Genomic DNA, 115,343 nt, shown 5'->3' on the forward strand with positions numbered 1-115,343 from the left:
TAGAACAAGATGAGAGTGGTTACTCATCACCGCATATCCACACACATCAATACAGAATACAGCGCCTAGCGCTAGGAGTTTTTCCTCAATCCAACCGCGACGATGTTCGAAGGATTTGCCAGTGAGTGCATCTTCACCGCACAAAAATGCTCGGCGTACGCAGCGTGAGATACAGTGGTAGTATTTGGTGTCGGTTAAACTAATTAGTTTTTTACGGGCAGTCGCCATCGCTTTTTCCTCAATCCTTTGAGTTCAGAGTAAGAGCGTAGACGACATCTAAGAGGCTTGCAAATTTGAAAAAAGTTGAGGTGGGTGTCTGTGTTAAAAGTGGAATTCAAAACTCAGGCTCTCAGGTGACTTCATGCTCTTGATAAATGCTAAAAGCATCCGTTGAAAAGGCAAAAGTTAGGCGTGGTCGGAGTATCTAAAAAAGTGAATATCAAAGCTCAGTGGTGATAAATCTCAAGAGCAACAACAAGGCCTTGAATACTGTCACATATTTAAGGCCTTTAAAATTGGTCGTTTTTTCTACTTACTGAGTGCGTGTTTCAGCAACATATTTACCTGCCTGGATGCGCTCGTAGATGCTGTTAGCTAACTCTTTTGCTCGTTCTATTTGTGAAGGAGAGAGCTGTTTTTCATCGAGTAATCTGCTCTTGGTGGCTTCAGCGTAGCCATTAAACTCGGCAAGTGTATTCCATACATATGAGCGCTCAATGTTTTTCTCTACACCTAAACCTTGAAAGTACATTAATGCGAGGTTAAACATAGCAAGCGTGTAATTATTTGCTGCCGCTTTTTCATACCAGTTGAGAGCGTGGCGGTAGTCTTGCGGCACACCATCTCCATTAGAATACATCAACGCGACGTTAAACTGTGCGGCTGGCATGTTTTTATTTGCTGCGCGCTGCATTAACTCAACATACTTGGAACGGTCTTTTTTAACACCACGACCTTCATCATACATCACGGCCAATGCAAACATCGCATCTGCTTCACCTAGCTTAACTGCTTTCTTGTATAGCTCTGCGGCTTTACGCTGGTTTTTTATTACACCATATCCACCTTCATACATTACGCCCAGTTGATAAATACCGGGGGCGTAGTTCATTTCCGCCAGATAGTTAAATTCTTGCAACGCTTCTTCAAATCGACCAGCATTAAGTGCATCAATACCCTCTTCTAAGCCTGCGTTTGCAAATGGAGCTTGGCCTAATAAAGCCAAAGCGACACACACTTTTGAAATTCTGCCTAACATCATAGACCTCCTTTAGGTAGCTATGCTTATTGTTCTGTTAGTTATTCTAATGCTAGAAATACAGATTTACAAAATTCAAATCTAAAATGCTAGAGAGTACGTTAATATAGAGTGATAAAAACAACAAATAAGGTGAAGGGATGAAGAAGTGCTTAATACTAGTGTTGTGTCTGTTAAGTTTGGCCGGTTGTAGTCAACGTTTGGCGTATAACAATCTTGGATGGCTGGCTAGCTATTATGTTTCCGACTACGTTGATTTAACGGATGAGCAAGAAGAAAAGCTCGAGTCAGACGTTGAGTCTTTGGTTGCATGGCATCGAGAATCTGAGTTACCTAAATACAAAGCACATATTAAGACTCTGCTCAAGCATTGGCATACGATGAGCGAAAGTGACATGGTTCATATGGTATACACCACGCGAAATTATTGGTATTCGGTTGTAAAAGCGGTGTATCCAAAATTACAGCCTCACTTAAGTTCGTTGAGCCGAGAACAAAGAGAAAGTCTTATCGAGAATCTCGAAGAGGCATTACTTGATGATGATTGGGAAGAAGGCGATCAATTTGACCGTTATGAGCGTTGGCTTGGAAAAGTAACGGATGCGCAAAAAGCTTTGATAAATGAATATTATGAGCAAGGGGAGTTTGCTCGGCAAGTGTGGCGCGCCCATGAGCAAAGACGATTTAATCAGTTTAAACAAGCTTTATTGTTGAGCTCAGAAGGCAAAATATCAGACGTGTTGCTACAAAAAGCGATTGTGACAAACCCAAGCGATCTTCCTGTGCGAATTGTAGAGATCCAAGAGCGAAGGATCCGAGAGTATGCAGCATTGGCGGTTAAATTAAAGGGCACGATGAGCAATAAGCAAAAAGTGCATTTTAAAGAAGAGCTCGAAGATTTACTTGAGCTCTTAGAGTCGTTGTAGTGGCCGTCTAACCGAGAGGTTTGATCCGAGTTGGATTGTGTGGCTTTGCATACTCAAGGCGGTTCAAGCGCTGAGTTTTGTGGTAACCGTCTAAACTAGAAATTGCAACGCTGTCGAGCGCTTCGATGTCAATATAGCCATCTTCAAGTAGAGCGATGTCATCAACATGAAGGGACTCGATCTCACCAATCACCAGCTCGGTGTCGTTAAGCTTGATGAGCTGATGGTCTTTGAGTGTTAATCCGTATTTCAAGCGACTTTCTTTTACAAAGGGTGCAGGGAAATCATGGTTATACTCTGCAGTGAGCCCCGTTTGTTCGAACTCAGATTCACTTTTATCGTATCTCGCTGAGGTTTGGTGCGCCGCCATGTACATCTGGATGTTAACTTGATTAATGGTATATTTTTTGGTTTCTAAAATATTTTCTAGCGTATGCCTTGGTACACTATGAGGACGAAATATTACGCCAACTAAGGGAGGACATGCACCAAGGTGAAAAACAGAACTAACAATAGACAAATTCTCTTGTCCATTGGCATCAACAGTACCAATCAAATTGGCGCTTTTGAAACCAGATAAAGAATTAATCATCAGGGCTCGAAAACGCGTTTCAAGCGCTTTTATATCTTCATTAGAAAAATGTTTCATCATTATATTACCATTCAATTTTTTTGTTTTGCCAATCTAGATAACTCAGGGTGCCGTCTACCTCGATGTTTGAGATAATATCGCTGAGTTGCTGTGCTACAAACTCAGGCTGAAATAGCTTTTCTGCTGGTACATTGGCTTGAAAAGGCTTAGAAAGAGGTGTGTCGGTTGTGCCCGGGTGAAATAGTACCAACTTTATATTTTTTGCCCGTCTTGCTAACTCAACCGCCGCAGACTTAAACATCATATTTAGTGCTGCCTTGGAACTACGGTAGCTATACCAACCCCCAAGGTGATTGTCGCTAATACTACCAACCCGGGCAGATAACGCGGTAAAAACGCATTTATGTTTACCTTTCAAGACTGGCAGTAGCGCCTGCATCCAGAGCATGGGAAGCATCGTATTCGTTTCAAAAAGTGCCATGCTGTGTTTGAGGTTTAGATCTTCAAGTTTTTTTTCGGGATACTGACTAGTTCCTTGGTGCAGCACACCATTAAATATTGTGACGCTGTGGATCTCAAGTTCGAGCTTTCGAATGGAATTCACAACTTGAGCAACTTGCTCGGGTGAGTAGTCGCATTTAAAGTGGGTGTCTTCGCAACTGCAGTCCTCGCAACTGCTATTCTCTTTTCTATCGTGGGTGTCAGCGTAACTTTCATAACTTGCGTAACTTTTTTGGTGGGTGTCAGCACAAAAGGGGGCTTTGCTGCTTCTGGATATGGTCAATATTTTCATGTTTGGGTCGCGGGCGGCTTGTGTCACAATAAAGGCTTGGGCAATAGCAGAGCTAGACCCGATTACGACTATGGCTCGTTTAGTCACGGTTACAATTCCCTTGAATATTGCATTGACTTGGCATCAAAATTTTTGAAATTTTCATTCGGTGGGCGGCAAAGAACAAATAAGCTTTGTCGGCAACCCATCTGATCCCTGGTAATCGTAACAGACTTAGCCACCGATGTTTTCCTACAGCTTTCCAAACGGCCACGGTAACATCCAAGCCAAAAATGAGCTCACCGCTCTCGTTGTAAGCATGTAGCTTTTCCATCGCATCCTGTTTGCTTATTTCTGTGAACTCGCATTGAAAGCGATTGCTATGGATGTCTACTAATTCAACTTTATCCGCGTGGTCGACGCGTTTTAATGCGTCCATTTCTTTTCTGCACAAGGGGCAGTTGCCATCGTAAAATACAATCATTTACCAACCACTGTAGGTCTTATCTTTGTCATCTTATTACGTTAACGTCTTGAAAATAGATCGTTCGCAATTCAAATTATTCTCGGTATAGTGGAGTTCGAGTATCTTTTCATCAAGGAGATTGTATGACTGAGCAATACGCAAGCCTACGTAGTAATGTAAGCCTTTTGGGTCAGATGTTGGGGCAAATTATTCAACAAGCACAAGGGCAAGAAACCTTAGATAAAGTTGAAGAAATCAGGCATCTAGCAAAATCTTCAAGGAGCGGCAATGAATCTGATAGGCAAGCGCTAGTAGAAACACTAAGAAGTTTAAGTGATGAAGCATTGCTTCCCGTTGCTCGTTCATTCAATCACTTTTTAAATCTTGCGAATGTGGCTGAGCAGTTTCATACCATCTCAAAATCAGGTGCGCCCGATGGCGTAATGATTGAAGTTGATAGAGCGCTTGATGAGTTACAAAGTAAAGTCGAAGCTGGCGACCTCTCCTTAAACGAGGTGGCTGATGTTATCAGTAAGCTCAAGATCGACTTAGTATTAACGGCTCACCCAACAGAAGTAACTCGCAGAACAATTATCAATAAGCACGTAGAGTTGAGCGAATGTCTAAAAGTACTAGAAGTCACATCGGGTGAAGATCCGGTTTACGAAGAGGTGATTGACCGTATCGAGCAGTTAATTTCCCAAGCCTGGCATACCAGCGACATTCGTGAAAAGCGTCCGACGCCGCTAGACGAAGCAAAATGGGGATTTGCGGTCATAGAAAATAGTTTATGGGAAGCTGTGCCTAAATTTGTACGCTACTTTAATGCTCAGGTTAAGACTCGGTTAAATCTGCAACTGCCCGCTAATTTTAGCCCTATTCAGCTTACCTCTTGGATGGGAGGAGATAGAGACGGCAACCCATTTGTCACCTCTCATGTAACCCAATCAGTATTGGACCATGGTCGCTGGATGGCCCTTGATTTATATCGCCGCGACTTAGAAACGCTCGGTGCTGAGCTATCGATGAGTAACGCTTCTGCTGCGTTTAGTGAACGTGCCAAGGAAAGCAGCGAGCCATACCGTTTTGTCCTCAAACAACTAAGAGCAGATGTGGAAGAAACCATCGCGGCCTTAGAGTATAAGATTAAAGGTACACCCTCTCGCTACCAGGACAAAATAAAAGAGGTAGTGCAAATTAGAGAGCCTCTTGAGGCGTGTTATCGCTCTTTGATGGATTGTCGTATGAGCAATATCGCCAACGGGTTGTTGTTAGATGTATTAAGGCGAATCGATTGTTTTGGTGTGTCCTTATGTAAGTTAGATATCCGTCAAGATTCAGCAAGACATACCGAAGTATTCTCAGAGCTTACTCGATACTTAGGCTTAGGAGACTATGCTCAGTGGCAAGAAGCGGATAAACAGGCTTTCTTGCTGACAGAGTTGAGCTCGAGAAGACCATTATTACCTCGACATTGGCAGCCTTCCTCAAATGTACAAGAGGTATTAGAAACTTTTGAAGTGATAGCACAGCAAGATAGTAGTGCGCTGGGGATTTATATTATTTCGATGGCGCAAAGTGCGTCAGACATTCTCGCCGTACATCTGTTGCTACAAGAAAGTGGATGCAAGTTCAGTCTGCCCGTAGCACCTTTATTTGAGACGCTAGATGACTTGAATAACGCCCAAGCGGTGATCAGCGGTTTGTTTGATAATACTTGGTACAAAGGCACTATTGGCGCAAAACAGTACGTAATGATTGGCTATTCTGACTCTGCCAAAGATGCCGGTATGATGGCGGCTGGCTGGGCACAATACGACGCTATGGAAAAACTGGTTAATCTTGCAGACTCAAAAGGCATTGAGCTGGTGTTATTTCATGGCCGTGGTGGCACAATTGGTCGCGGTGGGGCGCCAGCTGCACAGGCGCTGCGGTCTCAGCCTCCCGGTTCACTAAAAAGTGGGCTAAGAGTAACAGAGCAAGGGGAGATGATCCGCTTTAAGTTTGGTTTGCCGAAAGTAGCCATGCAAAGTTTATCGATATACACCGGTGCAATTTTGCATAGTAACCTCTTACCGCCACCGCAACCTGAGCCCAAGTGGGTTGAAGTTATGCAAACGATTAGCGAGGCTTCATGTAAAAAATATCGCAGTATCGTTCGTGAAAACCCAGAGTTCGTACCTTATTTTAGAATGGCGACTCCAGAGCAAGAGTTGTCTAAATTACCTTTGGGATCTCGACCTTCCAAACGGAATCCAAATGGCGGTGTTGAAAGCCTACGCGCGATCCCATGGATTTTTGCATGGAGTCAAAACCGGTTAATGCTTCCTGCTTGGTTGGGAGCAAAAGAAGGGTTAGAGGCTGCTGTTGAGGCGTTTGGTACAGACACACTACAAGAAATGAGTGCAAAGTGGCCATTTTTTAGAGCGCGTTTAGAAATGCTAGAAATGGTGTTTTGTAAGGCGGACCTATGGTTAAGCGAAATGTATGACGCCAGCTTAGTCAGTGCGGATTATAAAGGGCTAGGTGATGAGCTTAGAGCTAACCTCCAGCAGGCAATTGAGTTAATTCGAGGGCTCGCGCCTGAATCATCTTTACTTTCACAGCAGCCGTGGATCAAAGAGTCAATTGGGCTCAGAAACCCATACACAGATCCGCTCAACCTACTACAAATTGAATTATTAAAGCGGGTAAGAGAAGAAACTAACCACGATTTGGAATTGGCCTTAATGATCACGATGACGGGGATAGCCGCCGGTATGCGTAACACTGGTTAGTGCAACAAGTGGAATAATTAAAGTTTCTACTATTTTACATTTATATTCTTTATCGCTACAAAACCAATCCATAGGGATTGGTTTTTTTATTTAGTTTGGTTTTTTATTAGTATATTTGTTGACAGTAATTCTCATTGTTCTAAAATGCGCGGCTGGTTTAACCAGTGGTTATATTTGTTTTAATCAAGAATAGCTCGTTGATAGGTTTACGGTACATGCATAAAATTTCTACTAGCGTCACATTTGATGAATGTCATGATCTGATTATGATGAAGGTCAGAGGGATAGCTAATGCAAGTGATGTCGTCTCTGCATACGAGAAAGCCAATTTATACGCAAAGAAGCACAATAGTAGCAAGGTACTTGTGGATGTGAGCGAATTGGAGCATAGATTTGCTGCAATCGATATTGTTAATATCATGCCAAAGGTAGCCCATCATATTGGCAATTTGCATATCGCCCGTGTTGTCGGCTTCGAAGGATATATGCATGATTTGTTTTTGCAAAAGGTTAAGCGTTTCAATATTAATGCCGAAAACTTCGAATGCTTTAAATCTGCAAGAGAATGGTTGAGTCGCGTTTAACTCTTGCGTAAACTATCCTGCCATAGATAAACACGACAACAATATGGCAAAGATAGAACCATCAATAAAAAGTGCGTTGACTCAATACGCCGTTTCAAATCGCGGGATTTTTAGTTATTCCCAACTAGCAGAATTCCAACACCGCTTTCAATTATCAGCAGAAACTCTTGAAGCATTGCTTCTTGAAGTTGCAGCGACATTTGCTACCCCTCCCATTTCGCAATTTTATGTTGGAGCCATCGCTTGGGATGATAACGCTCAACAGGCATTTTTGGGCGCAAATCTTGAATTTTCGCATCAGGCATTATCCCTAGTGGTTCACGCGGAGCAAGCGGCAATCAACAATGCTTGGTTAAATGGCGCAGCAGAAATTTCAAAAATGACGATTAATGCTGCACCCTGTGGGTTTTGTCGCCAGTTTATGAATGAATTAAGTACCGCAGACGCCCTTGAGATTCTGTTACCTACGGGTCAAACATCACTGCACGAGCTACTACCAACTTCGTTTGGGCCCGATGACCTTGGCAACAGCGAGAAGCTATTTGCTCAACATGTTAGTAAATCAAGTATGAGTGGCTGTCCTAGCAATGTAAGTGATAATTTGTACCAGCATTACCTTGCTTCTTACAGCCCTTACACTAAAAATAAGAGCGCGGTTGAAATTAAACTAGCGGATGGCGAATGTTTTTATGGCCGCTATGCAGAAAACGCAGCATACAACCCGAGCCTATCGCCGTTACAAAGCGCACTGAGTCAATTGGCGATGTCAGGTAAAAACTTGTTTGATGTAGACTTAGCGCAGGTAACTTTGCTTGAAAAGCAAGGCTGTGCGAATCAAAAAGCGGTGAGTTTGGCCGTTTTGGCGTCCTATGGTCTGGCTGATTCACTAACACACATAGAGATTGAGTAACAACTCAATCTCTATTGTAACTTGAAGTTTTATACCAATTCACTTAATTAAGTGATCTATTTGAGGCTAGGAAATTTTGTCGGTAACTAGGCAAAATTTTTGCTATTTAGTTGTTCTAAATAAGAAATTTTCAACGCTGTTAGCGTCAAATTTACTCCCTCACATTGAGCAGGTATTAATGCCGATTGGTATTACTTTGCAAGTACCAGCTCAGCTGCTTTGAGCACTGCGGTGACGGCTTTCTTCTCAACCGCTTGATGGTCAACATTCGGGATCTCTTGGCGCGTTCTATTTACCAGTACACCAGCAAGACAAGCAGCTTTGAGCCCCAGCGCGGCGCACATCGTAAATAAGGTTGCAGACTCCATTTCGTAGTTCATGACATTGAGCTTTTGCCACTCAGCACACGATCCTTGATATGCTTTTCTCACGTAACCTGAATAGGTGTCGTAACGTTCTTGCCCTGGGTAAAACGTGTCACTAGACGCCGTGATCCCAACATGGTGAGTGATCCCTAAAGATTCGCACGCTTCTACCATTGCCGCTGTTGTATGAAAATCAGAAACTGCAGGGAACTCAATAGGCGCAAAGTGTTGGCTTGCACCATCTAATCTTACCGACGCGGTGCTGACTAGAATATCACCTTCGTCAATATGTGGCTGAATTGCACCGGTAGTGCCAATGCGCAAGAAGGTCGTGATACCAAGTTGTGCCAGTTCTTCAACGGCGATAGACGTCGATGGTCCACCAATTCCGGTCGAACAAATAACGACTGGGTTTTGGTTTAAAAAGCCAAGGTACACATGAAATTCACGAGTTTGTGCCAAGCAGATCGGCGAATCTAAGTATTCAGAAATACGTTTTGAGCGTTCAGGATCGCCCGGAACAATTGCGAGAGAGGCGCCTTGTAGGTCGGCTTTTGTTAGACCTAAGTGAAATACCTTTTCCATAGTAAACCTTAGTTATGGGTAAAGCGTAATGTTTATAGTTAATGCAGTTCAAGTACAGGACAGATGTCCTATAGGGCTGAGCGCAGTTTAAATTATAGCTGATAGTACCAAATTGCTTAATTAATTGGCGTCTATTGAGGTGAAAAAACATGCATGACTATTTCGTTAAGACTTTACCTTGTTAGCAATGCTAAAAGAGAAAGTCTTAACAGGTGTAGCGTAAAACTGTAGTTAGCAAAGTGAGTAAGCCTCAAGATAGGTATTACAGCTTGCGGGATTGTCAATATTCCACTAAACCTTAAATAGAGAGCAACTAAGAGGAATGGTTATGCCTGCTACACATTCTATTGATAAAAATCACGAATTCGCACGTTGCTTTGAGTGCAACAAGGTTCCTGCCATGGCGCCGTTTCATTGGCTGGCATTGGCATTTAAAGATATCGCGAATGCCCCTTTACTCAGCTTAGTGTACGGACTTATCTTTACCCTGATCCCCGCTTGTATTATGTGGTTAGTGTATCAGTCAGGTACCCATCTGGTCATTTTACCCGCCGCGGTGGCGTTTGCACTTATTGGGCCTGCTTTTGCAGCCGGTTTATATGATGTTGCATGGGAGCTTGAAAAAGGCCACAAACCTACATTATCGCATAGCCTTAAATCTATGTTTAGAAACCCAGCGGGTGAGTGGGGCTTTGCCGTATTACTTATGGTGATCATGATTGTTTGGATGCGACTCGCTGCCCTAATCCATGCGCTATATCCCAATGTACCTGATCCTACATTTGAGCAGCTGTCAGCATTTTTGGCGTTAGGGTCAATTGTCGGTGGGATATTGTTGGTGTGCGTATTTGCCATTTCTGCGTTTACACCACAAATCATGATGGAGAGACGGGTAGATATCATGACCGCAGTGATAAGCTCAATGCATGCTGTTAAAGAGAACTTTGCTGCGATGGTAGTTTGGTGCGGTATTTTGGTGTTTCTGGTGATGCTTGGTTTTGCAACAGGAACAGCAGGGTTTATTGTTATTATGCCGCTGTTGGCATATGCCAGTTGGCATGGTTATATTGCTGTAATCAAAACAAAAATCCCACGTCATTACGAATAACTAAACACCCTCCTTGAATAATCAACCGCAAGCTTTGAGTGCACTAAAAGCTTTGCGGTTGACTTCCCGTTTTAAGCTGTTATACGTGCATCAACACATATCTAACCAATAGATAAAGGCCCATCAACATATCGAATGAAATATGATAATTCCTATATTAATCAATAGGTTTTATACTTTTTCTTATTTGTTCGTTATTTTGCCGGCGCAGTGTACCTCGGGTATATCTTAGCGTGGCAAAAAATTGGTTGGGTTTTTATGATGCGCATGATTATTCATATTAAAGGGGATAGCGATGTCTGATAGCAAAAAACAATTCCATAAAAAACTTGAGCACTGTTTATGTCCGCCTGGAGATGGGGTTTTTACAGTAAACACGGCGAAAGAAAGAAAAGACGCATTGAGACAAAAGCTATACGGACAAACTGAAGGCATAGACGCTCTATGGAAAACGTCTTTGGAGCAACTAGGTGAGAGTGAACATAAGGCTGCTATTCTCGGCATTAGTTCAGACTGTGGCGGTGGTATTTTGCGTGGGGCTAACTGGGGTCCATTATTTCTCCGTTCAACATTGATTGAACAACAACCGCAGACGAGTGCTTTTGACCTTGGTGATGTGCGCGTAATTCCGCATTTATTACACGATAAATATCTAAATGAAAGCACTATCAGTAATTGTCAAAAAGCACTTTATGCCGATCCCCAAAGTGAATACTATGTATCGCCTCTTTCTATTACTGAAGATGTCTGTGATGGCTTTTACGAAAACTACCCTGAGAAAGGCATATTTGGGATCGGCGGCGACCATTCGATCAGCTATCCGTTAACTAAAGCTTACTTGAAAGCCAAACGAGCGCGAGGGGTAAAAACGGCAATCATACATTTTGATGCACATACCGATCTGCTTGTTGAGCGTCTTGGCATCGATTTATGTTTTGGCTCTTGGTGTACACATATACTGGAGTTTTTGCCTGCGCCTCATCATTTAGTACAGTTTGGGATCCGCTCTAGTGGCAAGCCAAAATCTCATTGGGAATCTACTTTTGGGGTTAAACAACATTGGGCTCATGAAATTAGAGAGCGCGGTCCACAAGCTATCGTTGATGAAGTGATTGCACAGTTAAAAGCCGATGAAGTAGAAGAGCTTTACGTGAGTTTTGACATCGACGCGCTCGATGAAACTTTTGCTTCAGCAACGGGAACACCAGAAGCTGGGGGTATGACACCTGATGAAGCTATGCTGATCCTCCAAGCGTTAAAGGCTGAATTTAAGATAACTGGTGCGGACATGATGGAGATTGCACCATTCACAGATAGCTCACTAGTCGGACAAACCAGTTCTGAAACGACGTTAAAAGAAGGTGCTAAACTAAGTGCATTTTTAATTGATGCGATTAACGAGCGCTAATCTCCCCTAAGTTGTAATTTGTAATAGCAAAGAGAGGTGAGCGAGCTGCTCACCTCTTCCCCTCTTTTGGTAATATTTCCACTTCCCAAGCTCAAGTTCTCAATGAATGTTTGACCTTTTAAAAATTGCCCAATGTCTAACTTAAGACTATATTATTCAAGTAGCTATGGGAGAGGTTAATGAAGGGTACGTATTTGATTTGGTTTTGTATTTTGCTGATCAGTTTCAGTACACGTGCATTTACCTTAAATATCGTGACCGAAAACTTTCCTGATTTCCAGTATCAAAATGAAAAGGGGGAGCTGATCGGTCGCGCTGCAGACAAGGTTAGAGCTGTACTAGATAGCTCGGGCATTGACTACACCATTAATGTATTGAGTTGGCCTGCGGCTTACAATGCTGCACTGAGAAAAAGCGACACTTGTGTTTTTTCCACGGCGAAAAACAACGCCAGAGAACACGAATTTGAGTGGGTGTTTCCCATTGATGCCTTTACTACCTCATTTTACGCCCTACGTGAAAGAGAGATCCAACTTACCTCAATAGAAGACGCAAAAGCGTATCGAACGGCGGTGATCCGAGAAAACTTCAGCCATCAGTTTTTAATGGAACATGGCTTTCAAGAGGGGAGGCAGCTATTAATAATTAACTCTTTTGACAAGGTCTTTGAATTATTAAAAACCAGAAAAGACTTTGTGGATCTTGTGGTATTAAGTGATGCTCAGTTTAGATTCCGAAGCACCAACGAAAAAACGGCACGCCTGCTTGAACCCGTTTACACGCTAGATGAGTTTAATACATCCCTATACCTTGCATGTAATAAAAATGTGCCAAAGTACATCTTAAATAAGATAGGTGATGCGTATCAAGCGCTCTATGCGGAAGGAATATTATAATACCAGTTGAATTCTCGATTCTCTAATTAATTTGAAGGATGAGATAGTATATTGGCGTCGTTAAAAATAGCTAAATTTATTTACTACCATTGCCATTAGAAGGCGAGCGCGATGCGACCAAACCATTACCCCGAGTCAACATCGCACCTTGGCTTAATTCAATCTATATCATAAAGCGAAGAGAGTTTTTCTATATTAAGTTAAACGATTACTTTTTTATTTCCGGCCACTGAAAACCATGAAATGTATCGAGGTAAAGTTGTTCAACTTTTGCGCGAGCCCACGGAGTTCTACGTAAAAATTTTAGGCTAGATTTGACGCTTGGATTATCTTTAAAACAATTGATATCCACAGCATTAGCCATTGCTTGCCAGCCCAGCTGTTGCTCTAGTTTGACGATAATTTCTTCAAGTTTAATACCATGAAGTGGATTATTTGGTTGGGTACTCATGTTTTACTTCTTTGTCACTACTTACATTGTGCTTAGTTTACCCTAATTTTATCGGATATTTCAGGTCTTATTGGGTTACCTGAAGCATCGGCTTTTAACCACACTAATTTGCTGTTTTCTTCGTTGTACTTTTTTGGTGCGCACACAAATAGCATATCAAATTGGATGAGCAAAGCGCCTTCGCTGTATGACTGACCTTGATACCAGCAAACTTGTTTCGGTAATTCACCATAAAGTCGTAACTCTGCTGGTGTTTTAGCCAAAGAGGGCAGTGAGATCAAACAAATCGTGATTAAACCAAGTAAAAATTTCATCAAATAAAGGTTTTTGAACTAGAGTGTTAAGTGACTATAGAAGAATAAGGAAAAATAACAATGGCACTAGACCAAAAATTGTTGGATGAGTTGACCTTACTAGCTAGATTTCCGAGGCATAGTTTACATCAGGGGATTAAAATTCATAGCGATGCACCAGAAGGGATGCAAGGGGCTGCCATGCGGTTATTTCAAAAAGGAGTGATAGATAGTCCTGATGGTGGCTATTTGACCGACTTAGGTCATGACTTGATTGGTCACTTTGACCATGTATATAGCGCATTAAAGTAATAGAATCGCAAAAAGGAGTGATGTGCTTAGCTTATCACTCCTTTTATCTACATTATTGTGCGTCTGGCTGGTTCTCAGGCGCAGCGTTAGAAAACGCCTCAAGCGTATTACAATGTTCATAAACTCGGCTGATTTTAGGATATACGCTCATATCCACTTTGAACCGTAATGCATTGAACACCTGCGGAACTAAGCAGACATCGGCAAGGCTCGGCTCCGTACCAAAGCAAAAAGGACCAGCTCCAATCATAGGCTCAAGTTTATTAAAGCCTTCAATCACCCAATGTCTATACCATTCATTTTTTTGATCGTCTGTAACACCTAGCTCGTTAGACAGGTATTTAAGCACGCGGAGGTTATCTATTGGATGGATATCACATGCGACAGCATAACAAAAGTTTCTAACTTGTGCTTTTTGCCAAGGGTCTTGTGGTAACAGTGCAGCGCCACTTTGGGTTTCTTCAAGCCATTCCAGTATTGCTAACGACTGCGCCAAGACGCCGTGCTCAGTTTCCAATGCCGGTAATAAACCCTGGCCATTCTTATGTAAATACGCTTCGCCGCTTTGCTCCGATTTAAGCAAATTTACAGGGATTAATTCATGCTCTAACCCTTTAAGATTTAAAGCAATGCGCACGCGATAGGCCGCAGAAGAGCGAAAGTAAGTATAGAGTTTCAACATAATCTTTATGCTCCTTTAAAGTACTTTTTAATGCCTTTCCAGCAATCAGCATAGTTAGGCTGACGTTCTTTGCCTTCTAAAGCATATTTAGTTGGAGAGATAATGTAACGTGACTCAAACATAAACGCGAGGGTGTTTTCGTAGTGCTGTGGCTCAAGCTCTGCATTGCTGGCTTTTTCAAACACATCCGCTTCAGGACCATGAGGGGACATACAATTATGTAGGCTCATACCTCCAGGTACAAATCCGTGCTCTTTGGCATCGTATACCCCTTCTATCAAGCCCATAAACTCACTCATGATATTACGGTGATAATAAGGCGGACGGAATGTGTTCTCTGCAACCATCCAACGAGGTGGGAAGATCACAAAGTCGACGTTTGCCACACCGGGTGTGCCTGATGGAGATGTGAGCACGGTAAAGATTGACGGGTCAGGGTGGTCAAAGCTTACCGTGTTCATTACGTTAAATCGCGATAAATCGTATTTGTACGGTGCACTATTGCCAGTCCATGCAACCACATCAAGCGGAGAGTGGCCAATATCGCAACGAAATAGATTACCGTTGAATTTAGCAACGAGTTCAAAGTCACCTTCTTTGTCTTCAAAAGCTGCAACCGGATATTGGAAGTCTCGCTCATTGGTATAACCATTGGCGCCGACAGGGCCGCGCTCAGGTAAAATATAGGGGTTTCCGTAGTTTTCGCAAATATAGCCACGGATGGTATCGCTTAGAAGCTCTACGCTAAACTTGATACCGCGAGGAATAACTGCAATCTCACCTGGCTTAATAGCAAGCTTTCCGCATTCAGTGTGTAAAATCAGTTCACCTTGCTGTGGCACAAATAACAACTCACCATCAGCATTGTAGAAATAGCGACCTTCCATAGAGGCATTTGCAACATATACATGAATGCCGATCCCGCTTTGACCGTTGGCACTGCCATTGGCAGCCATCGTGATTAAACCGTCAATAAAGTCAGTTTTTTCTGCTGGTACGTCAATAGGGTTCCAACGTAGCATCGAAGGTGGGGTAGCTACTTCTGTAATAGGGGCTGTGCGCAGTAAGCCTTTGTCTATAGCTTCATATTCACCTTGCAAAACAGAAGGGCGGATCCGGTAAAACCAGTTTCTACGATTTTCTGCGCGAGGAGCGGTGAAAGCAGTGGTGTTGTATTGCTCGGCATACAAATCGTATTTTACTTTCTGTGGTGAAAATTGACCTATGGGCAAAGCGCCCGGTAATGCTTCGCTCTCAAATTCATTACCAAACCCAGTTAAATATTGAAGTTCTTGGCTCATTTGTCTCGACTCCTTTGTGTTTTATAGTAAGATACTCTCATGTGAGAGTATTTTCAACGTTCCCAGTTGAATGTACCTGTAAAGATTAGATTACAGTGAAAGGTAAGTGTTGATGTCTCAGAAAGATGAAAAGCTGCTGAATATAAACGATTTTTTTCCATATCAGCTTGTTTCGCTGTCAACAAAAGTGAGCAATGACTTTGCACATGTTTATGCGCAAGCAGGTGAACTAACCCAGCCGCAGTGGCGAGTATTATCTCATGCAATACAGCAAGATGGAGTCACCGCTAAGCAGATTTGCGAATTGGCAAGCATGGATAAATCAACCGTTTCAAGAGCAATTAAGCAGTTACAAGACCGAGAGTTGATTGAGATGTTAGTGAGTCCAAGTGATAAACGTGCAAAAACTATTGCAGTGACAGAACAAGGAAGAGTGCTTTATCAAATGTTAACGCCGCTTGCATTGGCATGGGAAACTGAGCTACTTAGTTGCTTTAGCGATGAGCAGAAAGAAAATTTTATTGGGCTGTTAATGACGCTTCAAAGTAAGGTTGAGTGAAACGCTAGTTTTCTGACTGTATCGTTTATTTCTGCATATTCCTGTTGTCGTAAGCAGCCATAGCTTTACTGTAAAAAGGTCAACCAGTGTTGACCAATGAGAGGTTAACTAATTAAGTGCAGATATTTGATACTTTAAAAGTAAAGCTAATTGTTTTCTACTCTATCTAACGTGGCAAGTACACTTCGCGCTTCGCCCACAATATTTGAGATATAATATTCTCTCCTGTTATCGATTCTATCATATAACTCTTCTAAGCCTTCTCGACTAGGTGGAACAGAAACATAATCTGGTTGCGAACTTTCAAATAGGTCATAAATGACAGCTCGTGATTCAAAACCATCGTCAGGGACTAAATTTCCATACACTTTAGAATGAACATGAGAAGTAGCTTCGTTAACTAAAACTTGTAATTTTTTCTTATACTGGCCTGCATAGCTCTTTAAGGTACTTTGACTGATACGACCTTTTAGGTATAGCTCCGTTTTTATTGCCATTGCTAGAGTTACAACAGTTGCATAACTTCCTGTCAACAAAAAGAAGTCTTCGTTGCCAGCCTGTTTGAAAATATATTCATTTATTAAGTCTCTTGCCTCGTTATCTAGACCAGTCAAATAAAAGAAGTCTTCGCTACCACTTGTAAGTAGAGAGTTGTAAAAAGTTATACCATCATCTAGAGAATCAAGATCCGCAAGAGCACGCCTCACATCGGCTTCTAAAATTGAGCTATTTACTATATTCTCAATCTGCTGCAGTGACTCTTGAGATAAGGTAGCATAATTTGGACCTGAGCTACCAAAGATTGCATTAAGCAAGAGGGATGCGATTTTCTTTTTCGCGCCTTTTTCAATTTTGTCTAGTATATTGTCCATGAATTGCGCTTGATTAGTAGATTGAATATTAATCGTTTTTTCTCCGACATATTCACTATCATACCCAGCCGCGTTTGCCAATGAAGAAGTTGCTAGAATTGCTAGGGAGATTAACTTAAGTTTCATTTCAAATTTTCCTTTTATGAAAAAAGGGGAAGAACCATTCTTCCCCTCGTGTAAAAACTTAGAAGTTGTAACGTACACCGATTTTGATACGGTATGTTGAGTCTTCCGCTTCAAATTTACTCTTATCGAAAGAGGTCTCACCGATAATGTATTTACCAGTCGCCTGGTCGATATCCATTTCAATAACGCGGTTTGTACCGTAGTCTTGAACGTATACTTTACCTGCTGAAGAATCTATTAGGTTTAGTAAGTTATTGACTACGAAATAAACCTCGCCCTTGTGATCTTTTGTAAAGCCCGGAAGTTCTTGAGAGATATATAAATCCATCGATGTTGTCCATGGTGCACTACCTGCGCTACGGTCCACAAAGCCACCAGCATAACCACTCAAGCCCAGCTCTTCGTAGTGAGCTAACACTTCAGCTTCAGTAACACCTTCATAGCGAAGAACATTTGGATCGTTTGCAGTAGGAACGTATGCTAAATAGTTACCCCCTCTTGCTGCACCATATCCTGTAGGTTGAATTAGGTCTTCGTTGAAATATCTGACTCCTTCAACTAGGCTTGTCCATCTAGTAGTGTGGCTGTACGGTGAACCAGAGCGGCGCTCAAAGAATAGATTGAAATTAGTTTTATAATTCTCAATAAACTCTGTTGAGTAACCAAGATTCAATACAAAACGGTGTTCAGTTTCATAAGTAGAAGTACCAATTTGGGTCTCTTGGTGATTTAAGAAGTGACCGTAACGGTAGTTACTACGCGCTGTTGACGAGCCTCCTGGGTTACCTTCTGTGATGTCTTGATGAGTGTAAGACATGTCAAACTTAAAGCCATTATCCCAGTTTTTAGAAAGACCAGTACTAAGAATTATTGAACGACCATTTTTGTCTGCATTTGTTAGCATGATGTCCAATTCTGACGTGTCATAGAAAGGTAGTTCACCATCTATCGTCGAGTTAACTGCTTTATCAAGACGGTTTGCACCGTTAAGAAGCCTTGCATTTACCCACTCAGCAGTGTTTTCTTTGTCTGTGAAGATTGCCGTAGTTGTCCAAGCAAATCCATCACCAATGTACGGGATATCAAGTGTCACATCGGCATTTAACATGTATGTCCATTGTGATGGGATATCAAAGTTCGGGTCGATAAAGTTTGAAACTGAGCCATTGCTCGCTTGATTAATACCTTCAACAGCTTCAGGCAAAATGTTGTTTAGGATATTATTTGGTGCAACGAAGTCGCCTTTACCAAAGTCTTGACGACTAATACCATCATTTGAATAAGAGTTTGAAATCCAAACGTTAGGGTTACCACCAGCGTAACGGCCAACGCTACCACGAATAGTCACATCTTCATTCATGTAATAAGTGAAGCCTGCACGTGGCAACCAGATATCAGCACCATCTAAGTTATATGTGTTGTCGTAACCTGTGCTTTCAAACAATTCTTCGTTGAAAGCTGGTTCGTCATCAGAGCCTAGACGCTCGTAACGAAGACCAAAGCTGAATGCTAGTTCATCGCTGAAGTCCCAACGGTCATTTACATAAATCGCAAGGTCTTTACGCTTGAATGCTGCCGCAACTTTGCTTGGATCATTTCCCACACCATTTGAGTATGAGTAGTCTTTTACTTGACGGGCTGCAAAGTCTGCTAGGCTATCAAACTCGATAACACCTTTAGAGCCATCAAGGTAAAGGTTTTCAACATCTAAAATGTCATACTTGATACCAAACTCAAGTGTGTGTTCATCAAGTAGATATGTACCATCAAACTTAAACGTTGTTAGGTCATTTTCTAGCGAGTTTGAGTGGCGGCTTTCATCTGAACCGAAGCTGATGTCGCCTTTAGTTCCATCACCATCTACATCAATGTTTGAAATATTAATGTCACCTAAGCCTAATCCACTATTAAGTGAAACTTGGCCGGTTTCAACAGATTTGCTCGTAATACTGATTTGGGTTGAAAAATCATCAGTCCAGTCAGAGTATAATGTTGAACTAAAGTTATTTAGTTTTTCTGACTTATTATACCAGTGAGTACTTAGTCGTAATTCACTTGCTCGTTGAGTCATATTGTTGGTGCGGTTACCTTCGTTAAACATATAAACGAAGTTGGCACGATGGTAATCGTTGATATTCCAATCTAGTTTGATGATGTATTTTTCATCTTCTAATTGTGGTTGTGTATCGGCATTACCGATATTATCAACACCATATACTTCAGAAGCAATTTTGCGTACTTCTGCTAAATCGTTTTGTGTGATGTTAGTTTCGTTCGCACCAATACCTGAGCCCGCAGGGCCCCATTCAATAGACTGCGGTGATTCATATTTTTCATATGCACCGAAGAAGAACAATTTATTCTCGATAATTGGGGCACCGAGAGAGAAACCATAGTTTTCTTCTTCAAACTCTAAAGGTACTTCATCACCTTCATTCTTTGGAGTGCCCGCCCAGCTATCCGTCATTTTCTCGTAGAAAACGCTACCAGTGATTTCGTTTGTACCAGACTTAAACACCGCATCAACGTTACCACCAGTAAAGCCACTTGATTTAGCATTTGTTGGTGCTACTTGAACTGTTACTTGATCTAGTGCATCAAGAGGGAATGGGTTACGCTGTGTTGGGTAGCCACCAGAGTTAAGGCCGAAGTCATCGTTTAGTGGAATACCGTCAACAGTTATCGAGTTTGTGCGCGGGTTAGAACCTGCAATTGACATTGCACTGTCATTACCCGGTTGAATCACAACTAAAGGATTGTTTCTTACAACATCTTTGATATCACGGTTGATACTTGGCGTATTTTTTATTGTTTCAGCGCCATAGTAAGTGTCGTTTGCAGATGAGTTGAATAGCACTGGAGAGCCAGTTACTACGATTGATTCCATTTGCAGCTCAGTTAGCTGCTGGTCAATCTTTTGTGCTTCACCTAGAGATAGATAAACGTTACGCAATTCAGCGTCACGGAATTTTTTAGAATCGATGGTGATAGAGTAAGGGCCACCTACACGAAGACCTGATGCGTTGTACGTACCAGTATCATTCGTTGTAACAACGCGGCGTGTACCTGTCGGCTCGTGAACGATGATAATCTTTGTATCTGCAGCTGGATTACCTTGAGGCCCCACGATCTGTCCTTTGATAGACGAAGATGTATCTGCCGCAACCGCCATGCCACTCATGCCAATGCTTGCAGCAATAGCAAGCGTAAGTGCATTTTTGCGAAGTTGGATTTTCATTATGTTGTTTCCCGTGTTAGTAGGTTATTTTAAACTAATGGTTAACTGTCGTTTTATTAGCCGGCTTCAATGAAGAAACCAGCGGTTTAGAATTTGGATCAAAAATCTGATTTAATAAACCTGCCAATCTTATGCCGCCTTGTTGTAATCTAAATTTAATGGTTGGCATATATTTATAAATGTACCCGTAACTTATGTCAGTTTCATTGCTGTTATAAACTTTTTCAGCAATATTATTTGACTCGACTAACCAATCTGCTGGAGTGCTGTCTAAATATTCCGCAATAACTTCATTATTTGAGGTTTGAATAAAGCGGGTAAACTCAGTAAAAGAGAGGTTTTCGTTTTCGATTAACTTAGAGTCCCAAGTGCTATGTAGGTTAGTATCGCTGCCGAAAAACTTTACCTTAATCATATTACCGCCTCGGTCTTTACCACGGCCTGCATGAAAAGGTTGATGACTGTCGCCAACTAAATGGACTAGAAAGCGTAGTGCGAAGCGTTTTTCGTCGATGGACTTGCTTTGAGACTGGAGGGTATTAATGGAGTAGTAGATCCCGTCTAGGATATTTTTAACTTTTTCTTTGTCGTTGAGATCAGAGTGAACATGTTCGTGCATGGCTTCGGGGTTATCGATATTAATATAATGCCACTTCGATGATTGCTTCCGCCAAAAAGTGCTTGGATCAGAACGCATTTCATCGGCCCATGTCGATACCTCAGCTAATGAATCACCTTCTAATAGAGGTTGAATAGCAAGGCGGGTTTGGTCGGTGATATGTCCATCAGCTAATTCACCGATAATTCTGTGACCATTTTGACCCCAAGCTTGGGCATGTGAAGCCGTTAACGTCATACCTACTGCTAAAAGTAATGACATGCTTTTACGTAACATTTGTATCTCTTGTAGAAAAGGGAACAATCTTCCCGACCAAAAAGTGAGGCCAATTGTCCGCATTTTTCAACAAAATAAAAGGACTCAATAAGATTCATAATTTCTTATTAATAAAGCTTTAAATTCAGTTGCTTATGGCTTTCTAGTAAAATTACTTATTGTAATAAGTAAAGAAAATTGATGTAATAGCGGTTAAGAAAGCGTAGGTTATTCCAAATAGTGATACATAGTAACGTTTTGACTAGTAAATCAACAATTGTATCTTTGTTGTTTATAGGCGCATTATTGTGCTGGTTCCTTGGGGCTCGATTGGTATCGACTAAGCCTCTCATTCTCGAGCCTGTAGTTCAGTATTCAAATACTTGCAAAACACGCTCAGTGTCTAATATCAACACTCTAAAAATTCATGTGCCAGTGAAAAGCCTAGCGTTAGATGTATTGGTTAGAATGTGTGAAAACGAAGTAGTAACCAAGCAGTATGGTGAGGTTAAAGTTTACTGGGGTGGAAGCCTTGCTGAGCAAATAGAATTTTTAGCAAAAGGGATTGCTGATCTGATCCTTACTAAAGATAACATTATGTCTGCCTTGATGGCTGAGTCTACCCACAGCTATAAGCCAGTGATAGGTTATCCTTCTTACTCCGCATTTTTTATCTCCAATACTGAAAAGCCAACCTTATCTAAATCCTACTTTCTCGATAAAAGAATAGGGTTACTAGATTACCCAACTAGTCGTTCCGGGCATATTTTGCCTAAGAGTGCTTTTAAAGATCTAGATATAGATATCAATGCGCTTGACATTGTCTACCTGAGTTCACATCAAGCGCTTCGTGAGCGCTTAGCGGCTGGAGAAGTAGATATTATAGCTTCTTATTGGTCAGAAGAAGACGAAACGCGGTTTTCTAAAAATTACATTACACCAATAGCAAATAATGTTAGTGGTAGTAAGTGGTATTTAAAAATGAACAACAAAAACACGGATCTTGCCTGTGCAATGCAGGGAGTCATTAACCAAGTAGCACAATTAAGAACATCCAGTTACTTTGATAAAGTAGATAAGTATTGGCAATGTGAATCGCTGCCATATCGTTTTGTTGGAAATGAAAATGGAATTTAGTAAACGTAATATTTCCGTTTTTTTAGGATTATGGCTGCTTTTCAGCTGCACTTTTTACATCGCTCAAAGTGTTGAAACAGATAATGTTGTAGAGCAGCAAAAAGAAGCGGTAGCCTTAAGAGTTGCCATTGATATAAATAGGTTACCAGTTGCTGACCCATTTTTACACTACGCAGGCAATGAGCCAGAACTTAGAGAATATATTAATGCGTTAAACGTAGCGCTCGAAGCGCAAAATGCCCGACTGACGGTATTAGATATTAATACTTCGGGTGCCGGACAAGGGGAAAAAAGTGAACTAGTAACGCTGTCAGCCCCACACCGAAATTTTTATGTTGCCGTATCCGTTGATGATTCAAAACCCATGTTTACTTTTTTACTGCCCTTAATCATGGCACTGATGGGCGTAACTTTATTTACTTGGACAACGAGAAAAACCATTGAAGCCAAAGCCAAAGCGGTAGATATCCCAGCGGCGTTGCCCGAATTCAAATTGGTAATCGATCTATATTCCAAGACGGTCACAACAAATCGTAATAAAGAGGTGAGTGTGCAGCTTGCTAACAAGCCTCTGTGTTTTTACCTCGCACTTATAGAGTTTTGTGATGCAAATCCTGATACCGTTCTAAATCAGAATAAAGTGATGCCAGAGGCATTGTTAGAGCTAGCCGATAAATATTTTTATCGCTTAGTTGAGCTTGGCCATACAATTAGAAAGCGACCAAACTTCACTAACAGCCTAGAGAAAACATTAAGCGAAATTCGTGCTGCTTTAGATGAGGTACTAGGAGCTTACCCTGAAAAAAAGAGCATATTTTATCCACCAAAAGCCCATGGTGAGGGATCGCGTTCAAAATTGCATAGCTATGGGTTAAATGGTGTGAAGAAAACGGATATTGACGTGATCGGGAAATAAAGAGTGGTGAAGCGGTGCTGAAACACCGCTTTAATCATAAAAGCTACAGGTTTACAGCACGAATAGGGCTGTTTTTCTGGATGTAGTCTTTAAGTACTTGAGCATCTGTAAAGTCAGTAGCTGTATACTCAGGCAAATGGTTTATCTTAGGGTAACCGTCACCACCTGAAGCATTGTAGCTATTAATACTCATACGGTATGTTTTATCTCGTTGCAACGGCTTACCTGCGATTTTTACATTTTCGACTTTGCCGTGGATCACATCGAATGATAGGTGATGGTACTGCATATATGCCCCCGAGTCTGGCGGGAAGTTAGCCACAGTATTTAGATAGTTGATGAGATCACCAGCCTTCCAGTCGATGTAAGTAATGCGGTTTTTGAAAGGGTGTACTTTCAAAACATCCTTATAACTGATATCGCCTTGCTCAATACTATCTCTTATCCCACCACCGCTAATAATGCCAAAGTCTGCCTCTACCGCCGTCATTTGTGCATTGATGATTAAGTCAGCAAGGTTACTTTGTTTAAATCTTACTGTACCACGACGGCCATCGAGAAAGCTGTCAACATGACCAACTGCACCCGCTATCTGAGCTTGGCCTTTATCTTGAAATGGCTTTAAAAAAGCGAGCATTTTAGGGTCTTCTTGAATATATTCATTGACCAAGTTACCCGATTTATCTTTGAGGTTGACAGGGATTAAGTCGTAACTCACTAGCGTCTTGCTATTACCATCAATTTTAAATACGGCTTTTCCGACATATTTGCCCCATTCATGGGCTTGCATGATCCAAGTACCATTTTGATTATCCGGCTTACATGACTTTCCAGGCGCAAAACTTGTGTCTGCCTTACCACTTTCATCAACACAAACGGGTTCCTGTGAGTGCCCACCTACGATTAAATCAAGTGTTCCTGGTGTCAACTGACGTGCTAGCGTAACATCTCCTGGAGCGTTGATACCATGAACTGCATCATGATAATGACCCATGTGTGTTACCGCTATCATCACATCTGGATTGTATTTAGCTTTAATTTGAGGGGCCCAGCGCTGTGTTGCCACAAGTGGCTCAACAAATGTTAATCCTGCAACGTGTTTTGGGTTTGCTATTTTTACAGTATCCACTGTGGTTAAGCCAAGCACGGCTATTTTGAGTCCAGCGCGGTTGATTATGGTATACGGGGTATAGGCTGGTGACTGGGTGTTATTGTCGATAATATTAGCAGAAAGTATTGGAAAACTTGCCCACTTTATCTGCTTATCCAGTATGTCTCTGGTGTTGTCGAATTCATGGTTGCCAATGGCCATGGCGTCATAGCCAAGCCGCTTCATGCCTTTAAAATCTGGTTCAGCGAACTGTAGATCCGATTCTGGAACCCCGGTATTAATATCACCCCCAGAGAGTAATATAACTGCATGACCAGAACGTTCAGCATCAGCTTTTAAACGGTCGATTAGGGTTTTTCTGGCGGCCATTCCATATTCGCCTTTTTCATTTTGCCAAAAGCGACCATGGTTATCGTTAGTATGTAATACGGTTAAGTATTCTGCTGATTGCGGCTCATTTGAGGAGAGTTGGCAAGCTGATAAAAACAGCGCCGTTGAAAGAATAAGTAAATTGCGCATAATTCAGACTTCGGTTGGTAAATTATGCGCGTATTTTAGATCATTAAATTTATTTTAATAGTGCTAACACTCAAAATCGTTATATTTTCTGGTACTTTCGGCTACAGCAGAAATTCTTCTGTTAAGTTCCGACTTGGCAAACTCGCATTTTTCGTGGCCAATCTCAACCATCCAATTTAAAAAGCTTGCTGGTAGCGATGAATATGGTTCTCCGGCATGAAGTCCAAAATCGCAGATGCTATTATCCTTCTTCATCATTGTGCCCCTGTTGTTCTTTTAACCACCGCTATGCTAACAAACTGGCTCAGAGTTTAAAGAACAATTAGCTAAAATAGGTGGCTTTTCTATAATTTTTGGTTATATAAGTGTTAACAGTAGGGTCAGCCATTGTGCGACAATAAAAGCGCAGCCCAGCAGGTAAAGGCGAAAGCGTGTTCTCAGATGATTTTGACCGATATGTACCATTGTATGGGCTATTCGACTCAAAACAAACAGGATGGCAAATACACTAAACCACAGAGTGACTAGTTTAAGGGAGAGCGCTGCGAGCGATACCACAAAAAATAGCACTGGTATTTCAAATTGGTTAGTGAAGTTACGTGATGCCAAAATCACGTCTTCGGGCGCGCTATCAAGTTGCATTGTTTTAAATTGGTCGAATTGTATTTGTTTGTTTCTAGCAGCACGAAAACGCCGTTTACCCATGATAACCATAACAACTAAGGTCAGTAGGGTTTGTACAAATAGCGCGGTAAGTAATAAATAAATAGATAGTGGCATAAGCTCCTCAATTTACGAAGTGTTACAAAACAAAAATTTCCAATATTGAAAAATGGCTTTGGAATGACGATGATAGTGTGATTCAAAAAAGCATTTATCACAATAATGGATTGTTCTATGAAAAAGCTATTCGCAATTAGTGCGCTTACCTTAGCCGTTTTGACTGGGTGTAATAGCACTTCTTCACTTATACATCCTGACGCTTCACAAAACTTACTATCCGACCAACTCGTCGTCAGTCCTAATGATGATAGACAATACCAAACTTTGACCTTAGAAAATGGTATCGAGGTGATTTTAGTCTCAGATCCATCTGTATCAAAATCTGCTGCGGCGCTGAGTGTTGGTGTCGGCCTACTGCACGACCCTATGTCTCAACAAGGCATGGCACATTATCTTGAGCATATGCTATTTCTAGGTACTGAGAAATACCCAGACAGCAAAGGGTACTCAGACTTTATGACCAAAAATGGCGGGGCGCATAACGCTTACACTTGGCTAGATATTACCAACTATATGTTCAAAGTGAATAATGACGCCTATGATGAAGCATTAGACAGATTTTCCGACTTCTTCAAATCACCTAAATTGTATCCCGAGTATACCGAGAAAGAAAAAAATGCGGTTAACGCAGAATGGTCGATGCGCAGAGAGATGGACTTCTTCGGCAATTTAAATTGGCGAGAAACATGATGGGGGCGCACCCTGCTAACCGCTTCCTGATCGGTAACCTTGAAACCTTAGGTGATAAGCCTGAGAGTAAACTACATCAAGAAACCGTAGACTTTTACAATAAATATTATTCCTCTAACATCATGAAGTTGGCCATGATCTCAAATGAGCCAATAGAGCAGATGGTAGCTAAAGCCAAAAAACATTTCACTTCGATTAAAAACAAAAACATTGAAAAGCCAACAGTCAAACAAGCGTTGAACTTTGATAATGTCGGCAAAAAGCTCGTTCACTATAAACCCAACGAAGATGTGAAAACGCTACAACTTGATTTCACAATCAAGAACAATGCCACAGAATTTGCGGTGAAGCCGAATTACTTCATCACTTATTTGTTAAGTAATGAAATGGCGGGAAGTCCTGCACAAGTATTGAAAGAGCAGGGGTTGATTTCCTCATTAAGTGCATTTGCAACGCCTAACAGCTATGGTAACTACGGTACGCTGCAAATCGATATTCAGTTAACGGATGAGGGCATGAAGCAACGTGAACTGATCACGGGCACCGTGTTGGATTATATCGACATGATCCGAGGCAAAGGTGTAGACAGTCGCTACTTTAAGGAAATTCAAACTTCACTAAATAATCAATTTAGGTTCTTGGAAAAAGGCGATGAATTTGGTTATGTGAGTAACTTAGCTGATAGTATGCAGCATTACCCCTTAAACCATGCGATTAATGCCGGTTATTACTATGCGCAGTTTGATGCAGAAGCGGTAAATGCGGTGTTAGACCAACTCACACCAGAACAAATGCGAGTTTGGTATATTAGTAAAGATGAGCCAACCAACGCAAAACTACACTTTTATGATGGTGAATATCAGGTTGTTGACTTAAAACGCGACGACTTTGATAAATGGAAAGACGCGGCTAACTTCGACTTAGCACTTCCGAGTGTCAATACCTTGTTACCAGAGAATTTTGCCCTAAAAACGTCCGCTGGAGATGCCGAAAATGGCGTGCAGAAGGTGATTGACAGTGAAGGGGTCAAGATTTGGCATGCCGCCAGCGAGCGCTTTTATGAGCAACCTAAAGGCAGCTTAAAAATCTATGTGAACAACCCCGAGCCACTAAAAGATATCAAAACAGAAGTGGCACTGGCGATATGGGCTGATCTGTATCGATTGGATAAAGCCAAACTGATGACAGAAGCCAGTGTTGCTGGAATGAATTTAGGATTTACGCCGGCCAATGGTGTGATGTTAGATATCTCAGGCTTTACTGATAAACAAGCGTTGTTGTTAAAAGATGCGTTATCCGGCATTCGAGTCAGCACCAGTCAGCGCGCTTTTGAGCAAGCGATTGACCGTTACGTGCGTGGGATCCAAAATCAGGCTAAAGAGTTTCCATTTAGACAAGCATTTGGTGTTTATCAAAAGCTGATCCGCTCCGGCAGTTATGATGACTCAGCTTTGGTTGCAACGGCAAAGTCATTGACAGTTGATGATTTAGAAGCGGTTCAAAATCAGGTGCTTAATAATAACCAGATCCGTGTGTTTGCATACGGAAACTATGACAAAGCCGATCTAGAAACCTTGCGCGAAACGCTTGATAGTAGTTTGCCCAAACGCCAGAAAACTACCGAATACGCTCGTGCTAAATACTGGCAGCCAGAGCAGCAACAAACACTGGTTTGGCAACAAGACATTGATGTTGCTGATGTGGCTGTGATTGACTTCGCAGTTCATCCTGTAAAAGGTTATGCGCAAAAGGCGGCTGCAATGGTGCTTCAAGGTCATCTTAGAACCGCGGCATTTGAACGGTTAAGAACAGAAGAGCAGTTGGCGTATGCGGTTGGTGCAACCAGTGTGGCTATTGACGAGTATTCAGCGCTGGGCTTTTATATCCAGACACCGGTAAAAGACGCAAAAAGCATGCAAGCCCGATTTGATGCTTACAAATTGGAATATGCTAAGGAGCTTGAAACGCTAGACCAAGCCACCTTTGCGCAACTGAAAAACGCAGTACTGGTGTCACTGACTGAAGAGCCAAAGAATTTATCTGAGGAGTTACAGCCTCTGCTTGGTGATTGGTTCAAAGAAAATATGGCATTTGATTCAAAGGCGAAGCTGATCGCGGCAGTAGAAGTTGTCACTTTAGATGATGTGAAAGCTTATTATCAACAAACCGTGATGAACCAAGATGCGGCGCGATTAAATATCCAGCTTCGTGGTGCTAAGTTCCAATCTGAACCGTTTGCGGATCTTCCTAAGCAAACCAAGATAGACTCTTTGGAACAAATGTACAAACAGGTTAAGCTTCAGCCATAAAGGGTGATTATCCAAATAGATTAAGCTGCGTTTTACGTAACAACTAGACTAAATTATTTTCTAATCGTAACTCTGCCGTTTAAGTTTATTTAAAAGCTGGTTTGGACTTGTTCTGCCAGCTTTTTTGTTTCTATAGACTCTGTGGTATAACATCAAAAACGTGAAGGGGGCATAATGGTTGTTGCTGAGGGAAAACGAGTCTATTTGAGAAAAGCTGATTTAAATGACGCAGGTTTCATGCTGAGCTTGCTAAATCAACGCAGCTTTATCGATAATATTAGGGATAAAGAAATAAAAACTCATGCTCAGGCTCAAGAGCATATCGCACATGCTTACCTTATTCCTTACCAAATTGGTGCGCCTGCGCCTTATATAGTGGTAGAAGCCAGTAGCAATACCTGCATTGGCGTATGTGGACTCTATCAGCGAGCTTTTCTTAACTATCCAGATCTTGGTTATGCATTTATAGACCGGTTTACAGGTAAAGGCTATGCCCTTGAAGCTGCTCAGGCGCTCATTGAGCACAGTAAAAGTAGCGGCGAATACAGTAAACTCACAGCAATCACATTAGAGAGCAATACTTCTAGCGTAAAGTTGCTGAATAAAATCGGATTCAACCGGCTTGGCAAAATCATCATAGATGATAAATATAAGCCGGTGTTAGCGTTTGAATATCGGTTATAATTGCTGAGCGATTTGTGTACTTAACTGGGTAAAGTTTTTCTGGTGTGCAGACACTAATGCACTAAAGCCATCCTGCTCAAGCGCTGACTCAAAGTGAAACGGCTGTACTTTTGTCAATTGGTAATTGCCTGTTTGATAGGAATATAAGTACCAAGTGCCGCTGAGTATCGCGCCTTTTTCGTAGTGACCGGCAAATTCGTTGACTTCAACAACAAGCCGTTGATGTGCTTGGTTGTTACGATAAAACTTATCGCTTTTTATCGCGGTTGTTCGGCTTTTGGCATTGACTGTATTAATCAAATTCCAGGTTAGCATGTCGGAGGGGGGCTGAGCCCACAAATGAAAATTGGCAATATGCACTTGGTTATTTGGTTGAAACTGCACTAACGCCTGTTGATTAAACAACTCGGTTAATTGCACTTTATCAACAAGCACAATCTCACTGTTTGCCACTTCTTGTGTTTGTTTTGCTACTTGTTCTTTATTCAATTGATAGTAATTAATTGGCTGCGGTGAGTTAGTGACGCAGCCCGACAACAGCAATAAAAGCGCTAAAGTGGCAAAACGAACGATCATTTGTTTTTCCTTGGTAGCGGATCTGCTTCACTTTCTTTATTGAAAATCAGCATGTTAGGTTGCTCGTTTAATCCTTTAGAGACCGGCTTTAAACGATTGGACAAACTTTCAATTTCTTCTAGCGTGTTGCTCAGTTGGTCCATTACACCAGAGCCTTTTTGATACTGTGTCATGGTTTGTTCAAACTGCTTTAAGCTCGAGGTTAACTGATTAAGTGTATCTTTTAGGCTGGTTAAATTGCCACCAACTTTATCAGTGATTTTATTATTATTGATCGATTCTACGAGTTGATTCATTTCCATTGCTAGTAACCTGTGTTGCTTAAGAGCCCCCCCTAATTCCTTAACAGTTGTTTCAAGAGGTAACCCGTTTAATTTGTTTAATAAGCTAGTGACTTGTTCAGAAAGTGCTGTGATCCCACTGGATACACTGGGTAAAACTGGGTAGATAGTGGACTTTTCAGAACTTACTACCTCAGCACTTGGATAAAAGTCTAGCTCTATATATACCGCACCTGTTAACAAATTGCCACTTTTTAGTGACGCTCTAAGTCCATTACTAATCCATTTGTCTATGTTCTCAGTCCAGTAGCTTTGTGCAAGTTCTGCATCTTCATAGATCCGACCATACTCTATTTTAACGAGTACCGGGACGGAAGTATTGTTTTGTTGAAAATACAAAGGTCTATCGTCGCTTACACCTGTCGCTGGTACTTGCTCAATAGTGCCTATTCTCATCCCTCGATACTCGATCGGTGCGCCCGCTTTTAATCCGCGAATAGATTGTTCAAACTCGACGAGGTAATAGTCAAAGTGATCAAAGCGTCGCTCCAGAGCCATGGCAAAATTCTTGTGCAGCGCATATGTTTTGTTTTCAGTAGAGATCTTACCACTTGGCATAGAGGGTGGGTAGTCTACAGAGATACCGCCTTTGATCATTTTTGCCAGTGAACCTGTGGATACCTCAACACCTTCGGTTGATAATTTAAAGTCAATGCCAGAGCTTATCCAAAAAATCGCATTGTCTGTGATAAGCTTGTCATAGGGAGAGTAGATAAAAATGCCGTACTCCATTTTTAAGCTTTCAACGCTGAAATGAGCCGACTCAATTTGACCAATCTTAAAGTTTCTAAAAAATATGCTTGAGCCGACATCGAGCACTTCAGCATCCGATGCCACCAATTGATACCGTTTACCTTCTACCTCAGAACCGATTAATGCGGGCTCATCCATTAAGGTGAATATGCTCGAGCGGGTGTTTGCCTCTCCTGGAGAGAGCTCAATGTAGACGCCAGACAGTAGCGTGTTCATTCCTGAAATTCCTGATTCATCAATCCTAGGTTTAACAACCCAAAATGAAGAGTCTTCAGCCAGCAAATCTCGGTATGGTTGCAGGATCCTGACTTTGGCGACCACCGCGTTTTGATTGAGTTCTAACTTTAGAGATTCTACTAAACCAACCTTAACGCTTTTTACTCGGACTTCTGTTTTACCTGCAATAATTCCGTCTGCATCGGTCATCTTTATAAAAATGGTGTGACCCTTATTGGCTTGATGTTGATATAACATCCACCCAGTAATGAGCAACGCGATGACAGGAATTATCCATATTACTGAAAACTTTGGTTTGTCTTCGATATCGGCTTGAGTAGTCATTGATTATTTTTATCCCACAATAATCTTGGATCAAAACTATTAACGGCTGCGATTTGGCAAAGCACCATTAATGTAAAAAATACGATGCCAATTTCTGGTTCAACATTCAGTACCGTTCCTAGTTGTACTAAAGAAACCAAAATAATGACAACAAAAACGTCAATCATTGACCAACGTCCAATAAATTCAAGTAGTCGATACACCTTTGTCGCTCTAATCGGCTCCTTGGGTATTTTGACTCGTATAAGTAAGTAGCTCAATAGTAACGCTTTTATGATAGGAATACATATGCTAGCGAGAAAAATAAGCGTTGCTACAGGGTAGGAGCCATCTTCCCAAAGAACCTGAACACCCGTAAAAATAGTTGCCGGAGTATGCAGGCCAAGACTAATGGTATCCATAATTGGAAGAAAATTAGCTGGGACCAGCAACACAACGCTGGTAAGCATCCAAGCAAGGCTTTTTTGTGCCGACTGAGATTTTCGGTATTTAAGCTTTGCATAACAGCGCTGACATTGTTCACCTTCACCCAAAAAGCCACAAACTTTGCAGCGCTTCAGTGCAGCTGATAATACGCTTGGTTCACTTAAGTGCTGATTGCATTGAGTTTGATTACGCCACATATACTCGTGATCAAAAAGTGATAGGGCTTCAATAAAGCAAAGCACAAACAAGATATATGCCCAAAACCCTAAGCCCATTTCGAGCTCAGCAAACGACATTAGCTTAAACGCACTTACCAACACGGCTACTAAGAAGATGTCCGTCAGATTCAGTGGCTTTAGAGCTGAAAGGAGTTTAGCTAGGTGTCTGGCGTTATGCGCGTTGATAGCTTGCCAATACTCAGTGTGGGCTAGGAACAATAAAAAGCAAACCGCTACAGGCATCAACAAAATAGTAAACGCAAATAAACCGGCTAGAAAAAAACTATAGTGATCAGCAAGTAATACCAATGCTTGCCACAGACTGACGACTTGAGTCATGCCATGTTGGGTGTAGGATATAAAATCGGGAAATAAACTGGCGCACAAAAACAGCAGTGCCGAAAAGCTAAAAGCCTGTATTAATTGATTGTGATGGCCTTGGACGTGACAAAGCACACAACGACAATTTGGGCACACCGCCCGTTTTTGGGGCGTGATAGAATCGATAGTGACTAGCGTATCGCATTCGGGGCAAGCTGTTATCACATAAAAATCCGCTGATTTCCTTTGTTGTTAGTTTGCTTGATGTGTCCAAATTTATCAATATTAATCAAATACTGCGACAGTTTGACGACTGAGTGCCAATAGTTGGCCATCTTGAGACCATATCTTTGCATCTTCAATACCATAGCCATTTTGACTGTGGTGCGTAATCGCCTCAAATCCGAGCCAAGTTTGGGCATCAAGTGCAATATCTGAAAGAAATTCTATATACCATGACATACTGCTTGCGGGACTCGGCGCCTTACACATTTGCAGGAGTGTCGGCGGCCAAGCGTCGGCCAAAGCTAATGTATGCAATTCTGTTACTTTTTCTGCTTGGGTTTTAAACCGCATCCAACCACCTAAGTTAGAAGAAGGCGCGCCGGAAAAGGGGAGTGCACCTTGCTGCGCGTTTAACGCGACATGTTGAAAAAATGCCGGCATTACGCCTTCTTGATATGGCAAGATTGCGTTTGGATTGACTTCATTGAGCTTTGAGCATTCATTATTGGCGACTTTAATCGTAGAATCTCTGTCTTTACCAAAACAACCTATGGCAATTAAACACACTTGCCCGGCCTGAATTAACTGGGTTTGCATCTGCGTTGCACTTTTACCGCTACGTAGGATGCTGGTAGAAACGGTGAAAGGTGTACCTTCTAACAAAGGGCCAACAAAGTTTACGCTAACCGAAAGCAATCTACGTGGCTCATGCAGCTGGTGTTTCATGCTTTGAACCGCAATTGCCGCAGATAAACCACCAAAAGCAGTGCGGCCTTGGCACCAGTTATCTGGAAAGCACATTTGTGCCTCTGCTTGTGTTAAGCAATCAGACTGAATAATTTCATCAAACGTCATGTTGTCTTTTCTCATTATTATTTATATTACCGTTAGCATAACTGGTCTAACCAGGTAATCAAGATCAAAGTGCGTCAGATTTTAAACCGGATTTATTGAAAAATAGGCAATTTGAGGTGTTTTTTTAAGCGAAAAGTGCCCAAAGCAAAAAAATTTCAGTTTTTTTCAATTTTTTTTCGTTGTGACGCTTGAATTACAAATTGGCGACCTTATTTATCAAAACAACTAACTGAACAACGAATTTTGAAGTCGGAGATGATTCATGGGTAAAATTATTGGAATCGATTTAGGTACTACTAACTCTTGTGTAGCGGTACTTGATGGTGACAAGCCGCGCGTTATTGAAAATGCTGAGGGCGACCGCACTACTCCTTCTGTTATTGCATTTACAGATGATGGTGAAACACTAGTAGGTCAGCCAGCGAAACGCCAGGCAGTGACTAACCCTAAAAATACACTTTATGCGATCAAGCGTCTAATTGGTCGTCGTTTTGAAGATGAAGAAGTACAGCGTGACCTAAACATCATGCCTTTCAACATCGTAAAAGCGGACAACGGCGACGCATGGGTTGAAGTACGTGGTGAAAAGAGAGCTGCACCGCAGATCTCAGCTGAAGTTCTTAAAAAAATGAAGAAAACAGCTGAAGATTTCCTTGGTGAAACAGTAACTGAAGCAGTTATCACAGTTCCTGCATATTTCAACGATTCACAGCGTCAAGCAACAAAAGATGCTGGTCGTATTGCAGGTCTTGAAGTTAAGCGTATTATCAACGAGCCAACAGCTGCAGCACTTGCTTACGGCATGGACAAAAAACAAGGTGACAACGTTGTTGCGGTATATGACTTAGGTGGTGGTACATTCGATATCTCAATCATCGAGATTGATGAAGTTGAAGGCGAGCACACCTTTGAGGTATTAGCGACTAACGGTGACACTCACTTAGGTGGTGAAGACTTTGATAACCGTGTTATCAACTACCTAGTTGCTGAATTTAAGAAAGACCAAGGTATCGACCTGAAAACTGACCCGCTAGCGATGCAGCGTGTTAAAGAAGCGGCAGAAAAAGCGAAAATTGAGCTTTCATCTGCACAGCAAACTGAGGTGAACCTACCTTATGTAACTGCTGACGCGACAGGTCCTAAGCACATGAACGTGAAGCTAACTCGTGCAAAACTAGAGTCACTAGTTGAAGACTTAGTTGCGCAATCAATCGAGCCACTAAAACGTGCGCTAGCTGATGCTGACCTTTCTGTAAGCGACGTGAATGACATCATCCTAGTTGGTGGTCAAACACGTATGCCACTAGTACAGAAGAAAGTTGCAGAGTTCTTTGGTAAAGAGCCACGTAAAGACGTAAACCCTGATGAAGCGGTAGCAGTAGGTGCTGCAGTTCAAGGTGGTGTACTTGCAGGTGACGTGAAAGACGTTCTACTACTTGACGTTTGTCCTCTATCTCTAGGTATTGAGACTATGGGTCAAGTAATGACTGCGCTAATCGAGAAGAACACGACTATTCCTACTAAGAAGTCACAAACTTTCTCAACAGCAGAAGACAATCAGTCAGCAGTAACAATTCACGTACTACAAGGTGAGCGTAAGCGTTCAAGCGATAACAAATCACTAGGTCAATTTAACCTAGAAGGTATTCGCCCAGCGCAGCGTGGTGTGCCACAAATCGAAGTAACTTTTGATGTGGATGCGGACGGTATCTTACATGTGTCGGCGAAAGATAAAGACACAGGTAAAGAGCAGAAAATCACAATCCAAGCTTCTTCAGGTCTAAGCGATGATGAAGTTGAAAAAATGGTACGTGATGCGGAAGCAAACGCAGAAGAAGATAAAAAGTTTGAAGAGCTAGTTGGCGCTCGTAACCAAGCTGATGCACTTGTTCATGCTACACGCAAGCAAGTAGAAGAAGCGGGTGACGACCTTCCAGCTGACGACAAGACAGCAATTGAAGCTGCGCTTGGCGAGCTAGAGACGGCGATTAAGGGCGACAGCAAAGAAGAAATCGATGCTAAGACACAAGCACTAGCAGAGAAATCTCAAAAGCTTATGGAAATCGCTCAAGCAAAAGCGCAAGCTCAACAAGCTGGCGGTGATGCAGGTGCCCAACAAGATTCAGCAAAAAAAGACGATGACGTAGTTGACGCTGAATTTGAAGAAGTTAAAGACGACAAGTAATTGTAGGTCTTGAAGGAGGGCGCGCTGGCTGTATGGCTTGTCGCGCCCTACGTGTTTATAAATTAGACTGTTGTCTAGCATTAATTTGCAAGCGACAGGGCTCGGCAGAGTCTGCAACGACATAAGTTGCCAAGAAAGAGTAGTGTGATAAAAATGTCTAAACCTGACTATTATGAAGTATTAGGTGTTGCAAGAGACGCCAGTGAACGTGACATTAAAAAGGCGTACAAACGTCTTGCAATGAAGTATCACCCTGACCGTACTGCTGGTAACGCTGAACTCGAAGCAAAATTCAAAGAAGTAAAAGAAGCTTACGAGATATTGACTGATAGTCAAAAACGCCAGATGTATGATCAATACGGCCATGCAGCTTTCGAACAAGGCGGTGGTGCTGGTCATGGTGGATTTGGCGGTGCTGGCGACTTCGGCGATATTTTCGGGGACGTATTCGGTGATATCTTTGGTGGTGGCGGTGGCCGCCGTCAATCAAGACAACAGCGTGGTGCAGATTTAAGGTATAACCTAGAGTTAAGCCTAGAAGAAGCGGTACGAGGTAAAGAAGTTGACATCCAAGTACCTACTTGGGTGAGCTGTAAACCATGTGATGGCAGCGGTGCGAAAGCAGGTTCTAAGCCAAAAACTTGTACTACCTGTCATGGTGCTGGTCAAGTACAAATGCGTCAAGGTTTCTTTGCTGTGCAACAAACTTGTCCAACTTGTCAGGGTACAGGGCAGATTATCTCTGATCCTTGTAACAGCTGTCATGGACAAGGCCGCGTAGAAAAAACCAAGACCCTTAACGTTAAGATCCCTGCTGGAGTCGATACAGGCGATAGAGTGCGTTTATCAGGTGAAGGCGAAGCCGGTGTGCATGGTGCCCCTGCGGGCGACTTGTACGTACAAGTAAGTGTGAAAGAACACCCAATCTTTGTACGTGATGGCAACAACTTATACTGTGAAGTACCTATTAGCTTTACAACTGCAGCATTGGGTGGAGAGATTGAAGTACCAACCCTAGACGGCCGTGCAAAGCTGAAGATCCCATCAGAAAGTCAAACAGGCAAAATGTTCCGTATGCGTGGAAAAGGCGTGAAGTCTGTACGTAGCGGTGCAGTAGGGGACCTAATTTGTAAGGTTGTCCTTGAGACGCCAGTAAACTTGAACGAGCGTCAAAAAGAGCTTCTACAAGAGTTTGAAGAGTCTATGGGCGAAAACAACGGTAAAAATCGTCCAAAGGCACAAGGCTTTTTTGACGGCGTTAAAAAGTTTTTTGACGACTTAACTAAGTAACCTACGCCTAGAGCTGGGGAAGCTAGAGCTAGTTTCCTAGAGAAATGCCCACAAACTGTGGGCATTTTTTGTCTGAAGTTGCTATGGCTCGACAATAACAATATGCGTTGGTGCTTCTTTAACACAGTAGCAGATAGCACCACTTAGCTTGGTATGCACGCGCACTTGAGACGCTGAATTAAGGTGGGCACATTTCTGACTACATAGCTGAGCTGTTTCCCAGCGCTTGTATTCTTGGCATAACGCAAATACCAGTAGGTATAGCGCGAGTAGACAAAGTAAATATTTAGCTATCAAAGTTTTCATCACATTCCACCAAAATGACTAGATATTTCGTTACAGACGATATACCAATTAAACCTGAGGTTTGGATAAGAAATTAGCTAACTCATTGTCTTAAAAACACATTAAATAGCTTTCTTATCTAGCCAGAGAGTTTTTGGGGTAACTCCGCTCTTGCGTCCTGCTACCGCCTTGGTATCTATATCCTGTAGGAAAGGCGAATTTACACACCAATAGCTGGCTATTGGCAGTGAATTCAACGCAGTTAGCGCTAAAACTGGCTGCTAGAAAGGCATTAATTACCCGAAGTTCAGGTTATTAAGTAAAAAGGTATTATCTAGACCTGCTTGTTTGGTACTTACCAGTATAGACAAGATTGACATCTTGGTAGAAAGACGCATTAATAACAGTCCCCTTAAATACCAATTGAATTAATTCTCTAATCCATTTGAAGGGGGGAAATAGCACATTAGCGTCGATAAAAATGAACAACAAAATAACCTGAACTCGGGATAACAACTTGTTCTCTAGCAGCGGTTATTCCTTACTACTGCGTTAAATTTGCTTGCAATAGACTCGCTATTGACGCACAAATTTGCCTTGTATAAAGAAACAACTTCTGGCTAGAGTGGTATTACGTGTTTGAGTTTAGATATTTTAGTTGATTAACTAACTTCTTATCCCGAGTTCAGGGTAAATAGCAAAATTTTTGCCTAGCTACTAACGCTATTTCTTTGCTTCAAGTGGCTGATTTAATTAATATATTTGGTATAAACCGTAAAGCTAGTATAAAAGGATGGCAGATGACGCCCGCGATTAACCTACTAAAGAAGGCTAAAGTTGAATTTCAAATACTACAATTTGAACACGATCCTAACGATCACGACTTTGCTAATGAGGCTGCCAAAAAGCTTAACCTAGACCGAGAAAAGGTATTTAAAACACTGCTGATTGACGTTGATGGGAAATTGCATGTAGCCGTTTCTCCTGCGACGCAACAAGTGGATTTAAAAGCCTTTGCAAAAGCGTGTAAGGGGAAAAAAGCACAGCTTGCAGATCAACAGAACGCGCAAAAGGTAACCGGTTATTTAATTGGTGGTATAAGCCCGTTTGCGCAGAAAAAACAGCTGCCCACTTTACTTCACGAGAGTGCTTTAGCATATGAGCAAATTTATGTTAGTGCAGGCAAACGCGGAGTTGAAGTTGTTGTTTCACCGGCTACGATAGAGCAGCTATGCAAAGCAAAAATCGCACTGTTTTAATGGCAGTGCTGGTTTCAAAAACCATCTTGGTTATAGATAAAATGTCAGCCTAGAACTGCTAAGGCTGTCAAACCTCCTCGGTCACTCCTATTTTTCCTCTAAGAACAGTAATCTACTTTTTCGACTTACAGTTGTAAGCCATTAATTTCGCAGTCATTTATATTAACCAGTCGATAATTCAGTAAAAAAGCCGTTAAAAAGTTGGCTAGAGTAATTGATCTAAACGAATTTTTATGCCGTAATGTAGGTATATCTATCTGGTCGGATGAGTTAATTATGAGCCTAAGAACGAATTTAAGAAAGATCCTCCCAAGCATTTCAATCACAGAACAAGAAGCATTAGATGCAGGTGATGTTTGGTTAGAAGGGTCAATTTATCAAGGTAAGCCTGACTTTTCGGCGTTGCGAGCGGTGCCTGAAGCAAAGCTAAGCGCAGAAGAGCAAGCATTTTTAGAAGGTCCAGTTAAAGAATTAATGGGCATGATCGATGACTCAGAAATTCAAAATGGCAAACACCTGCCTGAGCATGTGCTTGAATTTTTGAAAAAAGAAAGATTCTTTTCTTTGATCATTCCAAAAGAATACGGCGGCCTTGAGTTTAGCCCTTATGCAAACTCAACAATTGTCGGTACGATTGCAACTAAGTCGTCTGCCGTTGCAGTAACCGTAATGGTGCCTAACTCGTTAGGCCCAGGTGAGCTTTTATTACATTATGGTACTAAAGAGCAGCAAGCACACTACCTTCCTCGCTTAGCAAATGGTCGTGACATTCCCTGTTTCGCGCTAACAAGCCCTGAAGCGGGCTCTGATGCCGGTGGCATTCCAGACCAAGGTATTGTTACAAAAGGCGTGCACAACGGTGAAGAAGTGCTGGGTCTAGAGATAACGTGGGACAAACGCTATATTACTCTTGCGCCTATCGCGACCGTTCTTGGTCTAGCATTTAAAGTGCTTGATCCAGAAGGCCTGCTTGGTGGTAAGAAAGAACTTGGTATTACCTGTGCGCTAATTCCGCATGACCATCCAGGTGTACAACTTGGTAATCGCCACGACCCGATGGGAATTCGTTTCTACAACGGTACAACTCGTGGTGAAAAAGTCTTTATCCCAATGGAATTTATTATTGGTGGTCAAAAGAATATCGGTCGTGGTTGGCAGATGTTAGTAAGCTGCCTAGGCGCTGGTCGTGGTATTTCACTACCTGCACTTGGCGTATCTACCAGCCAAGTGGCGTTAAAATCAGCATCTGAGTATGCTGCTGTACGCGAACAGTTTGGTCTGTCTATTGGTCAATTTGAAGGTATTCAGGAAAAGCTAGCGGATATCGCTGGTAAAGCATATCTTCAAGAAGCAATGCGAGTACTAACGACTGAAGGACTAGGCATGGGCCTTAAACCATCAGTAGTGACTGCGATTGCTAAATATCACATGACAGAAACGGGACGTGATGTGCTTGACTCTGCGATGGATATCTTAGCAGGTAAGGCTATCCAAAATGGTCCTCAAAATACTCTTGCGAGCGGTTATGTGGCGCAGCCTATAGCGATCACCGTAGAAGGTGCAAACATCCTTACCCGTAACTTGATGATCTTCGGCCAGGGCGTGATGCGTTGTCACCCATATTTGCAGTCGATGGTGGAGTCAATTCACAGCGAAGAGAAAGACGCAGACAGTAAGTTCCGTGGCATTCTAACTAAGACAGTTAGCTACAGTGTTGCAAATAGCCTTCGTGCATTTAAATATGGCTTGATGCCGTTCACAGCGGATGCAAAATCACCATTGCCAGAAGTACGTGCGTATGAAAAAGCAGCTCATAGATTAGCGGCTAAACTCGCGGTTTATGCAGACTTCTCGTTGCTTGTACTTGGTGGAAAACTGAAGCAAGCTGAAATGCTATCGGCACGTCTAGGAGATGTGATGAGCCACTTATATGCGGCGATGGCTTCAATTAAGTACTACGAGCAAAAAGTGGCGGTCGCTGAGCGTGAACAAGCTGCGCCGTATTTCCACTATGCGACAAGACACGCACTGACTAGCGCAGAAGAAGCACTACATAAGTTCTTAGATAACTTCCCTGCAAGTGGAACTCGCAAGTTTATGCGTGTGATCACCATGCAATTTAGTGGAAAGCAAATGCCTAAGATTAATGATGACATGATCAGAGAGTTGGCTGCGGCGGCGCAAATGGACACACCATTTAAGGCACAACTTACCCACCTTGTGAAGCCTACTGCGGGTGACGGTCATGATATTAATGAACAAGCCTACAAAGCTAAAATGGGTTGTCTAGAACTACTCGCTAAAGTTAAAAAGGCTGTGCGCAAGCGTGAAATTCAACCAGGCGTTCGCTTTGAGCAAACCCTTGATAACGCATTGGTTGGTAATCTTATCAGCGAAGAAGAATACGCAAAATTGGTTGATTACAATCGTAAGCGCGAAAAAGCCATTCGCGTGGATGAATTTGACTTCGATTTAAACTTACTAAATGAGCAGACTGCAAAAGAAACCGTTAAGCAAGCTGTAAATGAATAAGTTAAAATTCTAACTTAAATTAAAAGTAAAAACCCTTAACCGTTTGGTTAAGGGTTTTTTCATGTTGGGTAAAGATAATAACACCAGCTATAATTATTCGCAGCTTAGGTTAATTACTAATTACTAACCACTGTAGAACGGTTTGCTTATTGTGAGAAGTAAGCAAAGGGTTGTACTGTGTTGAAATAACTTGAACTGGAACTTGGCTGATGAATTTCACTGAATCAGCTAATTCACCACTAGGTTCAAGTTAGATAACAAAAAGGTGTAACACAGTGAAAATAAGTATTCCAATTGACGTCATTTCTGCGCCTATGTCATCGCAGCAAAACCAACAGCTTTGGAGTGGTTGTGGTGATATGTTGTTTATTAATCACGATGTTGGCAAGCTTGCTATAAAGCGCACAAAAGTGCCCGAGCAACTTGAACATAAGCGGATAGAGCAGTCGATGACTGCCATGCAGCGTAAACGTCGCTCTTATGAAGTTGAGCGACACTTTTATAAATATCATGCCTGCGAATTGATCCCTCCTTGTAATACTGCGAGTTATTTAGGCGAAGGGGGAGTCAATGACATGAATTACATTGTGTTTCGAGACTTTTCTAGTCAAGGTTTTGAACAGGTTGATACACCTACGGAAACACAAATATTGGCGGTGATTGGCTGGTTAGCAAAATTTCATGCTCACTTTCTACAAAGCCCTACAGAGCATGTTTGGGAGCAGGGTAATTATTGGAACCTTGATACCCGCCCAGATGAGTTTGCCAGAATGCAAGCAGGCAGTATAAAGCAGGCAGCGTCACTCTTCAGTAATAAAATTAAACAGAGCCGTTGGCAAACTTGGGTGCACGGCGACGCTAAAATTGCGAATTTTGCCTTTCATGATGACCAAGCACTAGGTTTTGATTTTCAGTATGTGGGCAAGGGAGTGGGCGTATCTGACTTAATGCTATTTATTACGTCAATTCTAGATGAACAAGCTCAGCTACTCCACGCTGATGAATATTTAAAATTATATTTAGATATGCTCAGAATTGAGCTACTTGGAAAAGTAGCGTCAATCGACATTGCTCAATTGCTTAGTGAATGGGAATCGCTATGGCCCGTGGTGTGGGCGGACTTTTATCGGTTTTTATTGGGCTGGAAGCCTGATCACGCTAAAATCAATGACTATATGAAATTTCAAACAGAAATTGCACTACAACAAGGATAATAGATGGCGATTGCCTTATTCAGTGCTTTACATTGGGCTGTATTTGATTTTTTACGAAAAAGGCTAGCAAGTTACTATTCAGCCGCGCAGATGTCGGTAATATTTAGCCTACTGGTTTTACCGGCCTATGTAGGTTATTGGCTTGTTGCAGACAAACAACTGCCAAATAGCGATTATCTTACCCCGGCAATAGCCAGTGGTATTCTCGCCGCTATCGGCAGTGTTAACTTTATTCAGGCGCTCGCGCTTGGCAGAATGGCGGTGATCCTTCCGCTTTTATCTGTTACGCCTGCCCTTGCTGGCGTTTTTGCATGGTTACTACTTGGTGAGCCACTAACAGTTTTGCAAGCTTGCCTCATTGCAGTGATTGTTGCTGCCTCTTTTTTATTGCAAGGAGGTCGGTTTTCATTTCAAGAGCCCGGTGCTAAGCAAGTAGCTATTACTTCCGTTTGCTGGGGGCTTTGCATCGTATTCGATAAACAAGCTTTGCAATATAGTTCACTTTCATTTCATGCTGGCTTTTTGACTTTTATGGTTTTTGTTGTCAATTTCATCTGCTTGCGGCCACAATTTAAACGCCAAAACTTCAAACGCCATGGCTGGCTTTGGGTATTATCTTCACTGGTTTTTGCAGCCGCAGTGATCTCGCAAATGCAAGCGCTCACAGAGATCCAACCTGGGCTGGTTGAAGGATTAAAAAGGGCCATAGGGATTGTAAGTGCAAGTATGCTTGGGATGTGGTTTTTTAAAGAAGCGATTTCCCGCAGAGAATGGCTGATGATTATGGTGATCTTGCTTAGTAGCGCAATGTTAGCCATAAATAGTGGCGCATGAGCGCCACTATAAATCCTTCTGTCAATAACACCTGAAAAAGAGCAAGTGTTAAGTTAAAAAGGGGCTATTTACACTGAGCGACTTTGGTCCAAACGTTAGAGTAAATTGCTGGGCTCGCACCTTGAGACCAGTATGTTGCGCGATACTCAAACCCGTTAAATGAAACACGGTCACCAGTATTGTAGAACTTAGTCGCACTCCATGGTTGCAGACCATTACAACCCGTTGGGTTGCCATCTATATTTACCGCAACTGTTTTAGAAGCAGTGCGGTTGTTAGATGCTGTCACGGTAAGCGTTACTTGGTAAGTCCCTGCCGACGCGTAAGTGTGTGACGGATTAGTTTGTGTGCTGGTTGCACCATCACCAAATTCCCATCTATAGCTGCCAGAGGTAGACTGGTTGCTGAATGTGGCAGTCATACCCGATACATTCACGCTAAAGTTAGCGTTAACAGCGCCAGAGCTATCGCAACCATTATTATTTAGGTAATCAAGCGCTGCTTTTGCCTGTACGATACCGTAACCATAAGAAGTATCGCGACCCGATTGGCCTTTATCTTTTGCAGTAGTATTCAGTACTTGGCGGATTTGCTGAGCAGTACATTGCGGGAAGTGGCTCCATACCAACGCTGCAACACCTGAAACATGAGGTGTCGCCATTGAAGTACCGCTGATACTTCTATAAGCGCCATTGTTCCAAGTAGAATTAACACCGACACCTGGGCCTGCAATCTCTACTTGGCTGTTATACTGAGAGAAAGATGCTTTGGACTCAGAGCTATCCACGGCCGCAACCGACACTACAGCATTATAAGAAGCAGGATAGCTTAATGAGCTGTTACCAGCGTTACCAGCAGCTGCAATATGTAGCATACCGCGCTGATAGCTTTGTTCAAATGCGTTGCGCTCAGCAGCTGAGCTGGCGCCACCACCTAAGCTCATGCTAGTAACGTTCGCGCCTGCTTGTTCACATTGCTCAATTGCTTTAATCAAGTCTGAACCATAAGCCCAGCTGCCTTGGTCGTTAAATACTTTTACAATGTGTAGCCCTAGTTGACCTGATGGATTTACACCTACAACGCCGGTATTATTGCCACCAAGTGCTGCAATTGTTCCTGCTACGTGCGTGCCATGACCATTACCGTCGTTACTCCATACACCAGTATCATAGTTCCCATAACCGTCGTTACCCGTTATTCCTGTGCTAGGCAAGTCCTGATGACCTAGCGTATAACCGGTATCCATAATACAAACTTTACGGTTTCCGCTGTAGCTATCAGAAACCTGATTTGCCTGCACCATGTTAATACCGTAAGGCGTAGTTTCAGCAAGTAAGTCGATAGCTGAAGGCGCTACTTTTGGTAGGTAACGTTTAGGATCAATTTCTACTTGAGCAATATTGCTATCATTTTGTAGCTGTTGCATCTGTTCCGACGATACTTCTGCCACATATGCATTAATGCTAGGTAAGGTTTTTACTGCCGCATTGCCAAGCGTTGAATAAGCTGCCTGAGACAGTGCTTGAGATTTAACCTGTGTTATTTCAGCTTCACTTAGGCGCAGCGGAAGGGTGTTTGCAGCAGAGCCATCTTTAAGTGTAACAATAACACGTTGCGTATCTGCATGTGCAGCTGAAAGGCTGGCACAAACGCACGCACTGAGTGCTGAAAGTTTAAGAAGTTTTACTACATTTTTTTTACTGTTTTTCATATATCACCTGTTTTACATGTTGTTTACGTTTGTAACTAAAACAGGTGTTGACATCGCTGTCAATGTGTAATTATTAACCGCTTTAAAATTGCATTGTATTTCATTATGCATTCTACAAGATAAATCAATTATTCATATTTAATTAATTAACTGTATTTTTTATGGTCATTTTGGTTTTGAGGGAGGTAGTTAATTCTTCAATTGTAAATCACTCTGGCGTGTTAATGTAACGTGAAAATTCCAGCTGTCCAAGAAAGTTTCCATGTATGGCTTCGAAAAGCGTCAAGTTGGACTCGTCCAACTGCTCGAAAATAGACAAAGTTACATTCCCGATGGCTGTGTAATCATGGTGGTATTGAGCCAAACGAACCAGTGTGTAGGCGCCTAGTAACACATGACCACCAATTGACACATTGAGCTTGGTGGCGATATGTTGATCCCAATTAACTCCACCAATGACGATCTTACGCTGTAATTCTTTAGCCGCACGAAGCGCGCCATAGGCAATAGGATCATTTGCTGCCCAGATAGTCGTAATGGCCGGATCTCGTTGCAGCCAAGCTTTCGCTAATCGATAAGCTTCTTGTTGTGACCATTGGCAATTTTCTTCAGCGATGAGCTCAAGCGCTTTATCAGTCTCTAGATAAGCCCGCATGCCTTTTTGCCTATCTAATGCTGCTGTGGTGGCAACATCACCGAGCAAAGCCAGAACATGTTTATTAGGTGCGGACGAATTGGATGCTTTTCGTGCCAATTGATGCATTAACTTAAAACCAGCTTGAAAGTTATCTGGTTCAATCGTGCCAATAACTTGATGTCCAGCATTGTGCAAGGCAATTTCTTCGGCTTTACTTGGCCCATTTAGCAAGAAAATGATCTTTACCGGTGTTGCGGAGAGTGTAAGCAGGTGAGGCACCACGCTAGACTTTTCATTAACAAGAATGAGGTAATCAGTTGAGTCATTATTCAATGCCTCTGCTACTAACGTTTTCATTAAGATATGGTTTCGCGCGGCATAATCTATCTGTAAATCAATGTTCATGTCACGGGCAGCGGCACGCATAATGCTACTTACGTTATATCAAAAGTCTCCAGTGGCATTTTTAGTGGCATACCCTGGGTTGATAAATTGAACATTAAACTGCGACGCTGCAATTGACGTGCAGCTATAGACCAAAAAAACGAGTAAAAATAAAAGTCTTATTATCATAACTACGCAGTTCTACTGACACCTTGAAACTCTAATGTGAACGAAATTAAGCATACTAATTATAGCGTAGATGGGCGGTTTCATGATATTCAAAAATATCTTCAAAACTAAAAGCTGACAGTATATTTGGCACTTTTTTTCGCTTAGGATTCAGCTCTATGTGTAATTGCTTTACAATAGTCGCTCAGGTTAAAAGGGGACTTAGATGAGAAAAATAGTACTTATTTTCATGCTGCTGGTATCAGCTTCGGTTACCGCTCATGAGTCCAGTGAGCTCAATAAGACGATGAAAGAGATGGGGCACACGTATAAATTGGCGGTAAAAGCCAAAACTGGACAAGAAATGCAAGACCATTTACAAGACTTAGCCAAGCTTGTTGATAAGAGTAAAACATTTGCGTTTAAAAAAGAGGTAGCAGCTGAGTCCCTCGTAGGATTAAATAAAGTACTAGATACAGTGGCAAGCGCCGAGCGCAGTATTGCCGAAGGCGATGTGGAGTTAGCACGTCAAGCATTGTTAGAAATTGATGAGTTAAGAAAGCAGTATCACGAATTGCACGAACCACCAAGTATCTGGGAACTGCTATTTGGCGGTGGGAAGTAAACGTTAAACGCACTGGCAAAGAGAGGGCGCCCAGCATCACATCAGCCAGTTTTAACGCTATTTGAATAATTCTTAACTTTATTTGTCAGGTTTGATTGTTAGCGCTTAATCAAACCTGACAGTCACATAAACGCCAAACTCGGCCGTTTAACAGCAACTTCATATCTTAAAATCCAGTTGCGATAACGGGTGCTCATCCCACTCGTATTTGAACAAAAGCGTGTTAGGGTATTTATTCGGTAACTCCGCCTTAAGCGGTGAGTAATTGTTGGCTAAAATGTGTAGCGAAGCAGAACCGAGCCAACTGTTACGAGCCTGTCTTCAAGGCCTCGTTATAAATAATTACGCTCGGTTGCTTAGAAACAATACCCACGGTTTCAATAATCTTGCTTATAACCACCTCAGGAGCATCGCCAGGAATGTTATGAGTGGCGCCTTTTACAACAATATGCTCTGAATTATGAGAAAGCTGAGCGATACTCTTTTGCATTTCAGCCCACTTATCTCCCACGCTGTAGAAACGTGGGACTGCTTTATAGGCTTCTCTATCATGGCTCATTACCACCATTTTTAAGTTGCCGAAATCATAATTGAAGTCTTCTAAGGGGGTGAAGAAGCCTCCTTCGTTTAGGTAAGCTGACATCACACGCGCGTATCGAAAGCTGGAAAAGTAATGCTCTAGTCGTTGATCCAATGAAGAGTCATATTTCTTAAAAAGACTCTTGATATCTGTTATCCCCAGAATCGGATCAGCGTAATGCCAAACTAGCATATGTGTGGCGATAGGGGAAAAGGTTCCGCGTAATATTTCATGTTGATTTTCGTGCGCTGAATCTAACAATATTAGTGCTGCCAAATTATTGCTGGGTCTTGCTGCAGTGTGTCTAGCGATAATTCCGCCGTATGACCGTGCAACTAAAATTACGGGATTATCACCCGCAATATGTTGAATTAGAGTTGCTTGAAGTTGGGCCTTTTGTTCCGTCGTAAAATCCGTTGGAATATCATCGCTGCCGCCATGGCCCAAACGGTCGTAATAACATGACGTGAATGTCTTTGGTAATTGCTCAGAAATTGATGACCAAACCTCTTCCGAGTCATCGCCATAACCTGATTCAAAAAAAACATAAGGTTTTCCGCTTCCTTTACAGACATACCTCACTTGTTTGCCTTCAAATGAGAAATAATCACCAGAAAGATGAATAGGCTGATGAACAAAAAATGCAATAGCACGCAACAATAAATAAATACTAAATACTATTAAAATTGATAATGTTAGCTTGTTCGAGAAAAAACGTTGATAAGCTGAAGACATATTAATCCTTTATTGTATTTACGCGCAGTTTCTAAAAGGATTTATAACGTCTCGCTTAACCGGCGTAAAATAGCAGGCTACAATTAGCGACTAGCGACGAAGGATCGCAAGCCTGCTGTTTTGCGTCCCCTTGGTTAAAGCGTTTGTTAGCATTCAGCTTACTCCGAGTTGACACTCGGTAAGCCTAGCTTTTTAACTAACGTTGTAAACTGCTCGTTTGTATATGGTCCAAATACAAATTCGTCGTGCTCTGCAAACTCGTGGTCTTTGGTTTTATCGATGTAATAAAAAGAACAAGCTTTATATGGGCAAGCATAAACTGATATGTATTTTTTATTAGTATTAATATCTATAGGCTCATCAATACGTCCAATATATGAACCTTCACCAATGCTATAACCTAACGTTTTAGCACCATCAATGTAATAGACTGCATACGGCGGCTCTTCCCAAACTGGGGAGCAACCAATCAAAGTTAGAGACACCAACATTAGAATTATTCTCACAAACTTCCCAGAATGCTAACTTTTGTATTTATGCGACACGCAGTTTGTGTTGCATAATCGCTTGTTATGTATTTATTACACCTAAATTTCCCTTAATAAGCAATGATATTTTTTACGTGTAAAGAGGCCGCTAGCCTGAGCAATTAAGCAGGTTAATTAATTGATTTTAAGCAGCTATCTAGCTGCTAACTCGTTCGTTATACTTTGGTCATTATTGCATCTAAGTTGAATACGCCAATTAGCCGCTTTGTAGAATGAAGGTAACATTGATGACCACCTCTTGTTAGCTCGAAGCCGCTTGTCGGGTGAAGTCTCCCCCTGTTCTTTTAAACTGTAGCTCGACTATGTACTACACGTTTTTAATATAGAAGGAGTGTTCTAGCCCGATCTCACAGTTCTGTGCTGACCAATAATGCCTTGGGAGGGAACTGTTAGGGCTTCGATCGTATCTTAACGCTAAATGGGCGCGAAAATACCAATACTGAGCGGCTTTAATGGTACTTTGACTATCTATTTAAAACAGCGACTGTCAGCTTATTAGCCGGAATTTGGGTTAATAGGCTGACATTCACCTGTGTACTTTCACCTGTATATTTTGGCATTTATCCGTTGCTAACGCTTTTTCTTTTTACCTTGAACCGCTTTAAATCTTGGGTTTGATTTGCAAATAACGTAAACACGGCCTCGTCTTTTCACTATCTGACAGCCAGGTCTATTCTTGGCACTTTTCAGCGAACTTAATACTTTCATAAGAACTATCCTTTTTTCGTCGCTAGATTCTTAAAGCGACGATTAAATTGTGCCACCCGTCCATCACTGGCGACTAACTTCTGTTTACCGGTATAGAACGGATGAGAGGCGCTGGATACATCAATGGGGAAGTAAGGGTAACTTTTACCATCTAGCTCTACTGTTCTGTCCGACTTAATCGTAGAACCGACAATAAAATATTTATCGACAGAGGTATCGTGAAAAGCCACGAGTTGATAATCGGGATGAATGTTTGGTTTCATTACAACGACTCCTAGTTAACTGTGTTGTTATATTATATCAATATAGAATAAATAAAAACTATTCTCAACAACTATTTTTCAGTCGCTGAATTTTAGGTCGGTAAGTACACTTTGTTTTTGTAATGGGAACGTATCTGAATGCATCTTGAGCAGTTAAGAAAAAGGGACTTACTTTCCTTAAAATTGCCTGATATAACTAGAACTAGATAGTTTCACAAAGCGTCGTTTTAGTGGTGTCGTGTTGAATTTTTACTGCTTTAGACGACAGAACTATAAAATAATTAAAACTACATAAAGATATAGAGCATTTATTATGGATAAACATGCTGAGTTAGATAACTCGATTTTGGCTAAACTGCAAAGCAACGATGACTCTGCACTACAACAAGAGTTAGACACGCTGTCTTGCACACATAGTGATATAGTGACGTTACTGGCGCAGTACCAAACATTGAGCGAGCAAGATGACGAGCTATTTGATGCGTGGTACGACAGTTTATGCAACGACCAGCTCAAAGTATTAAAAGCGTTTGAGATTATTCGTTCTCACTTAGAGCAGCAAATCTAGGTGTTCGCGTACATCACCAATAAAACGGTATTGGTAGGAGTCTGGTGAGCTACCAGACACCAACGCTACTTTATCGATAGGTCATATTTACTGATTAATTGATCAATATACCTAGATCGAAGTGATTCGGTTTGTTCTGCTTGCGTATTGGCTGCAAGCGCTTTATTTAGTAGCTTCATTGCATTGTGTACTAAGGTGCGTTGTTCCGGTGCAATACTACTGGCTGTTCTTGCTTCGGTAATATCGTCAATAATCGCACGGCCCAAGTCAATATACAGTGCTTCTTCGACCAAGCCATTTTGACTAATAACACCATACTTACCACATAAAAACTGCTGCCATACTTGTTGTACATGTTCGGTAAGGTCGTCACCAAAGCTTGGATCTTCGGTATAAAAGCCTTTTTCAATACACTTTGCCAATGCTTCACAGTAGCGTTGCTGAAACAATTCAAATGCAGTACTTGATTGGTCAACTTTGTGCTTCAATAATAGCTGTCCCCAGTTCAATAAACCACGAGCATAAAAATCGGTGTATTCTTCACACTCGTAAAGGCCAAAGTAAGAGCTACACTTAATTTGGTTCTGAATGCTGTAACTGGGATTGGGAAATAGACTCATTTGTTGCCAATCAGACAGTTGTTCTTCAGATATCTTTAAGCTGCTGCTCAGCTCAGCCGTGGTATAAAAGTGCGTATTTAAAAAATGTGTCAGTCCCATAAAATAAACTGGATAAATATACAGTAATTAAGATTCTGCTGGATCTTTACGCAAATAACAAGCGCTGAGTGTAAAATTCATAGGTTTTAATTGATTTACTCGGTTTTATGGGTCGGATCTCAGTCATATTTATGGTAAAAATGGCTGTCAACTGGAAGAGTAATAGAAAGACCATGCATCAAATTCAATCAATAAAAAAAGCGAGTTTAATTACCGCAATCAAAACACCTTACACTATGGCTGGTGAAATTGACTTAGATACTTACGACAAGCTTGTTGAAGCGCAAATCGCAGCGGGCGTTGATGGTATTGTTGTTGCTGGGACAACTGGCGAAGGGCAATTGATGAATTGGGAAGAACACCTAATGCTGATTGCCCACTCGGCAAATAAGTTTGGTGATAAGCTGCTAATCGTCGGAAATACTGGCAGCAATAATACCCGCGAAGCAAAAAAAGCAACGGAATATGGCTTTGCGTCAGGGATGCACTGTGCGCTGCAGATCAATCCATACTATGGTAAAACTTCGATTGCGGGAGTAAAAGCGCACTTAAACGAAGTATTGGAGATCGGCCCGGCTTTCATCTACAACGTACCGGGCAGAACTGGACAAGATCTAACACCAGATATTATTGAGCCACTAGCAGGTCATAAACATTTCGTTGGTATGAAAGAATGCGCAGGCGATGAAAGAATCGCGCACTACGAAGCCAAAGGAATTGCTTGTTGGTCAGGAAATGACGATGAAGCGCATGATAGCCGTCATAAAAGCCAGTCTCATGGGGTTATCTCTGTGGCATCAAACATCATTCCGGGTTTATTTAGACAATTAATGGATACACCGAGCCCAGAGCTAAACCAGTCACTACAACCATTAATGAACTGGCTGTTCTGCGAGCCAAATCCAATTGCAATAAATTCTGCATTGATCATGACAGGTGCGGTGAAGCCGGTGTTTAGATTACCGTATGTACCGCTCTCTGTTACGCAACAAAAACAGGGGATTGAGCTACTTTCGCAACTAAAAGAAAGTGACTTTTTAGGTGCTACACCAAAATTAATTGACGAAACCCTGCTTAAGTTTTGTTAAAAGTCCGTTTGTCATTTATAATCTGCGACCGTTTTTGATTCGGTCGTAGGTTATTATGGCAACGTTTTCTTCATTTAGTTTCGCACAGCCTCTTTTAGATGCACTGCAAGACATCAATTTTCATACATTAACGCCAATTCAACAGGCTGCAATTCCTGCTGTTCGTCAAGGCAATGATGTGCTCGCAACAGCGCAAACTGGAACAGGGAAAACCGCAGCATTTGCATTACCTATTATCCAAAAATTGCTAGAAGCAGAGCCACAGTCAACACCTCGAGCACTTATTTTGGCACCAACTCGTGAGCTGGCTGAGCAAATTGCCAACAATTGCGCTACGTTTGCAAAATACACAGATCTAAAAGTGCAAGCACTGTTTGGTGGAGTCAATGTGAATGGCCAAGCCGAGCGATTAAAGCAGGGCGTTGATATTTTGGTCGCCACGCCTGGGCGTTTGTTGGATCACATTCGTCTTGGTAATGTTGCCTTGAACACGGTTAAGCATCTAGTGTTGGATGAAGCCGACCGTATGCTTGATATGGGCTTTATCACAGACATGCAAAAAGTCATCGAGTCGGTAGATGAAAATAAGCAATTATTGCTTTTTTCTGCGACTTTTCCATCAGCGATGAAGCAATTTGCCAAACAAGTTTTAAATCAACCAAAGCTTATTCAAGCAGCCCCTGAGAACAGCACCGCAGATACGGTTCGTCATGTTGTATATCCTGTTAAAGAAGAGCGTAAGCGCGAGTTATTGTCGGAGCTTATCGGTAAGAAAAATTGGCAGCAGGTATTAGTATTTGTCAACATGAAAGAAACCGCTGATAAACTAGTCGCAGAGCTGCAGCTAGATGGCATTGAGGCCAATGTTTGTCACGGTGATAAAAAGCAGGGGGCTCGCCGCCGTGCATTACGCGAATTTACCGACGGCAAAGTGCGTGTAATGGTTGCCACAGAAGTTGCTGCTCGAGGGCTTGATATTGTGGGTTTACCGCGCGTGGTAAATTATGATGTGCCTTATCTTGCAGAAGATTATGTGCACCGCATTGGTAGAACAGGACGTGCGGGTCAGTTTGGCTACGCTATCACGTTTGTAAGCCGTGAAGAAGAATCTGATTTGATCCACATCGAGCAGTTAATTGAACAGCAGATCCCACGTTACTATCTACCAGGATATGAAGTGGCTAATCGAGAAAAGCTAGTTGAAACAATCCAGAAAAAGCCAGCTCACCAACGCCGTAAAGCTCGAGTGAATAAGCCATCAAACCAGGCAAGTGCGGAAGCTAGATTAAAAAACCGTTCTCGCATTGCGAACGTGCGTAAGCAGCAAAAGCAAAAGTAACTTAGCGAGAGCTGGTCACCACATAAGGAAATAATTTATAATTTTAAAAACAATAAATTAGCTCATTCCTTACTAAAACCTCAGGTTAAGTAAATTAACGCCAGCGAATATGCTGCGTTGTCGTTTATATGCAAAGTGACGTACAATGCACAAAAATAATTAAAAAATTACCACGTGCTGCTGTCATTTCAAATCGTTCCTGTAAATGTTGTTCAACTGTTATCTATTGGCGTGTACCTGCTGGCCATTACCATTTTTATTAGGCAAATTCATACGCAACCACTGGCGCTTTACTTAGTATTTCAAAGCTTATTAATGGCGACGAATTTTGCCGAAGAAGCATTGGGGCTAAAAGCGTATTATCTCTTTACGCCTATATTTACGCTCACCACCGGGCCGTTAATCTACTTTCTTTTTGCCAGTATGTTGCACACTCACAAGGTTCCTTTGAGTAAAAAGTTACTGCATTTTTTACCGGTATTAGTGGTATTGCCTTTTACTATTTATACTCAACAAGTAATTGTTATAGGAACGATTAGTCAACTGCTATATTTCACGTTGTCGGTGCGATTAGTTTTGATGTATCAGGGGGCTTGTGCAAAGGTCAGATCTGATGTTAACGAGCTTGATTTGTCTTGGATAAAAAGCACCTTGCTCCTATTTATGGCGTTTGCGCTGGTGGATTTAGTCAGGCTCAATATGCAAGTATACAATGAGCCTGGTACAAAAGCGCTTTGGTATTTTATCAACTTGTGCTGGCTACTTTTGCTTAACCTCTATCTTATTGTAAAAGTTATCACCCAGCCTAAACTTACAGATACCCTAGCTGAGGCCGAGTCAATCCAAATAGGGAGTGAGCCTAGCGAAAACCCGACCGAGATATTTAACAGTATCCATCAAACTATCACAGAGCAGTATTTGCATCGCCAACCTCGGCTTACTATCTTTGATGTTGCAGCGGTTATAGGCTTGGGCGTTAAGGATATCTCTTGGGCGATCAACACCTGTAGAGGCCAAAACTTCAACGAGTACATTAATGGCCTACGAGTTAATGAGGTTAAACAACAATTACAGGAAGAAGGACGCTCAGCTGTAAACATCTTAGCGCTTGCGATGAACGCGGGCTTTAACTCAAAATCTTCCTTTAACAGTGTTTTCAAAAGGCAAACAGGTTACACCCCTAGCCAGTTTTTAAAATTAAAATAAGCAATTTATTCAATAGGTTAATTGGTGGTAAGCCAAATTATATGTAACGGCTAGAGTGCAGTATCCTGATTTTGTACGCCAAACTAACCAAGCTTAAGTAATCTGGCGTTGAATAGATAACAAGGAAAAATATGATGTACTTACGTTTTCTTAAACCGCTATCCGCTTGCTTAGTATTAAGTAGTTTGTTGCTTACACAGCCTGCTATGTCTCAGGCTGCTCGGGTGTTATCACCAACAAATGACGCCATCGGCTATCGCCCCCAGCAAGATGAGGTTCCTGATCCGGTCGTGTATCTTAAAACTCGCATACAAGCGTTGGCTTTTGTGCGCGACGAACGCTGGCAGCAGGCTCTGCCTTTATTACAAAGTTTGACGAAGTCATATCAAGACGATGGTGATACTTGGTATCTGCTGGGACTAACGCAAGTACAATTAGGCCATCATGAAGCGGCGACTATCGCTTTGAAAAAAGCACTTAGGCTCGGGGTAAACCTGACCAATATCCCAAATGGTTCACGGCCTTCAAACGATATCATGATAACAGTAGCGGCGAGTTACGCTAAGCTCAATAAGCCAGATGAAGCCAATGAGTGGCTCAGTAAGTCACTGTCAGCTCGGTATGATGAGCGCGCCAGCTTAGCAAGCAAAACGGCATTCGAGGTTATCAAAAGCAATAAACCATTTCAGATAGTGGCGGGACAATACAAAGACACGACACTAACGCGAGTGCAACAATGGCGCGTAGACTTGGCGTTCTTACTCGCGGAAATTAAGCGCTTGCATGTGAATGAACAGGCTAGCACCAACCCAAAATTGCAGGCATTGGCGAAAGACTTATACACAGAGATACCGACTCTTGACGATCAACAAATTGTTTTTAGGATGATGGAGCTAATTGGTACTTTGGGTAATGGTCATAATTTTATCGTCCCGACCTTTGGAGAAAAAGGTAACTTTACTCGTTTACCTGTGCAGTTTTACGCATTTACAGATGGGCTCTATATCGTTGATGCCGAGCCTGAGTTTACCGCTTTGATAGGTTATAAAGTAATTGCTTTTGAACACGTTTCAAGTGATGAGGCGCTAGCTAAAGTGGCTAAAATCAATGCCAGAGATAATGAAATGCAACAGCTTTGGTTGGCGCCCTATTATTTAGCCATGCCTGAGGTGTTAACAGGGTTGGGCATTGCGGAAAGTACAAATGAGATCACTATCACGGTTGCAAATACCAAGGACGAGAAAAAGCAGGTACAACTTAAAGGTCAAGCGTTTGCATTCAGAGGTTTTCCAACGCTTCCTAACAATCATAAAAATGCCCCCGAGTACTTGAGACATAAAGATAAGCATTATTGGCAACAATTGGATAAATCCAACGGTGTATTATACGTACAGTTTAATGCAGTGGCGCAAATGAAAACACAGTCGCTCGCTCAATTTAGTAAAGCGTTAATCGACACGGTAAAACAAGATGAAGTAAAACATTTTGTGTTGGACTTAAGGCATAACAGTGGTGGGAATGGCTCTATATTGCCTCCTTTGTTAAAAGCGTTAATTTACTTTGAAGCTGCAAAACCAGATGGCAATTTATTTGTGATAATGGGCCGTAATACGTTTTCAGCCGCACAAAACTTATTGACCAATATTAATAGTTTTACTGACGCTATTTTGGTTGGTGAGCCAAGCGGCTCAAGGCCCAATCATATTGGCGAAGCGGGTCGGTTTAGACTGCCACATAGTGGCGTATTTGGATTGGTTTCTTCTCAGTTTCATCAAACTTCCCGCGCTGAAGACCATCGCATATGGGTGTCACCGCATATGCCTGTATTACCAGACTCGGTAAGTTACTTTGCAGGTATAGACCCTGCAATACAGGCCATTTATAGTCTACTAGATGATAAAAAAGTTGCTTTGGCGAAATAAGCAAACTGGTATAAAAGGAGTAAACCGTGATTACCATCGCTGCGTTATGTATATTTTTGATTGGCTTAGTCCATTCTTTCCTCGGTGAAAAGTACATCTTGATCCGGCTTTTTAAGAGGGATAATTTGCCGCATCTGTTTGGGAGTGACTGGTTTACTAAACGCACTTTGCGGTTTGCTTGGCACCTCACTACGATTGCATGGTGGGGAATTGCTGTGATGTTATTGTTACTCTCGTGGCAGGTGGAAGGCGCTCAGTTACTATTGGTAATGGCCGCTACGTTTGCTCTGAGTGGCTTGGTTGCACTTATTGCTTCACGCGCCAAACACTTTTCTTGGGTCGTTTTCTTTACGATTGCCGCCTTACTATATTTATCAGCTTAAGCGTGGACTAAAGTGTTCAAAGGGGAGTCGTAAATACATATATAACAAGGGCGAGGTTGAGCTCAGCGGCTATCAATCCCCTTTTCTATATGCTAGATTTGTCAATGAAATCATACAAATGGAATAATAAAAATGAAAATTGCTAAAACGACCCAATGGTTTAGCGTGGTGTTTTTTGCTGCTTTATTATCGTGCTCTGTAATGGCAGAGGACGTTCAAAATGCAGATAAAGGATATGAGCAGCACACAAAAACTTTGACATCAACAGTACTTGGTGAAGCGCGCACTTTTACGATCCAGCTTCCGAAAAGCTATCACACCAACCCCAACAAAAAATACCCTGTGATTTATCGCTTGGATGGTAAAGGGAACCTTCCGCTTATGAGCACGGTGCTTGAGCGTTTACATACAGCAAACGTTTCTGCGGCACCAGAGGTCATTATTGTGGCAATTGAAAATACTGAGCGGTTACGAGATCTCTATCCAACAAAGAACAAAGAGCCTGCTGGGCCGATGAATATAGGCGGTGGCGCTGCAACGTTTTTAAAGTTTATTGAGACTGAGCTTATTCCTTTTGTTAACAAAGGGTATCGTACTCACGACTTTAAAGTGATTGCTGGTGCATCTGCCGCAGGTACGTTTGCCCTTTATGCATTACAAGCTAAACCCGAGCTATTTCAAGCGCATATCGCTTATAGTCCAGCGGTATGGTGGAACTTTGGCGCGACAGCAAAAAGTACCAAAGCATTTATATCAAAAACCAAACAATTAGATAATTTCCTATTTATTGCCATCGGTAATGAAGGCGGCGTGATGCGTGAAAGGTACGATGACATGGCACAGTTTTTAGCTGATAACCAACCAAATGGACTGCGCTTCTTCAGTGATGTTTACGACAATGTACCTCATGGGCTTGTGTCTGCTGCCGGTATTTTTAGCGCGTATCAAAAGCTGTTTATGCCAACTCAAATGCCTGCCCGTGCTTATACCGGAGAATTAAGCTCTATAACCAAGTATTACCAACAACTGTCTGCTCAATATGGTGAAGTTATTGAGCCGCAAGAAGCAGTGGTTCGAGGGCTTGGCTATTACCAAGTGAATGCGGGCAATGTGAAAGAAGCCATTAAGCTGTTTAAGTATGGCGTTTCCCTTTATCCCAATACAGCTGATGCCTACAACGGTTTAGCATATGGCTATGAAACCGACAAACAATACCAAGCATCGTTAGAGCAAGTAAACAAGGCATTAGCATTATCATCGAAGGGTGATGGTGGCTACGATGTTTTTGTTGCTCGTAAAGAGAGACTAACAAAGTTACTTGGTGAGTAATAATCCAAATGCGTAAATAGACCACTTAGGTAATCAAGGTGGTCTATTTATTGAGTATTTAATGCCACTTAAAAATAGTGACGAATTCGCTTTATTTTTTCACCGCTAAACTCAAACAGTGTCATAAGCTTTTGCTTATTTTCTTTTTCATCCGTGTTACCTTGCTGATCAACGCAAGGATGTAAATACTCAACAGACACTGCATTAAGACCTTCAATGATATTTGTGACTTGAATATCGCACTTTCCGTATTGGCCGAGATAGCTGAGCAAACCTTTTTTGTATTCTTCTTTTGACAACACGGCATTGAAGCTAGGATGCTCAAATGTGGCGTCGGGCGTTAAAAGCGTTAGTAGATGAACGACATCAGACTCTTTTGAATATTGGTGTTCAACGGCTTTTTGGGCGTCGAAGTAAGCCTTGACCTTGTCGCTTAGTGCTTCTGCGGAGCAAATACTTGAAACCAGCATGAGTGGCAGTAGTGCGTATCTAGCTTTCATTATGATTTTCCTTAATTTATTGTTTTTTGATTTGGACCTTTTAGTTGTGAATTTACATCAAAGCTTGTTTTCCAGCCACTACAGAGCAACGTAAAAACGCCATTTATAGATTTTCGAGTTACTCATGTTCGTCTTACTAAGCCGACAAGCTCTCGCCGTTTGTTAGCTTTGTCCATCGTCATTTTTGCAGTGTTTCGCAGTAAGCGGTTATTGTTCGCTTTCTTCCAACCGCGCCGCTAGGTGACTTTTTAAGTTCAATATAGAACAGGTAGGTAATGAAGAATGTAAATTTTAAAATTACTGAAAGCGAGAAAGCGTGCCAACAAGCTTAAGCTTTAAGAGGCCAACTTTGCATTTCAGTTACTCGGCTAATGCAGCGAGCGAAAGCAAATGCCAATTGCTCGCCTTGGTAGATTTGCTCAATGGGAGCATCTGCCAGAAATACAACCAGTACTTTGGCTTCGTAACATTCATCGATAAGCGCAATAAGGCGTCTGGCCTCATCATCACCAATTCTAGTTTGTGTTGCATCACTTGGGCGAATGTAGCCTTCCTCTGTTCCTTGGGCTACATCTTTATGCTCAGGAGTAACTCCCAGTAGCGGTAACTCTGAGATGAAAATACAGTTAAATTGCTTTGCAAGCTCAATATAGTCATTGGTAGCACGAGGGCTCGAACAGATCTCCATAAAATCAAAACAAGCGAGGTTGTCACCGCCACCAAGCATATTCACTTGACGATTGTTAAGGGTTAATACCGTCGGTTTAAATTCGCCATCCGCTTTGGTAAATGCCTCCCAAAACGCAGATTTATCTTTAACGAAGTAGTGGTGAGCTGTTGTGCCTTTGCTAAAGCGGTGATCTGTTTCACCACATACAGATATAACTTCACAATGGCGCATAAGCAAGTGGATGGTTGGTTCAAAGCGGTCTCTATGTAATCCGTCTTTGTATAACTCGGTTGGATGGCAATTTGAGGTTGCAACTAAGGTTACACCAGCTTCAAATAGCGCCTCAAACAATCTCGCCATAATGATGGCATCGCCGATATCGGTGACAAAAAATTCATCAAAACACAGCAGAGAAGTTTGCTTCGCCCAGTTTTGCGCAATGTGATTTAGTGGATCTCTTATTCCTTGAATTTGGTTCAATTCTTTATGCACCTGTTGCATAAAATGATGAAAATGAAGGCGTGTTTTATTTTCAACTTGAGTAAAACCATAGAACCAATCCATTAGCATTGTCTTGCCACGCCCAACTGGGCCATAAAAATAGATGCCTTTATTTGAGTGACCAATAGCGAGTGAATGAGAAAGGGCATCTAACGCTGAAATTGCAGCTTGCTGCGCTGAGTCAGGAGTAAGGTTTCCACATTCAATTTGTGTTTGGTAATGGCTAGAGATTGACATAGACACTGCAAATAGGAATAGTTATTCCCAATAATATCATAAAGCTAGAACTCATGAATGCATTAACAACATTAAAGCAAGCTGTCGCCAGCTACTATGCGCTGTCACAAGAGACTTGGTCTGCCATCGAGGCGATCACCACGATAAAATCACTTGCCAAGGACGAGTGGTTGTATCAAGAGGGTGAATACCTAACAACTTTCGCATTTTTACATCAAGGGTTGGTGCGGCTAGTCAACACTAATGCAGCAGGGCAAGAGTACAACAAACGTTTCTTTGTTGCGGGTGAATTCCCTGGAGTGATGCATGCTTTGCACCGTGCTGAACCCGCTAATCAGGGGATCCAAGCCTTAGAACCGAGTGAGGTCGTGCTAATTAATTTTAAGCAATTTAGAGCACTGCTAATGGACAATCCTGAATTAATGCGATTTCAAATTCTTTACCTTGAAAAGAACTGGTTGCTAGAAAAAGATAAGCGAGAGCTTTATATGGTGCAGTTAGATGCAACTGAACGCTATCTGGCTTTTTTAAAAGAGCAGCCTGAGCTTGCTGAGCGGGTGCCACAGTATCATTTGGCCTCGCATCTTGGGATCACTCCAACACAATTAAGTCGAATAAGAAAGTCGTTAAAAAGTTCGGGTTCGTTTACATAGGTAAATGAGCCGAACCTTTCCCCTTGATAAAGTTGCTTTAACACAAAATGGAGAGCAACTTATGCACACAACACAACTAGAATCATTATTAAATTGGCGTTACGCCGTACGTAAATTTTCTGAGCAAAGCATTGCTCAGGACAAAGTAGATAAGCTAATTGAACTGACGGGATTGAGTGCTTCGGCGTTTGGCTTGCAGCCTTATAAGGTAATCCAGATATCTGACCAAGCCACAAAACAAGCTTTGTTAGCGCATTCGTATGGACAACAGAAGGTACTGGATAACAGCCACTTGTTGGTCTTTGCCGCGGATATGTCACCGTTAACCAGCCAAATAGAGCGCTATATACAAGACTTTAAGGCGAACCGAGACCTTGATGAGCTTGTCTATTCTCAAATGGAGCATGGTATGAAAGACGCGCTAAAGGCATTGGACGGCGAGTCTCAATATAATTGGTGCTCCGAGCAAGCCCATCTAGCACTGGGAACATTGTTGCTTGCAGCGGCAAGTATGGAGATTGATGCCTGCCCAATGACAGGTATTGATAAAGCGGCTTATGACGAAGTGCTGGCGCTGTCGCCTTTGAACTTAAAGACGGTGTTAATTGTGCCAATTGGTATTCGCGACAGTAGTGATGTTAATGCTGGTACAAGTAAAGTCAGAAAATCTAAAGATTTGCTCCATATCGAGGTATAACGATGATCTTTGCCTTATTAGCCGTTTTTGCTGGTGGTGCAATTGCAGTACAGGCAAGTATGAATGCTCAGCTTGGCGGATTATTAAAAAGTCCGATATTGGCAGCTGGAGTGGCTTTTACTGTTAGTGCTTGTTATGCCTTTATCGCTTTTAGAGTATCCGATAACGCGCTGCCAGCGGCTTCAGAGTTAAAAGCGTGCCTTGGTATCTATGGTGTTTAGGTGGAGTGCTAAGTGCGACGGGGGTGGGGCTATGCTATTTTTTGATCCCCAAAATGGGCATTGGCAACCTGATGGCATATTACTTATGTGGTCAAATGGTGGTTGCCATGATTATAGGTCAGCTTGGTCTTTTTGGTGTGCCACAAACGCCCATTAACCTACAAAAAGTAGTGGGAGTGGTTGCCGTGCTGACCGGTATTGTACTTATCAATGTTAACCGTCTAAAACTCCATCATCTCTAGCGCTTTATTAATAGCAGGCGTTGCCGATATTTGACGATAGTAGCGGCGCAAGTTCTTAAGAGAAGGCGTTTTTTCTAAAAACGTCTTCGCGCTTTCACAAAGCATAAATAAATAGCTATCACACAATGTAAACTGGTTGGCAAGGAGGTAGTGATTGTCACCTAGGAGGTGATTGATCACGCCAAACCCGTGTTCTAATCGTCCTTGTTGTGAGCGGATCAAATCGTCATACATCAAGGCACTTTGTGTGTGTCTTTCAGGGTAAATGTACATCAATAAGTCACTGTGGATAGAGGCATTCATAAAATACATCCATTGAATACACTGTGATTTGAGTTTCAGCTCTGTGGGAAGCAATTGTTTGTCTGTATGCTTTTCAGCAAGATACTGCGAAATGGCAGCACTCTCAAACAAGGTAAAGCCATCATCAACGAGTGCAGGGACTTGTCCGGCAGGACTTAATTTTAGATATTGCGCACTGTGATTGGCGTTCTTTTTGATATCGACAAGCTCAAGTTGGTATGGCTCACCTATCAACTCCAATAAAATATGTGGGGCAAGGCTCGCGCTGTGTGGATAGTAAAAGAGTGTATACATAATTCACCTAATGTTAGGTCACAGCAACCGCTAAGAAAACAGGATGAAAAGTGCAGCGATACCGTGAGTTAATGTAATACCAATTTGATTCATTCAATGAAATTGGTATAGAAAATCGGCTCCTTCTTGTCTGTCTCCTATTCAACCTTAGGTGAGGGTTGAGGTTTTCTCAAATAAAAATGCCAGCAATTGCTGGCATCTAGAAAATTATTCTGTAGTGACTAACTACGGATTGTAGTAGATTGGCGAGTTAGGACCTACCGGTAGGCCAAAGCCAAATACCCAGATATAGAACAGGGCTACCCAACCAATAAAGAAGAACATGCTATAAGGCAACATGGTTGCCACTAGTGTGCCTATCCCCATATCTTTCTTATATTTGGTGGCCACTGCCAAGATTAAACCAAAATAACTCATCATTGGAGTGATCAAGTTAGTCACAGAGTCACCAATACGGTATGCAGCCTGGATAGTTTCTGGTGCATAGCCAATAAGCATCAGCATCGGTACAAAGATTGGTGCAGTCACTGCCCATTGCGCTGAAGAAGAGCCTAAGCTTAAGTTAACTAATGCGCACATCAGAATAAATAGCACAAATACCTCAGGACCCGTTAAATTTAGCGCTTGCAACAGCGCCGCGCCATTTATGGCTAAAATCGTACCTAAGTTTGTCCACTTAAAGAAGGCAACAAATTGTGCAGCGAAGAATACCAACACAATATACATGCCCATTGAGCTCATGCTTTTACTCATGGCGTCAATAATGTCGCGGTCATTTTTCATGGTGCCAACGACGCGACCATACACAAAACCTGGGATGGCGAAGGTAACAAAGATAAATACTACGATACCTTTCAAAAACGGTGAGCCAGCCACTTCACCCGTTTCAGGATGACGCAAAATACCATCTTCTGGCACGATAGTTAAAGCAAGAAGAATACTAACAACAAGTAGTGACACACCCGCCCAACGTAGGCCTGACTTTTCTTTTGCGGTCAGCTTTTCTATGTTGTTTTCATTAAGATCAATACTGGCTTCTTTCGGGTCATACTTTCCAAGGCGTGGCTCAACGATTTTTTCAGTGACCAAGGTGCCAACAATGGCAATTAGGAATACCGATATCATCATGAAGTACCAGTTTGCCTCCGGTCCAACTTGGTAGTTTGGGTCGATCATCTGTGCCGCTGGAGTAGTAATACCGGCGAGCAGTGGGTCTATCGTGCCAAGTAAAAGGTTGGCGCTATAGCCACCTGAAACCCCTGCAAAAGCTGCAGCTAGGCCTGCAAGAGGGTGTCTGCCTAGGCTATGGAAAATCATTGCCGCCAGTGGAATAAGCACAACATAACCCAACTCAGACGCGGTATTGGACAAAATCGCGGCAAAAACAACCATAAAGGTAACAAGGCGTTTAGAGGCGCCCATTACCATGCCACGCATAGCAGCAGATAACATGCCTGAGTGTTCAGCAACACTAACACCTAATAGTGCAACCAATACCGTGCCAAGTGGCGCAAAGCCTGTAAAGTTAGTCACCAAGCCCGTTACAATACGTTGCAGGCCTTCGGCGCTCATGAGGCTGACAACTTCAATTACACCGTCTGGATCACGACCTGCAGAGCCTTCAGGACGAGGGTCGATTGCAGATAGGCCCATCCAATCGGCAATACCACTAAATACCACAATGGCAATACAAAATAATGCAAACAACGTAATAGGATGAGGAAGCATATTCCCCAAGAACTCAACAGTGGCTAAGAAACGATTAAATAATCCGCCTTTTTGCCCCTGTTGGTTCTGACTATCAGCTTGCGTCTCTACAGCATTTGACATAGCTAAATTCTCAGTTCCAAAAAATGTGGCAACCTTAGCATTTCTTTTACATGAAATCATGCGAAAGCGGCTATTTGTCCTGTTTTTGGGGTGAAATTAGATAATTTGTGCAAAAACAAATCAACTAAAATAGCTTAAGCTGATGCTTGTCAGTGCTTGCTCGTTTTTTTCTTCGTGAGTTAGAACGCCGTCTAGAAGCATGTGTCACTATCACTCGTCCGGTTTCGTCTTTATCTAGGTGCTGTTTGTAAAACTGCGAAATCTTTTCACGGGCGGCTCTAGCAGCATCATCTGGTAAAATGGATGGTGGGCAGTATACATCTGCTTTCAAGCCGGAATATAGCCATGGGGTATGGATGTACCCCGAAGGTACATGATCAAGTTCAGGTAGGTAACGGCGAATAAAGTGGCCATCTGGATCGTACTTTTGTCCTTGCGTGACCGGGTTATAAATACGAAATGGATTGATCCCGGTTGTGCCAGACTGCATCTGCACTTGTGGATAGTGGATCCCCGGTTCATAATCAATAAATAAATTGGCTAGTCGAGCCGCTGGTTTTTGCCAATCGAGCCATAGATGGTAGCTTGAAAACGCCATTAACATTGCTCGCATACGAAAATTAATCCAACCTGTGGCGATAAGCATCCGCATACAGGCATCGACAAACGGCACGCCAGTTTGCCCAGCAGACCAAAGCGCGAAGCGTTCAGGATTAAATTCGCTAGCACGCATGGCGACCAGCGAGGCATGAACGGCTTGTTCTGCATAGTTGGGCTCGGATTCGAGTTTTTGTACAAAATGGCTGTGCCAATAAAGCCGTGATAAAAACCCACTTTTGTTACGCTTTGATTCAACCGATAAAACCTGTGCTTGCTGCAATACATCTTTAAGGCTCAGTACGCCATATGCCAGATACGGGCTTAACCTTGAGCTGCTGGTCACCGACTTTACCGGGCTTGAAATACCAAAAAGGTAGCTGTTAATTCTGTGGTTAAAAAAGCTATTTAGTGTTTGTTGTGCAGCTTTAATACCGCCGATTTGAGGCTTACTGGCAACATTGTGATCATCACCGGGATAGTCGTTCAAAAGCTCCAACCCATTATGATGGTGGAGTAACGCATTGACTTTAGCCGGCGGAGGAAAACAATCGCTTTGTAGCCAGGCGTCGGCCTGCTCTTGCCATTTATCTCTATTAACTTTGCCTCTAAACACAGCTTGTTGGCGATATTCTTGATAGCCAACGTGTTTAGCTTTGCACCAGGCAATAACGCGTTTATCACGCTCAAATGTCCAAGTATTTCCAGTTTCTTGATGACTATACAAGGTTGAAATGGCCACATGTTGGTGGATTTTTTCGAGTATTGTTACCACATCGCCTTTGCGAACCGTAAGTGTCCCACCTAGCTGTTGTAATTGCTCACTGAGGCTGAGCAAGGACTCTTTGATAAACTTAAACTGTCTTGCGCTAGTATCGGGCAATTGCCAGTATTCAGGTTCAATAACGTAAAGAATGAGAATCGGCTTACCATTTTGGCAAGCTTCATGGAGAGGGCGATGATCCTGAATACGGAAATCTCGTTTTAACCACACTAGGTTAATCATCTAGCACGCCCTTAAATAATAGCGGGTAGCGACGTAATCGTTTACCAATATAGTCGTCGGCGAGGATCTGTTGCACTATCCGCTCTACGTCGTTGTCGACGGCAAAAACCCAGTCAAAGCGTTCGATGGCGAGTAAAAAGCCACGCTTTAAAAAGCTTTGTTGGCGGTAGTTCTCGCAGTTTTGTTTGATGATATTGAGCTTGCTGGGATCAGCTCGGAGCGTTGCTACTACTTTTTCAATATATGCGCGGGTTTGTTTGCTTTCAGGGCGAGGACGCCTGACACGTCGTCCTCGATTGGTGTTTGGATATAAGCTACTCATTTGCCTCTTTAAAAATGTAGTCCAGCTTTTTAAGCAAGTCGTCTTTGTGCTTGTCGTGTTCGTAATCCAAATGATAGGTATTATGGAACCCTGAACGCAGTAAAACGCCGCTACCTTGCAGATAAATGGTATAGCCATCAGGATCGGCAAACGCGGTAACGCCTTCGTAGCGCTTACCTTCTTCCGTTACTTCGCCATGCTTTTGGATGTATTCAAACACCGTTAACAAGAATTTGCTGTCTAACTCATTTTTCATTATTCACCTCGATATTTAGGTTACGCCTTTATGGTGATAACCGATCACTTAACTAGTGCTGAAATTGCTTTAAACTGTTCGTGCTTTGCCGATTTTAACCATTGAAACAAAATCGACTCCAAGGCTAAAAAGCGAGCTCCGTCGGCTTGCATCTGCATGAGAGCCCACTCGGTGTGTTTAGGGTTTCGAGAGCAAATGCCATCGGCAACCACAACTACATCAAAGTTGTCTGCGAGTAAGTCATTAACAGTTTGCTGAACGCAAATATGGCTTTCGAGTCCAACGACAATGATAGTGTCTCGTTGTTGGCTCTGAATGACTTCTTTACAGTCTTCAGCGTGATAAGCACTAAAGGCGGTTTTTTCAATAACGGGAAAACCAAACTCAAGTAAGGTCGGAGCTGTATGACCTAGACCTTTTGGGTACTGCTCAAAGACTATCGTAGGGATGGAGAGGTGCTTAGCCCCTTGCAGCAAAGTACTTACTTGGCTTTCAATATCCGCAAACTCAGCAATATGTGGACGAAACTTCTCTTGAATATCAATCACTAAAATCATGCTGTCTGAAGGTATTAAATTCATCATCTTCTCCTTAGAGATCACGTTGCAAGGCGAGCACGCGCGTTTCACTATTACTTTATTTATCCGTTACAATGACAGACCTAATAAAAAAGTAAATGGTTTTGGCGTGAAAGTACATTTTCTTGGCACCTCTTCAGGTTGCCCCTCTAAACAACGTAATATGTCTGCTGTGGCGGTGAGCTTTGAAAACAGCAAAGCGTGGGTATTGATAGACTGTGCCGAAGCGACTCAACATGCGTTGCTCCACAGTGAGTTAACTTTGTATCACCTCGAGGCCATTTGCATCACCCATCTTCATGGGGATCATTGCTATGGATTACCCGGACTAATTTCATCCATGGCGTTGAACGCGCGCAAAGCACCGCTAAAGTTAATTGCGCCGCGTGCCGTTATTCAGTTTGTACAAAGCTGTTTTACACTCACTGAGGTGAGACTGAGTTTTGACTTAATAACCATCGCCCTTGAAGAAATAAACGAAAAGTTACCGCTTGAATGTTGCGACATCGAAACCATAGCGCTGCAACACAGAGTGCCCAGTGTTGGCTATAAACTCACCGAAAAGTGTATTCCACGTAAATTAAGAATAGCCAAACTGCAGCAAGATGGCATCGCGTCTGGCGGCCACTACAACCTGTTGCAAAAAGGCCAAGATGTGCAATACCAAGGTCAGTGGTTACAGTCAGACGACTACAGTTTTTATAGTTGGCAGCCTAGAGTGGCAATAATTTGTGGTGACAACGAAAAGCCGGCGTTACTATCACAGGCGATCCAAGGTGTGGACTTGCTCGTGCATGAAGCTACCTTCACGGCATCTGATCTGCATCGAGTCGGTTTTCATACCGGCCATAGCGATGCCAAGCGCGTCGCCCAATTTGCACAAACCCATCAGGTGCCTATGCTAGCGCTTACGCATTTTAGCGTGCGTTATCATGGCGAAGGTATGCTGCAGCCACTTGTTGAAGAGGCTGCATTTTATTACAGCGGCAAGCTTATTATTGCCCAAGATGGCCTAGTTGTTGATATTCCCAAACAAAAACAAATAGAAGGTAGCTGAGGTTAACGCAGCCCTTGTTCACAAAACCAGCGCCAGTCTGCAATAACTTGTTCGCTGTAGTGGCTAGCTGTTTTTACTAATTCATCGAGTAAGTTAGGTAGAATAGCGACGGCTTGTTCTTGAAAGTGCAAAGAACGTCGATCGGCGCGCATATGTGAAAGGGCGAGTGCTTCACCACAGGCTTGTGCATATTGGCTAAAGCCAGACTTAGTGGCAGCGCGCTTGCCGATCGTTATGTCTTCAGGGTCAATACCAACTCGGGCATGATGGCGTGAGCGCACTAACCAGTGGCAGCCCTGCCACAGGGCATTATCTAAAATAAGGTCAGTACGACGTTGCATTTTTCTTTGACTATTGACCGTTAAATGAGCGGGATCGAGGCGGTTAATTGGGCTTAGGTTGGTAAAATATGCAAGAGGTGACGCGAGCTGCTGTTGTTTTATCTCAACAATGTGGCACAGCGGCAAAATATCTTTAGTGGGTTTTTGTACGTTTGGACCAACCAATAAATAATATCTGCTTAGATGCAATGAGCCTGTGCCTTGGTCGATACGCTCAACACAATCTAAAATTTCATCATCAACATAGGGCGCAAAGTGATAAATAAGGTTTTCTTTTAAATTGGGATCTAGTTGCTTAAACTTCAGTTTGTCCTCGCGAAAACGTAATGGCTTAATGCTGAGGTCAATTTCTTTCGCTAGGGTACTCTTTATGGTGAATGCCGCACCGCCCGCCATTCTTTGTAGGCCTTTTTGCCAACGCTTATGGAGAATATGGTTATTATCAAATTTAGTTAAACCGGTATTGCTATCTACTTTGTATTCAAGTGATAGCTGGCAAGTCTTTAGGTAGCTATATAAAAAGTCCAGCTGTGCTTGTGCAACCAGCTCTTTGCTCACTAAAGGTTTGCTGCGGTCTTTAATATCTTGAGCTTGCTCTTGAATACGACCACCTTCAAGCTGTGTCAGCGGTAGACTCACTAAATAGCGAAATAAATCCCACACTGCATGCCCAACACAAGCGTCATCGAAGTCATTTGGTTCGAAAATTAAGGTATCACCATGACTGCCTTCTTCACTATGAAAGCCAAAATTTCCGGTGTGACAGTCGCCCATTACATACGTTAGTGGCAGGGTAGTTGCGGCATCAGGTAAGACAATTTGCTGCGCTTGCAAGTCTTTATACATTAGCGCAGCGCTGCCACGGAAAAACCGCAGTGGACTGAGTCGCATTTTGTCGGATTTACTGCAATCACTGTCAACGTGAACACCTTCACGCTCGTTAAAGTAATCTGCAAGATAGTCATGACGATTCATGGATTAGTCCTCCTTTTGAACAATACCCAATTGAGATTTAGCCAGTTTGACGACCGCTTTATCGATAGGTGGCGGGCTAATATCAACCCCGTCACTAAGTGCGTTTACTACGGTTTTAAGTACTTGTACACGGGCATACCATTTGTGCTCGCCAAGAATGACATGCCAAGGGGCTAAATTGGTGTCGGTTTTTGCAAACATATCATCAATAGCCTGCTCGTATTCTTGGCGTTTTTTGCGGTTACGAATATCTTCTTCTGTCAGTTTCCAACGTTTATAGGGATTGTTTAACCGCTCTGTAAAACGCTTTAACTGCTCATCTTCGCTGATATGCAAAAAGACTTTCACAATTCGGACGTTATCGTCTACGAGTAAGCGCTCAAACTCATTGATTTCTTGGTAGGCGCGCAGCCACTCATGCTCACTGGCAAAGCCTTCAACTCGTTCGACCAATACGCGACCATAGTAAGAGCGGTCAAGAATGGTCATCGTGCCAAGCGGCGGCAGCTTAGTTTGGAAACGGTACAGGTAGTGCCGACCTTGCTCTTCAGGGTCGGGCTTGGCGATAGGAAACACCTTAAAGCCCCGCGGATCGAGCTTTTCAGTCATGCGCCTGATAGCACCACCTTTACCAGCAGCATCCCACCCTTCAAATACCAAAATAGCCCGCTTCCCTTGATGAAAATAAGCTTGTTGCACGTGCTGCAATTGAGTTTGCCAATACTTTAACTCACGCTTATAGTGCTTTTTTGAGTCCATGGCGGGGTGCGTGACCGGAGGCTTTACACTTAAGCCCCGATTGAGAGTGTTAAATTCAGATACATAACTGGTCATGATAACTCCTACAATACCCTTTGGTTAATTTGACCCCTGCATTTTTAGCACTCGGATTAGCACCAAATATGATGCCTCACCAACTAACTCATGAGCGTGATATAGAGTAACCTAGCATGCACTCTACAGGGATGGTTTGACAAAAATATGTCAAACACTGTCTGTAATTTAAACCAAAGCAGAAAGTTTGGCTTGTTTTTGGTCAAAAAATGCGAATTTGTTGTAACAGTATTAGCTTATATTTTAAGAACGGTAATATACAAAAGGCGACGAGCAAAGCTTAGCGGCTCATTGAATGAAAGGTGTTATCGGTATAAAATCTCTCCTTGATCTCGTTTCGTGCTCATTGATGAGTTGTAAGACGTCGATGAGTGATATTAGGATAAAGCAAGGAAGAATAGGCATGAAGCCTTTTGACAAGTTACCTATGCTTGTACACGATGTACAGCAAGGCGCTACAGATGATTTACCTTTTCCGTCAGACTCAAAATTAAAAAACGCTCGGCAACCAACCACGTTGGCGATGACCAAAGTGCCCAACATCGTTCTTAAGGCACTTAACCCCCATTACTCTGACTATATTCGTATTGACCCGACAGAAGCTCGTTACTGGCATGGTGGGTTACATCACCACGACGATAGGCAACTATTTGTTATTTCGAATAACCGCGCGCAGCGTCTCAAAACGGTTTCTCAAGCTAATATAAAGCAGGTTTTTGCATTTATTAAAAAGTCAGCGCTAGAGACCAAAATGGAGGAGCAGTTCGGTTCTGGTGGCGGTAACGCTTTCTCAGGTGGAGATATCGGCTCGATTGGCCGTAATGGAAGCCGTCAAAGTAACAATAACACTAGTAACAAAAATACAGCTACTAAGCTAAAAAACACAACACAGCCCATAGATACCATTGCGCCATCCGTTATTATTGGTCAACCTAATCCAGATCAAATCGTAAAGCTAGAGCAAAACCAAACCACTAAAAGACGTTTTGCAAATCATGTATTAGGGCCGGGAGAAACCGCCGCCAGTGTTGTTGAGCAGTACACTGGCACACCAAATGAAAGCCTTATATATGGCTTCAACCATCCCCAGTTTACTATAAAAAATCCTCCTAAAGCGGGTGATGAAGTTAGGGTGAATACCGGCTTTGACGTATTGGTTAAGGGGCAATTTTATAATAGTAATAGTGTGAACATAATCTGGAAAGGGCCAACATCTGGTTCAAAATCAGCCATATTGGAACAAGTTAATGGCGAGTATCTACCAGACAGAGGTTACGATTGGGAGTTGGCGCTACCGCTTGTAGCAGGGGAGTACACAATAACAGCTGAAGCCGGAGGCGCAACGCACTCGGTGAGCTTTTCCGTTGCAGAATCAGAAGACCAACAGGAAATTATTGATTTTATATATATTCCAGAAGATAACAGTTTTATTGCGGTTACTCAGTCACTTGCCGATATTTTAGAGCAAGAAATGGAAGTGCTTAACCCTCCCTTGGAGCAGCTTAAGCAGGCGCTGGCTGGGCAACAAGACCTCTCAAAACAAGATGATCAAGTAATCGACGCAAAAAAGGCGTTAAACGAAACCCTAAAGCCACTTGTTTCAGGCCCCACCGCTAATAAAATTACCGAAGTCATTGGCTTTAAAGGTCGAAAGTATACCTATGTGCGCAGTGATAAAATCGCCAATCATACAAGACGCTACAAAATTGATACGGACATTCGAAACGGCCGTCGTTTTAGCGATGCGAATGGCAACTTAGACCGTAGCAAACTGAACAAAGCGCTTAAAAATGATTTGAGTAAGCTAAAGGTCAATTTTAAGTTTGATAAGAAGCTTGTCGACACGTATACAACCATATGGGGCGAATGGGCTAGGGAGCTTAATAAAGATCTAAAGATAACAAGGTTTGAAAAAAGCGACTATTTTGACGCCAGTGCAGAGGCGCGATTAATGCGCTACACCCATGGTGCAGGCATTGCGGCAAACTTTAGCCCAAAAGATGGTGTCTTTTCATTTCAAGCTGATGGCAAAGTCGATTTTGCAGTTGGTGAAGCAAAAGCTGCAATCAGTGGTTACTTCCCCAATAAAAAGGGGTATGAGTTTAGGTTTATGATGCCGCTTAAAAATACGGCTAAAGAGCGGGAGATAAACTTAGGTGCGATCCGATTAAATGCGACCATTGCCCTTTTTGGCTATGCGGGAGCGAAATTACAGGCAGCGGCAAATATAGGCTGTACAGTAAGGCAAGGTAAAATGATGCTTGAGGGATTAACCCCTGAACAAGTAAAAGCACTCAGCCGCGCCGATCGCAAGTTTGAACCTGTAAAAGGCGAGCTCAGTGCATTTGCTGGGGTATCCGCAGGATGCGAGTTAACCGGTGCTTTGCAGTGGGATAATCCAGAAAAAACCGGTAAGTCTAGCTTTTGTGATTTAGCTAAACTAGGAGGAAAGGCAGAAGGCGCATTTGGCGCCGGTGCACGTGCCGGATGTTATATTGGTTATGAAGACGGAAGGTTTATGCTTCGTGCGAAATTGGGACTTATCTGGGGCGTAGGTGCTGGCGGAGAGTTAGTCTGTGAGATAGGTGTAGATGAAATCGTCACGCTTGCCCAGTTCGTATATCACCAGCTTAAAAATAATGATTATGATTACCTAGCATTTATCCAAGAAGATGCTTTTAAAGTATTATACAAAGCAGTATCTATGCATATAGCAACAGGAAATGAGATTTTTAATTTCATAGGTTATAGTGTTCGTCAAGTCGATACATGGTGGCGAGGAACTGTTTTAATCCATGAACGTGCGAAAGATATGATGGATAATATTCTACAAAAGCCCGAAATGTTAAAATTTACGGTGCCTGAAGCTAAGGGGGCAATGCTAAACTTACTTGCTAATCCAAATTTAGCGAGTTTACTTGATTCTGACGCCTATAGTTGGTCCGGGTTAAATGAGCAGCGTGAAAATGCTATTATTATTATGCTTAAGCATATTCTCTGCACTGAAGAGCTAGATGAAGTATTGCAGCATATGGGGGAAGGCGGTGGAAAATGTAGCCGAGAAGAGGGCTTATCTCAGCTGAATAGTATCTTAGAAGGTGCTCAGCAGCGTGAGTTTGATGCATGGCGGCGCCAACTACCAAGCCGAGCACGTTCCGGTTCGGTTGCCGTCGCAATGCTTAATATTAGTCCATTTGTAGCACTGGCATAACAGCGTAATAGCAACCAAAGTTAGCTACTTTGGTTGCATGTCTAGTGGTGTAGGTTGATTTAGTGCGCATCTAAACCCGATGTCCCTGTAGCTAGTGTCGAGTTCATTTGACTCTTGCCGTGTATAAACATTACTGCCACGTGGCGATTCCATAAAAGTTCCGCCTCGCATGACCTTTTTTGTGCCTTCTTTTGGCCCTTTGGGATCCAGCTCTGGGGAGTGTTGATAGTAATCCTCAGCCCACCAGTCATTGACCCATTCAATCATGTTTCCACTTAAATCATAAAATCCCAATGGGTTAGCGGGGTATGTGCCAGAAGGTTCCGCATAATCAGTATTTAGTTCATAATTCCGGCCTTCTTCTATCCACCCACTATCAGTGGCAAACAAAATATTCTCGCCACGGTTTCGTGCAGCAAATTCCCATTGTGCTTCTGTTGGTAAATCAAAGGGGAGTTGGGTTAGCTCAGCGAGCCATAAGCAATAGTTTTTTGCGCCGTACCAACTCACCCCCGCAGGGAATTCAGGTGCACGCCAAATTTCATTTTTATCCCATTCTTCCCACACGGTTTTTGGCAGGTCGTTTACTGCGGTATATAAATCAAAATCGCCATAGCTTACCTCATAAGCGCCCATCGAATAGCTGGTAAGGGTCACCTTATGAGCGGGTTTATTGTCACGGGCTATGGTCCAAGGCAAGTTATTAGGGCCTCCGCCATCGCCCATCATAAAGCTGCCGCCTTCAACAAATATCATTTGGGCTTTTGTGCGCTCAATAAGAGCTTGCACTTGCTTGTCTTGCTCGCCAGTAAGCGCGTCTATTTGTTGGCCAAGGTCGTCACACCCTGTTATTACCACACACAGTAATGGGGGACTTAGAGCTGTGATATATTTTTTGGCGGGATTACAGCGCCAGTTAATCTTGGCAAAGTGGGAGAGTGAAACTATCCGTTTATTTTCCATGTGGTGACTTTCCGTATGTTACTTATTTATCCTTAGTACTGCTCAAGCATACCAAGCGCACAGGCGAAATCAAAATTGCCACAGCATAAAGTAAGCAGTTTGAATAAACGCTGACTTTTACTATGGCAATGCACTAGTTAACTGATTGAACTGGAAGTGACTTCGCTAGATTTAGCGCGCAGCGAAATCCTTTAGCACGATACGCTTCATCAAGCTCATCTGACTCTTGCCGTGTATATACATTACTACCGCGAGGAGACTCTAAAAATCTTCCTCCTCGCATGACTTTTTTTGTGCCTTCTTTTGGCCCTTTAGGATCCTGTTCTGGGGAGTGTTGATAATAATCTTCAGCCCACCAGTCATTGACCCACTCAATCATATTGCCGCTTAAATCATAAAATCCTAATGGGTTAGCGGGGTATGTGCCAGAAGGCTCCGCATAATCAGTATTTAGTTCATAATTCCGGCCTTCTTCTATCCGCCCGTTATCTGTGGCAAAAAGAATATTCTCGCCACGGTTTCGTGCTGGAAATTCCCATTGTGCTTCTGTTGGTAAATCAATTGGGAGTTGTGTGAGTTTTGCCAGCCATAAACAATAGTTCTTAGCACCATACCAACTCACTCCCGCAGGAAATTCAGGCGCGCGCCAAATTTCATCTTTATCCCATTTTGTCCACATGGTTTTTGGTAGGTCGTTTACTGCGGTATATAAATCAAAATCGCCATAGCTTACCTCATAAGCGCCCATCGAATAGCTGGTAAGGGTCACCTTATGAGCGGGTTTATTGTCACGGGCTATGGTCCAAGGCAAGTTATTAGGGCCTCCGCCATCGCCCATCATAAAGCTGCCGCCTTCAACAAATACCATTTGGGCTTTTGTGCGCTCAATAAGAGCTTGCACTTGCTTGTCTTGCTCGCCAGTAAGCGCGTCTATTTGTCGGCCAAGGTCGTCACACCCAGTCATCACCAAACACAGTAATGCGAGATTTGGAGCTGTGGTATATTGATTGGCGAGAATATTGCGCCGGTTAATGTTGGCAAAGTGGGAGAGTGAATGTATCCGTTTATTTTCCATGTGGTGACTTTCCGTATGTTACTTATTTGTCCTTAGTGCTGCTAAAGCATATCAAGCGCACAGGCGAAATCAAAATTGCCACAGTATAAAGTAAGTAGCTTGAATAAACGCTGACTTTTAGGGTGTTAGATGTGATGATAATTAGTTAGCTCTGTAATTGAGCTAAAATTGATAGGCAGAAGCATCACTAGCTTGTATTAGTGCAATAAGCAACCTTACAAATTTAATTCTGTGACTGGGTTTTGAATTTGCTATCTACTGCTCAATCAGCGATATTAAATGGCATTTAGTTTAGTGTGAAACACTACAGACAAAATTAGCTTTATTTTTACTTAACGCCATGATAATAAACTAATAGTTGGGATGTTAACGTTTGAATGGCAGGAAAACTAGTTCAAGGAAGCTGATAATGCGGTTTTGGTTTTTAATAATATTAGGTATTTCATTTAACTCAAATAGCATTGTTATCCGCCATGACGTCGATGACGCCAAGTACAAGGTGTCGAGCAATGTGTTGCCTCAGTTAGCAACTTTTTATATTGATGGTGGTCATGGTACATTAATTGACTCAAAGTGGGTCTTAACAGTCGCCCATGCAACATTTTGCCTTCAGCCAAATTCGACAATACTCATCAATAATACCCCTACCTTGATTGAGCAAGTATTTGTTCACTCAGGTTATATACCAGGGCAAAGCCACGATATTGCACTTATCAAACTCAAGCAAGCTGTAAGCGATGTTAAGCCTTTCAAGATTAACCGTGAAACAGATGAGCTTGATAAAGTACTATGGTTTATTGGTATAGGAGGGACAGGTAACGGTATAACTGGGCAAACGATTGACAACTTGGCTAACCGAGGCCAAATGCGACGGGCTGAAAATACCGTGATACTAGCCCAAGGCCCGCTTATTAAATTTAGCTTTGACCGCGGTGACAAGGCACTGCCTTTGGAAGGAGTGTCGGGTGGAGGAGATAGCGGTGGTCCAGCCTATCAACACAAAGATGGTCAAGGTATTGTGGTTGGAGTCAGCTCTAGAGTAGCGGGCGGGAGAATTGGTCGCTACGGTGTGACGGAAGTATACAGTCGCGTTTCTTATTTCGCTGATTGGATAGACAATATTATTGCGGGCAAAAATGTATCCAGTTTGGCCACGCCTGCACTAACCCAATTGCCTGCCGGCCTAACTGATGAGATATTGCCACAAGTGTGTGAAGAAATTAACGTAAAAAGCAGCCAGTAAGGCTGCTTTGCAATTTGGGCAGAGTGCTTAGGCAAGCACTGATTTTTTGAGACTATCTTGCGTTAGTACTTTCAAAAATCTTGTCAGCAGAGGCTGCAACAAAACCAGTGTAGATTTCACCGTCTGGTTTTGCGTAGCGCAGTGCAAATTCATAAAAACAGCTTGGAATACTGAATTCACCGTCGCTGAACTTCACAGTTTGGTGATCGGCTAGTGTTGAAGATTGCTCAAGCAATACTTCTGGAGAGCCTTTGATCTCGCCGCCGGAGGTGTTTAACTCAAAACCATTGTCTTTAAGTGCTTGGTTTACGGCTTCAATAGTGGTGAAGTTTTTGAGGTAATTGATGCTTACCGTGAAGTGGTTAGCGCGGTAACCCCACGCTGACATCCAAGCTGCATATTCGCTTTCGGCCAGTAGCTTTTTGTATGTTTCGTGAGATACATTCCAGTGAGTACCTGAGTACAGGAAGTCTTCTGCGGTTACCGCTGAGGCATCGATTTGCTCAACCATTTCTTTAACGATGGTTTGTAGCTCTTCTGAACATTGCTCAACTAATAGCTCAGAGATAAATACTTTTGGCTTTGTTGGGTCTTGATGCTCAAAGTGCTTAGCGTATAGTTTCTTTGCTTCAAAGTGGTATTCACCGCACTCTTTATAACCAACCGCTTTAAAGTGTGCAGCAAGCTTTTCTAGACCTACTTTTTCAAGGTTAAAAGTACGCAATGCGATGTGGTCGTTGATCACGTCATCTTTTTGCGTTGAACCCAGTAATTCGTGAACTTTAACTGCAGACGGTGTTACTTCTAAATAGTTGTCCCACAGGTGTTCAAATAATGTATCTACGTTGTTGTGCATAATGGTTTCCTAATTTTTTGTCTTGGTGACAGTTTGTTAACGTTATACCAATTGGTATTAGCACGACATGAAATTTATAACTTAAATGCGCTTATTAACTCACCTTGAGTGACGTCTAGCGCTTTGGCAACTTCTGCAGTTAGCTGAATTTTTTCCTCAGCTTCGCAGAGGTATGCCTGATCGGTAAAGGTGGCTTTAAACGCCTCTAATCGACCATTAGAGATAGCAAGACTCGGCAGATTATTGGCTACAGAAGTGACTATTTCTACTTCACCTTTAAATGACTCTCTCACCGTTCGAATATTATCGAGTTTGGCTTCAACTGTTGGGCCTGCGTCAAATAAATCCACGTAGCCTCGGTGTTCAAACCCTTCTTTTTGTAATAAACGCAGAGCAGGCTTGGTTTTCTCGTGCACATGACCAATAACGGCTTGTGCTTCTGGACTTAGTAAATTTGCATAGATGGGATACTTGGGCATAAGTTCACAAATAAAAACTTTATCCCCGAGACCTACCAAGTGATCTGCTTGCGGAAACTCGATACTAAAAAAGTGCTCTTGTAACCATTGCCAAAATGGTGAATGACCATGTTCGTCGCTCACGCCACGCATTTCTGCAATAACGGTATCGCTGAAACGCTCTGCATGTTCAGCCATAAACAAAAAGCGGCTACGAGACAAAAAGCGACCAGCCAAACCTTGACGGCGACCTTCACGTAAAAATAAGGTGCAGATCTCAGAGCTGCCAGTATAGTCGTTACACATGGACAAAATATCAACCGTATTGTACACCCCGAGTGTTCTAGAATGATGTACGGTTTTGCCAAGGTGATAATGATATAGCGGCACAGACATGCCAACGGCGGCTTCTATTGCCGTGGTGCCAATGATTTCTCCCGATTGGGTGTCTTCAAGGACGAATAAATAGCCTTCGTCATAGGGTTTTTTGACTGACTTTGTAAAGCTATCAACTGAGCGATCAATTTTGTTTGACAACAGTTCGTCGTCGACCGGCAATGAGGTAAACCCATGACCGGATTCAATCGCAATCATTTTTAGTGCGTCAAAGTCAGTTTTTTGTATTGGTCTTAATACTAACATGGAAAAGAGGAGGCCTAAGCCCCCAGCTCCTTAGCCGTTTACTACTGCAGCAACTGCTTTTTCAAAGCGTGCTAGACCTTCTTGGATCTCTTCATCTGTGATCACAAGAGAAGGCGTGAAACGAACAACGTTAGTGCCTGCGACCAAAGACATTAAGCCGTGTTCTGCACTTGCCACTAGAAAATCACGGGCGCGGCCTTCGAATTTGTCGTTCAATACTGCACCAAGTAGCAGACCCTTACCACGTACTTCAGAGAATACCTTGTATTTGTCGTTGATGGCATTTAGACCATCTCTGAATAGCTGCTCTTTTGCTTTTACGCCAGCTAAAACCGCCTCTGTATTTACCGTGTCAAATGCAGCTTCCGCTACCGCGCACGCCAGCGGGTTACCACCGTATGTTGAGCCATGTGTGCCGACTTTAAGATGAGTTGCAATTTCAGTAGTTGTTAGCATTGCACCAATTGGGAAACCGCCGCCAAGTGCCTTTGCGCTAGTTAAAATATCAGGGGTCACACCTAAGCCCTGGTAAGCGTATAAATCGCCAGTACGGCCAACACCTGTTTGTACTTCATCAAAAATAAGTAGGGCATTGTGCTTGTCGCATAACTCGCGTACAGCTTGGACAAACTCTGCGTTTGGTGAAATGATCCCGCCTTCACCTTGAAGTGGTTCCATCATGACTGCACAGGTATTGTCTGAGATTGTTTTTTCAAATGCAGCTAAGTCGTTGTAATCTACATGCGTGATATCAGCAGGTTTTGGACCAAACCCATCTGAATAGGCAGCTTGACCACCCACGGTCACTGTGAAGAAAGTACGACCGTGGAAGCCTTTGTTAAATGCAATGATTTGAGACTTTTCTGCACCGAACTTATCTAATGCCCAGCGACGAGCAAGTTTAAGAGCTGCTTCGTTTGCTTCAGCGCCAGAGTTTGCGAAGTATACTTTGTCCGCAAATGTCGCATCGGTTAATTTCTTAGCTAGACGCAATGCCGGCTCATTTGTCATTACATTAGATAAATGCCAAATCTTCTCGCCTTGCTCTTTTAATGCTGAGACAAGCGCCGGGTGGCAATGGCCAAGACAGTTTACTGCGATACCACCTGCAAAATCGATGAACTCTTTACCTGTCTGATCCCAAACGCGAGAACCTTCACCTTTAACTGGAATAACGGCTGACGGGTTGTAGTTTGGAACCATGACTTCATCGAATAATTCGCGATTTGCTTGCATGACGCTTTCTCCTAAATTTTTATCATTGTGCGGTACTGCTGTAAGACAGAAGTTGTTCAAGGATTAATCTGCTTACAGTCAACTTGCTATTTATTCATTATTACGCGCTTTTATAATAATTTGCAGTGCAATAATTCACATATTTGATATCATTTATGTCAAATTAACATGGTTAAATTGCAAAATGATTAGTTTACAAGACGAAAAACTTATCGCACTGTTGCGAAATAATGCACGGGAGAGTATCTCCGAATTGGCTCGCAAATTAGATCTTTCAAGAACTACGGTACAAAATCGCATCGCAAAGTTAGAACAAAACGGCGTAATTAAGGGCTATCGTGTTGAGTTCGCAGAGCAATATATGGATGACTTGGTGTCTGCGCATGTCTCTATTAAGGTAAAGCAAAAGCTCACAACAAAGGCAAATTTAGCACTGCAACAATTGCCAAATGTCTCAGCACTGTATGCGATAAGTGGTGAGTATGATCTTATTGCCATTGTGGAGGCACAGAGCTTGGAGCAGTTAAGTCACCTGTTAGACGAAATTGGTAATCTAGAGGGAATTGAGCGAACTAATTCGTCGGTAATTTTAGAAACCAAATTTAAGCGCTAACTGCTTAGTGGAACTCACCCCAGCTCATTGCACAATGCACTTATTAATCAACGGCGTGGTAAGAGGAGAGATAGCGGCTTTATGAGGCTTTCTAACTTTGCTGCGGCTCACGTTTTTAACTACACCAAAACGCAGAGTTAAGGCAGTTGCTGTTCCACATCGCTTTTTTTTGGGTTATCCGACCTGCTCTGGTAACCAAATGCTGGTTCCAGTGGCGGCAATATGGTTAACGTTTCCTTTCAGTACTTTCGTCCCCACATTATTCGAGCTTTCAGGTCGGCTGACTAAATAACCTTGCACACAACTGATCCCAAGGTTTTTCACTAACTCAAACTGCTCGGTGTGCTCAACTCCCTCGGCAACTATTTTCAGCTCTAATTGTTGTCCAAGCTCACTAATAGAGTTAAGAATTTTACGGTATTTAGGATTGCTATTAGCTTGAGTAATAAATAGTTTGTCTATTTTGATAACATCAATGGGTAGGTCGGCAAGTGTGCTTAGTGAGCTAAAACCAGTGCCAAAGTCATCTATGGCAATACTGATCCCCGCATCTCTACATTGCTGTAATTGAGAGATGGTTTCTTTACTGGCTTTGATCAAGGTAGACTCGGTAATTTCTAACATTAAGGCGCTGGCAGGTAGTCCGGTTTTCTCAAGTGCATTATTCACCCACTCAAATACTTTTCGATGTTTTAATTGGATACCAGAGACATTCACTGAAATCTTTACTTTCTTCATTCCCGCATTATGCCAAGCGCACATTTGCCGACAAGACTCGAGTAAAATCCAATCACCAAGCTCAAGGATAAGATTAGACTCCTCCGCGATTGGAATAAACTCAGCTGGGGGGATTAGACCTTCTATTGGGTGATTCCAACGGATCAGTGCTTCAAAGTAATCAATGGCGCAGTCCTCAACGTGAACAATCGGCTGGAATGAAAGGTAAAAACTTTGTGCAGAGATGGCTAACCTTAACTCTTCAAGCAGATAATGGTAGCGCCGCATTTTTGAGCCCATTTCTGGAGAGTAAACTTTGAATATGCCACGGCCATCGGTTTTTGCTCTGTACATGGCAACATCTGCCATTTGCAATAAAGAGTTAGGGGTCGCTGCGCTATCGGGGTATACCGCAATGCCGATACTAGCGCCGATCTTGACCAACTTATTGCCCAGTAAAAAGTCACGCTCGATATCGCACAAGATAGACTGCGCGATGTCTGTACATAGTCCAGGGTCGCTTAGAGTTGGAATAAAAATTGAAAATTCATCGCCGCCGAGCCTTGAGAGGTTTTGCTCAAGCCCGTGAATAGGGTGGTAATCCTCAAGCCCATATTGGCGTACAACTTTTGACAGTCGAGCGGCAACTTGAATCAAGATTTCGTCACCAAAACTATGACCAAAAGAATCGTTTACTTGCTTAAAACCATCTAAATCAACAAATAATAATCCGCATTTTTGTTGGTTAAGCTCTGCTTGCTTTAACTTTGCTTCAATATGATCGATATAAGCGTGCCTATCGATCAGCTTGGTTAGTTTATCTTGAAAAATTTGCGACTCAGAGTGGCGTTTTACTCGAGCTACGTGGCTAGACAAATCGTGAATTGCATGACTCAGCTTTGCAAGAGAGGACTTATGGTGCAGCGGGGCACTGTCTACTTCAAGTCGGGTTAAAATCCCGCTGACATCATTATTTATCTCGCTAATATCTTCGTCTTGATCTCGATATCTGCGCTCAGATCTATAGAGATAAGTAATGATCACTAATAATGTGGCGACTGCGATTAAAGTAATAGGAGACGTAAATACAGCATACCATACGCTCATAACGTCAACGTATTTGTGGCCACCGAGCATAGACTCGACGGTAACATAAAGGTGGTTATCGCTAGTGGCGAAGCGTAAATCGTGAAGTAAAAACGCATACCAGGGGGTTACGGTTACACCAACAAGTTCAGTCACTGCGTGATTAGAAGCAAATAGCTCTAACACATGTGCTTTAAACGACAGATGCAACAAGATGACAACAAATAGTGTGCCCAGAAAAAGGGTACTTGTTAGTCTTATTGCATTGGGCATGTATAGCCTTCCTTACTTAGTCAACCTGAGACCGAAATCCTTTCTGTAGCGCAACCTGTTGCACGATGTCGCTGTAGAAAAATGTAGTCTGAAATTATAGTCACTAAATTAGTTTTTTACACACTTTAGCATTCAGTTGCAAATCTCATCGTGCAAAAGTACCAAAAATTTCACTTTGGTTTTGTAATTATATGAGCGGGATCAATTATTAGTTAAATTCACTTTACATGATAACACTTCTTAACTAGCTTTCTTGTGGACTTTGATGTGATTGGCTCAGTGATTGCAAGGACCTCATAGCAAACTGAAATCACTGCTTATCTGATTTTGATTGCGCCAACACGGTGCAAAATTGCACCAAACTAGTACTGTCATACAAACTCAATATTTGTTTGCTGTACTTAGGGCTGTTGATTTTTAAAGCGAACTTTTTGCAGACATGTTACTGCAATTTAAAGTCACTATACTCTCAATATGCTCGACATAAATCGTACACAGTTACCAGTCGTTTGCAGTATTAGCGTACGTCACTGTGAAATAAGGACTCACAAAAGGTAAACGGGGGTTATATGCTCACTAAACGGTTTTTCAAAACAAAAGACGAAGCAGAAGTTACATTTTCATTTTCTCACCCAGAAGCAAAAACAGTTGAACTTGCTGGAGATTTTAACGATTGGCAACCTCAGCCGATGAAATTTGTTAAAAAAGATAGCGCGTTTAAGCTCAAGCACCGTTTACCGACCGATAAAGACTACCACTTCAGATACTTGATAGACGGCGAAGTGTGGGACAACGATCATCAAGCTGATGACTATGTGCCGAATGGTTTTGGAGAAGACAACAGCGTAGTGTCTACTGTTCGAGCATAAGTCAGTTGATGGACAATATAGCGCAGCTTCTTTATCTCTATGGTATTGGCTATGAGTACCATAAATACACAGGTGATCACGTAGTTTTTGATCATAAAACTCGGCTTCAGGCTTTAACGGCGTGCGGCATTAATGTCGATGATCCAAACGAAGTGGCTAGGCTTAATTTTGAACTGGATATTGCCAAATGGCTCACACCGTTTGAAGCGATCACTTTGGTCGAACAAGACGCGCCAAGCCTGCTGCTCAGAGTGAAAGACGGGCAAAAAATCCAAACGTTGTCTGTCAATATTCCAACACTTGACTATCGCTGCAATTGTGATGTGAACAACATGACGATTGTGGGAGATTATATTTATCAAAACCAGCGTTACGTGCAACTGGCGGTGCCCATTTCGCCTATTGAGGTAGGTTATCACTGCGCGCAGGTGGCGCTAAATGGTGAGCAATTCGACACTGAATTATGGGTCACTCCTGCACATTGTTTTGACCCAATTGAGTGTAACAACAAATTGTTAGGCCTGTCTATCCAGCTTTACTCATTGAAACCGAGTAGTAATAAGCCAAGTGCTGACTTTTTTGAGTTAAGGGAGCTGGTTGAAGTAAGTGCAGCGGAGGGAATAGACTATATTTTATTGAACCCGCTTCATTTGTTGTTTCTGGATGAACCAGAGAAGGCAAGTCCATATAGTCCAAATGATCGACGCTTGCTCCATCCGTTTTATATTTCTATCGAATTATTATGCGAGCAGTTTGAACTCGATAGTGCCTTGTTCTTTGCACATTTTAGTGCCAATACAAACACTGAAGGCCGTTGCTACCTAAATATGAGCCACTGTTTAACCAGTAAAGTGAATGCGTTAAAAGTGGCATGGCGAATACTAAATGAGGGTAAGGGCTCGTGGCGAGAAGCTTTCGAACAGTTTTGCTGCAATAAACAACAAGAACTGGCGCTGTTTGAAGGCGATGAATTTAGCCAATTTTTACAGTGGATTGCGTTTGAACAATTGACTCAATGCCAAACTACAGCGCTGCGCTTGGGAATGGCTATTGGCCTTATCAATGATTTAGCCGTCGGCTGTGCCGATGGGTCGAGTGAATACCAGAACAATAGAGATCTGTACGCTGAATACGCGCGAGTTGGTGCACCGCCTGATCCTTGGGCTGAACATGGCCAAAACTGGGGGTTACCAGCTTTGGATCCGGTAAAACTAAAAGCCCAGCAGTTTCGCTTTTTTAAACAGCTAATCCAAGCCAATATTACCGGTGTCGGTGGGCTAAGAATTGATCATGTAATGGGGTTGAGACGACTCTGGTGGTGTCTGATTAATGACCAGCAGCAAACAGGGTGTTACGTATATTATCCGTTCGAACACTTATTGGCGATCCTGAAAATTGAGTCCGTCCTACATAACGTGATGATAATAGGTGAAGATCTCGGTGTTGTGCCGGTTGAAATGAAAAGCGCCATGTCCCAATCTCATATTTATAGCAATATCTTGTTTTATTTCGAAAAAGATTATCATGGTCAGTTTTTGGCACCGGCAGATTATAAATGCCATGCATTATTGATGGTTGCAAACCATGATGTGCCACCGTTTTTTGGCTGGTGGCAGCACGATGATTTACAGCTAAAATACGAATACCAATTACTCAATAAAGAGCAATTAGATAAGGCTCATAAAGAACGAACAGTTGAACGTGACAAATTGTGCCATTGGCTTGCACAACATGGCTCAGTCTCTGTCACTCGAGAATGTGATGCACAGGCTGTGTATGGCGCACTGATAGACGTACTTGCAAATGCTCCCGCAAAAATGCTTACCCTCCAATTTGATGATTTAGACCAACAGCGACTGCCGGTTAATATTCCTGGTACCGACAAAGAATATCCGAATTGGAGACGGCAACTTAATCACACATCACAGGAAATTATTGCACAGTCACGTCAGTTGATCCGCGATGCAGTAACTAGCAGGAATTTATAGATGAATACAAGACCCAACCTTGAAGATGCACAAAACCATAAGTACGACAGTCAACTAGCTGCGCTGGAAGCGGCAAAATGTCGCGATCCGTTTGCGTTTTTAGGGCTACATCAACTCAATGAAAAGCAATCCGTGGTGCGTTGTTTTTTGCCGGGGGCAAAGCAAGTTAGAGTAGTAACTGAGCAAGAACAGTTGACACTTTCTCGATTTCGCCAAAGTGATTTGTTTACTCTGACAGTAGCGAGCAATGAAATTAATAGCGGGTACTTGTTAGAGGTAGATTACCCTGAGCAAAGCATTACTACGAGAGACACGTACACATTTGCTAGTTGTTTGCCTGATGACGCCTTATATTTATTTAATGAAGGAACTCAGGCGCAAGCCTACTTACACTTAGGGGCGCATCAAATGGAGCTGGATGGTGTGACAGGGTTTCGTTTTGGGGTTTGGGCACCAAATGCGCTGTCGGTTTCGGTGATTGGTGAGTTTAATCACTGGAGCGCCACACAACATCCGATGCGACTGCACCCTGCAAGCGGCGTATGGGAACTTTTTATTCCGGCTTTAGAAGTCGACCGCTGCTATAAATTTGCTATTACTACCTTTGATGGTGAGCGCATCGAAAAGGCGGATCCATTCGCGTTTAAAATGGAACAAGCTCCGGGCACTGCGAGTATTACGCAGGCAAGACCAGACGCACTTCTCTTGGACCAAGTAGCACAGCAAAATAAATTAATACGCAATAGAGTGGATGCACCAATTAGTATTTATGAGGTGCATCTAGGGTCGTGGAAACGCCGAGAGCAAGAAGGCAATCGTTATCTCACTTACCGCGAATTGGCAGATGACCTTATTCCTTATATTAAATCTTTAGGCTTTACGCATCTGCAATTAATGCCAATTAGTGAATATCCTTTCGACGGTTCATGGGGATATCAGCCTGTTGGCCTTTTTTCGCCAACCAGTCGATTCGGTGGTGTTGAGGATTTTGCATATTTCGTCGCCCGTTGCCATCGTGAAGAAATTGGCTTGCTGATTGATTGGGTGCCAGGGCATTTTCCATCCGACCCTCATGGTTTGCATAAATTTGACGGCACCCACCTGTATGAACACGCTGATAAGCGGCAAGGGTTTCACCCAGATTGGAATACCTACATTTACAACTATGATAGGGCAGAGATAAAAAGCTTTCTGTTATCTAATGCGATGTACTGGATTAAGGAATACGCGATTGATGGCTTGAGAGTTGATGCCGTAGCATCGATGCTGTATTTGGATTATAGCCGCAAACAGGGCGAATGGATCCCCAATCAGTATGGCGGCCGCGAAAATTTAGGTGCGATTGAGTGCCTGAAATCGGTTAATACACAGTGTTATGGTGAGGACTCTGGGATCATGATGGTTGCTGAAGAATCAACGGCATGGCCCGGGGTTACGCGCAGTGTTGAACACGATGGCCTAGGATTCGGCTATAAATGGAATATGGGATGGATGAACGACACGCTTAATTACATGTCCAAAGATCCCATCCACCGTAAATATCACCATCATGAAATGACCTTTTCAATGGTGTATGCCTATTCTGAAAACTATATTTTGCCACTGAGCCACGACGAAGTGGTCCATGGTAAGGGATCGCTGCTCAGCAAAATGCCGGGGGATGACTGGCAACAGTTTGCAAACTTACGCGCATATTATGGTTTTATGTTTGCACACCCTGGTAAAAAGTTACTCTTTATGGGCGCTGAGCTCGCCCCTCGAGAAGAGTGGGATCATAATCAACAACTCAATTGGCAGTTGCTTGAAAGCGAGGCTCATAAAGGGGTATTTGAATGTGTTAAAGCATTAAACTCCACCTACAAAACAACACCCCAACTGTTCCAGTGTGATACGAAATCGACGGGATTTAACTGGATTGATGGAGGTAACGCTGAGCAAAGTATTTTTAGTTTTGTTCGTTACGGCAATGACGGCGTAACGCCGCTTGTGGTGGTGGCTAACTTTACTCCGCAAACGCATTTTCATTTCCGGTTGGGGGTGCCTACGTCTGGTGTTTATCAAGTGATTTTAAATACCGATGACAAGGCATTCTGGGGCAGTGGTGTTGGGGTCGTTGCCCATAAGCAACAGTTGGTTGAGTCTAAAGAGATAGCAAGTCATGGTCTAGAACATAGTATAGATATTACTGTGCCGCCGCTGGCCACTGTCTATCTACAGCTCATTTCTGGTGGCTCATGCTAACGAGTTATCGCGGTAATCCTCATTTGCTCGGCGCAACCGTGTCAGATAAAGGCGTAAACTTTTGCGTTTATGCTCCAAAAGCAAAACGCGTAAACCTGTGCTTATTTGATAAAAGCGGTCATAGCGAGGTTAATCGCTTGGGCATGTTTCGCCATGAAGGTGGAACCTGGTCGCTATTTATTGAAGGTGCTAAGGCGGGAGACCTTTATGGCTACCGAGTCGACGGTGATTATAACGCTGAGAAAGGATTACTGTTTAATTCAAATAAGCTGCTATTAGACCCTTATTGTAAAGATTTTTTTGGTGAATTTACTTGGAGTGAAAGGCATTTTTGCCATTTGCCTGTTGGCCATTTAAATCCGTCAGACAACGCCTGTGATATGCCTAAGAGCAAAGTGACAGCGATTGAAAAATATCAAGGAACGCGTCCGAATATCCCTTGGAATAAAACGGTAATTTATGAATGTCATGTAAAAGGGGCAACGATGCGCCATCCCGACGTTCCAAGTAAATATCAAGGTAAATATTTAGGCATTGCTGAACCTGTTTTTATCGATCACTTGAAGCATATAGGTGTAACTGCTGTCGAGTTATTGCCAGTGCACGCTTTTATAAATGAGCAATTTCTAACCACCAAGGGCTTAAAAAACTATTGGGGGTACAATACATTAAATTTTTTCACCCCACATAAAAGTTACCTCGTCAATGACGATATTAACGAATTTAAAGTCATGGTAGAGCGGCTTCATCAAGCTGGCATTGAAGTGATTTTAGATGTGGTGTTTAACCATACCGCAGAGGGCGGGATCGATGGGCCTACCATAAGCTTTAAAGGGTTTGATAATCTTACCTATTACAGCACGTTACCAAGCAAGCCACACGTTTATATCAATGATACAGGTTGTGGTAATACCATGAATATTTCCAACCCTACAGTACTTAGGTTAGTACTGGATAGTTTGCGATACTGGGTTGAATATATGGGAGTTGACGGTTTTCGGTTTGACTTGGCAACCATTTTAGCAAGACAGGCGTCAGGCTTTTCTAACCAACATGCATTCTTACAAGCCATACATCAAGACCCCATCCTCAGCAAAGTAAAGTTGATTGCTGAGCCTTGGGATATTGGCCCAGGAGGCTACCAATTAGGGCAGTTTCCCTCTCCGTGGCGAGAGTGGAACGATAAATATAGAGATACAGTGAGGCGTTTTTGGCGAGGTGACGAAGGCGTACTGCCAGAGCTTGCAATGCGGATCCATGGTTCTAGTGACCTATTTGAGCATAACCTCAGAGGGCCGTTAAACTCGATTAATTTTATCACCAGTCATGATGGTTTTTCGCTGTTTGATTGGACAGCCTACGAACAAAAGCATAACGAAGCAAATGGCGAAGCTAACCGCGATGGGCACAGTGAAAACTATTCATTGAATTGTGGTGTAGAAGGATTTAGTGCCGATCCACAAATTAATGAACTCCGTCTTAGCATGCAGAAAAATGCATTACTCACTTTGTTTTTGTCTAAGGGGGTGCCGATGATCTCGGCTGGTACTGAGATGGCTCATACACAAAATGGCAATAACAATGCTTACTGTCAGGATAATTGCACAAGTTGGTTAGCTTGGAAAAACCATCAGCAACATCACCCTCTTACCTTCTTTATTCAAGATTTATTAGCGCTTCGTCGGCAATTTGCTGCATTTTCCCACTTGTTTTATGTGCACGATAGTGACAGCCGATTTGCAGTGAACTGGTTTAACGAACAAGCCAAACCGCTATCACCTGAACAATGGCGTGAACCGGGTCGAAAGTGGCTTAGTTACACTATTACCGATCAGCAGCTCGGGCAAAGTTTACTTATTATTTTGAACGCCAGTGATAATGCTTTGCAAATAAAGTTGCCATTTAGTGCGTTTTCTAGCCATTGGCAGCAGGCAATCAGTACTGCGGTTGAACCGCAAAAACCCGAACTAGATTCTTACTTACAGGTTCCAGCTAAGTCAGCATGGATATTTACATCAATCAAAGGGGATGAAAAGCATGGCTAATAAAAGTGCGCCAGTATGCGTCGTGAAACATTGGCAAGATGCACCAAAGATAGATGAAGACACCTTGAGCGACGATTTAACGCGTCACTTCTATTATACCTTAGGTCGTGACAAAGTGGGTGAGTCTCGACTTTACCTCTACCATGCCCTAGCGCTGACCATCCGCGATCGCATGGTGGCCCGTTGCAGAGCGACAAAAGAGCATATAAAAAGTAAAAAAACGCGTAAAGCAGCTTATCTGTCCCTCGAGTTTTTAATGGGGCGTGCACTGTCTAATGCTGTATTAAACCTAGATTTAGAAGATCAAGTTCAAGCTGCTTTACAAGAGTATTGTACTGAGCTTGAAGAAGTCGCGCAGGCTGAGCATGATGCTGGTTTAGGTAATGGTGGTTTAGGTCGCCTGGCTGCATGCTTTTTAGATAGCTGTGCTTCGCTCGCGCTTCCAGTGGTTGGCTATGGCTTGCGATATGAGTTTGGCATGTTTAACCAAACCTGTGAGCAAGGTCATCAAATTGAACAACCAGACAACTGGTTGCGCGAAGGCCACCCTTGGGAACTTGCAGCACCAGAGCAAGCAAGGAGAGTTAAATTTTTTGGTCATGTCGAAATACATACCGACAAAGATGGCAGACAACATCATGAGTGGCTTGATACACAGGATGTGTTAGCGGTTCCGTATGATGTTCCTGTGCCTGGATACCGTAATGGGGTAGTTAACACATTAAGGTTGTGGAAATCTGAAGCTACCGATGAATTTGATTTAAGCGAATTTAATGCTGGTAGTTACTCAGAGGCGGTGGCCAAAAAGAACCTTGCCGAGCAAATTACTATGGTGTTGTACCCTAATGACGCCAGTGAGAATGGCAAAGAACTAAGGCTGAGACAACAGTACTTTTTATCCAGTGCCAGCTTACAAGATGTGATCGCAACTTGGGTCGAGCAATATGGCCCTGATTTTAGCGATTTTGCTGATTTTCATGTTTTCCAACTTAATGATACCCACCCAAGTATTGCCGTCGCTGAGCTCATGCGTATTTTGCTCGATGACTATGAACTGGAGTGGGATGAGTCGTGGAAAATCACCACCTCGACCATGGCATATACCAACCATACCTTACTGCCAGAAGCATTAGAGCGTTGGTCGGTGAGTTTGTTTGAACGGTTACTGCCAAGACTGTTAGAAATAATTTACGAGATTAATGCCCGCTTTTTATCCGAAGTCGCACTCAAATGGCCGGGGGATGTAGAAAAACAACGAGCATTATCTTTGATTGAAGAATCAGAACATCCTCAAGTGCGCATGGCCTACCTTGCGATAGTGGGTAGTTATTCGGTAAATGGGGTCGCAGCATTGCATACCGAACTACTAAAAGCCGGGCTATTCAATGATTTTTATCAGTTATGTCCAGAGAAGTTCAATAACAAAACCAACGGGGTAACACCAAGACGCTGGCTGTCTCATTGCAACCCTGAACTGGCAACCTTAATCACCGATAAAATTGGTGATGGATGGCAAGCTGACTTTGCAAAAATTAGTGAGTTGCGTCGCTTCTATGACAATCACGCGTTTCAGAAGCAGTGGCTGGCGGTAAAGCAGAGCAACAAACAACGTTTAGCTACATTGGTTGCACAAGAATGTGAGGTTGAGTTTGACCCGAATATGATGTTTGACGTCCAAGTGAAGCGTATACATGAGTATAAACGTCAATTGCTCAATGTGCTGCATGTGATTCACTTATACGACCGGATCTGCCGTGGTGATACCTCTGATCTGGTTCCACGCTGTGTGCTCTTTGGTGGAAAGGCGGCCCCAGGCTATTACATGGCGAAGAAGATCATTAAATTAATTAATAATGTTGCCAATGTTATTAATAACGATCCCGCAGCTAAGCCTTACCTTAGAGTTGCTTTTTTGCCTAATTACAATGTCTCTAAGATGGAAGTGATCTGTCCTGCTACCGATCTCTCTGAGCAGATTTCTACGGCGGGTAAAGAAGCATCCGGTACGGGGAATATGAAGTTTATGATGAATGGCGCTATTACCATAGGTACGTTAGATGGCGCCAACATAGAGATACGAGAGTGTGTCGGTGCAGACAACTTCTATTTATTTGGTGTAACGGCTGAGCAGGCCCAAGAAGTCCGAGCCCACTACCAACCCTTAAAAGTGATAGAGAGTAATAATGACCTAAAACGGGTTATGGCGTTACTTGAAAGTGGGCACTTTAACCTGTTTGAGCCTAATATCTTTGATGATGTTATTAATTCTATAAAGAGCAGTAACGATCCTTGGCTAGTTGCACAGGACTTTCCTTCCTATGTGGAAAGCCAAGAGCATGCAGCTCAAGCATACAAAGATAAGGAACATTGGTTGCGTATGAGTATTCTCAATACGGCAGCGAGTGGCAAGTTTTCTAGTGACAGAACAATTCAAGATTACAGCGATGATATTTGGCGCTTAAGTCCAATGCAGTAGTCACCGCAACAAAAGTTATTATGGAGAGAAGAAATAATGCCTAATTATGCGAATCGTTATATTAGTACCCTCACTCGAGAAACATATGCTTTAATACTTGCGGGTGGACGTGGTTCGCGCCTTCACGAACTGACCAATTGGCGAGCAAAGCCTGCGGTATATTTTGGCGGTAAACATCGAATTATTGATTTTCCGTTATCTAACTGTATTAACTCTGGGATCCGCCGAGTTGGAATTGCCACACAGTATAAGTCACACTCGTTGATCCGCCATGTTAACCGTGCATGGGGTCACTTTAAGAAAGAGCTAGGCGAATCGGTAGAAATTCTGCCGGCGTCACAGCGTTATGGTGATGAGTGGTATTGTGGTACAGCGGATGCCGTATTCCAGAATATGGATATTATTCGCCATGAGTTACCTAAGTATGTAATGATCTTGTCAGGAGATCATGTCTACCGAATGGACTATGGTGGTTTATTAGCAAAACACGTTGAAACCGGTGCTGATATGACCGTATGTTGTATCGAAGTACCTTGTGAAGAGGCGGCAAAAACATTTGGCGTGATGACAGTTGACGAAAGTAATCGGGTGCGTCGTTTTGATGAAAAACCAGTAGACCCAACCTCTATTCCAGGTAAACCTGGAGTGTGCCTTGCGTCTATGGGGAACTACGTATTTAACACTGAGTTCTTATTCGAGCAACTGAAAAAAGATGCCGAGCGTGAAGGGTCTGGTCGTGATTTTGGTCACGATATTATCCCGTCCATTATAGAAGAGCATAATGTATTTGCTTATCCATTTAGCGATCCTTCTTATGGTGGTCAGCCTTATTGGCGCGATGTAGGTACGCTTGATTCTTTTTGGGAAGCGAATATGGAGTTGGTTTCTCCTGAGCCACAACTGGACTTATACGACCCACAATGGCCAATTTGGACCTATCAAGAACAATTACCACCCGCTAAGTTCATCTTTGACGACGAAGACCGACGCGGTATGGCCGTTGACTCTACGGTTTCCGGTGGTTGTATCATTTCGGGTTCTAAAGTAAAACGCTCTTTGTTGTTCTCTAATGTTCATGTTCACTCGTATTGTGATATTGAAGGTGCCGTGGTTTTACCAGGTGTTAAAATAGGCCGTAACTGTAAAATTAAAAATGCAATTATCGACCGTAGCTGTCACATTCCTGAAGGGATGACAATTGGTTATGATAATGAGCAAGACAAGGCGAATGGCTTTAGAGTGTCTAATAAAGGGATTGTATTGGTAACCCGAGACATGTTGGCAGAGATTTCAGGTAAAAATAATAACTGATCCATGTAGAGGTAATATGCATGTAATTTTAGTGGCGGCCGAGAATGATCGGCTGCCAAATTGTAAAGTGGGGGGCATTGCGGATGTGATCCGTGATATTCCTTACGCTTTAGCGCAACTAGGTATACAAGTGTCGGTGGTCACCCCAGATTATGGTCAAACCGCGTTAAATAGGGATTTTGTTGCGGATATTGCTGTACCGTTTCGTCAGCACCTTGAAACCGCGACTTTATGGTCGGTTGAAAGATCCCACAAGGTCACTCAATATGTGATTTCACATTCACTATTTAGCGAGCACCATGGGGCTATCTACTGTAATGATCCGCATCAACCTTTTGCTACTGATGCCAATCGCTTCGCATTCTTTAGCGCAGCAGTGGCCGAGCTAATAGAGCATGATTTGATAGCGGATATCGACGTTGTGCATTTACACGATTGGCATGCAGCGGTCGTTGCAGTGCTACGTCAATTTAGCCCGAGATTTAAACGCTTAAAAGGGTTAAAAACCGTTTACACAGTACATAACCTAGCCCTTCAAGGCGTGCGTCCATTCAATCATGATATGTCTAGTCTTGAGTCTTGGTTTCCAACGCTCACTTATGATGGTTTAAGCATTTGTGACCCAAAATATCCTCATTGCTTTAATCCTATGCGTGCGGCAATTACTCTTTCAGATAAAGTGCACGTTGTTTCACCTAATTATGCTAAGGAAGTGATGCTCCCAAGCCACCCAGAGCTTGGCTTTTTTGGTGGTGAAGGATTGGAAGGCGATATGCAGCACGCGTCACATGAAGGGCGTTTGGCCGGTATTCTCAATGGCTGCGTTTATGACGATGTTGGTGAAGGAAGTGCCAAACCAAGTTTTTCTGAGTATCTGTCGCTCGCAGAGCAAAGCGTATTTGAGTGGATGGCTAAGTCCAATCAAATTCTGTCGCGCTACTATATTGCGCATCAACGTATACTGGCTTGGAGAAGCGAAGAGTTTACAGGTAAGCTCATCACCAGTGTTGGACGACTGACAGATCAAAAAGCATTAATTTTAAGACAGCCAACACAGTCTGGCATTGTCCTCGATAGCATTGCTCAGTTAGCAAATCAGCGTGGCGCAAAAATTATCATTGTAGGCTCTGGTGACCCTTACTTAGAACAATTGTTTACTGAAGTCATGGCCCGGCATACTAATGTCTTGTTCTTAAATGGTTATGGTAAAGAGATAGGAGAGCTGCTGTATCTTATCGGTGATCTGTTTTTGATGCCGAGTTCCTTTGAGCCTTGTGGGATTAGTCAAATGCTTGCGATGCGTGCAGGACAACCTTGTATTGTCCACAAGGTTGGAGGACTCGCCGACACTGTGAAGCATAATGAAACTGGGTATTGCTTTGAAGGTGAAACACTAGCAGAGCAAGGGAGTCAGTTTATTGCGATTTTTGAACTAGCGCTGGCAGATTTATACGATGATGTCAGTCAGTATAACGGGCTGTGCCAACAGGCGCAGCTGGAGCGTTTTGACTGGAATTGTGTTGCTCAAAAATACATCGAAAAATTATATAGATAGTTAGCAGGTTTAGGTTACCTACTCGAATCGATAATAAGCTGGAACAAATTTTAAACAATTAACTAGGCCAAAGGTATCAAAAGATAGCTTTGGCCTTTCTTTTTTATCAATTTGCATTATCTTTTAAGCTAATATTTTAATTCTTAATAGCTTAGGTTGATTTTCTTTATCATCACAAAGGGTTAAAATCTAAAAAAATACCAAACCAAAAGTGCGATTGATTACTTTGGGTACAAAGGAGTTTTTGTTTGAAGGTTTTTGTGGCCCGCCAAGCCATATTTAATCGTAAAAAACAAGTTGTTGCATACGAATTGTTGTTTCGCGATGGTGTAAAAAATAGTTTTCCAAATATTGCAGATGATGCAGCGACAGCCAAGCTGATAATGAATAATCAACTTAATCTCGGCATGCGTAATCTCACTTCAGGAAAGAAAGCGCTAATTAATATTGGGCCGGATTCGCTACGTCAGGATTTATGTGAGTTTCTTCCTGCAAATGATGTGATCTTGGAATTGCTTGAAACAATTCCGCCTACTAAGCAAAATTACGAGCGGATCAGAGGGCTATTTCATAGTAACTTCAGGCTTGCTCTTGATGATTTTCAGTATTCAAAGGAGTGGGATCCGTTTTTAAAATTGATCCGTCTAATTAAGTTTGATGTTATGGAAAACCCACTGGATACCATAGTTCCAGTGGTTGATATGATAAAGGAAAGAAAAAATATCAAACTACTAGCTGAAAAAGTAGAAACGGAAGAAGAGTTTGAGTTAGCCAAAAAAATGGGCTTTCAATTCTTCCAAGGGTACTTTTTTGCTAAGCCAAAAATGATCGAGCATAAAGACATCACAATTAACTACGTGATTGTGATGCTTATTTATGAAGAGGCTTTGAAACCTAATATGAGCATTGCACGTTTAGCACAGTTGTTTGCTCAAGATACTGCGCTTGCATATAAGCTATTAAGGCTAATCAACTCTGGGGTTTTCCCGATTAAAAGCCGCATTGAGTCCTTAAAGCAAGCGCTGGTTTATTTAGGTAACGAGCGGGTGAAAAAGTTTGTAAACTTGATTATGACAGCGCATGTGGCCGAGGGTAAACCTACAGAGTTAACGCGTCTCTCTATTGTGCGTTCTCGCTTTTGCGAGCTGATCGCACAGCAAATATCGCCAGGCCTTGCTAACATGAGCTTTATGACCGGGCTGTTTTCTTTACTTGATGCCATCTTAGATCAGCCCATGGAGCAAGTCGTGAATAAGCTTCCTTTTCCTGAACAACTCCACGATGCGCTCATAGGCAAACCTAATACCTTGTACTATATTTTAAACATTGTTAAAGCGTACGAGTCTGGAAGCTGGTGGACGTTACAAGATGCCTGTAGTTATTTGAATTATAAAGACGAAAACCTTCCCGATTTTCATGCTGCTGCGATAAACTGGGCCGACATGTATAGAAATCGTGTATATTAATGAATAGAATCGTCGCAATGGATGCGATCCGAGGCTTCGCGTTACTTGGATTGTTGTCTATGAACTTAGTGCATATGGCAAATTTCGAGTTAGGCTATGTACCAGCAAACCCAGCTCATCACTTAGACTCATTTTTTGCTTTAGTAAATAGCATCTTCTTTGATGGTCGGTTTAGATCGCTGTTCGCAATACTATTTGGTGCCGCACTGTGTATTCAAGTCGCAAATGCTGGGTCTCCGCATCAAGCTAAAGAACGACTGAAATGGTTATTGGTTTTCGGGGTATTGCACGGCATTTTGATTTGGCCCGGCGATATCTTGTTTAATTATGCACTCAGTGGTTTTGTGGCACTTAAATTTATTGATGCCAGTAAAGAAAAACTCACGCGATATATGGCTGGATTTCTACTGGCGCCATCGGCTCTACTTAGCCTTTTGTTATTGATTGAGCCTGAAGCATCAATCGACAGGAGTACAAATACCTATTTTGAGTTTCTGCAGCAACTCCCTACAAGTTACCTTGAGCTCGTGGCCCGTAATGGCTTATTTTTTGTGATCATGAGTTTGCTTATTCCCTTTATTACGCTTTGGTATACCGCTGGGTTAATGTTACTTGGCATACGTTTGTTTCGAAGCGGCATGTTCGAATTGGATAAACCCGAGCCAACACATAAGATCAACCTGTTTGCTGTTATCGCAATTATGTTGTCGTTTCTAGGGGTTGTCATTGAACGCAAAACGGGGATAGAGTTTTTTGAGGGGATCGATTGGTTGTTAGCTATTCCGATTGGGCTCTTTTATATTGTGGTGCTAAAAGCTGGCATGCGGGCAAGCGCGCAGCAATTGAGTATTTTGCAAAATGTAGGACGCCTTGCGCTTACATTATATCTTAGCCAGTCCATTGTATTTGTCAGTTACTTTCAATTTATTCATCCCGACGCCATTAGTAGCTGGAATAGAGTAGATTACTTCGCAGCATTTGCAATAGCGACTATAATTCAGGTAGTCGTTGCCAATGGTTATTTTAAGGTTTTTAAGCAAGGCCCATTTGAAAAATTACTTAAGACGTTAACTGTCCGAAGAGCTGCTTATGATTAAAAACATCCTAGTTTTGGTGTTGCTATGGATGATATGTTTTAGTGCTACTGCAACGCAGTCAATGCATGTGTTGTTTGTAAATCCATCAGTACCTGGGGAGCCATTTTGGCAACGCGTACAAGGGATAACAGAAGCTGCTGCTAAACAGCTCAATGTTCGCCTTGATGTAATCTATGGTGAAGGTAATCGGATCATTCAGTTGGCCGAATTAAAAAAGTATCTTAACTATCGAGCTACTCCCGATTACGTTATTCTTATTAATTACCCAGGTGGTGCCGAAGAAAGCCTTAGACTACTCGAAAAGTACGGGATCAATCATATTACCCTAGAGCAGACAATATCTGGTCCTGAAAAGCGAGCGATTGGCTCACCGAAGCAAATTTACAAACATTGGCTAGGAGAGTTGCATCACGACAATGCGCAAGCAGGGTATGAATTAGCAAAGCAGCTTTACCTACAAGCGAAAGCGCAGGGTCATGATACGGTTTACCCTGTGGCTATTAACGGTCATTATGGCACCGAGTCCGATATCAGAAGTGACGGTGCCAAACGCTTCTTTGACGAAGTTGGAGTAACTTTACAGCAAACGGTCTATGCCGGTTGGTCCAAAGAGCAAGCTTTTGAAAAAACAAAAAAACTCTTGATCCGCTATCCAAAAACCAACTTAATTTGGTGTGCATCTGATCTGATGGCAATGGGAGCGATCACTGCTGTGAAAGAGAATACTCAGCATGTTGTTTTTGGAGGATTTGATTGGCTGGCTGATACATTCGAGCTAATTGAACATAATAAAATGCAAGCGTCAGTGGGCGGTCACTTTATGATGGGCGGTTGGGCGTTGGTTTCGTTATATGATCATTTCCATGGTCATCCTTTTTGGCAAAAGCATAATGAACTGGCTTTTGATCTGACCGTTATAACCCAGCAAAACCTAGCTGACTATAAATGGATTAAAGCCGCTAAAAACTGGCATTCAATTGACTATAAAGCGATGAGTCTACGAGGAAAACCGGATGAATCGTATTATTTTTCGCCTGAACTGTTGAGAAAAAGCCGGCAAAAGTAGAAATGCGGTAGTGTAAATGCAGTGAAGCGATTACAATACGGGTTTTTACTTCAAGTGGTTCTCTATCGTGACAGAGCAAAAGCGCCTCAATAAATATATCAGTGAAACCGGATTCTGTAGCCGCCGAGAAGCAGATGACTTAATTGCATCTGGGCGAGTAAAAGTAAACGGGATCCTACCAGAGATGGGCACTAAAGTGTCGGACGCCGATACCATTATCATTGATAATAAGCCACTGAAAGCGAAACCAAAGTCTGTTTTTATCGCCTATAATAAACCAGTCGGCGTTACTTGTACCACAGAACGTAAAATTAAAAGCAACATCGTCAGCGCAATAAACTATCCAGAACGTATTTTTCCGATCGGTCGCTTGGATAGGCCTTCTGAGGGGTTGATTTTTCTCACCAATCAAGGGGATATGGTCAATAAAATTTTGCGTGCTGGTAACAACCATGAAAAAGAATATGAAGTGGTGGTAGATAAACCGATAGACGAAAGGTTTGTTAAACGGATGTCGTCAGGTATTCCAATTCTTGGTACGGTAACTAAGCCCTGCAAAGTACGCAAAACAGGCAGCAAATCGTTTACGATTGTGTTAACTCAGGGCTTGAACCGCCAAATTCGCAGAATGTGTGAGTATTTAGGCTTTGAAGTAACCAACCTAAAACGCGTTCGTATCATGAATATTGATCTGACGGGTCTTAACTCAGGTCAATGGCGTCATCTCTCTGATCGGGAAATGAAAGCAATAAACCAAGCTACCGAATCTTCAAGTAAAACCCAAGAGGCATCAGCCGGTGCAGGCGCTGCTAAACCAGCTGAAAAGCCCAAAAAAGTAAGAGACACGGCTGATAAAACTAAACAGCCACCGCGCTCGCACAAAGACAAAAATAAAGTTCGAGACGACAATCAACGCGATAGTTCGAAGCGGACGGGAAGGGGGCAAGCGAGTGACAAGCCTTTTAAACAAAACGGTCGCAAACCCTCAGCAAAACCGAGTACCAAGCCAGCTAAAAGAGTAAAAGGCACATTATCTTTAAATAAAGGTAACAGCGCTAAGTAACTTAAATTTGGGATAACAACTTGTTATATAGCAACTGTTATCCCTACTACAGTGCTTAATTTGCCTTATATTTATACCAATTGAATTATTTCTCTGATCAATTTAAAGGACTGACTAACTTCTTATCCCGAGTTCAGGTTAAATAGCAAAATTTTTGCCTAGCGTGACGTGACTTTGCGCTTTTGAGTTTAGGTTAAGTCGATTAAATTCACTTTTTAGGGCTAGAAAAAATAGGTTAAATGCTGCTTATCCCAAAAATAGTGAAATGAAGTGTAAAGCCCCTTGACAATATCAAGGGGCTTTTTGTTAGTTCAGAATGGTTAGTCTTGCGGTTGTTTGATCCCAAAATACACACAGTGAAGCACAGGTAGTACAATCAAAGTCAGTATAGTCGCGAACCCAAGGCCAAACATAATGGTAACGGCCATTGACTGGAAGAACACATCAAACAATAGTGGGATCATACCAAGTATTGTGGTGATCGCAGCCATTGAAACTGGCCTTACACGGCTTACCCCAGAATCAAAAACAGCCTGATACGGAGATTTACCCGAGTCAATTTCAATATTAATTTGATCCATCAATACAATGCCATTTTTGATTAACATGCCTGATAAGCTTAACAAGCCAAGTAGTGCCATAAAGCTGAATGGGGCTTGCAGCAATACCAGTCCAGCCGTAACACCAATAATGGCAAGCGGCACAGTAGACCAAATAACCAGTGGCTTTTTCACAGAGTTAAATAGCAACACAGTGATCATAAACATCGCTAAATAGCCAATTGGAAGGGACCCAAATATGGCTTTTTTGGCTTTGCTGGATGATTCATATTCACCACCCCACTGCATTTCATAACCCTGCGGTAACTCGATGGCTTCAATATCTGCTTTCACTCTTGCAAATAGTTTCGCCGGAGTTTCATCGCCTATTACGTCATGGTCAGCCATTACGGTGATAGTGCGTTTACGGTCACGGCGCATGATGAGGCTGTCTTCCCATGTCACGCTAAAATCATCAACAATTTGCGATACAGGCACGTAAACATTCAATACTGGGCTGAATATTTGCAAGTCGCCAAGATTCTCAACGTTTAGCCTTTCTTCCTCAGGAGATCGAGCAATAATTGGCAAAAGTTGTGTTCCATCTCGATATAAACCGACTTTATTACCCGACACCGAAGTGAGTAATAGTTGGTCTAGATCAGATTTACTGATCCCTAAGCGTCTGGCCTTTAATTCATTGAATTGGGGGCGGATCAACTTAGTTCTTTGACGCCAGTTATCGCGGATGTTAAACGCTTTGTCATCTTGTCTAATGATGTCTTTTGCTTCTTCCGCCAACTTTCTTAGCACCACTGGATCGGGTCCTGAAAAGCGGGCTTCAATTTTCGCATCGGTTGATGGGCCAATTTCCATGCGTTTAATCTTAAGGCGGCCATCTAGCTCATTTTCACGCTCATATTCACGTAGTTTCGCTATCATGGTCACCACCGCTTCTCTGTTTTCCACCCTAACAATTAATTGTCCGTAGGCATCATATTGCTTTTCTGGAGAGTAAGTAAGCATAAAACGCGGCGCGCCTTGGCCTATCGTGGTTGTCACCTCGTTGACAAGCGGATCGGCAAGTAGGAAGGACTCAATCTTCTCAACATTTTTCGCGGTACTACGAATGTCAGCTCCTTGATAGTGCCAATAATCAACATAAAACATCGGTGTATTCGACGCTGGAAAGAATGATTGTTTGACCGACTTAAAACCAACAATAGCGGCAATAAGGAGTAAAATCATCGAAATAATGGTGATTGCACGATGCTTTAGGCAGAACGTGAGCATGGACTTATACACGGTGAAGATGACTCCTTTGTAAGGGTCGTCGTCTTCAGAGTCGCTATCATTTGTCGTCGCTTTTGGCCCCTTGAACATCATGTTAGCAAAAAATGGTGTTAGAGTGATTGCGGTAACCCAACTTAGTAGCAACGAAATGAGTAACACCCAAAATAGCGAGCCTGCAAACTCACCACTGGCATCGGAGCTTAGTCCGATAGGTGCAAAAGCGGTAATACCAATTACTGTAGCGCCGAGCAGTGGCCACTTAGTCTGTTCAACAATATTAACAGCAGCCTTTAATTTAGATTGACCCCGCTTTATATTGATTAAAATCCCTTCGGTGACCACAATGGCGTTATCCACCAACATACCTAGGGCAATAATCAGTGCGCCAAGTGATATTCTTTGTAAATCAATGGCGAATATTTTCATAAAGATAAAGGTGCCAAGTACCGTAATAAGTAAGATACCGCCGATTAAAATACCACTTTTTACCCCCATAAAAATCAGCAGAACGATGATAACAATAGCAACAGCTTCTAATAGGCTGATGATAAAGCCATCAACAGAGGTTTCTACTTCTGTAGGTTGGTTATAGACGGTATTGATCTCAATCCCATAAGGGCGTTGGTACTCGAGCTGGGCCAAATGACGACCGATCTCTTTACCGACTTCTACAACGTTTACTCCAGAGGTAAATGAAACCCCAACCAGTAACGCGCGCTTTTGCGCAAAGCGAGTAATATGATTTGGCACTTCGGCGTATTCACGAGTTACTGTAGCTACATCACCCAGATAGATAAGTTCTTTGGCACCGGGTTTTGAGATTAACAACCCTTCAAGTTCAGAGACATCGCTGAATTCACCCGTTGGGTGGAGGCGGATAGACTCATCGCCAACGCGGATCTTACCTGCGTTTGAAACGGTGTTTTGCGCTTGTAATAACGAAAAGATATAGCTGGGTGCAATACCTAGTTGCGACAGCTTTTGCGTGGATATCTCAACAATAACTTGTGCTTGTTGCTCTCCTGCAACCGTGACTTTACTCACCCCTTCAACCAAGACCAGCTCGCGTTTTAGAAAGTCGACATAGTCTTTTAACTCATCATATGAGTAACCTTCACCGGTAATGGCATAAAGTTCACCATATACGTCAGCAAAGTCATCTATAACACTTGGAGCCATTACTCCAGGCGGTAATTTGGGTGATAAATCATTGACCTTACGACGCAGTTCATCCCAAATTTGCTGCAAATCCTTCTTTCGGTATTTGCTCTTCATTTCTACGGTGATCTGAGACTTACCTGGTGAGGAAATGGATGTCACATAATCTACATAAGGCAATGACTGAATTGCATTTTCAATCGGAAAGGTAACTTCTTCCTCAACTTGTTGAGGGGAGGCGCCAGGGTACATGGTAACGACCATGGCTTTTTTTAGGGTGAACTCTGGATCTTCTAGTTGACCTAAGCCTAAATATGACACTGCGCCTGCAATAAGCAGGAGCAAGGCAAACATCCAACTGATGACCTTATTTTCAATTGACCATTTGGCTAAACTCATATTACAGACCTCTTTCTTTCGTCCAAGGTCTCACTTTGGCGCCTTCTTGTAAGTAATGTACGCCAGCGGCAACTATTTCTTCTCCTGGCTTTAACCCAGATAGCACTTCAATGCCAGTGTGGTTTAGTTGACCAACGGTCACTTTGCGCTTACTGACGGTTTGCGTATCTTGCTGATAAACCCACACATAGCTATTGTTTGAGGTGCTTTGCTCTTTGTCGGAAAACACAGCCTGATTTGGTACTATGATAGCCGTATTCTCACGGTTGGTGATTTTACTTGGGTCGACATAAACATGACCAGTCATACCGGCAAACAAGTTGAAGTCTTCCGGAATAGGCAGGCTAAATACCACTTTATACGTTAACGTAGCAGGATCTGCTTGGGTATCCCATTCCTTGATCGTTAACGGATACGACTTGCTGGGGTAACCATCAAAAACCACTGTAGGTTTGTAGTCTGAATCTTTATCGACTCTTGCCACAATCCGCTCAGGAACCTGGATCACTACATCCATCATATCACGCGTCTCTAGGCGCAAGATATTTTGCTTCGCCACTACATTTTCGTAGTTTTTGACAAACACCTTGGCAACAGTGCCACTAAACGGTGCACGTAACTCACCGTATTCAAGATTCGTTTTAGCAATTTTAAAGGCGGATTCAGCCACCTGTTTATCAGCCAGTGCCTTATCAAACTCGGCTTTTGTCGCAATTCCTTTTTCAAACAATGGCTCAATTCTAGAGAGCTGTGCTTTCGCTAATTCAAATTGCGCTTTACGTTGTTCATATTGGAGATTGAAGTCTTCAGGGTCGAGTTTGGCGAGTAATTGCCCTTTTTGTACTTCTTGACCAGCTAATACCGGAAACTCAATGAGTTCGCCATTAACCCTAAAAGCAAGGTACGAGCCTTGGTTTGCAACGACTTCTGCAGGAAAGCTGCGCAGTGTGCTGCTGTTGGGATCAGACACAGTGTGAATTTTTACAGGGCGATTCGGGGCTTCAGTTTGAACTTGCTCTGCTTGTTCTTGGCAACCCAAAAGTAGGGTAGCCAGTACAAGTCCAGAAAACACTCTTAACATTTTGTTCTCCATGACAACGTTAATTTTATTGCGTGCAGAATAATGGAATTACATATAAAATAAAAATTATAAAACATTCTCTACAACATAAGATTTATTTATGAAGATTTCGGACTTAGCAGCGTTTTGTACCGTTGTTGAAGCACCTAGTCTTACAGAAGCAGCCAATAAGCTTCATAAAACTCAGCCAGCGGTCTCACAATCAATTAAAAGGTTAGAACAAACTTTGGGATTTGCCCTTTTTGAACGTGAGAAATATCGCAATGTGTTAACAGAGCAAGGTCGTCGTTTTTACTTTGAGGCCGAAAAATTACTGAATCATCATAAAGATTTGTCATTACTCGCGAATGAATTTGCAGCCGGAAATGAACCTAGTTTTAATATTTGTTACGAACCCATCGTCTACCAGAACCAGATTGACGAAGTGCTAGGTAATGCCTTTGTTAAGTTCCCTGCCACAGAAATGAACATTTCAAGTGGTAAGCGCTTCTTCGCATTAGAGCAAGTGACGCAAGGGTTAGCTAACTTGGGAATAGGACCTTGGTTTGACTTATTTCACTCAACAGGGGATCTCGAAACCATGCCCATCGGTAGGGTGAAGCTAGGGCTTGTTTGTTTGGCAGGATATATGCCAGCGTCATTGAAATTCAGTGAGCTTTCAAATTATCCGTCGCTGGCGATGAAAGAAAGTAAGTTTAATTTTGATAGTGAGCGCCTCGCTTATCGTAACAGTAACAACGTAATGAAATTAGATGATGCTCTGGCTATCAAACGATACTTGCTTCAAGGTATGGGGTATGCACTAATTGGTCTTAACCTGTGCCGAGATGAAATTGAATCCGGTGTGTTACAGCGAGTTAGGGTCATTGACCGCAAAGACGAATTTGAAGCAGAAATACATGCATATCGGTTGCATATTTCCCATCATGGCCCTGTCGCTCGTTACTTCTGGGAACAACTTAAAGAGCTTAATAAACAATATGAACAGCAATCAACAAGACTTAGCTGAGAAAATTTTTACGGTGATCGGTGGTATTCCTGAGGGCAAAGTCGCTTCATATGGCCAGATAGCAAGGCTTGCGGGCTACCCTAAACATGCACGAAAAGTAGGTCAATTATTAAAAAATTTACCCGCAGGGTCGAGCTTGCCTTGGTATCGTGTGGTCAATAGCCAAAGACGGATCTCATTTCCAGCAAACAGCGCTAAGTTTGATGAGCAAAAGGCTCGCTTAGAAGCTGAAAACGTGAGGTTTTCAGCTAGTAATGTTATTGCCAAGTCATGTTTTTGGGACTAGTACGCGTTGAGATAAATCACCCGCGCACGCACATGGACTGATCCAGATAAATCGCATAGCCGTAATTATCGTTAGTTTTTGAGCATTTGAACGGGAATTATGAAACTAGCTTTATTTCCATTGCCGATATTTTTGCTTCCTGGCGGATTTACCCGCCTGCGAATTTTCGAGCAACGTTATTTATATATGGTGAAAGAGGCGGCAAAGACCGAGCAGGGCTTTGTGCTTTGCCCCTACGCGAATAACACGCCCCATAACGTGCCAGATGAAGGAGTACATGTAAAAATTGTCGACTTCTCGCAAGGGGAGGACGGTCAGCTGTTAATAGATGTTGAAGCCATCAACAGAGTAGCAATTAGTCAAGTTGAAGTGGATCACCAAAGTTTGAGGTATGGTGAATGCGAACCACTGAAAGGGCCTCCGTGGCTTTGTACAGAGGATGCATTTACTTTGATCGATGAAGCCTTGACCGAGAAACTAAGAAGCGTATTTATCGCGAATCCGGTACTAGACGACCTGTATCGCATCAAAGACTTTTCGACACCACTTTGGGTTGCTTATCGGTGGCTTGAAATTTTACCTATCTCAATGACACAAAAACAAAAAATAAAACAAGCTCAAACATTTGAACAGGTAGCAGAGTTCTTACATACTGTATTAGACGAGAAATAGTGATCCAAATAAATAATCCGAGCGTACTGAGTGTCAATAAGTATAATTTGGAAGGTGAGCTATGATAGGCCAACAGCAATCTGTCGATTGCAATGTTCATTCAGGAACTCGCAAAACAGTGCAAGAAACTCCTTCACAAGCGTTGTCAGACGCACTAGTAAAAGTCGCTGAAAACAGGGATCGCAATGCTTTTGCGTACCTGTTTGAATACTTTGCGCCCAAAATCAAACGTTTTGGCGTAAAGCAATTTGGCAATGAAGCTCAGGCTATGGAGCTGGTACAAGACACCATGACTTCAGTATGGCGAAAAGCGCATTTGTATCATTACGATAAAGGCGCCGCGACGACGTGGATTTACACCGTGATGAGAAATGCATCGTTTGATGCGCTCAGAAAAATGAAAAGCAATAAAGAAGAGCATATCAGCGAAGATATCTGGCCCATTATTCAAGATTCACAAGCCGATGACGATGGCTTTCAAGACCACTTACAAACGGCACAAATTCAAAAGTACATCAACAAGCTTCCGCCAGCGCAACGCGACATCGTCAAGGGCGTTTATTTTCAAGAAATGTCGCAAGAACAGCTGGCAGAACACTTAAATATTCCTGTTGGTACGGTTAAATCTCGATTGAGGTTAGCTTTACAAAAATTACGCGCAGAGCTGGGAGATCAAGCATGATTAAGCATCACCCTAATGATTCATTGTTAGAGCAATTTGTAGAAGGTAATCTGCCCGCTAGCATTAGCGTAGCTATTGCCGCGCACGTAGAACTATGCCCTTGCTGCCAACAAAAAACACAGGAACTTGAAGCATCTCAAGCACATGTACAGCTCGGTGGCGACACAGATCCTGCCCTTGATTTGGATTTTATGGACATGATGCAAGCGATCACTGCGGATGATGACATCGACGAAGTGCGAGAATATGTGCAGCCGCCTTTTAGCTATCAAGGCCGAGAAGTTACCTTGCCTCGAGCTATCGCGAATATCGACAGAACTAAGTTCTCGGGTGTAGGTAAGGTCTCCCGCGCTAGGTTATTGCTTGAAGATGGCGACTTGCGTTCAAGCTTGCTAGAGATAGGGGCGGACGGCGAAATTCCTGAGCACACGCATACTGGGTTTGAAATAACCCTACTACTGGATGGAGACTTTTCAGATGAAGCGGGCGACTACGTGCCGGGAGACTTTATCTGGCAAGATGGTCAGCACAATCACTCACCGCGAACAAAAGAAGGGTGTTTATGCTTTACGGTGGTAAGTAGTGCGCTACACTTCAATAAAGGGCTTAGTAAGCTATTGAATCCTATTGGCAAGTTAATTTATTAATGGAATAGTTGCGGAATGAAATTTTCTTCACCAATAAAAATTGGTATTAGCGCCTGTCTTGCTGGAGACAAAGTAAGGTTTGACTCTGGACACAAGCGTTCGAACTTTTGTATGGATGAATTTGCAGAGCATGTTGAGTATGTAAGATATTGCCCCGAAGTGGCAATAGGCATGCCCATTCCAAGACCAACCATCAGGCAGATCCGGGTTGGAGATGTCATCAAGGTCAGCCGCCCTGATGGCGAGGAAGACGTTGCGCCTAAACTAAAAGAATACGGAGAGAAAGTCGCGACCGCTCAAACCGATGCACTTTCAGGCTTCGTGTTTTGTGCCAAAAGTCCGAGCTGTGGAATGGAAAGAGTGAAGGTCTACAACGAAGCGGGCACCGGTAACACTTCCGAAGGTATTGGCATATTCGCCGAACAGATCATGAAACATAACCCGCTGCTACCTTGCGAGGAAAATGGCAGGTTAAACGACATGCATTTACGAGAAAATTTCGTGATGCGCGTGTTTGTGTATAAAAGTTGGCAGGAGCTAACCATGTCGCCAGACGTGGGCCTGCATGAGCTAACGAGTTTTCATGCTAAGCATAAGTACTTACTGATGAGCCACAACTATCAAGCCTACAAAGACTTAGGAAGGCTACTTGGTGATGGCAAACAGTATGATATTGAAACATTGAAAAACAAATACATCAGCGGCCTAATGAAGGCGTTGAGTAAACCGGCTAACCGTAAGAATCAAGCAAATACACTGACGCACCTACAAGGATACTTCAAAAATGAGTTATCTAGCGTTGAAAAGCAGGAGATGTGTGGTGCAATTGAACAATATCGCAAAGGCATAGTGCCGTTGTACGTGCCGCTTACGCTGCTGAAGCATCATCTTACTGTACATCCTAAAGAATATTTGCAAAGCCAAGTGTACTTTGACCCATATCCTAACGAGCTGCGTTTAAGATTCGGAATTTAATAATGAAAACTGCTTTTTGGTTTCGCCGTGATCTAAGGGTCTACGGCAATGAGGCGTTAATAGATGCCGTAAATGAGGGCGCACAAGATGCGCTCTTTTTTTATTGTAAGTCGCAATGGCTGCAACATAATGTTGCCAGCATCCAGCTAGATCTGCTGGAACGGCGGCTGATTGAGTTAGGTAAACAGCTTAATGAATTTGGTATTACACTGCATATTATTGAAGCAGACCGTTTTGCAACATTGCCAGCGCTACTGGAAAATGTTTGTAAAGAGAAAGGTATCACTCGCCTATATGCCAATAAAGAATATGAAGTGAATGAAATTGCAAGGGACGATGCCTGTAGTCAGCGCCTAGAGCTTAAGCTTTATGATGGCGATGTGATAGCTAAGCCAGGCACAGTGTTAACTGGTTCTGGTGAAATGTTTAAGGTGTTTACACCATTTAAAAAGGCTTGGCTGAAATGCTTTGCAGGTCAGCACTTTCATTTTCCCAGTTGGCCTTTAGATAAAAGAAAGCAGGCAGAGTTTGCAGAGCCTGACTTTTTTTCTGCGACTATGGAATCCGAAAAATGGCCAGTAGACGACAATGCAATCGTGGCTATCGTTAATCGTTTTATCAAAGATAAGCTTACGGACTACAAAGAAGATAGAGACTTTCCTGCTATTAAAGGTACTTCTGGTTTGAGCCCTTACCTCGCCCTTGGAGTCGTATCGCCAAAACAGCTGATAGCGCAAATTCAATTGCATTACCCTGAAGTTTTAGAAAATCCCAGTAAAGCGGAGTTTTGCTGGTCAATGAGATCATATGGCGTGAGTTTTATCGGCACTTAATTGTCGCATTTCCCAAACTCTGTAAAGGCTTTAACTTTAACGAAAAGTACAACGCAGTAGGCTGGCGTGATGATAATCAAGCGTTTGAGCGCTGGTGCCAAGGTAATACTGGGTATCCCATTGTAGATGCGGCAATGCGGCAACTAAATAAAACAGGCTGGATGCATAATCGCTTGAGAATGATTGTAGCGAGCTTTTTAACTAAGCACCTGTTAATAGACTGGCGCAAAGGTGAAGCCTATTTTATGTCTAAGCTGATAGATGGCGACTTGGCTAGTAATAATGGCGGCTGGCAATGGGCTGCCAGTACAGGGTGCGATGCACAACCGTATTTCCGCATCTTTAACCCCATCACCCAAAGCGAAAAGTTTGATCCTGATGGTTCGTTTATCCGTACATATGTGCCTGAATTAAAAAATGTTCCAGCGAAACACATTCACTTTCCCCATGATTACTTAAATGCTTTTGGTGGTGGTGATAAGTATGTGGCTGCGCTGGTTGATCATAAAGAAGCGAGAGCAAGAGCGCTTGACGCATTTAAGGTTTAAACAGGTATGGATCCCAGAACTCAGCGATTTGTGGCAATTTACAACGAAATTGACAAGCACAATTTAGGTAAACTGGCTGATATCTACACTGAAGACGTCAGCTTTGTCGACCCACTGCATTCAATTACCGGGCTTGACCCTCTGACCGAATACTTTAAAGGGTTATACGAAAACGTGTCAGAGATCACGTTTATGGTAACCAGTGCTTACGAATTAAACGAAGTAAGCTTCATTTATTGGACCATGACTTACCAACACTCTAAGCTCAATGGTGGTAAGGCAATTTCAGTTGATGGACACAGTCGCTTGAGTTTTGTCGGCAACAAAGTGGCGCAGCATCGTGACTATTTTGACAGCGCACAGATGCTATATCGGCAAATACCAGTGCTAGGAGGCGTTATTCGCTTGCTAGATAGAAGGATTACGGCATGAGTAGGGTATTAATTACGGGGGCAACCTCAGGGATTGGTAAAGGGCTAGCCCAATACTATGCAAAGCAAAGTAATGAGGTTATTGCCTGTGGTCGTAATACAGAGATCCTCAACGAATTAACTGAGCAGGTCGGTGCAAACACCAAAGCGTTTGACCTCACCAAGCGTGACCAAATTGAGCAGCATTTTGCCGACATTGATGACTTGGATTTAGTGGTGCTTAATGCCGGAGGTTGTGAATATATAGATAATCCTAATGAGTTCGACGGCCACCTGTTTGAGAGAATTATGAACATTAATTTGATTTCGATTGGTCATTGTCTCGACGTGTTGTTACCAAAAATAAAAGATGGTGGGCAGTTGTGTATTATCAGCTCAAGCAGTGCTTTTTTACCACTCCCCCGAGCTGAAGCATATGGTGCGTCTAAGGCTGCGGTAAGTTACCTAGCAAGGACATTAACGGCCACGCTCAAGGGCATTGATGTCACCTTGGTACATCCTGGTTTTGTGGAAACGCCCCTGACCGACAAAAATGACTTTCCCATGCCGTGTATTGTGAGCGTAGACGATGCCGTGGCTTATATTACAAAAGGCATCGACAAGCGTAGCAAAGAAGTCCATTTCCCCAGAAGGTTCACCTTGTTTTTAAAATTTCTTAGGTTATTACCATTTTCATTATGGTTGCCTCTCGCTAAAAGGATAGCCCGTGGCTAAGATTGCAATAATAGGAAGCGGTATTTCAGGTATGACCGCGGCGTATCTGTTGAGTCGTCAACATGATGTCAAAGTATTTGAAAAAAATGATTATATTGGTGGTCATACCGCCACTATTGATGTTGATTATCAAGGCGAGCAACTTGCCATCGATACCGGGTTTATTGTTTTTAACGACAGAACCTACCCCAAGTTTGAAAAGCTATTGGCGGAAATTGGCGTTAGCCGCCAAGAAACTGAGATGAGTTTTAGCGTTCACAACAGCAAAACTCAGTTTGAATATAATGGCCACTCTTTACGCACTTTGTTTGCGCAAAAGCGTAACGTATTTAGACCTAAGTTTTGGAAGCTGCTTAAAGATATAGTGCGATTCAATAAGGTCTGTAAGGCGCTTCATGAAAGTGATGATTATCGTGGTGTTGAAACCCTTGGTAAACTACTGCAGGAATACAAATTTAACGAATTTTTTAAGCTGCACTACATTTTGCCCATGGGGGCTGCGATATGGTCCACCAGCATCAAAGAAATGCTTGACTTTGAGGCCAAATTCTTCGTGCGCTTTTTCTTCAACCATGGCTTATTGGATGTTACCAATCGTCCACAATGGTATGTGATCCCAGGCGGCTCGCGAGAGTATATTCAGCCGCTGATTGACAAGTTTCGCGATAACATTGTACTTAATGCACAAATAGAAGCTGTACAACGTGATGACACGGGCGTAGCGCTAATTTTTAAAGATGGATCAGAGCAACGTTTTGATAAAGTCGTATTTGCGTGTCACAGTGATCAAGCACTAGCATTATTGGCCGAGCCGTCGTCAGACGAACAAGCGGTACTTGGCGCAATTCCTTACACGGCAAATTCAGTTGTCCTTCACACTGATACAAGCTTGCTCCCTAAGCGGCCGCTAGCCTGGGCAAGCTGGAACTACTTACTAAACGAGGCCACTGATAAAGCCGCGGTGGTGACCTACCAGATGAATATCTTACAAGGATTAACTGCTAAACATCAGTATTGCGTTACCCTAAACCACGATGAGGGTATAGCCGAGGATAAAATAATACGTCGATTTGTTTATCATCACCCCGTATTTAACACCACCAGTATTGAAGCGCAAAAACGTAAATCAGACATCGATGGCAAACAAAACAGCTACTTCTGTGGTGCCTATTGGTTTAACGGTTTTCATGAGGACGGTGTAAAAAGTGCGGTGGATGTTGCTAAGCAATTAGGTATCACATTTTGAACAGTGCAATATTGGTCGGAAAGGTTAGGCATCGCCGCTATGCGCATGCCAACCACGCCTTTTCGTATCCTATGTATATGATGTGGATCGATTTAAATGAAGTTACAGAGCTTAACTGCATCTCATCCACATTCGGCACCTCAGGTGCAAAGCTGCTGAAATTTAACCAATCAGACTATATGAAAACAGGAAACGGCAGTTTGTTAGCTCGAGTGCACGCTAAGTCGAATGAGCTGGGCATGCCCGTTTCCGGTGACACCAAAGTGTACTTAATGGCGCAAATGCGCTGCCTAGGGATCTATTTCAGTCCAGTTAACTTTTACTTCTTTGAGCAAGATGACAAATCTGGGTTTAGTCATATGATTGCAGAAGTAAGCAACACCCCTTGGAATGAGCGACATTTTTATTTAGTTGAATTAAATAAAGAAGTGAACTTTAAAAAAGCCTTTCACGTATCACCTTTTATGAACTTGGATATGCACTATCACTGGAAGGTTAAGCCGCCAGGAAAGAGCACGCTTATCCACATAGAGAATAGAAAAGGTAACGAATTGCTATTTGATGCCACAATGGCGCTAAAAAGGCAGGAACTCAGTAAGGAAAATATTCATAGCTTACTGAAACAGTTTCCTGCGATGACCTGGAGTATAGCGAAAGGTATCTACTGGCAAGCGTTAAAGTTGTTTTTAAAAAGAGTGCCTTTTGTTGGGCATCCTGGAAGAGTATAAGATGGAAAACACCACAACAATTACCTCATCAATATCGCTTTCTATATTTGATAAGTTTTATAAAAAGCTGGTCTTTGGCGCATTGAATACATTGGAAACCGGAGCGGTGGTGCTTATCGAAGGCGACCAAAAATACTATTTTGGCGAGCAAGACTCTGCACTTAATGTAGAAATACGTATCAATAATGCACAGATGTACAAGTTGTTTGCACTGGGCGGCAGTGTGGGGGCAGGAGAGTCATATATTTTGGGACATTGGAGCTGCACTGATCTCACGACCTTGATAGAAATATTCGTCTTGAACCAAGACCAGCTTGATGCCTTTGAACGTAAATTTGCGGTGCTGTCGAGTGTTGCGCACAAAATAAAACACCTAAAAAATAAAAACTCCAAACAAGGGTCAAAACGCAATATTGCTGCGCATTATGATCTGGGTAATGATCTATACGAAGCTTTTTTGAGCGAAGAAATGTTGTATTCTAGCGCGGTGTACCCAAGCAAAGACGCAACATTAGAAGAAGCGCAACAGCATAAACTTGCTTCGATTTGCCAGCGCTTAGACCTTCAAGCTAGTGATTCCGTGGTGGAAATCGGTACGGGCTGGGGGGCTTTTGCAGTATACGCTGCGAAGCACTACGGTTGCCATGTGACAACCACCACAATCTCTGAGGAGCAACATGCATATGTTGGCGAACTGATCAAAAAAGAAGGGCTTGAAGATAAGATAACCTTGTTGAAAAAAGATTACCGAGACCTGCAAGGGCAATATGATAAATTGGTTTCGATAGAAATGATCGAGGCGGTAGGGCATGCTTATCTATCAGGTTTTTTTGCCAAGTGTAACGCGCTGTTAAAGCCAACCGGAGCTATGCTCATCCAAGCGATAACAATTGCGTGTCAGCGTTACCAACATTATCTGAAGCAGTCTGATTTTATTCAGCAATACATCTTTCCAGGAGGCTGTCTGCCATCCGTCACTGAGATGAGTAAACAAATCTTAAACTCCACAGATATGGTAGTTCACGAGTTGCATGATATTGGTTTGCACTACGCTAGAACGCTTTATGATTGGCGTGTGCGCTTTGAAAAAGCGTGGCCGTCTCTGGATGGTCGCCGTTTTGATGAGCGTTTTTACCGCTTGTGGCAATTCTACCTGTGCTATTGCGAGGGCGCATTTAAACGTAGGGCAACCAGTGCGGTACATTTAGTCGCGAGAAAACCGAGATACCAGTCGAATGTTTGTGCTCAAACACTGGATTACTAACGCGTTATTATTTCAAAGCGCTTGGTTTGCCGGTTTATTTTTTCAGGCCCAAGCGCTTTGGTTTATGCTCCTATGCTGCGCCTTGATGGTGGTGGGACATAGCAACAGGCAGTTGAATGTGGTGCTAGCTTTATGTGGCTCGGTGATAGGTATGAGCGTTGAATTTGCTGCGGTTAAAATCGGTCTGCTGAGCTATCAAGGTGTGGAAACTCTGCCATTATGGCTCTGGGTTTTGTGGATTGCTCTTATACTAACCGTCAACCATGCCCTGCAAAAGCTGCTTACGCTAAAATCACCTCTATTACTTATTACATTTCTTGTTTGCGCGCCACCGAGTTATTTGGGGGCGGCTAACTTTGACGTCGTGAGTATTTCTCAACCTTGGTATGTTTTTTGGCCGCTCTTTGGGGCACTTTGGAGCATTGGGTTTTTTCTGATTGTGAAGTTTAATCGCATTTTATGGGGTACAAGGCTTGCGCAGCAAAGGCCAAATTGGTAGCTTTTGATTACAAACCCTTATGGTTCGGGGCGAAACGCAATAAAATAATAAATATTTCGTCGTATTTCGTGATTTTGGGGTTGCACATAAACGCAAAATGCATAAACATAGGTTTTGCTTAGGCAAATTATAAAGTTATAGGAATCTAATAATGAATAAAGCTCAACTAGTTGAAAAGATGGCGGCAGACGCAGAGATTTCAAAAGCAGCGGCAGCTCGCGCTTTAGAAGCATTCACTGGCGCAGTAACTAACACGTTAAAAGACGGTGGTTCAGTTGCTTTAGTTGGTTTTGGCACTTTCTCAGTAAAAGAGCGTTCTGCGCGTACTGGCCGTAACCCACAAACTGGTGCAGAAATCCAAATTCCAGCTGCGAACATTCCTT

General features: G+C 42.6%; 101 protein-coding genes and 4 pseudogenes (1 of these 105 running past the window's edge). 59 read left to right on the forward strand and 46 right to left on the reverse strand.

Annotation, left to right across the window (positions count from 1 at the left end):
* Both CEX98_RS05385 and CEX98_RS05390 read right to left on the reverse strand, forming a co-directional pair.
* Nucleotides 1-228, reverse strand: a pseudogene (locus CEX98_RS05385) (transposase); the annotation flags it as partial.
* 304 nt (nt 229-532) lie between these two features.
* Nucleotides 533-1,258, reverse strand: a complete 726-nt coding sequence (locus tag CEX98_RS05390; RefSeq protein ID WP_099641090.1) for a tetratricopeptide repeat protein — start codon at nt 1,256-1,258, stop codon at nt 533-535.
* Nucleotides 1,259-1,398: 140 nt separating this feature from the next.
* Between CEX98_RS05390 and CEX98_RS05395 the strand changes: the two genes are divergently transcribed.
* Entirely contained in the window at nt 1,399-2,184 is a 786-nt protein-coding gene (locus CEX98_RS05395) for a DUF6279 family lipoprotein (RefSeq protein ID WP_099641091.1), read from the forward strand.
* A gap of 7 nt (nt 2,185-2,191) precedes the next feature.
* Here CEX98_RS05395 and CEX98_RS05400 read toward each other — a convergent pair whose 3' ends face one another.
* The 3 genes from CEX98_RS05400 to CEX98_RS05410 are packed head-to-tail and all read right to left on the reverse strand — an operon-like array spanning nt 2,192 to nt 4,032.
* Nucleotides 2,192-2,833, reverse strand: a complete 642-nt coding sequence (locus CEX98_RS05400) for a flavin reductase family protein (RefSeq protein WP_099641196.1) — start codon at nt 2,831-2,833, stop codon at nt 2,192-2,194.
* Nucleotides 2,834-2,840: 7 nt separating this feature from the next.
* Nucleotides 2,841-3,656 (reverse strand): SDR family NAD(P)-dependent oxidoreductase, encoded by an 816-nt coding sequence (locus CEX98_RS05405; RefSeq protein WP_099641092.1) that lies wholly within the window; start codon nt 3,654-3,656, stop codon nt 2,841-2,843.
* A complete protein-coding gene (locus CEX98_RS05410; protein WP_099641093.1) occupies nt 3,649-4,032 on the reverse strand; it encodes a thiol-disulfide oxidoreductase DCC family protein in 384 nt (127 codons plus the stop codon). The genes CEX98_RS05405 and CEX98_RS05410 overlap by 8 nt, the downstream gene beginning before the upstream one ends.
* 125 nt (nt 4,033-4,157) lie before the next feature.
* Between CEX98_RS05410 and ppc the strand changes: the two genes are divergently transcribed.
* From ppc to cdd, 3 genes are all read left to right on the forward strand, one after another.
* Complete coding sequence (gene ppc, locus CEX98_RS05415) at nt 4,158-6,791, forward strand: phosphoenolpyruvate carboxylase (protein ID WP_099641094.1); 2,634 nt, start codon at nt 4,158-4,160, stop codon at nt 6,789-6,791.
* Nucleotides 6,792-7,006: 215 nt separating this feature from the next.
* Nucleotides 7,007-7,375 carry a hypothetical protein gene (locus tag CEX98_RS05420; RefSeq protein ID WP_099641095.1) on the forward strand — a complete coding sequence of 123 codons (369 nt, stop codon included), beginning with the start codon at nt 7,007-7,009 and terminating at the stop codon, nt 7,373-7,375.
* 43 nt (nt 7,376-7,418) lie between these two features.
* The gene (cdd, locus tag CEX98_RS05425; RefSeq protein ID WP_099641096.1) at nt 7,419-8,285 is read left to right on the forward strand and encodes a cytidine deaminase; all 867 of its coding nucleotides are present in this window, start codon (nt 7,419-7,421) and stop codon (nt 8,283-8,285) included.
* Between the two features lie 191 nt (nt 8,286-8,476).
* On the opposite strand, the gene udp is transcribed toward cdd, so the two are convergent.
* Nucleotides 8,477-9,235 carry a uridine phosphorylase gene (gene udp / locus CEX98_RS05430; protein ID WP_099641097.1) on the reverse strand — a complete coding sequence of 253 codons (759 nt, stop codon included), beginning with the start codon at nt 9,233-9,235 and terminating at the stop codon, nt 8,477-8,479.
* Between the two features lie 328 nt (nt 9,236-9,563).
* Between udp and CEX98_RS05435 the strand changes: the two genes are divergently transcribed.
* The 3 genes from CEX98_RS05435 to CEX98_RS05445 all read left to right on the forward strand — a co-directional run bounded on the left by CEX98_RS05435 (nt 9,564) and on the right by CEX98_RS05445 (nt 12,647).
* Nucleotides 9,564-10,343, forward strand: a complete 780-nt coding sequence (locus CEX98_RS05435; protein ID WP_099641098.1) for a DUF2189 domain-containing protein — start codon at nt 9,564-9,566, stop codon at nt 10,341-10,343.
* A gap of 295 nt (nt 10,344-10,638) precedes the next feature.
* Nucleotides 10,639-11,751, forward strand: coding sequence for an arginase family protein (locus tag CEX98_RS05440; RefSeq protein WP_099641099.1), 1,113 nt, complete (start codon nt 10,639-10,641; stop codon nt 11,749-11,751).
* A 179-nt stretch (nt 11,752-11,930) separates the two neighbouring features.
* Entirely contained in the window at nt 11,931-12,647 is a 717-nt protein-coding gene (locus tag CEX98_RS05445) for a substrate-binding periplasmic protein (RefSeq protein WP_099641100.1), read from the forward strand.
* Between the two features lie 208 nt (nt 12,648-12,855).
* On the opposite strand, the gene CEX98_RS05450 is transcribed toward CEX98_RS05445, so the two are convergent.
* Together CEX98_RS05450 and CEX98_RS05455 are read right to left on the reverse strand one after the other, a co-directional pair.
* Nucleotides 12,856-13,098, reverse strand: coding sequence for a VF530 family DNA-binding protein (locus CEX98_RS05450; RefSeq protein ID WP_099641101.1), 243 nt, complete (start codon nt 13,096-13,098; stop codon nt 12,856-12,858).
* A gap of 32 nt (nt 13,099-13,130) precedes the next feature.
* A complete protein-coding gene (locus CEX98_RS05455) occupies nt 13,131-13,412 on the reverse strand; it encodes a DUF1496 domain-containing protein (RefSeq protein WP_099641102.1) in 282 nt (93 codons plus the stop codon).
* A 60-nt stretch (nt 13,413-13,472) separates the two neighbouring features.
* On the opposite strand from CEX98_RS05455, the gene CEX98_RS05460 reads away from it, so the two are divergent.
* Nucleotides 13,473-13,703, forward strand: coding sequence for a TIGR02647 family protein (locus tag CEX98_RS05460; protein ID WP_099641103.1), 231 nt, complete (start codon nt 13,473-13,475; stop codon nt 13,701-13,703).
* 52 nt (nt 13,704-13,755) lie between these two features.
* Here CEX98_RS05460 and maiA read toward each other — a convergent pair whose 3' ends face one another.
* Together maiA and hmgA are read right to left on the reverse strand one after the other, a co-directional pair.
* Entirely contained in the window at nt 13,756-14,382 is a 627-nt protein-coding gene (maiA, locus tag CEX98_RS05465) for a maleylacetoacetate isomerase (protein ID WP_172439726.1), read from the reverse strand.
* Nucleotides 14,383-14,390: 8 nt separating this feature from the next.
* The gene (gene hmgA, locus CEX98_RS05470; protein ID WP_099641105.1) at nt 14,391-15,686 is read right to left on the reverse strand and encodes a homogentisate 1,2-dioxygenase; all 1,296 of its coding nucleotides are present in this window, start codon (nt 15,684-15,686) and stop codon (nt 14,391-14,393) included.
* A 112-nt stretch (nt 15,687-15,798) separates the two neighbouring features.
* Here hmgA and CEX98_RS05475 point away from each other — a divergent pair, with 112 nt between their 5' ends.
* The gene (locus CEX98_RS05475; RefSeq protein ID WP_099641106.1) at nt 15,799-16,245 is read left to right on the forward strand and encodes a MarR family winged helix-turn-helix transcriptional regulator; all 447 of its coding nucleotides are present in this window, start codon (nt 15,799-15,801) and stop codon (nt 16,243-16,245) included.
* A 146-nt stretch (nt 16,246-16,391) separates the two neighbouring features.
* Here CEX98_RS05475 and CEX98_RS05480 read toward each other — a convergent pair whose 3' ends face one another.
* From CEX98_RS05480 to CEX98_RS05490, 3 genes are read right to left on the reverse strand one after another with little or no spacing between them, the layout of a single operon-like run.
* Nucleotides 16,392-17,243: a hypothetical protein gene (locus CEX98_RS05480; protein WP_099641107.1), complete on the reverse strand. Its 852-nt coding sequence runs from the start codon at nt 17,241-17,243 to the stop codon at nt 16,392-16,394.
* A gap of 58 nt (nt 17,244-17,301) precedes the next feature.
* A complete protein-coding gene (locus CEX98_RS05485; RefSeq protein ID WP_099641108.1) occupies nt 17,302-20,481 on the reverse strand; it encodes a TonB-dependent receptor in 3,180 nt (1,059 codons plus the stop codon).
* Between the two features lie 34 nt (nt 20,482-20,515).
* A complete protein-coding gene (locus CEX98_RS05490; RefSeq protein WP_099641109.1) occupies nt 20,516-21,376 on the reverse strand; it encodes a S1/P1 nuclease in 861 nt (286 codons plus the stop codon).
* 378 nt (nt 21,377-21,754) lie between these two features.
* On the opposite strand from CEX98_RS05490, the gene CEX98_RS05495 reads away from it, so the two are divergent.
* Nucleotides 21,755-22,492 (forward strand): PhnD/SsuA/transferrin family substrate-binding protein, encoded by a 738-nt coding sequence (locus CEX98_RS05495; RefSeq protein WP_242441636.1) that lies wholly within the window; start codon nt 21,755-21,757, stop codon nt 22,490-22,492.
* Nucleotides 22,482-23,408, forward strand: a complete 927-nt coding sequence (locus CEX98_RS05500; RefSeq protein ID WP_099641111.1) for a hypothetical protein — start codon at nt 22,482-22,484, stop codon at nt 23,406-23,408. Before CEX98_RS05495 ends, CEX98_RS05500 begins: the two co-directional genes overlap by 11 nt.
* Nucleotides 23,409-23,451: 43 nt before the next feature.
* Here the strand turns inward: CEX98_RS05500 and ushA are convergent, their stop codons facing one another.
* From ushA to CEX98_RS05515, 3 genes are all read right to left on the reverse strand, one after another.
* The gene (gene ushA / locus CEX98_RS05505; RefSeq protein ID WP_099641112.1) at nt 23,452-25,038 is read right to left on the reverse strand and encodes a bifunctional UDP-sugar hydrolase/5'-nucleotidase UshA; all 1,587 of its coding nucleotides are present in this window, start codon (nt 25,036-25,038) and stop codon (nt 23,452-23,454) included.
* Nucleotides 25,039-25,101: 63 nt separating this feature from the next.
* Nucleotides 25,102-25,293: a hypothetical protein gene (locus tag CEX98_RS23235; RefSeq protein WP_099641113.1), complete on the reverse strand. Its 192-nt coding sequence runs from the start codon at nt 25,291-25,293 to the stop codon at nt 25,102-25,104.
* Between the two features lie 102 nt (nt 25,294-25,395).
* Entirely contained in the window at nt 25,396-25,818 is a 423-nt protein-coding gene (locus CEX98_RS05515; protein WP_099641114.1) for an MAPEG family protein, read from the reverse strand.
* A gap of 117 nt (nt 25,819-25,935) precedes the next feature.
* Between CEX98_RS05515 and CEX98_RS05520 the strand changes: the two are divergent.
* Together CEX98_RS05520 and CEX98_RS05525 are read left to right on the forward strand one after the other, a co-directional pair.
* Nucleotides 25,936-28,820 (forward strand): annotated as a pseudogene (locus tag CEX98_RS05520) (insulinase family protein).
* A gap of 174 nt (nt 28,821-28,994) precedes the next feature.
* Nucleotides 28,995-29,504, forward strand: coding sequence for a GNAT family N-acetyltransferase (locus tag CEX98_RS05525; RefSeq protein ID WP_099641115.1), 510 nt, complete (start codon nt 28,995-28,997; stop codon nt 29,502-29,504).
* Here CEX98_RS05525 and CEX98_RS05530 read toward each other — a convergent pair.
* From CEX98_RS05530 to CEX98_RS05545, 4 genes are read right to left on the reverse strand one after another with little or no spacing between them, the layout of a single operon-like run.
* On the reverse strand, nt 29,499-30,080 hold the full coding sequence (locus CEX98_RS05530; protein ID WP_099641116.1) for a PqiC family protein: 582 nt from the start codon (nt 30,078-30,080) through the stop codon (nt 29,499-29,501). The two genes, CEX98_RS05525 and CEX98_RS05530, sit on opposite strands and share 6 nt — an antisense overlap.
* Nucleotides 30,077-31,735, reverse strand: coding sequence for an intermembrane transport protein PqiB (gene pqiB, locus CEX98_RS05535; RefSeq protein WP_099641117.1), 1,659 nt, complete (start codon nt 31,733-31,735; stop codon nt 30,077-30,079). Before pqiB ends, CEX98_RS05530 begins: the two co-directional genes overlap by 4 nt.
* A complete protein-coding gene (locus tag CEX98_RS05540) occupies nt 31,732-32,925 on the reverse strand; it encodes a PqiA/YebS family transporter subunit (protein ID WP_099641118.1) in 1,194 nt (397 codons plus the stop codon). Before CEX98_RS05540 ends, pqiB begins: the two co-directional genes overlap by 4 nt.
* Nucleotides 32,926-32,985: 60 nt before the next feature.
* Nucleotides 32,986-33,780, reverse strand: a complete 795-nt coding sequence (locus CEX98_RS05545; protein WP_099641119.1) for a thioesterase family protein — start codon at nt 33,778-33,780, stop codon at nt 32,986-32,988.
* 262 nt (nt 33,781-34,042) lie between these two features.
* Here CEX98_RS05545 and dnaK point away from each other — a divergent pair, with 262 nt between their 5' ends.
* Together dnaK and dnaJ are read left to right on the forward strand one after the other, a co-directional pair.
* Complete coding sequence (gene dnaK / locus CEX98_RS05550) at nt 34,043-35,965, forward strand: molecular chaperone DnaK (RefSeq protein WP_099641120.1); 1,923 nt, start codon at nt 34,043-34,045, stop codon at nt 35,963-35,965.
* A gap of 153 nt (nt 35,966-36,118) precedes the next feature.
* The gene (gene dnaJ / locus CEX98_RS05555; protein WP_099641121.1) at nt 36,119-37,255 is read left to right on the forward strand and encodes a molecular chaperone DnaJ; all 1,137 of its coding nucleotides are present in this window, start codon (nt 36,119-36,121) and stop codon (nt 37,253-37,255) included.
* An 81-nt stretch (nt 37,256-37,336) separates the two neighbouring features.
* Here dnaJ and CEX98_RS05560 read toward each other — a convergent pair whose 3' ends face one another.
* Nucleotides 37,337-37,561: a hypothetical protein gene (locus tag CEX98_RS05560; RefSeq protein WP_099641122.1), complete on the reverse strand. Its 225-nt coding sequence runs from the start codon at nt 37,559-37,561 to the stop codon at nt 37,337-37,339.
* A gap of 779 nt (nt 37,562-38,340) precedes the next feature.
* Between CEX98_RS05560 and ybaK the strand changes: the two genes are divergently transcribed.
* The 4 genes from ybaK (at nt 38,341) to CEX98_RS05580 (ending at nt 43,379) form a co-directional block, all read left to right on the forward strand.
* Nucleotides 38,341-38,799: a Cys-tRNA(Pro) deacylase gene (gene ybaK / locus CEX98_RS05565; protein WP_099641123.1), complete on the forward strand. Its 459-nt coding sequence runs from the start codon at nt 38,341-38,343 to the stop codon at nt 38,797-38,799.
* Between the two features lie 276 nt (nt 38,800-39,075).
* Nucleotides 39,076-41,331 (forward strand): acyl-CoA dehydrogenase, encoded by a 2,256-nt coding sequence (locus CEX98_RS05570; protein WP_099641124.1) that lies wholly within the window; start codon nt 39,076-39,078, stop codon nt 41,329-41,331.
* A gap of 275 nt (nt 41,332-41,606) precedes the next feature.
* On the forward strand, nt 41,607-42,545 hold the full coding sequence (locus tag CEX98_RS05575; RefSeq protein WP_099641125.1) for a kinase: 939 nt from the start codon (nt 41,607-41,609) through the stop codon (nt 42,543-42,545).
* Between the two features lie 3 nt (nt 42,546-42,548).
* The gene (locus tag CEX98_RS05580; RefSeq protein ID WP_099641126.1) at nt 42,549-43,379 is read left to right on the forward strand and encodes an EamA family transporter; all 831 of its coding nucleotides are present in this window, start codon (nt 42,549-42,551) and stop codon (nt 43,377-43,379) included.
* Nucleotides 43,380-43,443: 64 nt separating this feature from the next.
* On the opposite strand, the gene CEX98_RS05585 is transcribed toward CEX98_RS05580, so the two are convergent.
* On the reverse strand, nt 43,444-45,090 hold the full coding sequence (locus tag CEX98_RS05585; protein WP_099641127.1) for a S8 family serine peptidase: 1,647 nt from the start codon (nt 45,088-45,090) through the stop codon (nt 43,444-43,446).
* 208 nt (nt 45,091-45,298) lie between these two features.
* A complete protein-coding gene (locus CEX98_RS05590; protein ID WP_242441637.1) occupies nt 45,299-46,153 on the reverse strand; it encodes a substrate-binding domain-containing protein in 855 nt (284 codons plus the stop codon).
* 352 nt (nt 46,154-46,505) lie between these two features.
* Here CEX98_RS05590 and CEX98_RS05595 point away from each other — a divergent pair, with 352 nt between their 5' ends.
* A complete protein-coding gene (locus CEX98_RS05595; RefSeq protein WP_099641128.1) occupies nt 46,506-46,904 on the forward strand; it encodes a cytochrome b562 in 399 nt (132 codons plus the stop codon).
* Nucleotides 46,905-47,211: 307 nt separating this feature from the next.
* On the opposite strand, the gene CEX98_RS05600 is transcribed toward CEX98_RS05595, so the two are convergent.
* The 4 genes from CEX98_RS05600 to CEX98_RS05615 all read right to left on the reverse strand — a co-directional run bounded on the left by CEX98_RS05600 (nt 47,212) and on the right by CEX98_RS05615 (nt 49,738).
* Nucleotides 47,212-48,219, reverse strand: coding sequence for an alpha/beta hydrolase (locus CEX98_RS05600; protein WP_099641129.1), 1,008 nt, complete (start codon nt 48,217-48,219; stop codon nt 47,212-47,214).
* A 158-nt stretch (nt 48,220-48,377) separates the two neighbouring features.
* Nucleotides 48,378-48,725, reverse strand: a complete 348-nt coding sequence (locus CEX98_RS05605; protein WP_099641130.1) for a hypothetical protein — start codon at nt 48,723-48,725, stop codon at nt 48,378-48,380.
* Nucleotides 48,726-49,337: 612 nt separating this feature from the next.
* The gene (gene ykgO / locus CEX98_RS05610) at nt 49,338-49,475 is read right to left on the reverse strand and encodes a type B 50S ribosomal protein L36 (protein WP_099641131.1); all 138 of its coding nucleotides are present in this window, start codon (nt 49,473-49,475) and stop codon (nt 49,338-49,340) included.
* 5 nt (nt 49,476-49,480) lie between these two features.
* A complete protein-coding gene (locus CEX98_RS05615) occupies nt 49,481-49,738 on the reverse strand; it encodes a type B 50S ribosomal protein L31 (protein WP_099641132.1) in 258 nt (85 codons plus the stop codon).
* Nucleotides 49,739-50,051: 313 nt separating this feature from the next.
* Here CEX98_RS05615 and CEX98_RS05620 point away from each other — a divergent pair, with 313 nt between their 5' ends.
* Nucleotides 50,052-50,306, forward strand: a complete 255-nt coding sequence (locus CEX98_RS05620; protein ID WP_099641133.1) for a hypothetical protein — start codon at nt 50,052-50,054, stop codon at nt 50,304-50,306.
* A gap of 65 nt (nt 50,307-50,371) precedes the next feature.
* On the opposite strand, the gene CEX98_RS05625 is transcribed toward CEX98_RS05620, so the two are convergent.
* Nucleotides 50,372-51,025 carry a DUF6058 family natural product biosynthesis protein gene (locus tag CEX98_RS05625; RefSeq protein WP_099641134.1) on the reverse strand — a complete coding sequence of 218 codons (654 nt, stop codon included), beginning with the start codon at nt 51,023-51,025 and terminating at the stop codon, nt 50,372-50,374.
* 173 nt (nt 51,026-51,198) lie between these two features.
* Between CEX98_RS05625 and CEX98_RS05630 the strand changes: the two genes are divergently transcribed.
* The 6 genes from CEX98_RS05630 (at nt 51,199) to CEX98_RS05655 (ending at nt 58,292) form a co-directional block, all read left to right on the forward strand.
* On the forward strand, nt 51,199-52,113 hold the full coding sequence (locus CEX98_RS05630; RefSeq protein WP_099641135.1) for a 4-hydroxy-tetrahydrodipicolinate synthase: 915 nt from the start codon (nt 51,199-51,201) through the stop codon (nt 52,111-52,113).
* Nucleotides 52,114-52,168: 55 nt separating this feature from the next.
* Complete coding sequence (locus CEX98_RS05635; protein ID WP_099641136.1) at nt 52,169-53,452, forward strand: DEAD/DEAH box helicase; 1,284 nt, start codon at nt 52,169-52,171, stop codon at nt 53,450-53,452.
* A 174-nt stretch (nt 53,453-53,626) separates the two neighbouring features.
* Nucleotides 53,627-54,658, forward strand: coding sequence for a helix-turn-helix domain-containing protein (locus CEX98_RS05640; protein ID WP_242441638.1), 1,032 nt, complete (start codon nt 53,627-53,629; stop codon nt 54,656-54,658).
* Between the two features lie 131 nt (nt 54,659-54,789).
* Entirely contained in the window at nt 54,790-56,580 is a 1,791-nt protein-coding gene (locus tag CEX98_RS05645; RefSeq protein ID WP_242441639.1) for a hypothetical protein, read from the forward strand.
* Between the two features lie 26 nt (nt 56,581-56,606).
* The gene (locus CEX98_RS05650) at nt 56,607-56,963 is read left to right on the forward strand and encodes a hypothetical protein (protein ID WP_099641138.1); all 357 of its coding nucleotides are present in this window, start codon (nt 56,607-56,609) and stop codon (nt 56,961-56,963) included.
* Between the two features lie 132 nt (nt 56,964-57,095).
* Complete coding sequence (locus CEX98_RS05655; protein ID WP_099641139.1) at nt 57,096-58,292, forward strand: alpha/beta hydrolase-fold protein; 1,197 nt, start codon at nt 57,096-57,098, stop codon at nt 58,290-58,292.
* A 68-nt stretch (nt 58,293-58,360) separates the two neighbouring features.
* On the opposite strand, the gene CEX98_RS05660 is transcribed toward CEX98_RS05655, so the two are convergent.
* Nucleotides 58,361-58,792 (reverse strand): nuclear transport factor 2 family protein, encoded by a 432-nt coding sequence (locus CEX98_RS05660; protein WP_099641140.1) that lies wholly within the window; start codon nt 58,790-58,792, stop codon nt 58,361-58,363.
* Between the two features lie 328 nt (nt 58,793-59,120).
* Nucleotides 59,121-60,200 (reverse strand): cell division protein ZapE, encoded by a 1,080-nt coding sequence (gene zapE, locus CEX98_RS05665; protein ID WP_099641141.1) that lies wholly within the window; start codon nt 60,198-60,200, stop codon nt 59,121-59,123.
* Nucleotides 60,201-60,253: 53 nt separating this feature from the next.
* Here zapE and CEX98_RS05670 point away from each other — a divergent pair, with 53 nt between their 5' ends.
* The 3 genes and pseudogenes from CEX98_RS05670 to CEX98_RS05680 all read left to right on the forward strand — a co-directional run bounded on the left by CEX98_RS05670 (nt 60,254) and on the right by CEX98_RS05680 (nt 62,013).
* On the forward strand, nt 60,254-60,853 hold the full coding sequence (locus CEX98_RS05670) for a Crp/Fnr family transcriptional regulator (RefSeq protein ID WP_099641142.1): 600 nt from the start codon (nt 60,254-60,256) through the stop codon (nt 60,851-60,853).
* A gap of 61 nt (nt 60,854-60,914) precedes the next feature.
* Complete coding sequence (locus CEX98_RS05675; protein WP_099641198.1) at nt 60,915-61,550, forward strand: nitroreductase family protein; 636 nt, start codon at nt 60,915-60,917, stop codon at nt 61,548-61,550.
* A gap of 59 nt (nt 61,551-61,609) precedes the next feature.
* A pseudogene (locus CEX98_RS05680) lies at nt 61,610-62,013 on the forward strand (DMT family transporter).
* On the opposite strand, the gene CEX98_RS05685 reads toward CEX98_RS05680, so the two are convergent.
* The 6 genes from CEX98_RS05685 to CEX98_RS05710 all read right to left on the reverse strand — a co-directional run bounded on the left by CEX98_RS05685 (nt 61,993) and on the right by CEX98_RS05710 (nt 67,205).
* Nucleotides 61,993-62,610: a glutathione S-transferase family protein gene (locus CEX98_RS05685; protein ID WP_099641143.1), complete on the reverse strand. Its 618-nt coding sequence runs from the start codon at nt 62,608-62,610 to the stop codon at nt 61,993-61,995. The pseudogene CEX98_RS05680 and the gene CEX98_RS05685 overlap by 21 nt on opposite strands.
* A gap of 225 nt (nt 62,611-62,835) precedes the next feature.
* Nucleotides 62,836-64,440 carry an AbgT family transporter gene (locus CEX98_RS05690; RefSeq protein WP_172439725.1) on the reverse strand — a complete coding sequence of 535 codons (1,605 nt, stop codon included), beginning with the start codon at nt 64,438-64,440 and terminating at the stop codon, nt 62,836-62,838.
* Nucleotides 64,441-64,564: 124 nt separating this feature from the next.
* Nucleotides 64,565-66,043 (reverse strand): FAD-binding domain-containing protein, encoded by a 1,479-nt coding sequence (locus CEX98_RS05695; RefSeq protein WP_099641145.1) that lies wholly within the window; start codon nt 66,041-66,043, stop codon nt 64,565-64,567.
* Entirely contained in the window at nt 66,036-66,365 is a 330-nt protein-coding gene (locus CEX98_RS05700; RefSeq protein WP_099641146.1) for a hypothetical protein, read from the reverse strand. The genes CEX98_RS05695 and CEX98_RS05700 overlap by 8 nt, the downstream gene beginning before the upstream one ends.
* Nucleotides 66,358-66,621, reverse strand: a complete 264-nt coding sequence (locus CEX98_RS05705) for a DUF3081 family protein (protein WP_099641147.1) — start codon at nt 66,619-66,621, stop codon at nt 66,358-66,360. Before CEX98_RS05705 ends, CEX98_RS05700 begins: the two co-directional genes overlap by 8 nt.
* Before the next feature lie 44 nt (nt 66,622-66,665).
* A complete protein-coding gene (locus tag CEX98_RS05710; RefSeq protein ID WP_242441640.1) occupies nt 66,666-67,205 on the reverse strand; it encodes an isochorismatase family protein in 540 nt (179 codons plus the stop codon).
* A 103-nt stretch (nt 67,206-67,308) separates the two neighbouring features.
* Here CEX98_RS05710 and CEX98_RS05715 point away from each other — a divergent pair, with 103 nt between their 5' ends.
* Nucleotides 67,309-68,256: a ribonuclease Z gene (locus tag CEX98_RS05715; protein WP_197707196.1), complete on the forward strand. Its 948-nt coding sequence runs from the start codon at nt 67,309-67,311 to the stop codon at nt 68,254-68,256.
* A 2-nt stretch (nt 68,257-68,258) separates the two neighbouring features.
* Here CEX98_RS05715 and CEX98_RS05720 read toward each other — a convergent pair whose 3' ends face one another.
* Complete coding sequence (locus tag CEX98_RS05720) at nt 68,259-69,572, reverse strand: DUF2252 family protein (RefSeq protein ID WP_099641149.1); 1,314 nt, start codon at nt 69,570-69,572, stop codon at nt 68,259-68,261.
* A 3-nt stretch (nt 69,573-69,575) separates the two neighbouring features.
* On the reverse strand, nt 69,576-70,406 hold the full coding sequence (locus CEX98_RS05725; RefSeq protein WP_099641150.1) for a polyphosphate kinase 2 family protein: 831 nt from the start codon (nt 70,404-70,406) through the stop codon (nt 69,576-69,578).
* Between the two features lie 403 nt (nt 70,407-70,809).
* Here CEX98_RS05725 and CEX98_RS05730 point away from each other — a divergent pair, with 403 nt between their 5' ends.
* Entirely contained in the window at nt 70,810-73,617 is a 2,808-nt protein-coding gene (locus CEX98_RS05730) for a hypothetical protein (protein WP_099641151.1), read from the forward strand.
* A 24-nt stretch (nt 73,618-73,641) separates the two neighbouring features.
* Here CEX98_RS05730 and CEX98_RS05735 read toward each other — a convergent pair whose 3' ends face one another.
* Together CEX98_RS05735 and CEX98_RS05740 are read right to left on the reverse strand one after the other, a co-directional pair.
* Entirely contained in the window at nt 73,642-74,580 is a 939-nt protein-coding gene (locus tag CEX98_RS05735; RefSeq protein ID WP_099641152.1) for a formylglycine-generating enzyme family protein, read from the reverse strand.
* A gap of 133 nt (nt 74,581-74,713) precedes the next feature.
* A complete protein-coding gene (locus tag CEX98_RS05740; RefSeq protein WP_099641153.1) occupies nt 74,714-75,655 on the reverse strand; it encodes a formylglycine-generating enzyme family protein in 942 nt (313 codons plus the stop codon).
* A gap of 409 nt (nt 75,656-76,064) precedes the next feature.
* Between CEX98_RS05740 and CEX98_RS05745 the strand changes: the two genes are divergently transcribed.
* Entirely contained in the window at nt 76,065-76,898 is an 834-nt protein-coding gene (locus CEX98_RS05745; RefSeq protein WP_099641154.1) for a trypsin-like serine protease, read from the forward strand.
* Nucleotides 76,899-76,950: 52 nt separating this feature from the next.
* On the opposite strand, the gene CEX98_RS05750 is transcribed toward CEX98_RS05745, so the two are convergent.
* From CEX98_RS05750 to CEX98_RS05760, 3 genes are all read right to left on the reverse strand, one after another.
* Entirely contained in the window at nt 76,951-77,754 is an 804-nt protein-coding gene (locus CEX98_RS05750) for a DUF1338 domain-containing protein (protein WP_099641155.1), read from the reverse strand.
* Between the two features lie 74 nt (nt 77,755-77,828).
* On the reverse strand, nt 77,829-78,854 hold the full coding sequence (gene astA / locus CEX98_RS05755) for an arginine N-succinyltransferase (protein ID WP_099641156.1): 1,026 nt from the start codon (nt 78,852-78,854) through the stop codon (nt 77,829-77,831).
* Nucleotides 78,855-78,884: 30 nt separating this feature from the next.
* Nucleotides 78,885-80,090, reverse strand: coding sequence for an aspartate aminotransferase family protein (locus CEX98_RS05760; RefSeq protein WP_099641157.1), 1,206 nt, complete (start codon nt 80,088-80,090; stop codon nt 78,885-78,887).
* 184 nt (nt 80,091-80,274) lie between these two features.
* Between CEX98_RS05760 and CEX98_RS05765 the strand changes: the two genes are divergently transcribed.
* The gene (locus tag CEX98_RS05765; RefSeq protein ID WP_099641158.1) at nt 80,275-80,703 is read left to right on the forward strand and encodes an Lrp/AsnC family transcriptional regulator; all 429 of its coding nucleotides are present in this window, start codon (nt 80,275-80,277) and stop codon (nt 80,701-80,703) included.
* A gap of 174 nt (nt 80,704-80,877) precedes the next feature.
* Here the strand turns inward: CEX98_RS05765 and CEX98_RS05770 are convergent, their stop codons facing one another.
* Nucleotides 80,878-82,779, reverse strand: coding sequence for a putative bifunctional diguanylate cyclase/phosphodiesterase (locus tag CEX98_RS05770; RefSeq protein WP_099641159.1), 1,902 nt, complete (start codon nt 82,777-82,779; stop codon nt 80,878-80,880).
* A 569-nt stretch (nt 82,780-83,348) separates the two neighbouring features.
* Here CEX98_RS05770 and CEX98_RS05775 point away from each other — a divergent pair.
* The 11 genes from CEX98_RS05775 (at nt 83,349) to rluF (ending at nt 99,956) form a co-directional block, all read left to right on the forward strand.
* Nucleotides 83,349-83,648: an isoamylase early set domain-containing protein gene (locus CEX98_RS05775; RefSeq protein WP_099641160.1), complete on the forward strand. Its 300-nt coding sequence runs from the start codon at nt 83,349-83,351 to the stop codon at nt 83,646-83,648.
* 8 nt (nt 83,649-83,656) lie between these two features.
* Nucleotides 83,657-85,636 carry a 4-alpha-glucanotransferase gene (gene malQ / locus CEX98_RS05780; RefSeq protein ID WP_099641161.1) on the forward strand — a complete coding sequence of 660 codons (1,980 nt, stop codon included), beginning with the start codon at nt 83,657-83,659 and terminating at the stop codon, nt 85,634-85,636.
* Nucleotides 85,637-87,877: a 1,4-alpha-glucan branching protein GlgB gene (glgB, locus tag CEX98_RS05785; RefSeq protein ID WP_099641162.1), complete on the forward strand. Its 2,241-nt coding sequence runs from the start codon at nt 85,637-85,639 to the stop codon at nt 87,875-87,877.
* Entirely contained in the window at nt 87,871-89,922 is a 2,052-nt protein-coding gene (glgX, locus tag CEX98_RS05790; RefSeq protein WP_099641163.1) for a glycogen debranching protein GlgX, read from the forward strand. Before glgB ends, glgX begins: the two co-directional genes overlap by 7 nt.
* A complete protein-coding gene (locus CEX98_RS05795) occupies nt 89,915-92,398 on the forward strand; it encodes a glycogen/starch/alpha-glucan phosphorylase (RefSeq protein ID WP_099641164.1) in 2,484 nt (827 codons plus the stop codon). The genes glgX and CEX98_RS05795 overlap by 8 nt, the downstream gene beginning before the upstream one ends.
* Before the next feature lie 36 nt (nt 92,399-92,434).
* Nucleotides 92,435-93,709, forward strand: coding sequence for a glucose-1-phosphate adenylyltransferase (gene glgC / locus CEX98_RS05800; protein ID WP_099641165.1), 1,275 nt, complete (start codon nt 92,435-92,437; stop codon nt 93,707-93,709).
* A 16-nt stretch (nt 93,710-93,725) separates the two neighbouring features.
* The gene (locus CEX98_RS05805) at nt 93,726-95,264 is read left to right on the forward strand and encodes a glycogen synthase (protein WP_099641166.1); all 1,539 of its coding nucleotides are present in this window, start codon (nt 93,726-93,728) and stop codon (nt 95,262-95,264) included.
* A gap of 248 nt (nt 95,265-95,512) precedes the next feature.
* The gene (locus CEX98_RS05810) at nt 95,513-96,730 is read left to right on the forward strand and encodes an EAL and HDOD domain-containing protein (RefSeq protein WP_099641167.1); all 1,218 of its coding nucleotides are present in this window, start codon (nt 95,513-95,515) and stop codon (nt 96,728-96,730) included.
* Nucleotides 96,730-97,827, forward strand: coding sequence for a DUF418 domain-containing protein (locus CEX98_RS05815; RefSeq protein WP_242441641.1), 1,098 nt, complete (start codon nt 96,730-96,732; stop codon nt 97,825-97,827). The genes CEX98_RS05810 and CEX98_RS05815 overlap by 1 nt, the downstream gene beginning before the upstream one ends.
* A complete protein-coding gene (locus tag CEX98_RS05820; RefSeq protein ID WP_099641169.1) occupies nt 97,820-98,893 on the forward strand; it encodes an ABC transporter substrate-binding protein in 1,074 nt (357 codons plus the stop codon). Before CEX98_RS05815 ends, CEX98_RS05820 begins: the two co-directional genes overlap by 8 nt.
* A 67-nt stretch (nt 98,894-98,960) precedes the next feature.
* Entirely contained in the window at nt 98,961-99,956 is a 996-nt protein-coding gene (rluF, locus tag CEX98_RS05825; RefSeq protein ID WP_099641170.1) for a 23S rRNA pseudouridine(2604) synthase RluF, read from the forward strand.
* A gap of 320 nt (nt 99,957-100,276) precedes the next feature.
* Here rluF and CEX98_RS05830 read toward each other — a convergent pair whose 3' ends face one another.
* Nucleotides 100,277-103,345: an efflux RND transporter permease subunit gene (locus CEX98_RS05830; protein ID WP_099641171.1), complete on the reverse strand. Its 3,069-nt coding sequence runs from the start codon at nt 103,343-103,345 to the stop codon at nt 100,277-100,279.
* Between the two features lies 1 nt (nt 103,346).
* Entirely contained in the window at nt 103,347-104,426 is a 1,080-nt protein-coding gene (locus tag CEX98_RS05835; protein WP_099641172.1) for an efflux RND transporter periplasmic adaptor subunit, read from the reverse strand.
* Between the two features lie 100 nt (nt 104,427-104,526).
* Here CEX98_RS05835 and CEX98_RS05840 point away from each other — a divergent pair, with 100 nt between their 5' ends.
* The 14 genes and pseudogenes from CEX98_RS05840 to CEX98_RS05905 form a co-directional block, all read left to right on the forward strand.
* The gene (locus CEX98_RS05840) at nt 104,527-105,435 is read left to right on the forward strand and encodes a LysR family transcriptional regulator (RefSeq protein ID WP_099641173.1); all 909 of its coding nucleotides are present in this window, start codon (nt 104,527-104,529) and stop codon (nt 105,433-105,435) included.
* Nucleotides 105,407-105,721, forward strand: coding sequence for an MGMT family protein (locus CEX98_RS05845; RefSeq protein ID WP_099641174.1), 315 nt, complete (start codon nt 105,407-105,409; stop codon nt 105,719-105,721). Before CEX98_RS05840 ends, CEX98_RS05845 begins: the two co-directional genes overlap by 29 nt.
* A 99-nt stretch (nt 105,722-105,820) precedes the next feature.
* Entirely contained in the window at nt 105,821-106,393 is a 573-nt protein-coding gene (locus CEX98_RS05850) for an LON peptidase substrate-binding domain-containing protein (RefSeq protein WP_099641175.1), read from the forward strand.
* Between the two features lie 61 nt (nt 106,394-106,454).
* The gene (locus CEX98_RS05855) at nt 106,455-107,075 is read left to right on the forward strand and encodes a sigma-70 family RNA polymerase sigma factor (protein WP_099641176.1); all 621 of its coding nucleotides are present in this window, start codon (nt 106,455-106,457) and stop codon (nt 107,073-107,075) included.
* Nucleotides 107,072-107,722 carry a ChrR family anti-sigma-E factor gene (locus CEX98_RS05860; protein WP_099641177.1) on the forward strand — a complete coding sequence of 217 codons (651 nt, stop codon included), beginning with the start codon at nt 107,072-107,074 and terminating at the stop codon, nt 107,720-107,722. Before CEX98_RS05855 ends, CEX98_RS05860 begins: the two co-directional genes overlap by 4 nt.
* A gap of 15 nt (nt 107,723-107,737) precedes the next feature.
* Nucleotides 107,738-108,697 carry a YbgA family protein gene (locus CEX98_RS05865; protein ID WP_099641178.1) on the forward strand — a complete coding sequence of 320 codons (960 nt, stop codon included), beginning with the start codon at nt 107,738-107,740 and terminating at the stop codon, nt 108,695-108,697.
* Between the two features lie 2 nt (nt 108,698-108,699).
* Nucleotides 108,700-110,078, forward strand: a pseudogene (phrB, locus tag CEX98_RS05870) (deoxyribodipyrimidine photo-lyase).
* Nucleotides 110,079-110,084: 6 nt separating this feature from the next.
* Complete coding sequence (locus CEX98_RS05875; RefSeq protein ID WP_099641179.1) at nt 110,085-110,510, forward strand: nuclear transport factor 2 family protein; 426 nt, start codon at nt 110,085-110,087, stop codon at nt 110,508-110,510.
* Nucleotides 110,507-111,223 carry an SDR family NAD(P)-dependent oxidoreductase gene (locus CEX98_RS05880; RefSeq protein ID WP_099641180.1) on the forward strand — a complete coding sequence of 239 codons (717 nt, stop codon included), beginning with the start codon at nt 110,507-110,509 and terminating at the stop codon, nt 111,221-111,223. Before CEX98_RS05875 ends, CEX98_RS05880 begins: the two co-directional genes overlap by 4 nt.
* A complete protein-coding gene (locus tag CEX98_RS05885) occupies nt 111,216-112,469 on the forward strand; it encodes an NAD(P)/FAD-dependent oxidoreductase (protein ID WP_099641181.1) in 1,254 nt (417 codons plus the stop codon). Before CEX98_RS05880 ends, CEX98_RS05885 begins: the two co-directional genes overlap by 8 nt.
* Complete coding sequence (locus CEX98_RS05890) at nt 112,466-113,197, forward strand: DUF1365 domain-containing protein (protein ID WP_099641182.1); 732 nt, start codon at nt 112,466-112,468, stop codon at nt 113,195-113,197. The genes CEX98_RS05885 and CEX98_RS05890 overlap by 4 nt, the downstream gene beginning before the upstream one ends.
* A gap of 1 nt (nt 113,198) precedes the next feature.
* Nucleotides 113,199-114,461 carry an SAM-dependent methyltransferase gene (locus CEX98_RS05895; RefSeq protein WP_099641183.1) on the forward strand — a complete coding sequence of 421 codons (1,263 nt, stop codon included), beginning with the start codon at nt 113,199-113,201 and terminating at the stop codon, nt 114,459-114,461.
* The gene (locus tag CEX98_RS05900) at nt 114,433-114,960 is read left to right on the forward strand and encodes a DUF2878 domain-containing protein (protein WP_099641184.1); all 528 of its coding nucleotides are present in this window, start codon (nt 114,433-114,435) and stop codon (nt 114,958-114,960) included. The genes CEX98_RS05895 and CEX98_RS05900 overlap by 29 nt, the downstream gene beginning before the upstream one ends.
* A 151-nt stretch (nt 114,961-115,111) precedes the next feature.
* Nucleotides 115,112-115,343, forward strand: partial view of an HU family DNA-binding protein gene (locus CEX98_RS05905; protein ID WP_099641185.1) — the 5' portion only. Its footprint extends 44 nt past the window's final position; the window shows 232 of its 276 coding nt (coding positions 1-232); it begins with the start codon at nt 115,112-115,114; its stop codon lies off the right edge, out of view.

The organism is Pseudoalteromonas piscicida (genome assembly GCF_002744175.1).
Taxonomy (GTDB): domain Bacteria; phylum Pseudomonadota; class Gammaproteobacteria; order Enterobacterales; family Alteromonadaceae; genus Pseudoalteromonas; species Pseudoalteromonas piscicida_B.

Coding starts and splice junctions, on each gene's coding strand:
- CEX98_RS05390 (WP_099641090.1), bottom strand. CDS start 1,258: ATGTTAGGCAGAATTTCAAAAGTGTGTGTCGCTTTGGCTTTATTAGGC.
- CEX98_RS05395 (WP_099641091.1), top strand. CDS start 1,399: ATGAAGAAGTGCTTAATACTAGTGTTGTGTCTGTTAAGTTTGGCCGGT.
- CEX98_RS05400 (WP_099641196.1), bottom strand. CDS start 2,833: ATGAAACATTTTTCTAATGAAGATATAAAAGCGCTTGAAACGCGTTTT.
- CEX98_RS05410 (WP_099641093.1), bottom strand. CDS start 4,032: ATGATTGTATTTTACGATGGCAACTGCCCCTTGTGCAGAAAAGAAATG.
- ppc (WP_099641094.1), top strand. CDS start 4,158: ATGACTGAGCAATACGCAAGCCTACGTAGTAATGTAAGCCTTTTGGGT.
- CEX98_RS05420 (WP_099641095.1), top strand. CDS start 7,007: ATGCATAAAATTTCTACTAGCGTCACATTTGATGAATGTCATGATCTG.
- cdd (WP_099641096.1), top strand. CDS start 7,419: ATGGCAAAGATAGAACCATCAATAAAAAGTGCGTTGACTCAATACGCC.
- udp (WP_099641097.1), bottom strand. CDS start 9,235: ATGGAAAAGGTATTTCACTTAGGTCTAACAAAAGCCGACCTACAAGGC.
- CEX98_RS05435 (WP_099641098.1), top strand. CDS start 9,564: ATGCCTGCTACACATTCTATTGATAAAAATCACGAATTCGCACGTTGC.
- CEX98_RS05440 (WP_099641099.1), top strand. CDS start 10,639: ATGTCTGATAGCAAAAAACAATTCCATAAAAAACTTGAGCACTGTTTA.
- CEX98_RS05445 (WP_099641100.1), top strand. CDS start 11,931: ATGAAGGGTACGTATTTGATTTGGTTTTGTATTTTGCTGATCAGTTTC.
- CEX98_RS05450 (WP_099641101.1), bottom strand. CDS start 13,098: ATGAGTACCCAACCAAATAATCCACTTCATGGTATTAAACTTGAAGAA.
- CEX98_RS05455 (WP_099641102.1), bottom strand. CDS start 13,412: ATGAAATTTTTACTTGGTTTAATCACGATTTGTTTGATCTCACTGCCC.
- CEX98_RS05460 (WP_099641103.1), top strand. CDS start 13,473: ATGGCACTAGACCAAAAATTGTTGGATGAGTTGACCTTACTAGCTAGA.
- hmgA (WP_099641105.1), bottom strand. CDS start 15,686: ATGAGCCAAGAACTTCAATATTTAACTGGGTTTGGTAATGAATTTGAG.
- CEX98_RS05475 (WP_099641106.1), top strand. CDS start 15,799: ATGTCTCAGAAAGATGAAAAGCTGCTGAATATAAACGATTTTTTTCCA.
- CEX98_RS05480 (WP_099641107.1), bottom strand. CDS start 17,243: ATGAAACTTAAGTTAATCTCCCTAGCAATTCTAGCAACTTCTTCATTG.
- CEX98_RS05485 (WP_099641108.1), bottom strand. CDS start 20,481: ATGAAAATCCAACTTCGCAAAAATGCACTTACGCTTGCTATTGCTGCA.
- CEX98_RS05490 (WP_099641109.1), bottom strand. CDS start 21,376: ATGTTACGTAAAAGCATGTCATTACTTTTAGCAGTAGGTATGACGTTA.
- CEX98_RS05500 (WP_099641111.1), top strand. CDS start 22,482: ATGGAATTTAGTAAACGTAATATTTCCGTTTTTTTAGGATTATGGCTG.
- ushA (WP_099641112.1), bottom strand. CDS start 25,038: ATGCGCAATTTACTTATTCTTTCAACGGCGCTGTTTTTATCAGCTTGC.
- CEX98_RS23235 (WP_099641113.1), bottom strand. CDS start 25,293: ATGAAGAAGGATAATAGCATCTGCGATTTTGGACTTCATGCCGGAGAA.
- CEX98_RS05515 (WP_099641114.1), bottom strand. CDS start 25,818: ATGCCACTATCTATTTATTTATTACTTACCGCGCTATTTGTACAAACC.
- CEX98_RS05525 (WP_099641115.1), top strand. CDS start 28,995: ATGGTTGTTGCTGAGGGAAAACGAGTCTATTTGAGAAAAGCTGATTTA.
- CEX98_RS05530 (WP_099641116.1), bottom strand. CDS start 30,080: ATGATCGTTCGTTTTGCCACTTTAGCGCTTTTATTGCTGTTGTCGGGC.
- pqiB (WP_099641117.1), bottom strand. CDS start 31,735: ATGACTACTCAAGCCGATATCGAAGACAAACCAAAGTTTTCAGTAATA.
- CEX98_RS05545 (WP_099641119.1), bottom strand. CDS start 33,780: ATGACGTTTGATGAAATTATTCAGTCTGATTGCTTAACACAAGCAGAG.
- dnaK (WP_099641120.1), top strand. CDS start 34,043: ATGGGTAAAATTATTGGAATCGATTTAGGTACTACTAACTCTTGTGTA.
- dnaJ (WP_099641121.1), top strand. CDS start 36,119: ATGTCTAAACCTGACTATTATGAAGTATTAGGTGTTGCAAGAGACGCC.
- CEX98_RS05560 (WP_099641122.1), bottom strand. CDS start 37,561: ATGAAAACTTTGATAGCTAAATATTTACTTTGTCTACTCGCGCTATAC.
- ybaK (WP_099641123.1), top strand. CDS start 38,341: ATGACGCCCGCGATTAACCTACTAAAGAAGGCTAAAGTTGAATTTCAA.
- CEX98_RS05570 (WP_099641124.1), top strand. CDS start 39,076: ATGAGCCTAAGAACGAATTTAAGAAAGATCCTCCCAAGCATTTCAATC.
- CEX98_RS05580 (WP_099641126.1), top strand. CDS start 42,549: ATGGCGATTGCCTTATTCAGTGCTTTACATTGGGCTGTATTTGATTTT.
- CEX98_RS05585 (WP_099641127.1), bottom strand. CDS start 45,090: ATGAAAAACAGTAAAAAAAATGTAGTAAAACTTCTTAAACTTTCAGCA.
- CEX98_RS05590 (WP_242441637.1), bottom strand. CDS start 46,153: ATGCGTGCCGCTGCCCGTGACATGAACATTGATTTACAGATAGATTAT.
- CEX98_RS05595 (WP_099641128.1), top strand. CDS start 46,506: ATGAGAAAAATAGTACTTATTTTCATGCTGCTGGTATCAGCTTCGGTT.
- CEX98_RS05600 (WP_099641129.1), bottom strand. CDS start 48,219: ATGTCTTCAGCTTATCAACGTTTTTTCTCGAACAAGCTAACATTATCA.
- ykgO (WP_099641131.1), bottom strand. CDS start 49,475: ATGAAAGTATTAAGTTCGCTGAAAAGTGCCAAGAATAGACCTGGCTGT.
- CEX98_RS05615 (WP_099641132.1), bottom strand. CDS start 49,738: ATGAAACCAAACATTCATCCCGATTATCAACTCGTGGCTTTTCACGAT.
- CEX98_RS05620 (WP_099641133.1), top strand. CDS start 50,052: ATGGATAAACATGCTGAGTTAGATAACTCGATTTTGGCTAAACTGCAA.
- CEX98_RS05625 (WP_099641134.1), bottom strand. CDS start 51,025: ATGGGACTGACACATTTTTTAAATACGCACTTTTATACCACGGCTGAG.
- CEX98_RS05630 (WP_099641135.1), top strand. CDS start 51,199: ATGCATCAAATTCAATCAATAAAAAAAGCGAGTTTAATTACCGCAATC.
- CEX98_RS05635 (WP_099641136.1), top strand. CDS start 52,169: ATGGCAACGTTTTCTTCATTTAGTTTCGCACAGCCTCTTTTAGATGCA.
- CEX98_RS05645 (WP_242441639.1), top strand. CDS start 54,790: ATGATGTACTTACGTTTTCTTAAACCGCTATCCGCTTGCTTAGTATTA.
- CEX98_RS05655 (WP_099641139.1), top strand. CDS start 57,096: ATGAAAATTGCTAAAACGACCCAATGGTTTAGCGTGGTGTTTTTTGCT.
- CEX98_RS05660 (WP_099641140.1), bottom strand. CDS start 58,792: ATGAAAGCTAGATACGCACTACTGCCACTCATGCTGGTTTCAAGTATT.
- zapE (WP_099641141.1), bottom strand. CDS start 60,200: ATGTCAATCTCTAGCCATTACCAAACACAAATTGAATGTGGAAACCTT.
- CEX98_RS05670 (WP_099641142.1), top strand. CDS start 60,254: ATGAATGCATTAACAACATTAAAGCAAGCTGTCGCCAGCTACTATGCG.
- CEX98_RS05675 (WP_099641198.1), top strand. CDS start 60,915: ATGCACACAACACAACTAGAATCATTATTAAATTGGCGTTACGCCGTA.
- CEX98_RS05685 (WP_099641143.1), bottom strand. CDS start 62,610: ATGTATACACTCTTTTACTATCCACACAGCGCGAGCCTTGCCCCACAT.
- CEX98_RS05690 (WP_172439725.1), bottom strand. CDS start 64,440: ATGTCAAATGCTGTAGAGACGCAAGCTGATAGTCAGAACCAACAGGGG.
- CEX98_RS05695 (WP_099641145.1), bottom strand. CDS start 66,043: ATGATTAACCTAGTGTGGTTAAAACGAGATTTCCGTATTCAGGATCAT.
- CEX98_RS05700 (WP_099641146.1), bottom strand. CDS start 66,365: ATGAGTAGCTTATATCCAAACACCAATCGAGGACGACGTGTCAGGCGT.
- CEX98_RS05705 (WP_099641147.1), bottom strand. CDS start 66,621: ATGAAAAATGAGTTAGACAGCAAATTCTTGTTAACGGTGTTTGAATAC.
- CEX98_RS05710 (WP_242441640.1), bottom strand. CDS start 67,205: ATGATGAATTTAATACCTTCAGACAGCATGATTTTAGTGATTGATATT.
- CEX98_RS05720 (WP_099641149.1), bottom strand. CDS start 69,572: ATGAATCGTCATGACTATCTTGCAGATTACTTTAACGAGCGTGAAGGT.
- CEX98_RS05725 (WP_099641150.1), bottom strand. CDS start 70,406: ATGACCAGTTATGTATCTGAATTTAACACTCTCAATCGGGGCTTAAGT.
- CEX98_RS05730 (WP_099641151.1), top strand. CDS start 70,810: ATGAAGCCTTTTGACAAGTTACCTATGCTTGTACACGATGTACAGCAA.
- CEX98_RS05735 (WP_099641152.1), bottom strand. CDS start 74,580: ATGGAAAATAAACGGATAGTTTCACTCTCCCACTTTGCCAAGATTAAC.
- CEX98_RS05740 (WP_099641153.1), bottom strand. CDS start 75,655: ATGGAAAATAAACGGATACATTCACTCTCCCACTTTGCCAACATTAAC.
- CEX98_RS05745 (WP_099641154.1), top strand. CDS start 76,065: ATGCGGTTTTGGTTTTTAATAATATTAGGTATTTCATTTAACTCAAAT.
- CEX98_RS05750 (WP_099641155.1), bottom strand. CDS start 77,754: ATGCACAACAACGTAGATACATTATTTGAACACCTGTGGGACAACTAT.
- astA (WP_099641156.1), bottom strand. CDS start 78,854: ATGTTAGTATTAAGACCAATACAAAAAACTGACTTTGACGCACTAAAA.
- CEX98_RS05760 (WP_099641157.1), bottom strand. CDS start 80,090: ATGCAAGCAAATCGCGAATTATTCGATGAAGTCATGGTTCCAAACTAC.
- CEX98_RS05765 (WP_099641158.1), top strand. CDS start 80,275: ATGATTAGTTTACAAGACGAAAAACTTATCGCACTGTTGCGAAATAAT.
- CEX98_RS05770 (WP_099641159.1), bottom strand. CDS start 82,779: ATGCCCAATGCAATAAGACTAACAAGTACCCTTTTTCTGGGCACACTA.
- CEX98_RS05775 (WP_099641160.1), top strand. CDS start 83,349: ATGCTCACTAAACGGTTTTTCAAAACAAAAGACGAAGCAGAAGTTACA.
- malQ (WP_099641161.1), top strand. CDS start 83,657: ATGGACAATATAGCGCAGCTTCTTTATCTCTATGGTATTGGCTATGAG.
- glgB (WP_099641162.1), top strand. CDS start 85,637: ATGAATACAAGACCCAACCTTGAAGATGCACAAAACCATAAGTACGAC.
- glgX (WP_099641163.1), top strand. CDS start 87,871: ATGCTAACGAGTTATCGCGGTAATCCTCATTTGCTCGGCGCAACCGTG.
- CEX98_RS05795 (WP_099641164.1), top strand. CDS start 89,915: ATGGCTAATAAAAGTGCGCCAGTATGCGTCGTGAAACATTGGCAAGAT.
- glgC (WP_099641165.1), top strand. CDS start 92,435: ATGCCTAATTATGCGAATCGTTATATTAGTACCCTCACTCGAGAAACA.
- CEX98_RS05805 (WP_099641166.1), top strand. CDS start 93,726: ATGCATGTAATTTTAGTGGCGGCCGAGAATGATCGGCTGCCAAATTGT.
- CEX98_RS05815 (WP_242441641.1), top strand. CDS start 96,730: ATGAATAGAATCGTCGCAATGGATGCGATCCGAGGCTTCGCGTTACTT.
- CEX98_RS05820 (WP_099641169.1), top strand. CDS start 97,820: ATGATTAAAAACATCCTAGTTTTGGTGTTGCTATGGATGATATGTTTT.
- CEX98_RS05830 (WP_099641171.1), bottom strand. CDS start 103,345: ATGAGTTTAGCCAAATGGTCAATTGAAAATAAGGTCATCAGTTGGATG.
- CEX98_RS05835 (WP_099641172.1), bottom strand. CDS start 104,426: ATGTTAAGAGTGTTTTCTGGACTTGTACTGGCTACCCTACTTTTGGGT.
- CEX98_RS05840 (WP_099641173.1), top strand. CDS start 104,527: ATGAAGATTTCGGACTTAGCAGCGTTTTGTACCGTTGTTGAAGCACCT.
- CEX98_RS05845 (WP_099641174.1), top strand. CDS start 105,407: ATGAACAGCAATCAACAAGACTTAGCTGAGAAAATTTTTACGGTGATC.
- CEX98_RS05850 (WP_099641175.1), top strand. CDS start 105,821: ATGAAACTAGCTTTATTTCCATTGCCGATATTTTTGCTTCCTGGCGGA.
- CEX98_RS05855 (WP_099641176.1), top strand. CDS start 106,455: ATGATAGGCCAACAGCAATCTGTCGATTGCAATGTTCATTCAGGAACT.
- CEX98_RS05860 (WP_099641177.1), top strand. CDS start 107,072: ATGATTAAGCATCACCCTAATGATTCATTGTTAGAGCAATTTGTAGAA.
- CEX98_RS05865 (WP_099641178.1), top strand. CDS start 107,738: ATGAAATTTTCTTCACCAATAAAAATTGGTATTAGCGCCTGTCTTGCT.
- CEX98_RS05875 (WP_099641179.1), top strand. CDS start 110,085: ATGGATCCCAGAACTCAGCGATTTGTGGCAATTTACAACGAAATTGAC.
- CEX98_RS05880 (WP_099641180.1), top strand. CDS start 110,507: ATGAGTAGGGTATTAATTACGGGGGCAACCTCAGGGATTGGTAAAGGG.
- CEX98_RS05895 (WP_099641183.1), top strand. CDS start 113,199: ATGGAAAACACCACAACAATTACCTCATCAATATCGCTTTCTATATTT.
- CEX98_RS05900 (WP_099641184.1), top strand. CDS start 114,433: ATGTTTGTGCTCAAACACTGGATTACTAACGCGTTATTATTTCAAAGC.